This is a genomic window from Burkholderia sp. NFPP32 (assembly GCF_900119325.1).
In the GTDB taxonomy this organism is placed as follows: domain Bacteria; phylum Pseudomonadota; class Gammaproteobacteria; order Burkholderiales; family Burkholderiaceae; genus Burkholderia; species Burkholderia pyrrocinia_C.
Genome location: NZ_FPJP01000012.1, coordinates 56502 through 169921, shown reverse-complemented (window position 1 = coordinate 169921; position 113420 = coordinate 56502). Strand labels below are relative to the sequence as shown.

At 67.9% G+C, this 113420-nt stretch carries 102 protein-coding genes, 1 tRNA gene and 2 pseudogenes (2 of these 105 cut by a window edge); 52 read left to right on the top strand and 53 right to left on the bottom strand.

Annotated elements, in window-relative coordinates:
- Both BT264_RS22485 and BT264_RS22480 read right to left on the bottom strand, forming a co-directional pair.
- On the bottom strand, window positions 1–495 hold the beginning of the coding sequence (locus BT264_RS22485; RefSeq protein WP_072440869.1) for an MFS transporter. The gene continues 873 nt to the left of window position 1, outside the view; 495 of the gene's 1368 nt are visible here — the first part of the coding sequence; it begins with the start codon at window positions 493–495; the stop codon falls past the left edge of the window.
- 185 nt (window positions 496–680) lie between these two features.
- A complete protein-coding gene (locus tag BT264_RS22480; protein ID WP_072440867.1) occupies window positions 681–1061 on the bottom strand; it encodes a DUF5594 family protein in 381 nt (126 codons plus the stop codon).
- Window positions 1062–1178: 117 nt separating this feature from the next.
- Here BT264_RS22480 and BT264_RS22475 point away from each other — a divergent pair, with 117 nt between their 5' ends.
- Window positions 1179–1580, top strand: a complete 402-nt coding sequence (locus tag BT264_RS22475) for a hypothetical protein (RefSeq protein WP_034184779.1) — start codon at window positions 1179–1181, stop codon at window positions 1578–1580.
- A gap of 206 nt (window positions 1581–1786) precedes the next feature.
- Here the strand turns inward: BT264_RS22475 and BT264_RS22470 are convergent, their stop codons facing one another.
- A complete protein-coding gene (locus BT264_RS22470; RefSeq protein WP_072440865.1) occupies window positions 1787–2101 on the bottom strand; it encodes a hypothetical protein in 315 nt (104 codons plus the stop codon).
- Window positions 2102–2244: 143 nt separating this feature from the next.
- On the opposite strand from BT264_RS22470, the gene eco reads away from it, so the two are divergent.
- The gene (gene eco / locus BT264_RS22465; RefSeq protein ID WP_072440863.1) at window positions 2245–2745 is read left to right on the top strand and encodes a serine protease inhibitor ecotin; all 501 of its coding nucleotides are present in this window, start codon (window positions 2245–2247) and stop codon (window positions 2743–2745) included.
- 33 nt (window positions 2746–2778) lie between these two features.
- Here eco and BT264_RS22460 read toward each other — a convergent pair whose 3' ends face one another.
- Window positions 2779–3393: a TetR/AcrR family transcriptional regulator gene (locus BT264_RS22460; RefSeq protein ID WP_072440861.1), complete on the bottom strand. Its 615-nt coding sequence runs from the start codon at window positions 3391–3393 to the stop codon at window positions 2779–2781.
- Between the two features lie 115 nt (window positions 3394–3508).
- Here BT264_RS22460 and BT264_RS22455 point away from each other — a divergent pair, with 115 nt between their 5' ends.
- Window positions 3509–4249 (top strand): SDR family NAD(P)-dependent oxidoreductase, encoded by a 741-nt coding sequence (locus BT264_RS22455; RefSeq protein WP_072440859.1) that lies wholly within the window; start codon window positions 3509–3511, stop codon window positions 4247–4249.
- Window positions 4250–4291: 42 nt separating this feature from the next.
- Here the strand turns inward: BT264_RS22455 and BT264_RS22450 are convergent, their stop codons facing one another.
- Both BT264_RS22450 and BT264_RS40555 read right to left on the bottom strand, forming a co-directional pair.
- Window positions 4292–4636 carry a hypothetical protein gene (locus tag BT264_RS22450; protein ID WP_072440950.1) on the bottom strand — a complete coding sequence of 115 codons (345 nt, stop codon included), beginning with the start codon at window positions 4634–4636 and terminating at the stop codon, window positions 4292–4294.
- Window positions 4637–5101: 465 nt separating this feature from the next.
- Window positions 5102–5260, bottom strand: a complete 159-nt coding sequence (locus tag BT264_RS40555) for a hypothetical protein (protein ID WP_371293651.1) — start codon at window positions 5258–5260, stop codon at window positions 5102–5104.
- Between BT264_RS40555 and BT264_RS22445 the strand changes: the two are divergent.
- The 6 genes and pseudogenes from BT264_RS22445 to BT264_RS40085 form a co-directional block, all read left to right on the top strand.
- Window positions 5186–6257: pseudogene (locus tag BT264_RS22445) on the top strand (right-handed parallel beta-helix repeat-containing protein). The gene BT264_RS40555 and the pseudogene BT264_RS22445 overlap by 75 nt on opposite strands.
- Window positions 6258–6512: 255 nt before the next feature.
- Window positions 6513–7490, top strand: a complete 978-nt coding sequence (locus BT264_RS22440; protein WP_072440857.1) for a chromate resistance protein ChrB domain-containing protein — start codon at window positions 6513–6515, stop codon at window positions 7488–7490.
- Window positions 7487–8665, top strand: a complete 1179-nt coding sequence (locus BT264_RS22435) for a chromate transporter (protein ID WP_072440855.1) — start codon at window positions 7487–7489, stop codon at window positions 8663–8665. The genes BT264_RS22440 and BT264_RS22435 overlap by 4 nt, the downstream gene beginning before the upstream one ends.
- A 120-nt stretch (window positions 8666–8785) precedes the next feature.
- Window positions 8786–9214, top strand: a complete 429-nt coding sequence (locus BT264_RS22430) for a chromate resistance protein ChrB domain-containing protein (RefSeq protein WP_072440853.1) — start codon at window positions 8786–8788, stop codon at window positions 9212–9214.
- 85 nt (window positions 9215–9299) lie between these two features.
- Window positions 9300–10457 (top strand): MFS transporter, encoded by a 1158-nt coding sequence (locus BT264_RS22425; protein WP_256260693.1) that lies wholly within the window; start codon window positions 9300–9302, stop codon window positions 10455–10457.
- A 138-nt stretch (window positions 10458–10595) separates the two neighbouring features.
- Window positions 10596–10861 (top strand): annotated as a pseudogene (locus tag BT264_RS40085) (YncE family protein); the annotation flags it as partial.
- 142 nt (window positions 10862–11003) lie between these two features.
- Here the strand turns inward: BT264_RS40085 and BT264_RS22415 are convergent.
- A tRNA-Arg gene (locus BT264_RS22415) sits at window positions 11004–11078 on the bottom strand.
- A gap of 132 nt (window positions 11079–11210) precedes the next feature.
- Window positions 11211–11393, bottom strand: coding sequence for a rubredoxin (locus BT264_RS22410; RefSeq protein ID WP_006398668.1), 183 nt, complete (start codon window positions 11391–11393; stop codon window positions 11211–11213).
- A 198-nt stretch (window positions 11394–11591) separates the two neighbouring features.
- On the opposite strand from BT264_RS22410, the gene BT264_RS22400 reads away from it, so the two are divergent.
- The 5 genes from BT264_RS22400 to BT264_RS22375 all read left to right on the top strand — a co-directional run bounded on the left by BT264_RS22400 (window position 11592) and on the right by BT264_RS22375 (window position 19555).
- Window positions 11592–11996, top strand: a complete 405-nt coding sequence (locus BT264_RS22400; RefSeq protein WP_072440849.1) for a DUF4399 domain-containing protein — start codon at window positions 11592–11594, stop codon at window positions 11994–11996.
- Between the two features lie 283 nt (window positions 11997–12279).
- Entirely contained in the window at window positions 12280–14229 is a 1950-nt protein-coding gene (locus tag BT264_RS22390; RefSeq protein WP_072440845.1) for an ATP-binding cassette domain-containing protein, read from the top strand.
- Between the two features lie 241 nt (window positions 14230–14470).
- Window positions 14471–16453: a DNA topoisomerase IV subunit B gene (parE, locus tag BT264_RS22385; RefSeq protein WP_072440843.1), complete on the top strand. Its 1983-nt coding sequence runs from the start codon at window positions 14471–14473 to the stop codon at window positions 16451–16453.
- Window positions 16454–16519: 66 nt separating this feature from the next.
- A complete protein-coding gene (gene parC / locus BT264_RS22380) occupies window positions 16520–18841 on the top strand; it encodes a DNA topoisomerase IV subunit A (RefSeq protein WP_072440841.1) in 2322 nt (773 codons plus the stop codon).
- A 255-nt stretch (window positions 18842–19096) separates the two neighbouring features.
- Entirely contained in the window at window positions 19097–19555 is a 459-nt protein-coding gene (locus BT264_RS22375; protein ID WP_072440839.1) for a CopD family protein, read from the top strand.
- Between the two features lie 48 nt (window positions 19556–19603).
- On the opposite strand, the gene BT264_RS22370 is transcribed toward BT264_RS22375, so the two are convergent.
- Window positions 19604–20488 (bottom strand): LysR family transcriptional regulator, encoded by an 885-nt coding sequence (locus BT264_RS22370; RefSeq protein WP_072440837.1) that lies wholly within the window; start codon window positions 20486–20488, stop codon window positions 19604–19606.
- 112 nt (window positions 20489–20600) lie between these two features.
- Here BT264_RS22370 and BT264_RS22365 point away from each other — a divergent pair, with 112 nt between their 5' ends.
- Entirely contained in the window at window positions 20601–21047 is a 447-nt protein-coding gene (locus tag BT264_RS22365; RefSeq protein WP_072440835.1) for a multidrug/biocide efflux PACE transporter, read from the top strand.
- Window positions 21048–21101: 54 nt separating this feature from the next.
- Here the strand turns inward: BT264_RS22365 and BT264_RS22360 are convergent, their stop codons facing one another.
- The 7 genes from BT264_RS22360 to BT264_RS22330 form a co-directional block, all read right to left on the bottom strand.
- Window positions 21102–22307, bottom strand: coding sequence for a chromate transporter (locus BT264_RS22360; protein ID WP_072440948.1), 1206 nt, complete (start codon window positions 22305–22307; stop codon window positions 21102–21104).
- Between the two features lie 202 nt (window positions 22308–22509).
- Window positions 22510–24849, bottom strand: a complete 2340-nt coding sequence (locus BT264_RS22355; RefSeq protein WP_072440833.1) for a bifunctional diguanylate cyclase/phosphodiesterase — start codon at window positions 24847–24849, stop codon at window positions 22510–22512.
- A 217-nt stretch (window positions 24850–25066) separates the two neighbouring features.
- Complete coding sequence (locus BT264_RS22350; protein WP_072440831.1) at window positions 25067–25948, bottom strand: PhzF family phenazine biosynthesis protein; 882 nt, start codon at window positions 25946–25948, stop codon at window positions 25067–25069.
- Window positions 25949–25961: 13 nt separating this feature from the next.
- Window positions 25962–26420: a RidA family protein gene (locus BT264_RS22345; RefSeq protein WP_034208050.1), complete on the bottom strand. Its 459-nt coding sequence runs from the start codon at window positions 26418–26420 to the stop codon at window positions 25962–25964.
- Between the two features lie 44 nt (window positions 26421–26464).
- On the bottom strand, window positions 26465–27646 hold the full coding sequence (locus tag BT264_RS22340) for an aminotransferase-like domain-containing protein (protein ID WP_072440830.1): 1182 nt from the start codon (window positions 27644–27646) through the stop codon (window positions 26465–26467).
- Window positions 27647–27798: 152 nt separating this feature from the next.
- On the bottom strand, window positions 27799–28707 hold the full coding sequence (locus tag BT264_RS22335; protein WP_072440828.1) for a DMT family transporter: 909 nt from the start codon (window positions 28705–28707) through the stop codon (window positions 27799–27801).
- Window positions 28708–28753: 46 nt separating this feature from the next.
- The gene (locus tag BT264_RS22330) at window positions 28754–29446 is read right to left on the bottom strand and encodes a VOC family protein (protein ID WP_072440826.1); all 693 of its coding nucleotides are present in this window, start codon (window positions 29444–29446) and stop codon (window positions 28754–28756) included.
- Between the two features lie 231 nt (window positions 29447–29677).
- Here BT264_RS22330 and BT264_RS22325 point away from each other — a divergent pair, with 231 nt between their 5' ends.
- From BT264_RS22325 to BT264_RS22310, 4 genes are all read left to right on the top strand, one after another.
- On the top strand, window positions 29678–31135 hold the full coding sequence (locus BT264_RS22325) for an aminotransferase-like domain-containing protein (RefSeq protein WP_072440824.1): 1458 nt from the start codon (window positions 29678–29680) through the stop codon (window positions 31133–31135).
- 159 nt (window positions 31136–31294) lie between these two features.
- Window positions 31295–33193: a molecular chaperone HtpG gene (gene htpG / locus BT264_RS22320; RefSeq protein WP_072440822.1), complete on the top strand. Its 1899-nt coding sequence runs from the start codon at window positions 31295–31297 to the stop codon at window positions 33191–33193.
- 8 nt (window positions 33194–33201) lie between these two features.
- Window positions 33202–33801 (top strand): chorismate--pyruvate lyase family protein, encoded by a 600-nt coding sequence (locus BT264_RS22315; RefSeq protein ID WP_072440946.1) that lies wholly within the window; start codon window positions 33202–33204, stop codon window positions 33799–33801.
- Window positions 33801–34277 (top strand): DNA-deoxyinosine glycosylase, encoded by a 477-nt coding sequence (locus tag BT264_RS22310; RefSeq protein WP_072440820.1) that lies wholly within the window; start codon window positions 33801–33803, stop codon window positions 34275–34277. Before BT264_RS22315 ends, BT264_RS22310 begins: the two co-directional genes overlap by 1 nt.
- A 68-nt stretch (window positions 34278–34345) precedes the next feature.
- Here BT264_RS22310 and BT264_RS22305 read toward each other — a convergent pair whose 3' ends face one another.
- Window positions 34346–36148, bottom strand: coding sequence for an alkaline phosphatase D family protein (locus BT264_RS22305; protein ID WP_072440818.1), 1803 nt, complete (start codon window positions 36146–36148; stop codon window positions 34346–34348).
- 189 nt (window positions 36149–36337) lie between these two features.
- On the bottom strand, window positions 36338–37141 hold the full coding sequence (locus tag BT264_RS22300; RefSeq protein WP_072440944.1) for a hypothetical protein: 804 nt from the start codon (window positions 37139–37141) through the stop codon (window positions 36338–36340).
- A 298-nt stretch (window positions 37142–37439) separates the two neighbouring features.
- Between BT264_RS22300 and BT264_RS22295 the strand changes: the two genes are divergently transcribed.
- The 3 genes from BT264_RS22295 (at window position 37440) to mctP (ending at window position 40346) form a co-directional block, all read left to right on the top strand.
- On the top strand, window positions 37440–38357 hold the full coding sequence (locus BT264_RS22295; RefSeq protein ID WP_072440816.1) for a class I SAM-dependent methyltransferase: 918 nt from the start codon (window positions 37440–37442) through the stop codon (window positions 38355–38357).
- A 199-nt stretch (window positions 38358–38556) separates the two neighbouring features.
- Complete coding sequence (locus BT264_RS22290) at window positions 38557–38799, top strand: DUF3311 domain-containing protein (RefSeq protein ID WP_072440815.1); 243 nt, start codon at window positions 38557–38559, stop codon at window positions 38797–38799.
- Window positions 38796–40346 (top strand): monocarboxylate uptake permease MctP, encoded by a 1551-nt coding sequence (gene mctP / locus BT264_RS22285; protein WP_072440813.1) that lies wholly within the window; start codon window positions 38796–38798, stop codon window positions 40344–40346. Before BT264_RS22290 ends, mctP begins: the two co-directional genes overlap by 4 nt.
- 89 nt (window positions 40347–40435) lie before the next feature.
- On the opposite strand, the gene BT264_RS22280 is transcribed toward mctP, so the two are convergent.
- From BT264_RS22280 to BT264_RS22260, 5 genes are all read right to left on the bottom strand, one after another.
- Window positions 40436–40888: a VOC family protein gene (locus tag BT264_RS22280; protein WP_072440943.1), complete on the bottom strand. Its 453-nt coding sequence runs from the start codon at window positions 40886–40888 to the stop codon at window positions 40436–40438.
- Between the two features lie 240 nt (window positions 40889–41128).
- Complete coding sequence (gene tal, locus BT264_RS22275) at window positions 41129–42082, bottom strand: transaldolase (protein WP_072440811.1); 954 nt, start codon at window positions 42080–42082, stop codon at window positions 41129–41131.
- A 180-nt stretch (window positions 42083–42262) separates the two neighbouring features.
- Window positions 42263–43474, bottom strand: coding sequence for a benzoate/H(+) symporter BenE family transporter (locus BT264_RS22270; RefSeq protein WP_072440810.1), 1212 nt, complete (start codon window positions 43472–43474; stop codon window positions 42263–42265).
- Between the two features lie 57 nt (window positions 43475–43531).
- Complete coding sequence (locus BT264_RS22265; protein WP_059697977.1) at window positions 43532–44707, bottom strand: vWA domain-containing protein; 1176 nt, start codon at window positions 44705–44707, stop codon at window positions 43532–43534.
- A gap of 25 nt (window positions 44708–44732) precedes the next feature.
- On the bottom strand, window positions 44733–45575 hold the full coding sequence (locus BT264_RS22260; protein WP_072440808.1) for an AAA family ATPase: 843 nt from the start codon (window positions 45573–45575) through the stop codon (window positions 44733–44735).
- A 245-nt stretch (window positions 45576–45820) separates the two neighbouring features.
- Here BT264_RS22260 and BT264_RS22255 point away from each other — a divergent pair, with 245 nt between their 5' ends.
- Together BT264_RS22255 and BT264_RS22250 are read left to right on the top strand one after the other, a co-directional pair.
- Window positions 45821–46180, top strand: coding sequence for a c-type cytochrome (locus BT264_RS22255; protein WP_011885616.1), 360 nt, complete (start codon window positions 45821–45823; stop codon window positions 46178–46180).
- 40 nt (window positions 46181–46220) lie between these two features.
- Window positions 46221–46580: a c-type cytochrome gene (locus BT264_RS22250; RefSeq protein WP_034184812.1), complete on the top strand. Its 360-nt coding sequence runs from the start codon at window positions 46221–46223 to the stop codon at window positions 46578–46580.
- Between the two features lie 98 nt (window positions 46581–46678).
- On the opposite strand, the gene BT264_RS22245 is transcribed toward BT264_RS22250, so the two are convergent.
- Complete coding sequence (locus BT264_RS22245) at window positions 46679–47113, bottom strand: DUF1841 family protein (protein WP_034184813.1); 435 nt, start codon at window positions 47111–47113, stop codon at window positions 46679–46681.
- A gap of 300 nt (window positions 47114–47413) precedes the next feature.
- On the opposite strand from BT264_RS22245, the gene BT264_RS22240 reads away from it, so the two are divergent.
- Window positions 47414–48343, top strand: coding sequence for a DMT family transporter (locus BT264_RS22240; protein WP_034184814.1), 930 nt, complete (start codon window positions 47414–47416; stop codon window positions 48341–48343).
- A gap of 80 nt (window positions 48344–48423) precedes the next feature.
- Here the strand turns inward: BT264_RS22240 and nth are convergent, their stop codons facing one another.
- The gene (gene nth / locus BT264_RS22235; RefSeq protein WP_072440806.1) at window positions 48424–49068 is read right to left on the bottom strand and encodes an endonuclease III; all 645 of its coding nucleotides are present in this window, start codon (window positions 49066–49068) and stop codon (window positions 48424–48426) included.
- Window positions 49065–50069, bottom strand: a complete 1005-nt coding sequence (rsxB, locus tag BT264_RS22230) for an electron transport complex subunit RsxB (protein ID WP_072440804.1) — start codon at window positions 50067–50069, stop codon at window positions 49065–49067. Before rsxB ends, nth begins: the two co-directional genes overlap by 4 nt.
- Window positions 50070–50225: 156 nt before the next feature.
- On the opposite strand from rsxB, the gene BT264_RS22225 reads away from it, so the two are divergent.
- Window positions 50226–50858, top strand: a complete 633-nt coding sequence (locus BT264_RS22225; RefSeq protein WP_047898676.1) for a TetR/AcrR family transcriptional regulator — start codon at window positions 50226–50228, stop codon at window positions 50856–50858.
- Window positions 50859–50939: 81 nt separating this feature from the next.
- Here the strand turns inward: BT264_RS22225 and BT264_RS22220 are convergent, their stop codons facing one another.
- A complete protein-coding gene (locus tag BT264_RS22220) occupies window positions 50940–52412 on the bottom strand; it encodes a polyhydroxyalkanoate depolymerase (protein ID WP_072440803.1) in 1473 nt (490 codons plus the stop codon).
- A gap of 211 nt (window positions 52413–52623) precedes the next feature.
- Complete coding sequence (locus tag BT264_RS22215) at window positions 52624–54453, bottom strand: glycoside hydrolase family 15 protein (RefSeq protein WP_072440801.1); 1830 nt, start codon at window positions 54451–54453, stop codon at window positions 52624–52626.
- A 163-nt stretch (window positions 54454–54616) separates the two neighbouring features.
- On the opposite strand from BT264_RS22215, the gene BT264_RS22205 reads away from it, so the two are divergent.
- Window positions 54617–55861 carry a lactonase family protein gene (locus tag BT264_RS22205; protein WP_110281397.1) on the top strand — a complete coding sequence of 415 codons (1245 nt, stop codon included), beginning with the start codon at window positions 54617–54619 and terminating at the stop codon, window positions 55859–55861.
- A 100-nt stretch (window positions 55862–55961) separates the two neighbouring features.
- Here BT264_RS22205 and BT264_RS40080 read toward each other — a convergent pair whose 3' ends face one another.
- Both BT264_RS40080 and BT264_RS22195 read right to left on the bottom strand, forming a co-directional pair.
- Window positions 55962–60731 carry a DNA translocase FtsK gene (locus BT264_RS40080; RefSeq protein WP_072440798.1) on the bottom strand — a complete coding sequence of 1590 codons (4770 nt, stop codon included), beginning with the start codon at window positions 60729–60731 and terminating at the stop codon, window positions 55962–55964.
- Between the two features lie 177 nt (window positions 60732–60908).
- Window positions 60909–61454, bottom strand: a complete 546-nt coding sequence (locus tag BT264_RS22195) for an META domain-containing protein (protein WP_072440796.1) — start codon at window positions 61452–61454, stop codon at window positions 60909–60911.
- 212 nt (window positions 61455–61666) lie between these two features.
- Between BT264_RS22195 and purT the strand changes: the two genes are divergently transcribed.
- The 4 genes from purT to BT264_RS22170 all read left to right on the top strand — a co-directional run bounded on the left by purT (window position 61667) and on the right by BT264_RS22170 (window position 65487).
- A complete protein-coding gene (gene purT, locus BT264_RS22190) occupies window positions 61667–62881 on the top strand; it encodes a formate-dependent phosphoribosylglycinamide formyltransferase (protein ID WP_072440794.1) in 1215 nt (404 codons plus the stop codon).
- A gap of 18 nt (window positions 62882–62899) precedes the next feature.
- Window positions 62900–63085, top strand: coding sequence for a DUF6726 family protein (locus tag BT264_RS22185; protein ID WP_072440792.1), 186 nt, complete (start codon window positions 62900–62902; stop codon window positions 63083–63085).
- A 78-nt stretch (window positions 63086–63163) separates the two neighbouring features.
- On the top strand, window positions 63164–63544 hold the full coding sequence (locus BT264_RS22180; protein ID WP_072440790.1) for an MliC family protein: 381 nt from the start codon (window positions 63164–63166) through the stop codon (window positions 63542–63544).
- A gap of 395 nt (window positions 63545–63939) precedes the next feature.
- Window positions 63940–65487 carry a DEAD/DEAH box helicase gene (locus BT264_RS22170; protein WP_072440789.1) on the top strand — a complete coding sequence of 516 codons (1548 nt, stop codon included), beginning with the start codon at window positions 63940–63942 and terminating at the stop codon, window positions 65485–65487.
- Window positions 65488–65661: 174 nt separating this feature from the next.
- Here BT264_RS22170 and gluQRS read toward each other — a convergent pair whose 3' ends face one another.
- Together gluQRS and BT264_RS22160 are read right to left on the bottom strand one after the other, a co-directional pair.
- Window positions 65662–66555 (bottom strand): tRNA glutamyl-Q(34) synthetase GluQRS, encoded by an 894-nt coding sequence (gluQRS, locus tag BT264_RS22165; RefSeq protein WP_072440787.1) that lies wholly within the window; start codon window positions 66553–66555, stop codon window positions 65662–65664.
- A 19-nt stretch (window positions 66556–66574) separates the two neighbouring features.
- Window positions 66575–67429, bottom strand: coding sequence for a sulfurtransferase (locus tag BT264_RS22160; protein WP_072440785.1), 855 nt, complete (start codon window positions 67427–67429; stop codon window positions 66575–66577).
- Window positions 67430–67645: 216 nt separating this feature from the next.
- Here BT264_RS22160 and dnaE point away from each other — a divergent pair, with 216 nt between their 5' ends.
- The 3 genes from dnaE to BT264_RS22145 all read left to right on the top strand — a co-directional run bounded on the left by dnaE (window position 67646) and on the right by BT264_RS22145 (window position 73896).
- Complete coding sequence (gene dnaE / locus BT264_RS22155) at window positions 67646–71179, top strand: DNA polymerase III subunit alpha (RefSeq protein ID WP_072440783.1); 3534 nt, start codon at window positions 67646–67648, stop codon at window positions 71177–71179.
- 271 nt (window positions 71180–71450) lie between these two features.
- Window positions 71451–72539 carry a glycosyltransferase family 9 protein gene (locus tag BT264_RS22150; RefSeq protein ID WP_072440941.1) on the top strand — a complete coding sequence of 363 codons (1089 nt, stop codon included), beginning with the start codon at window positions 71451–71453 and terminating at the stop codon, window positions 72537–72539.
- Window positions 72540–72717: 178 nt separating this feature from the next.
- The gene (locus BT264_RS22145) at window positions 72718–73896 is read left to right on the top strand and encodes a glycosyltransferase family 9 protein (protein ID WP_072440781.1); all 1179 of its coding nucleotides are present in this window, start codon (window positions 72718–72720) and stop codon (window positions 73894–73896) included.
- A gap of 140 nt (window positions 73897–74036) precedes the next feature.
- On the opposite strand, the gene BT264_RS22140 is transcribed toward BT264_RS22145, so the two are convergent.
- The 3 genes from BT264_RS22140 to BT264_RS22130 all read right to left on the bottom strand — a co-directional run bounded on the left by BT264_RS22140 (window position 74037) and on the right by BT264_RS22130 (window position 77177).
- Entirely contained in the window at window positions 74037–75317 is a 1281-nt protein-coding gene (locus BT264_RS22140; protein WP_072440779.1) for an O-antigen ligase family protein, read from the bottom strand.
- Window positions 75318–75449: 132 nt separating this feature from the next.
- Window positions 75450–76292, bottom strand: a complete 843-nt coding sequence (locus BT264_RS22135; protein ID WP_072440777.1) for a glycosyltransferase family 2 protein — start codon at window positions 76290–76292, stop codon at window positions 75450–75452.
- Window positions 76293–76424: 132 nt separating this feature from the next.
- Window positions 76425–77177: a glycosyltransferase family 2 protein gene (locus BT264_RS22130; protein WP_072440776.1), complete on the bottom strand. Its 753-nt coding sequence runs from the start codon at window positions 77175–77177 to the stop codon at window positions 76425–76427.
- Window positions 77178–77402: 225 nt separating this feature from the next.
- Here BT264_RS22130 and msbA point away from each other — a divergent pair, with 225 nt between their 5' ends.
- Both msbA and BT264_RS22120 read left to right on the top strand, forming a co-directional pair.
- Window positions 77403–79154, top strand: a complete 1752-nt coding sequence (msbA, locus tag BT264_RS22125) for a lipid A export permease/ATP-binding protein MsbA (RefSeq protein WP_072440774.1) — start codon at window positions 77403–77405, stop codon at window positions 79152–79154.
- A 92-nt stretch (window positions 79155–79246) separates the two neighbouring features.
- Window positions 79247–79621: an RcnB family protein gene (locus tag BT264_RS22120; RefSeq protein WP_072440772.1), complete on the top strand. Its 375-nt coding sequence runs from the start codon at window positions 79247–79249 to the stop codon at window positions 79619–79621.
- Between the two features lie 48 nt (window positions 79622–79669).
- On the opposite strand, the gene BT264_RS22115 is transcribed toward BT264_RS22120, so the two are convergent.
- The 13 genes from BT264_RS22115 to upp form a co-directional block, all read right to left on the bottom strand.
- Complete coding sequence (locus BT264_RS22115) at window positions 79670–80236, bottom strand: FUSC family protein (RefSeq protein WP_072440770.1); 567 nt, start codon at window positions 80234–80236, stop codon at window positions 79670–79672.
- 41 nt (window positions 80237–80277) lie between these two features.
- Window positions 80278–81546: an MFS transporter gene (locus BT264_RS22110; protein ID WP_072440768.1), complete on the bottom strand. Its 1269-nt coding sequence runs from the start codon at window positions 81544–81546 to the stop codon at window positions 80278–80280.
- A complete protein-coding gene (locus tag BT264_RS22105) occupies window positions 81543–82511 on the bottom strand; it encodes a PRC-barrel domain-containing protein (protein ID WP_072440766.1) in 969 nt (322 codons plus the stop codon). The genes BT264_RS22110 and BT264_RS22105 overlap by 4 nt, the downstream gene beginning before the upstream one ends.
- A 397-nt stretch (window positions 82512–82908) precedes the next feature.
- Window positions 82909–83244 (bottom strand): YggL 50S ribosome-binding family protein, encoded by a 336-nt coding sequence (locus tag BT264_RS22100; RefSeq protein WP_034184839.1) that lies wholly within the window; start codon window positions 83242–83244, stop codon window positions 82909–82911.
- A gap of 126 nt (window positions 83245–83370) precedes the next feature.
- Entirely contained in the window at window positions 83371–84840 is a 1470-nt protein-coding gene (gene rng, locus BT264_RS22095; protein ID WP_072440765.1) for a ribonuclease G, read from the bottom strand.
- 8 nt (window positions 84841–84848) lie between these two features.
- Window positions 84849–85481 carry a Maf family protein gene (locus BT264_RS22090; RefSeq protein WP_072440763.1) on the bottom strand — a complete coding sequence of 211 codons (633 nt, stop codon included), beginning with the start codon at window positions 85479–85481 and terminating at the stop codon, window positions 84849–84851.
- 51 nt (window positions 85482–85532) lie between these two features.
- Window positions 85533–86003, bottom strand: a complete 471-nt coding sequence (gene rlmH, locus BT264_RS22085; RefSeq protein WP_006484265.1) for a 23S rRNA (pseudouridine(1915)-N(3))-methyltransferase RlmH — start codon at window positions 86001–86003, stop codon at window positions 85533–85535.
- A gap of 19 nt (window positions 86004–86022) precedes the next feature.
- Window positions 86023–86472 carry a ribosome silencing factor gene (rsfS, locus tag BT264_RS22080; RefSeq protein ID WP_072440761.1) on the bottom strand — a complete coding sequence of 150 codons (450 nt, stop codon included), beginning with the start codon at window positions 86470–86472 and terminating at the stop codon, window positions 86023–86025.
- Between the two features lie 4 nt (window positions 86473–86476).
- Window positions 86477–87202 carry a nicotinate-nucleotide adenylyltransferase gene (locus tag BT264_RS22075; protein WP_177318395.1) on the bottom strand — a complete coding sequence of 242 codons (726 nt, stop codon included), beginning with the start codon at window positions 87200–87202 and terminating at the stop codon, window positions 86477–86479.
- 14 nt (window positions 87203–87216) lie between these two features.
- On the bottom strand, window positions 87217–88140 hold the full coding sequence (hemF, locus tag BT264_RS22070) for an oxygen-dependent coproporphyrinogen oxidase (protein WP_034184845.1): 924 nt from the start codon (window positions 88138–88140) through the stop codon (window positions 87217–87219).
- Between the two features lie 116 nt (window positions 88141–88256).
- Entirely contained in the window at window positions 88257–89537 is a 1281-nt protein-coding gene (gene purD, locus BT264_RS22065) for a phosphoribosylamine--glycine ligase (RefSeq protein WP_072440757.1), read from the bottom strand.
- Window positions 89538–89641: 104 nt separating this feature from the next.
- Window positions 89642–90370, bottom strand: coding sequence for a YebC/PmpR family DNA-binding transcriptional regulator (locus tag BT264_RS22060; RefSeq protein WP_034184847.1), 729 nt, complete (start codon window positions 90368–90370; stop codon window positions 89642–89644).
- Window positions 90371–90591: 221 nt separating this feature from the next.
- Window positions 90592–91242, bottom strand: coding sequence for a uracil phosphoribosyltransferase (gene upp, locus BT264_RS22055; RefSeq protein WP_034184848.1), 651 nt, complete (start codon window positions 91240–91242; stop codon window positions 90592–90594).
- Window positions 91243–91463: 221 nt separating this feature from the next.
- Here upp and BT264_RS22050 point away from each other — a divergent pair, with 221 nt between their 5' ends.
- The 16 genes from BT264_RS22050 to BT264_RS21975 all read left to right on the top strand — a co-directional run bounded on the left by BT264_RS22050 (window position 91464) and on the right by BT264_RS21975 (window position 108756).
- Window positions 91464–92243 (top strand): SDR family oxidoreductase, encoded by a 780-nt coding sequence (locus tag BT264_RS22050; protein WP_072440755.1) that lies wholly within the window; start codon window positions 91464–91466, stop codon window positions 92241–92243.
- Between the two features lie 55 nt (window positions 92244–92298).
- Window positions 92299–92691: a methylglyoxal synthase gene (locus BT264_RS22045; protein WP_059583666.1), complete on the top strand. Its 393-nt coding sequence runs from the start codon at window positions 92299–92301 to the stop codon at window positions 92689–92691.
- Between the two features lie 176 nt (window positions 92692–92867).
- Window positions 92868–93842, top strand: a complete 975-nt coding sequence (locus BT264_RS22040) for a quinone oxidoreductase family protein (protein ID WP_072440753.1) — start codon at window positions 92868–92870, stop codon at window positions 93840–93842.
- 299 nt (window positions 93843–94141) lie between these two features.
- Window positions 94142–94234: a K(+)-transporting ATPase subunit F gene (gene kdpF, locus BT264_RS22035; protein ID WP_006752209.1), complete on the top strand. Its 93-nt coding sequence runs from the start codon at window positions 94142–94144 to the stop codon at window positions 94232–94234.
- Complete coding sequence (kdpA, locus tag BT264_RS22030) at window positions 94231–96036, top strand: potassium-transporting ATPase subunit KdpA (protein WP_072440750.1); 1806 nt, start codon at window positions 94231–94233, stop codon at window positions 96034–96036. The genes kdpF and kdpA overlap by 4 nt, the downstream gene beginning before the upstream one ends.
- 54 nt (window positions 96037–96090) lie before the next feature.
- The gene (kdpB, locus tag BT264_RS22025) at window positions 96091–98175 is read left to right on the top strand and encodes a potassium-transporting ATPase subunit KdpB (protein WP_072440748.1); all 2085 of its coding nucleotides are present in this window, start codon (window positions 96091–96093) and stop codon (window positions 98173–98175) included.
- Window positions 98176–98193: 18 nt separating this feature from the next.
- Window positions 98194–98775: a potassium-transporting ATPase subunit KdpC gene (gene kdpC, locus BT264_RS22020; protein WP_072440746.1), complete on the top strand. Its 582-nt coding sequence runs from the start codon at window positions 98194–98196 to the stop codon at window positions 98773–98775.
- A 164-nt stretch (window positions 98776–98939) separates the two neighbouring features.
- Complete coding sequence (locus BT264_RS22015; RefSeq protein WP_072440743.1) at window positions 98940–101795, top strand: DUF4118 domain-containing protein; 2856 nt, start codon at window positions 98940–98942, stop codon at window positions 101793–101795.
- On the top strand, window positions 101788–102486 hold the full coding sequence (kdpE, locus tag BT264_RS22010; protein ID WP_072440742.1) for a two-component system response regulator KdpE: 699 nt from the start codon (window positions 101788–101790) through the stop codon (window positions 102484–102486). Before BT264_RS22015 ends, kdpE begins: the two co-directional genes overlap by 8 nt.
- Window positions 102487–102642: 156 nt before the next feature.
- Window positions 102643–102924 (top strand): DUF333 domain-containing protein, encoded by a 282-nt coding sequence (locus BT264_RS22005; protein WP_072440740.1) that lies wholly within the window; start codon window positions 102643–102645, stop codon window positions 102922–102924.
- Window positions 102925–103089: 165 nt separating this feature from the next.
- Window positions 103090–103410: a quaternary ammonium compound efflux SMR transporter SugE gene (gene sugE / locus BT264_RS22000; RefSeq protein ID WP_034184858.1), complete on the top strand. Its 321-nt coding sequence runs from the start codon at window positions 103090–103092 to the stop codon at window positions 103408–103410.
- Between the two features lie 211 nt (window positions 103411–103621).
- Window positions 103622–104239: a DUF4126 domain-containing protein gene (locus tag BT264_RS21995; RefSeq protein ID WP_072440937.1), complete on the top strand. Its 618-nt coding sequence runs from the start codon at window positions 103622–103624 to the stop codon at window positions 104237–104239.
- A gap of 50 nt (window positions 104240–104289) precedes the next feature.
- Window positions 104290–106851: an ABC transporter permease gene (locus BT264_RS21990; protein ID WP_072440939.1), complete on the top strand. Its 2562-nt coding sequence runs from the start codon at window positions 104290–104292 to the stop codon at window positions 106849–106851.
- Window positions 106852–106894: 43 nt separating this feature from the next.
- Window positions 106895–107305, top strand: a complete 411-nt coding sequence (locus BT264_RS21985; protein ID WP_017331548.1) for a group II truncated hemoglobin — start codon at window positions 106895–106897, stop codon at window positions 107303–107305.
- Between the two features lie 105 nt (window positions 107306–107410).
- A complete protein-coding gene (locus BT264_RS21980; protein ID WP_072440738.1) occupies window positions 107411–108142 on the top strand; it encodes an alanyl-tRNA editing protein in 732 nt (243 codons plus the stop codon).
- The gene (locus BT264_RS21975; RefSeq protein WP_072440736.1) at window positions 108139–108756 is read left to right on the top strand and encodes a DUF924 family protein; all 618 of its coding nucleotides are present in this window, start codon (window positions 108139–108141) and stop codon (window positions 108754–108756) included. The genes BT264_RS21980 and BT264_RS21975 overlap by 4 nt, the downstream gene beginning before the upstream one ends.
- Before the next feature lie 192 nt (window positions 108757–108948).
- On the opposite strand, the gene BT264_RS21970 is transcribed toward BT264_RS21975, so the two are convergent.
- From BT264_RS21970 to BT264_RS21950, 5 genes are all read right to left on the bottom strand, one after another.
- Complete coding sequence (locus BT264_RS21970) at window positions 108949–110841, bottom strand: ArnT family glycosyltransferase (protein ID WP_072440734.1); 1893 nt, start codon at window positions 110839–110841, stop codon at window positions 108949–108951.
- A 229-nt stretch (window positions 110842–111070) separates the two neighbouring features.
- Entirely contained in the window at window positions 111071–111832 is a 762-nt protein-coding gene (locus tag BT264_RS21965; RefSeq protein WP_072440732.1) for an SDR family oxidoreductase, read from the bottom strand.
- Between the two features lie 22 nt (window positions 111833–111854).
- The gene (locus tag BT264_RS21960) at window positions 111855–112436 is read right to left on the bottom strand and encodes an LOG family protein (RefSeq protein WP_034184865.1); all 582 of its coding nucleotides are present in this window, start codon (window positions 112434–112436) and stop codon (window positions 111855–111857) included.
- Window positions 112433–113191, bottom strand: coding sequence for a TetR/AcrR family transcriptional regulator (locus BT264_RS21955; protein WP_072440730.1), 759 nt, complete (start codon window positions 113189–113191; stop codon window positions 112433–112435). The genes BT264_RS21960 and BT264_RS21955 overlap by 4 nt, the downstream gene beginning before the upstream one ends.
- 206 nt (window positions 113192–113397) lie before the next feature.
- On the bottom strand, window positions 113398–113420 hold the end of the coding sequence (locus tag BT264_RS21950) for a diacylglycerol kinase (RefSeq protein ID WP_072440728.1). 514 nt of this gene lie beyond the right edge of the window; the window shows 23 of its 537 coding nt (coding positions 515–537); the start codon falls outside the window, past its right edge; it ends in the stop codon at window positions 113398–113400.

Sequence of the window (113420 nt, the reverse complement as noted above, 5' to 3'; positions counted from 1 at the left end):
CGCGAACGACAGGATCGCGGACGCGACCGTCGGCCCGATCGCGGACGACAGCGCAACCACCATCGCATTGATCGACAGCCCGCGCCCGAGCATCGACGACGGGTAGATCATCCGCACGAGCGCCGCGTTGACGCTCATGATGCCGGCCGCGCCGAAGCCCTGGATCACGCGCATCACGGCCAGCATCGGCAGCGAGCCGGCGAGTGCGCAGCCGAGCGACGCCGCGGTGAACAGCGCGAGCCCGGCGATGTAGATGCGGCGATAGCCGACGCGCTCGCCGAGCGACGCGAGCGGCAGCAGCGTGATCGTGACCGCGAGCTGGTACGCGTTGACGATCCAGATCGACGCGGCGTCGGATGCGTGCAGGTCGCGCGCGATCGTCGGCAGTGCGACGTTCGCGATCGCGCCGTCGAGCACGGCGAGCGTGATGCCCAGTGCGACGCAGACGATCGCCCAGTAGCGTTGCGGAAGCGGCAGGCCGGTATCGGCGTTCATGACGGGAGCGAAAGCGTGGTTGTCCGCGCGCCCGGTTTCCGGTTGCGTGCGCAACCATGTGAAAGGGCGGAGGCGGCGATGAACGGCCCGGCCCGCGCGGCTGCGCCGGACCGGGGCCGCTCGAGTGTATCACCGGGCCGCATTACGCGACGCCGGCGCGCGCGGCTGCCGGCCGGCGCTGGCGTTCAACCCTCGAAGTCGAGGCCGCCGAGCCGCACGAGCGGGTCGGCCTGCGTGCGCGACGCGAGATCGATGTCGCGTGCGCCCTGCCACGCGCCCAGCTTTTTCGGCAGCGCGGCCAGGTAGTGCTCGAAGCGCTGCGGGCCGTCCGGCTCCATCAGCCGCTCGATTTCGTCGGTGTCCCAGGTCAGTTCGAGATTCAGCGGATGCACGAAGCCGCTCACATGCTCGTGCGGCGCGCTGCGGATCTGTACGCGCGTCGGGTGCCCGTGCCCGCCGTACGGGACGACGCCGGTCAGCACGTGATCGGCGAAGAAGGCGGCGATTGCCTGCGCGATGCGCGGCGCGAATTCGGTATCGAAACGGCGGGCGGTTTCGGGCTGCATGAAGGCGTCTCCTGTGTGCCGAAAATCGTAGCACGGCGGTGACGCGTTTCGGCGTGCGTGATACGCGTAATGGCGCGTTACCACTTGCTGCATCTATTACGGCCGCGTGCCGCCACAATGCATCGCATCCAGTACCACTTCGCGTGGGAGTCCATCATGAAAAAGATTGCCGCAGTGTGTGTCCTCGCCGGTTCGCTCGCCGTGGCGGGCCCGGCGTCAGCGCATGGCCGCGACGGCGGCGCCGTCATCGGCGCGTTGATCGGCGGCGCGGTGCTGGGCGCGATCGTGACGTCCGCGATGAATCCGCCCGTCGCGTACCAGGCGCCCGTGTACCAGGCACCGGCCTATCAGCCGCCGACGTACTATCAGGCGCCTGCGTACCAGCAGCCTGCCTATCCGACCTACCAGCAGGCGGAGTACCAGGACGACGGCCCGAACTATTGCTACGACCGCTACCAGCGCGCGTATGTGTGCGGTGCGCCGGTGTCGCGCGGCTACGCGCAACCGGCCGGCTGGTAAGCAGGCAGGGCAGGCGGGTGTGCGACGCGTGATCGGGTTCGGTGCCGGCTGGCCGGCACCCACTGAAGTTTGCTTTGCCGGACCGGACGACAAAAGGCCCTCGCTTTTACGCGAGGGCCTTTGTTTTTCCGCGCCCGTCCGTTCGTCCGCGTGACGCGCCGGCCGTCGGCGGGCCGTGCGCGGATACAAACGGTTGCAAATGTGCGTCAGTGGCGATGGCCGCCGCCGCCTTCGCCGCGCCCGCCGCCGTCGTTCCAGTCGCCGCGGCGTCCGCCGCCGCGCCCCCAGCCGTTGCCGCGATCGCCGTCCCAGCGATGGTAGTCGCGCCGGCCGCGATCCCAGTCGCGCCCGCCGCCACCGCCCCAGATGTTGACCGTGCCGTACACGGGGGAAGGGCCGTACGCGTAGCCGGGATCGGAATAGTAGGGCTGTCCGTAGCCGTATCCGTATCCGGCGTCGGGAGCGACGACGCAGCCGGCCAGCAGGGTCGCGACGCCGGCGGCAGCAATGAGCTTCAGCATGATGTTCTCCGTTGGTTGCTCTATAAGTACCGCGCGCGGGGATTGCCGGCTGTTCGGAATTGTGTCGTCAAATTACAGCGTCGTAAGGTCTCGCGACGAAAGTGTTAGCATCCGGGGCTCATTTGTTTTTCAGGAGCACATCGATGAAATTCGCGATCCGGGCCGCGCTGGTCGCTTTCTGCGTCACGACTGCCGCCGCGTGCGTGGCCGGCCCCGCATCGGCGCCCGCCGTGCCGGCCGAGTCGATCAAGATGTTTCCGCAGGCAGCGGCCGGCCAGCAGCGCGCCGTGATCGCGCTGCCCGCGCTCGAGAACGAGGGCGATGCACGCGTCGAGCTGATGATCGGCAAGACGCTGCAGACCGACTGCAACCAGCAGTGGTTCGGCGGCGAGCTGACCGCCGAGGACGTGAAGGGCTGGGGTTACACGTACTACCGGCTTACCGACGTGAAGGGGCCGGCATCGACGCTGATGGCGTGCCCGGGCCAGGCGCCGCAGCAGCGGTTCGTGCAGGTGCGCGGCGACGGCCAGCTGCTGCGCTACAACAGCCGCCTGCCGCTCGTCGTGTATGTGCCGGACGGCTTCGACGTGCGCTATCGCGTGTGGCATGCGTCGAAGGACGTGCAACAGGCGGAGAAGCAGTAACGTGCCGGCTCGCGCGGCTTCGGCGTCCTGCGGCTAGACGCCGCTCGCGCCGACGAGCGCCGGCCACGCGGCGAGCGCGGCCTGCGCGATCGCCTCCAGATCGCGGCGGCTCGCGCCGTCGCGCGCCTGGATCGACATCCCCTGTTGAACCGTCACGTAGTACCGCGCGATTGCGTCGAGGTTCGCGTGCGCCGCGATCTCGCCGGTCGCGACACCTTGCCTGAGGCGCTCGCGCAACGCTTCGACCGTGCTTTCGCGCATCGCGATCAGCGTTTGCCGGACGGTGTCGGAACGCTCGGCCGGGTGCAGCGCCGACAGCACGATCAGGCAGCCGGCCGGCTTCGACCGCCGCGTGAACACGCGCGCGGTATCCATCAGGTAGTTCCGCATGGCGTCGTGCGCGCTGCCGGCCTGTTCGACGCCGTCCCAGATTTCCCGTCCCTCCGTTGCGCGGTAGTGCTCGAGCGCCTGCCGGAACAACGCTTCCTTGCTGCCGAACGCCGCATACAGGCTCGGTGACGCAATGCCCATCGCGGCCGTCAGGTCCGCCATCGACGCACCCTCGTAGCCGAGCCGCCAGAACACCTCCATTGCGCGATCCAGCGCCGCCTCCTTGTCGAAGCTTCTCGGTCGGCCCCGTTCAGCCATTGCATCCATCCTTTCGTCGATATCTGTATCGATCGATAAAATAATTCAATTGACAGCGCCGCGCAACTTGCCACATTCTGTGTCGACCGTTACACAAATAAGGAAAGGAGCGAACATGAATCGACTTCACGGCAAGCGTGCACTTATCACGGGCGGCAGCCGCGGCATCGGCGCGGCCATCGCGAAACGGCTGGCGGCCGATGGCGCGGACGTCGCGATCACTTACGAAAAATCGGCCGAGCGGGCGCAGGCCGTCGTCGCCGGCATCGAGGCGCTGGGCCGCCGCGCCGTCGCGATCCAGGCCGATAGTGCCGATCCGGTCGCAGTCCGCAACGCGGTCGATCGTGCCGCGGAAGCGTTCGGCGGTCTCGACATCCTCGTGAACAACGCAGGGATCTTCCGCGCAGGCGCGCTGGGCGACCTCACGCTCGACGATATCGACGCGACGCTGAACGTGAACGTGCGCGCGGTGATCGTCGCTTCGCAGGCGGCGGCGCGGCATCTCGGGGAGGGCGGGCGCATCGTGTCGACCGGCAGTTGCCTCGCGACGCGTGTGCCCGATGCGGGGATGAGCCTCTATGCGGCGAGCAAGGCCGCGCTGATCGGCTGGACGCAGGGGCTCGCGCGCGATCTCGGGCCGCGCGGCATCACGGTCAACATCGTGCATCCGGGGTCGACGGATACCGACATGAATCCGGCCGACGGCGAACATGCCGGTGCGCAGCGTTCGCGGATGGCGATTCCGCAGTACGGCAAGGCTGATGACGTGGCGGCGCTCGTTGCGTTCGTCGTCGGGCCGGAAGGGCGGTCGATCAACGGGACCGGGTTGACGATCGATGGCGGCGCGAACGCGTAAATGCCGATGCCCGGCTGATTTGGCCGGGCGGCGTTGCGTTCGTTATCGGCAGCCGAGCCGTTGATGCTCGGTTTCCAGGTCGGCCCGCTTGTCGTAAGCGCGCAATTCGTTACGCGGCTTGCCGTCCGGGCCGATTCCACGCACGATTTTCTGGCCGCGGTCGGGTGCATGCGTTACAGCATCGATGCCGGCGGCCAGTTCCCTGCAGCGTGCGTCGGGGGAAGCGTTTTCCGGGCGCGGTGCTGCCGCGCCGGTGATGTTGGCGATGCCCGGGCTGACGTAGCGCTGCTTCGCGTGCGCGGTGCCGGATGTGGTGCCGGTATCCGCGGCGTGCGCCGTGCAGGTCAGGGTCGAAAGCGCGGCCAGTGCCGCGATCGTTCGAATCATGGTCGGGTCCTTGGGTCCGTTGTACATGCAAAGGTTCGGGATTCTACGCAATGCCCGGTGCGTGTCCGTGGCGATCGGGAAAAGTGCGATCACATGTCGCATGTCGTGGAGATGAATCGAAGAGGACCGCCAACGGTGTGCGCGTGAGGCGCACAGCGCAGCCGGTCGGGCGAAGGAGTTCATTTACAAAAACGCCGGGCGTACTTACGATGAGGCCACCTCGGGCTCGCAAGAAATCGTATGCGTACAGTCGATCGAGTGATGCTTGCCGCGCTTTGCCTTGGCCTCACCGCGTGCGGCGGCGGCGACAACAATGCCGCGCCGGCAACGCAGACGGTTGCGAGCACACCTACATCCGCCGCCGAGCCTGCCAGCGCGGCATCCGGCACGATGCCCTCGTCGACGAATCCCGTCAGCCCGGCGCCGGCGGCCAGTCCGGCCGGTACGACGCCTGGCGCGACGCTTTCACCCACCCCCGGCGCAAATCCTGTTCTCGTCGCTGACGTAACGGTCTTTCCGGTCGCCGACGGCAGCGATCAGGCCGACGCGATGCAAAAGGCATTCGACAGCCTGAAGGCCGGCCAGCGCCTGGTCATCGCGCCGGGCCGCTACGTCGTCGGGCATTCGCTCGCGGTGACCGTGCCCCAGGTGGTGATTTCCGGATACGGCGCGACGCTGGCTGCCACGAATCCGGCCGACCAGACCATCGTGATGAGCGGCGGCCGGTTCGACGCTCGTGGGCGTGACGCTGGCCGGCACCGGCACGACGCGGCTCACGACGCCGGCTTCGACCAAGGTCGAGGTGACGGGCGCGGGCGTCCAGGTGCTTCGCGTGACGATAGACGGCGGCGCCAGTGGCGGGATCTTCGTGTTCGGCGGCAGCGGCGTCGCGATCGTCGGCAATACGGTTCGTGCGACGCTTGCCGACGGCATCCATACGACCTACGGTTCGACCAACGTGCTCGTGCAGAACAATACGGTGACGGGTACCGGCGACGACCTGATCGCCGTCGTCAGCTATGTCGGCGACGGCCGCGTCAACAGCAATGTGCTGATCGACCATAACGCGGTGTCCGGCAACGCGTGGGGGCGCGGCATTTCGGTGGTCGGCGGCCAGGCCGTGACGATCTCGAACAATACGGTCGACGGCGTGCAGAAGGCCGCGGGCATCCTGGTTGCACAGGAGGACAGCTGGAAGACCTACGGCGTGTCGAACGTCGTGATCGCCGGCAATGTCGTGTCCAACATCCAGAATTCGAGTGTGAACAACGGATTGCAGCCGACGCAGCAGGCGGCGATCGAGCTCGACACGTGGACGGGAACGGTCGCGGACGTCGCGGTGACCGGCAACCGCGTGTCCGGCTCCGGTTATGCGGGTTTCCGGGCGTATGGAAACGTGTGCTCGTTCAGCGTGACGGGCAATACGTTCTCGTCGATCGCGGGCTCGCCGGTGTCGCTGTTGTCGAGCGGTTGTGCGGCGAGCCAGATCGTCGTCGACGCGAACCGGCTGGGCGACGGCAGCGTGCTGGCACGACCGTCAGGGTCGTCGGCGACGGGTGCGTTTACCGTGACGGGGGCGGATGTGAGTCTTATGCCGCAGGTGCGGACGGGAGTGATGTGAGGAGCGGGGGCGGGGTTCGGCGTGCGGACGGGTACGGTCGCCTGATGGCGTTGTGCGTGCGCGGTTCCGGCAGATCTCTCGGCTGTAAAGGGTCTTGCGGCGATATCCGACCATCGATGCCGACAGAAATGCCAACCGGCTACGGAGTATAGGCAGGGTAGGTCGAACGACGGCAACCGATCCGTTCCAGCGGTCATGGATTCACCATCGAAGGTAAACTTGTAGAGGTAACTACAACAAAGTAGCATTCAATACATGAATGCTATCTCTGCTTGGTCGATCCTCGTTCTGACCCTTCCCACCCAGAACGCTACGGCCCGCATGCGGGTCTGGCGCGCGCTCAAGGCGAAAGGCTGCGCCGTGCTGCGCGACGGCATCTACCTTCTACCCTACACGGAAGAGCATGAAGGGGCGCTGCGCGAACTCGCGGGCGTGATTGCCGAAAGCGGCGGCACCGCTCACCTGTTACGCGCGCCGAGTCTTGACGCGTCACAGGAGCTGGAATTCCGAATGCTCTTCGATCGCGGAGAGGATTACGCCGCCTTCATCCAGACACTGACCGAAGCCCGCAAGACGCTCGCCGGACAGTCCGCCACGGAACTCACGCGCCTGCTTCGCCGCGTACGCAAGGATTTCGACGCTGTCAGGGCGATCGACTATTTCCCGGACGACGCGGCCACACGTGCCGAAGTCGCGCTGCAGGATTTCGTCGCGCTTGTCGACACCGTGCTGTCGCCGGGCGAGCCGCACGCCGCAGAGCGCGCCATACGCCTGCTCGCGATCGACGAGTACCAGGGGCGCAAGTGGGCGACGCGACAGCGCATGTGGGTCGATCGCGTCGCCAGCGCGTGGCTGATCCGCCGCTTCATCGACCCGCGTGCGCACTTCATCTGGCTCGCGTCGTCTTCCGATTGCCCGGCTGACGCGCTGGGCTTCGATTTCGATGGTGCTGCATTCACCCATGTCGGCGAACGCGTCACGTTCGAGGTCCTGCTCGCGAGTTTCGGGCTCGATCAGGATTCGGCACTGCTGCGGCTCGGGGAGATCGTGCATTCGCTCGATGTAGGCGGTCCCGCCGTGCCCGAGGCGATCGGCTTCGAGGCCGTGATGGCCGGCACGCGTCAACGCACGGAAAACGACGATCAGCTGCTGGAACAGATGAGTGCGGTGCTTGACTCGCTCCTTGCGCACTTTGCGTCGAACGGAAAGAACGAAACCGGGGGGCGGCCATGACCACGACGGTGACGACAAACGCGCCGGGTTACTCGCTGGGCCAACTGGTCGGATACATGTTGCGACTCGGTGCGCTGGGCTTCGGCGGTCCCGTCGCGCTTGCCGGATACATGCGCCGCGATCTCGTCGAACGGCGAGGGTGGATCACGGAAGCGGACTACAAGGAAGGCATCACACTCGCGCAGCTCGCGCCCGGGCCGATGGCTGCCCAGCTCGCGATCTATCTGGGGTTCGTCCACTATCGCCTCCTTGGTGCGACGCTCGTCGGATTCGCGTTCGTGCTGCCGTCGTTCCTGATGGTGCTCGCGCTCGGGTTTGCCTACTCGCACTTCGGCGGGCTGTCGTGGATGCAGGCGGTTTTCTATGGCGTCGGGGCAGCGGTGGTCGGCATCATCGCGATGAGCGCGTACAAGCTCACGACGAAAACCGTCGGCAACGACAAGCTGCTTTGGGCGATCTTCCTGACGCTCATGATCGTCACGTTCGTGACGGAATCGGAAATCGCATGGCTCTTCATCGCCGCCGGGTTGATCGGCTGGCTGTGGCGCGCTCCGCCCAAATGGCTGAACAAGAGCGGGTTGAATGCGCTCGCCGGCGCCAATCTACCGGCGGCCAGCGGCATGCTGAGCGGCATCGATCTCCCGCAACTCGTACAGATCGGCGCGTTCTTCGCGAAAGCGGGTGCGTTCGTGTTCGGTTCCGGGCTCGCGATCGTGCCGTTCCTGTATGGCGGCGTCGTGACCGAGCACCACTGGCTCAACGACAAGCAGTTCGTCGACGCGGTCGCGGTCGCGATGATCACGCCCGGCCCGGTCGTGATCACGGTCGGCTTCATCGGATATCTGGTGGCGGGGCTGCCCGGCGCGATCGTCGCAGCGCTCGGTACGTTCCTGCCGTGCTATCTGTTCACGGTCATTCCCGCACCCTACGTGAAGAAGTACGGCCATCTGCCGAGCGTCAAGGCGTTCGTCGACGGCATCACGGCGGCTGCCGTCGGTGCGATTACGGGCTCCGTCCTCGTCATCGCGAAGCGCTCGATCGTCGACATTCCAACCGCTGTTCTCGCCATTGCAACCGTTCTGCTGTTGTGGCGTTTCAAGAAGCTGCAGGAACCGGTAATCGTCACTGCGGCGGCACTCTTCGGGCTGGTGGCCTACCCGTTGCTGCACCATTGATTTGCATGGTGCGGCGGCGATCAAGACGCACCGGACGACATTCGTTCGGTGGTGAGCGAGGAAGTCGACCGACCGTGCGGTGGTGTCGGCGTACCCACTTCGCTAGACAGGAGAAGCGCCATGAAGTGGATTACGCGTGAACGACCGAAGATCGATCGCATCGCATGCCCATGGTTGATCGCCCGGTTTATCGACGACGCTGCGGAATTTCTCTACGTTCCGGGCGCGGACGTACTGCGATTGGCGGACGAAACGGGCGCGGTTCCCTACGACGTGCCAGGCGTCGAGCTTGGCCACCACGGCGAGCGTTGCAGCTTCGATGCGTTTCTCGACAAGTATCGACTGAATGACCCGGCGCTGCTCGAACTCGCCGCGATCGTGCGCGGCGCGGATACCGGACGGCTCGATCTCACGCCGGAAGCCACCGGCCTGTACGCGATCTCGATCGGCCTTTCCACGAACTTCGCAGACGATCACGAGCAACTGCGGCACGGCATGGTGATGTACGACGCGCTCTACGCGTGGTGCCAGCGTGAGGCACGTGCCTAGCAGCCGGTTCGCGTCGTCGCTTGCCGGTCGGATGCTGCCGGCGGGAGCGGACCGGGCCGCATCGCTCATCCTCGCAAGCCGCGGCATGCGCGGTTTCTGCGATGGCTTCATTGCCGTGCTGCTGCCTGCGTATCTGCTGTCGCTCGGGTTTTCGCAACTGGACGTCGGCTTGATCAGCACCACGACGCTGATGGGTTCCGCGATCGCGACGATCGCAGTCGGCATGCTGGCGAGCCGCTTCACGCAGCGGCGCATGTTGACGCTCGCGGCGGCGTTGATGGCCGCAACGGGCATCGGCTTCGTGAGCTTCGCCACGCTGTGGCCGCTGCTCGTCGTCGCCTTCGTCGGCACGCTCAATCCGAGTTCGGGCGATGTCAGCCTGTTTCTGCCGCTCGAACAGTCGCGTCTGGCGGAAGCCGCCGGCGGCGACGTTCGCACTGCACTGTTTGCACGATACAGCCTCGTCGGGGCCGTATCGGCGGCGGTCGGTTCCCTGACGGCAGGACTGCCGATCTGGGTTGCGTCGCATACCGCAATCACGGCGCTCGGCGCGATGCGCGGCATGTTTCTCGTCTATGCGGTGACGGGCGTCATCGTCTTCATGCTGTATCGGCGATTGCCGCGCGCCGATGCCCGTGCGTCGAAGGCGGCGCCCCCGCTCGGCCCGTCGCGTCCCATTGTCGTGCGGCTTGCGATGCTGTTCAGCATCGATGCGTTCGCGGGCGGTCTCGTCGTCAACTCGTTGTTGTCGCTGTGGTTGATGCAGCGCTTCGGACTCTCGATCGCCGCTGCTGGTCAATTCTTCTTCTGGGCAGGCCTGCTCTCGGCCGGCTCGCAGCTTGCGGCCGCGCCGCTATCGCGCAGGATCGGCCTGCTGAACACCATGGTGTTCACGCATATCCCGTCGAGCGTCTGCCTGATTGGCGCCGCTTTCGCGCCGTCGCTGCCGCTTGCGTTAGCGCTGCTGCTGATGCGCAGCGCACTTTCGCAAATGGATGTGCCGACGCGAACCGCCTACGTGATGGCGGTCGTCACGCCTTCGGAGCGCCCGGCAGCAGCCAGCTTTACGTCTGTTCCGCGTAGCCTCGCAGCCGCTGTCGCGCCGACGTTGGCCGGCGGCTTGTTCGGTCTTGGCTGGCTCGGTGCCCCGCTGGTCGTATGCGGCGCATTGAAGATCGCGTATGACCTGTCGCTGCTGGCAGCTTTTCGACAGGTCAAACCGGACGATGACCGGGCGCGGTAGTGCTGTCACGGTGGAACGACAAAGAAGCGAGGAGCCGTGCAAAGCGACGCGTCGATGCGAAACCTGCGCGCCTCCTGTCAACCCATGTCGATGGAAGGCTCGCGGTGTTTGTGCTGCGGGCGACGACGTCTCGGTACAAGCCGCAACCTGCTTTTTATCGTTCGCCTCGGCGACGGGGAAGTGATTGCTTTCGATACGCATGCGCTACGCGCGATCGCACGGATCGCAGACGTATCGTCGGTGCATGGGGTGCTTGCCGCTCTGGAACTATCGCGCATATGTGCATCTGCAACCGGTACTGACGAGATCGCGCGATCGACGCAGCGATACCGAAAATCGTCGCGCACATGTCGGGCGGGCAGTACCCGGACGGTATGGCCTATGCGCCCGACGCGCGCAAGCTAGCAAGCTGTATGTACCAGCAAAAATACCTACACTTTTCCGGCTGCCACTGAGCAGCCTTGGGTAACGCTGGGGCTAGATGGCTGCCAGACGGGCCTGATGAGCGGGGGGCTTGTGAATCTCGGGGATGGTTTGGGGCTTGGCTGGTCCCCCCGACAGGAATCGAACCTGTATCTAGCGCTTAGGAGGCGCTTGTTCTATCCATTGAACTACGGGGAGAGCCATGTCCGGGCGATCGCGCGAAAAACGCGAACCGGACGGCGATGTGGACAGCGCGCAGAGTATAGCAAACGCGCGGCGCATCGGCGGGCGGATTGCACGCCGACGCGCGTATCGCGCGGTCAGCCGCGATCAGAAATCGACGACGACGAAATCTTCCTTGCCCACGTCGCACAGCGGGCACCGCCAGTCGGCGGGAATGTCGGCAAAACGGGTGCCGGGCGCGATGCCCTCGTCGGGCAGCCCTTCCGCTTCGTTGTAGACCCACCCGCAAATCAGGCAGACCCAGCTCTGGTATTCGGTTACTTCGCTCATGTAGCGCTCGTGATAATGAAAACTCGGTAGTGCCGTCCGCAGCCTCGCCGGCGGACGAAAGGCGCAATGTTACCGGAATTTCGCCGAACGCCTGCGCAACGTCGTTTTAAACGTACGCATCGCGAACAATGGGTGTCATCGCGTGCGGCGGGCTTGCAGTGTATGCTTCGTGGGCCTGTCAATCTGAAGGAGGAAACGATGCTCAACAGAAAGTGGATCGCGGGTGCGGTTTGTGTCGCGGCGCTGGCCGTGTCGACGCTTGCGCGCGCGGAAGCGCGCGTGTTCTTTGTCGAGCCGCAGGACGGCGCGACGGTGTCCAGCCCCGTGCACGTGAAGTTCGGTCTCGAAGGCGTGGCGCTCAAGCCGGCCGGCGACATGACGCCGAATACGGGCCACCATCACCTGCTGATCGATGGCAAGCCGGTGCCGAAGGGCGACGTGATCCCGGCGTCCGACCATTCTCTGCATTTCGGCAAGGGTCAGACCGAAACCGATGTGAAGCTGTCTCCCGGCCCGCACACGCTGACGCTGCAGCTCGGCGACGGTGCGCACCGTTCGTACGGCCCCGAAATGAGTTCGACGATCACGGTCAACGTGAAGTAACCGCGCATCCCGCGCCGGCGCCCGATGCGCCATGCACGGGATGGTCGGTCGACCGGCCGCGGGCATCGGGCCGGCATTCGCCCGTTCACGCGGTCGCGCGCAATCCGCGGCCGGCATCCGGCACCGGAAACCGGCCGCAAGCCATACATGGCACCGCTCCATCGCACCGCGTCGACGCGGTTCGAGTGCCGCTCGCAGGGCTAGTCCGTCCGGCCATACCGGTGGCGGCGTCCGCGACCGGTACAATGGGCGCTTCCGATTCCTCTCTCTCCGCCGTCTCCCCATGTCGCTCTATTCCATTACCGGCGCGCAGCTCGCGTTCGGTCACGTCGCGTTGCTCGATCACGCGGATTTCTCGCTGGAAGCCGGCGAGCGCGTCGGCCTGATCGGCCGCAACGGCGCGGGCAAGTCGTCGCTGCTGAAGATCGTCGCCGGCCTCGCGAAGCCCGACGACGGGCTGGTCACGCGCCAGCAGGAACTGGTGACCGTCTACGTGCCGCAGGAGCCCGAATTCGAGCCGGGCGCGACGGTGTTCGATGCGGTCGCGTCGGGGCTCACGCACACGCGCGAACTGCTCGAAGAATACGATTCGATCGCGCACCGCCTCGCGGATATACCGGAAGGCGCCGAGCACGATGCGCTGCTCGCGCGGATGAACGCGCTGCAATCGTCGCTCGACGCGCACGACGCATGGAGCTGGCGCACGCGCGTGTCGATGACGCTCGCGCAGATCGGCCTGCCGGACGGCGACGCGAGCGTCGACGCGCTGTCGGGCGGGATGCAGAAGCGCGTCGCGCTGGCGCGCGCGCTGGTGCTGCAGCCCGACGTGCTGCTGCTCGACGAACCGACCAATCACCTCGACTTCGACGGCATCCGCTGGCTGGAAGAGCTGCTCGTCGCGCAGCGCGCGGGCCTGCTGTTCATCACGCACGATCGCGCGTTCCTCGACCGCGTCGCGACGCGCATCGTCGAGCTCGACCGCGGCCGGCTGCTGTCGTACCCGGGCAATTTCTCCGCGTACCAGACCCGCAAGGCTCAGCAGCTCGAAGTCGAGCGCGTGGAAAACGACAAGTTCGACAAGCTGCTCGCGCAGGAAGAGGTGTGGATCCGCAAGGGCGTCGAGGCGCGCCGCACGCGCAGCGTCGGTCGCGTCGCGCGGCTCGAGCAGATGCGTCACGAGCGCGCGGAGCGCCGCAATTCGCAGGGCAACGTAAGGCTCGACGTCGCGCAGGGCGAGAAGTCCGGCAAGATCGTCGCGGAGCTGACCGACGTGACGAAGCGCTACGGCGGCCGTACGGTCGTCGACCGCTTCTCGACGACGGTCATGCGCGGCGACAAGATCGGCTTCGTCGGCCCGAACGGCGCGGGCAAGACCACGCTGCTCAAGCTGATCCTCGGCGAGCTGAAGCCCGACGAAGGCACGGTGCGCACCGGCACGAACCTTCAGGTCGCGTATTTCGACCAGATGCGCGCGCAGCTCGACCAGGAGAAGAGCCTCGCGGATACCATCAGCCCCGGCAGCGAATGGGTCGAGATCGGCGGCGTGCGCAAGCACGTGATGAGCTATCTCGGCGACTTCCTGTTCGCGCCGGAACGCGCGCGTTCGCCGGTGAAGTCGCTGTCGGGCGGCGAGCGCAACCGGCTGCTGCTCGCGCGCCTGTTCGCGCGTCCGGCCAACGTGCTGGTGCTCGATGAACCGACCAACGACCTCGACATCCCGACGCTCGAACTGCTCGAAGAGTTGCTGGCCGACTACGACGGCACGGTGCTGCTCGTCAGCCACGATCGCGCGTTCCTCGACAACGTCGTGACGTCGGTGATCGCGGCCGAAGGCGACGGCAAGTGGCGCGAATACGTCGGCGGCTTCACCGACTGGCAGATCCAAAGCGAGCGCTCGGAGCAGCTCGCGCAGCAGGAAGCCGCGAAGCGCGCGGTCAAGGAGGCGGCGCCCGTCAAGGAAGAGCCGGCGAAGAGCGCCGCGGGCCGCAATGCGCAGCGCACGGTGAAGCTGTCGTTCAACGAGCAGCGCGAACTCGATTCGCTGCCGGAGAAGATCGCCGCGCTCGAAGAAGAGCAGAAGACGATCAATGCGCAGCTCGAGGACGGCTCGATTTTCGCGAAGGATCCGCAGGAAGGCACGCGCCTGACCGAGCGGTTCGCGGCGATCGACGACGAATTGCTCGCCTCGCTCGAACGGTGGGAAACGCTCGAGGCGAAGCGCAAGCCGGCATAACGCGCGTCGCGCGCCGCGCGGCCGGCGATGGCCGCGCGATGATCTCGCGATTGGCATGCCACGTGGAACCAGTAAAATACCGCGCGTCCCGGGTAGCGCAGCACGCCGCGCGCCCGCTTTCGGAGCAGTCCAAGCACACCGTTGTTTCGATTCGCTTTTTTACGGAACTCAACGTTTTGTCCACGACGTTATCCACACGAGGTGTGGACAACGTCCCGATGAATGACGAAATTCAGCGCCTATGTCAACGAAGAAACCCAGCGCGGCCTATAGCGAAGCATCGATCAAGGTGCTCAAGGGTCTCGAGCCGGTCAAGCAGCGGCCCGGCATGTACACCCGTACCGAGAATCCGCTGCACATCATCCAGGAAGTCATCGACAACGCGTCCGACGAGGCACTCGGCGGCTACGGCAAGCAGATCACGGTCACGCTGCACACCGACCAGTCGGTGTCGGTCGAGGACGACGGCCGCGGCATCCCGTTCGGCATGCACCCCGAAGAAGGCGTGCCGGTCGTCGAGATCGTGTTCACGCGCCTGCATGCGGGCGGCAAGTTCGACAAGGCCGCGGGCGGCGCGTATACGTTCTCGGGCGGCCTGCACGGCGTCGGCGTGTCGGTGACGAACGCGCTCGCGACGCGCCTCGACGTAACGGTCTGGCGCGACGGCAAGATCGCCGAGCTCGGCTTCGCCGACGGCGACGTCGTGAAGCCGCTGACGACGCAGGGCGCGGGCCGCGGCGAGAAGAAATCCGGCACGCGCGTGCAGGTGTGGCCGAACCCGAAATACTTCGATTCGCCGAACCTGCCGCTCGGCGAACTGCAGCGCCTGCTGCGCTCGAAGGCCGTGCTGCTGCCGGGCGTCGAGGTCGTGCTCGTCAACGAAAAGACCGGCGAGCGCCAGACGTGGAAGTACGAGGACGGCCTGCGCGGCTACCTGCTCGACGAGATGAACGGCAGCGAACTGCTGATCCCGCTGTTCGAAGGCGAGCGTTTCGCCGATTCGCGTTCGGGCGACGATACGTTCGCCGAGGGCGAGGGCGCGTCGTGGGTCGTCGCCTGGAGCGAGGAAGGCTCGCTCGTGCGCGAGTCGTACGTGAACCTGATCCCGACGCCGGCAGGCGGCACTCACGAATCGGGGCTGCGCGACGGTCTCTATCAGGCGGTGAAAAGCTTCGTCGAGCTGCACAATCTGCAGCCGAAGGGCGTGAAGCTGCTCGCCGAAGACGTGTTCGCGCGCGTGTCGTTCGTGCTGTCCGCGAAGGTGCTCGATCCGCAGTTCCAGGGGCAGATCAAGGAACGCCTGAACAGCCGCGACGCGGTGAAGCTCGTGTCGTCGTTCTCGCGCCCCGCGCTCGAACTGTGGCTGAACCAGCACGTCGAGCACGGCAAGAAGCTTGCCGAACTCGTGATCAAGCAGGCGCAGGCGCGCACGCGCGCGGGCCAGAAGGTCGAGAAGCGCAAGAGCTCGGGCGTCGCGGTGCTGCCCGGCAAGCTGACCGACTGCGAGACCGAGGATATCGAGCGCAACGAGCTGTTCCTCGTCGAGGGCGATTCGGCGGGCGGCTCCGCGAAGATGGGCCGCGACAAGGAGTACCAGGCAATCCTGCCGCTGCGCGGCAAGGTGCTGAATACCTGGGAAACCGAGCGCGACCGCCTGTTCGCGAACAACGAAGTGCACGACATCTCGGTTGCGATCGGCGTCGATCCGCACAGCCCGGACGACACCATCGACCTGTCGAACCTGCGCTACGGCAAGATCTGCATCCTGTCGGACGCGGACGTCGACGGCTCGCACATCCAGGTGCTGCTGCTCACGCTGTTCTTCAAGCATTTCCCGCAACTGATCGAGCGCGGCCACGTGTATGTCGCACGGCCGCCGCTGTTCCGCGTCGACGCGCCCGCGCGCGGCAAGAAGCCCGCGCAGAAGCTCTATGCGCTCGACGACGGCGAGCTGGAAGCGATCCTCGACAAGCTGCGCAAGGACGGCGCGCGCGAGACGCAGTGGAGCATCAGCCGCTTCAAGGGGCTTGGCGAAATGAGCGCCGAGCAGCTTTGGGACACGACGATGAACCCCGACACGCGCCGCCTGATGCCGATCAAGCTCGGCGAGCTCGACTTCGACGCGACCGTCGCGCGGATGACGATGCTGATGGGCAAGGGCGAGGCAGCCGCGCGGCGCGGCTGGCTCGAGGAAAAGGGCAACGACGTCGAAGCGGATATCTAGCCCCCTGCGCGCGGCCGGGCATGACGCCCGGCCCGGCCTCACGCCACTTACGAATACGGAATTCAGATGGACGACAACACTTCCGATCTCTTTGCCAGCCCCGACGCGCCCGAGAGCGACGCGCTGACGCTCGGCAACTACGCGGAGCAGGCGTATCTCAGCTACGCGGTCAGCGTCGTGAAGAGCCGCGCGCTGCCCGACGTGTGCGACGGCCAGAAGCCGGTGCAGCGCCGGATTCTGTTCGCGATGAACGAAATGGGCCTCGGCCCGGACGCGAAGCCGGTGAAGTCGGCGCGCGTGGTCGGCGACGTGCTCGGTAAATACCACCCGCACGGCGACCAGTCGGCATACGACGCGCTCGTGCGTCTCGCGCAGGATTTCTCGCTGCGCTACCCGCTGATCGACGGGCAGGGCAACTTCGGCTCGCGCGACGGCGACGGCGCGGCGGCAATGCGTTACACCGAAGCGCGGCTCACGCCGATCGCGAAGCTGCTGCTCGACGAGATTGACCAGGGCACGGTCGACTTCATGCCGAACTACGACGGCTCGTTCGACGAACCGAAGACGCTGCCGAGCCGCATGCCGTTCGTGCTGCTGAACGGCGCGTCGGGCATCGCGGTCGGCCTCGCGACGGAAATCCCGTCGCACAACCTGCGCGAAGTGGCGGCCGCGGCGGTTGCACTGATCCGCAATCCGAAGCTTTCGCACGCGGAGTTGATGAACCTGATCCCCGGCCCGGATTTCCCGGGCGGCGGCCAGATCATTTCGAGCGACACGGAAATCGCGGCGGCCTACGAAACGGGCCGCGGCAGCCTGAAGGTGCGCGCGCGCTGGAAGATCGAGGATCTCGCGCGCGGCCAGTGGCAGCTCGTCGTCACCGAGCTGCCGCCGAGCACGTCGGGCCAGAAGGTGCTCGAGGAAATCGAGGAACTGACCAACCCGAAGCTCAAGCTCGGCAAGAAGACGCTGACGCCCGAACAGCTCAACACGAAGAAGGCGATGCTCGACCTGCTCGACGCGGTGCGCGACGAGTCGGGCAAGGAAGCGGCGGTGCGGCTCGTGTTCGAGCCGAAGTCGCGCACGATCGATCAGACGGAATTCGTGAACACGCTGCTCGCGTACACGAGTCTCGAATCGAACGCGACGCTGAACCTCGTGATGATCGGCGCCGACGGCCGGCCGGGCCAGAAGGGCCTGCTGACGATCCTCGACGAATGGGTGAAGTTCCGCCAGCTGACGATGACGCGGCGCACGCGCCATCGTCTCGCGAAGGTCGACGACCGCATCCATATCCTCGAAGGGCGGATGATCGTCTTCCTGAACATCGACGAGGTGATCCGCATCATCCGCGAGTCGGACGAGCCGAAGGCTGCGCTGATGAACGCGTTCGGCCTCTCCGAGCGGCAGGCCGAGGACATTCTCGAAATCCGGCTGCGCCAGCTCGCGCGGCTCGAGAAGATCAAGATCGAGAAGGAACTCGAAGCGCTGCGCGACGAGAAGGCGAAGCTCGAGGAACTGCTCGCGAACGAAAGCGCGATGAAGCGGCTGATGATCAAGGAGATCGAGGCCGACGCGAAGCAGTACGGCGACGAGCGCCGCACGCTGATCCAGCAGGAAAAGCGCGCGACGTTCGAGGCGAAGGTGGTCGACGAGCCGGTGACGGTCGTCGTGTCGCAGAAGGGCTGGGTACGCGCGCTGAAGGGCCACGGGCTCGACCCGGCCGGCTTCACGTTCAAGGCCGGCGACCATCTGTATGCGGCGTTCCAGTGCCGCACGCCCGATCGCCTGATCGCATGGGGCAGCAGCGGCCGCGTGTATTCGGTCGACGTGTCGGTGCTGCCGGGCGGGCGCGGCGACGGCGTGCCGGTCACGTCGCTGATCGAGCTCGAATCGGGCTCGCACCTGATGCACTACTACGCGGCGCCGGCCGACCAGCAACTGCTGCTCGCATCGAGCAACGGCTTCGGCTTCCTCGCGAAGGTCGGCGACATGGTGAGCCGCGTGAAGGCCGGCAAGTCGTTCATGACGATCGACACGGGCGCGGTGCCGCTCGCGCCGATGCCCGTGCTGCCGAACGCGACGCAGGTCGCGTGCCTGTCGAGCGGCGGCCGGCTGCTCGTGTTCGGGATGGACGAGATGAAGACGCTGTCCGGCGGCGGCCGCGGCGTGATCCTGATGGCGCTCGACGACAAGGAAACGCTCGTGCAGGCGCTCGCGATCGATCCGGCGGGTGTCGTGCTGATCGGCACCGGCCGTGGCGGCAAGGCGCAGGACGACACGCTGTCGTATGCGGGGCTCGCGCCGCACATCGGCAAGCGCGCACGCAAGGGCCGCGCGCCGGAGTCGAAGCTCAAGGTCGTCAACGAGCTGCGTCCGCTGCTCGGCTGACGCCGCGCACGATCGTCCGGTTCGATCGCGATCGAAGGCCGCACTTCCGCTTCGGCGGACGTGCGGCCTTTTCTTTGGGACCGCGGATGCGGGTGATTCGGGTCAGCAAGCGTGGCGCTGTCACGCGGAACTTGCAAAATATTGTCAAATCGCGCCTGGGGCCTGAACCGCGCGGCGACAGGCCGGTCGAACGACGTTCGATGCCGCGTGCGACGCGGCCGTTCGCAGCACCCACCCCATCACAGGATTGTCGCCATGTCCCACGCTGTTGCCGTCGCGCTGTTTCTTCATCTGCTGGCCGTTGCCGTGTGGGTGGGCGGGATGGTCTTCGCGAACTTCTGCCTGCGTCCGGCATTGTCCGACCTGTCGCCGCAGCTCCGGTTGCCTCTGATCGAAGGCGTGTTCGGCCGCTTCTTCAACTGGGTGGCGGGTTCCGTGATCGTGATCCTGCTGTCCGGCGGCTTCCTGCTCGTGGAATTCGGCGGCGCGCGCGCGACGTGGTCGCTGCACGCGATGGCCGGGCTCGGCGTCGTGATGATGCTGATCTTCGGGCACATCCGCTTCGCGCTGTTTCCGCGCATCCGCCGCGCGGTGCAGGCGCAGAACTGGCCGGACGGCGCGCGCGCGGTGAACGCGGTGCGCCTGCTCGTCGTCGTCAATCTCGTGCTCGGTGTCGTCACGGTCGGTGCGGCCGTGCTGTCGCGCGGCTTCTGATCTTCAGGCGCATGCCGGCGCCAACCGCGGGCGCGCCGGCATGCGCCGCTACGCGGCCAGCATCGCGTCGAGCAGCCAGGCGCCGGCCGGGCCGAGCGGGCGGTTGCGCGACCATACCGCATCCACCCGCACACGGCGCGGCCAGCCGCGTGCGCGCAGTTCGCACAGGCGATCGCGCGCGAAGTGGTCGACCATCCAGCGCGGCAGCTCGGCCCAGCCGAACCCCAGCACCGCCATCTCCAGCAGCATCAGGTAGCTCGGCGCCAGCCAGTGCTGCGTGCCGACGACGATTCGGTCGTCGGCGCTGCGGCCTTCCGTTTTCACATAGGTGTTGAGGCGCAGTTCGCGCACGTCGCGCAGCGCCGCGTGCGGCACTTCCGTATCGCCGTATTCCGCAAGCGCATGCGTGCGCCCGACGAACAGCCCGATCTCCGATTCCTCCGCCACCGTCGCCGCGCCGATATCGGCCGGGTAGGCAGCGCGCGCGGCCATCAGCCCGAGCTGCGCGCGACCCTGCTGGATCAGGTCGAGCACGTCTTCGTGCTCGGCGATCTGGCATTCGAGCTCGAGCGCCGGAAAGCGCCGTTCGAGTGCCATCAACGTTTCCTCGTAGCGCTTCGACTGGTACGTATCGGACACGACGAGCGTCAGCCGTGCTTCCTCGCCGCGTGCGAGCCGCGCGGCCGTGCGGTCGATCGCCGCGCCGGCCTCGAGTGTGCGCTGCACCTGCGGCAGCAGCGCGCGCCCGGCGTCGGTCAGCGTCGGTGCGCGCGTCGAGCGGTCGAACAACTGCACGCCGAGATCGATCTCGAGGTTCGCGATCGCCTCCGACACGGTCGACTGGCGCTTGCCGAGCTTGCGCGCGGCGGCCGTGAACGAGCCGAGCAGCGCGGCTTCGGCGAATGCGAGCAGGGCTTCGGGGGCGTGGCGCATGTGGCGCTCCAGACTTTGTCGTATCGGTAAAACCGATGATATCAAACTGGATTCATGCGGTTGCGCCGATCAAAATGACCGACATGAATGACGTAACGAATCGGAGGGAACCATGAAACAGATGAACAAAACGGTGACGGAACGGCTGCTGCATGCGCTGACGTTCGAGCTGGTCGCGATCGCGCTGTGCGCGCCGATCGGCGCGTGGCTGCTCGACATGCCGGTATCGCACGTCGGCGTGCTGACGGTGATGGTGTCGCTGATCGCGATGGCGTGGAACATGACCTTCAATACGCTGTTCGACCGCTTCGAACGGCGCGCGGGGCTGTCGCGCACGCTCGGCATGCGGATCGCGCACGCGGTCGTCTTCGAGCTCGGCCTCGTCGCGATGGTGGTGCCGGTTGCCGCGTGGTGGCTGAACGTGAGCCTCGTCGAGGCGCTGCTGCTCGACCTCGGCATCGTGCTGTTCTTCCTGCCGTACACGTTCTGCTTCAACCTCGCGTACGACGCGCTGCGCGCCCGCTGGATGGCACGCCGGGTCGCGGTGCAGGCGGGGTGAAGCCGCCTGGTGCCGGTGAGTGCCGGTCGAGTCCGGTAGAGTGACGGCCGCCCGTCAGCGCGCGGCCCACAGCCACACGCCGCAGACAACCGCGACCGCGCCGTAGACGGCATAGACGGGCACCCTGAGGCGCGTGAAGCACAGCGTCGCGAACGCGCCCGTCAGCCAGTAAATCGGGTCGGCCGGCTCACGATGCAGAATCTTCACGACGGCGACGACGAGAAAGCCCGTCGTCGCCGCGCGCAGCAGGCGCATCCCGTGCTCGAAGCGCGAATGGCGCTTGAGCCGGGACAGGTGGTTCTGAGCAAACACGACGAGACAACCCGACGGAATGAACAGCGCGGCCGTGGCGAGCAGCGCGCCGACCCAGCCGTCGGTCAGGTAGCCGAGAAACGGCACGACGTTCAGCAGCGGCCCCGGCGCCACGGGGGACAGCGCGAACGCCAGTGTGAAGTCGTGATCGGAGATGCCCGTGGCCGGCGAGACGAACAGCGTCTTGAGCACCGGCAGCGCGGAGAAGCCGCCGCCGAACAGCGTCATGCCGGCGCCCGCGAGGCGCGGCCACAGCAGTTGCTCCTGGTAATCGCCTGGCAGCGGCACGGCGAACAACGCGACGAGCACGCCGAGCAGCACGAGCAGGTTGCGGTCGCGTCTCGACAGCGTGAAATCGACCGCGTCGCGTTGCGTCGGCCCGGTCAGCCAGCCCGCTGCAAACGCAGCGAAAAGAATCCCGACGAAAGCGGCCGGACTATGCGCGAACGCGAGCAGAATCGTCGACAGCGCGGCGATCGCCTGTTCGAGCCGCGTGCGCGCGAGCATGCGCAACTGCTTGACCCACGTGATGCCGATCAGCGCGGCGAGCACCATCCCGAAGTGATTGATCAGCATCGGCGCGGCAAGCGAGCGCACGAGCGGCGTGCGATAGAAGATCGCGAACAGCGTCATCAGGATGGAAAACGGCAGCACGCTCGCGATGCCGGCGACCCATGCGCCGGCGCGACCGTGCAGCGTCTGGCCGACCTGCACCGCAACATTGCAGCCGACGGGACCCGGCACGAGCCACGCGAGCGCGACGAGATCGCCGAATACGTGCGGTTCGATGCGCTGCAGCCGTTCCACGTAATGGCGTTCGAGTTGCGCCATCATCGAAAGCCCGCCCCACGAGATCGCCGAAATGCCGGCGACGACCTTGAACAAGGTCCATAGGGATGCCGGTGCCTCTTCGACACGAGCGGTCACTTCGACTTCGACGGTTGTCATGATTGTGGTGTTGGCGCAGGGCCGGATCTCGCGCATGTGGGCGTGCCGGCGGCCCGCCGATACGTTGGCCCTCCCAATTGTCCGCCGCGCATCGTGACATCGCCATGCGCGAAAACGCTAGTTAATGAACCAGGCAATCGGATCGGAAAACGAAATAATTGCGGCAGTGCGCAACGCACGCCGCGGCCGGGCCATGGTGCGCTCAGGCGCCCGTGCTGCCGGTCGCGCGGTGCGCGATGACGTTCGGATGGTCGCCGCGCACGCCGAAGCGCGCGATCAGCGCGGGAATCGCGTCGGCCGGCACCGGGCGAGAGAACAGGAAGCCCTGCGCCTCGATCTCGCCGAGCGCGGACAGCCACGTGATCTGCTCCTCGGTTTCCGTGCCTTCGACGACGACGGTCAGGCCGAGCGAGCGCGCGAGATGCACGATCGACGACACCATCACGCACACGCTGCGATCGGTCGGGATCGCCTGCACGAACGAGCGATCGACCTTCAGCGTGTCGACGGAGAAGCGGTGCAGGTACGACAGCGACGAATAGCCGGTGCCGAAATCGTCGAGTGCGATCCGGATGCCGAGCTTCTTCAGCGCGACGATCTTCTCGGACACGAGTTCCGGATATTCCATCATCGCGGTTTCGGTGATCTCGAGTTCGAGCCGGTTCGCGTCGATGCCGGTTTCCTGCAGCGTGCTCGAGATCGTCTCGATCAGGTCGCCGCGCCAGAACTGCACGGGCGAGATGTTGACCGCGAGCGTCAGCGTGTCGTGGCCCTCGTCGCGCCAGCGCGCGATCTGCTCGCACGCGGTGCGGATCACGAAGTCGCCGATCGGCACGATCAGGCCCGTCGATTCGGCGATCGAAATGAATTCGTTCGCGGAAATGATCCCGTGCTCGGGGTGGTCCCAGCGCGCGAGCGCCTCGAAGCCGGTAATGGTGCGGTGCGTGAGGTCGATTTTCGGCTGGTATGCGAGGAACAGCTGCCCCTCGGCGAGCGCGACGCGCAATTGCTGTTCCCAGCGCATCAGGTGGTCGGCACGGTGCGACAGGTGCGGCGCATAGAACTGGTAGCAGTTCTTGCCTGCGTCCTTCGCGCTGTACATCGCGAGGTCGGCCTTCTTCAGCAGGTCGATCTCGCTTTCGTTAGCGACGGAGTGCAGCGCGATGCCGATGCTCGCATGCAGCACGAACGAACTGCCGCGCACGTCGAACGGCTCGGCGAACATCCGGATGATCGCTTCGGCGAGGTGCACCGCGCGCCGCTCGACGTCGTCGCCCTTCATCACGACGACGAACTCGTCGCCGCCGATGCGCGCGAGCGAGCCTTCGTCGCCGACCGCATCGGACAGGCGCGACGCGGTCATCTGCAGCACAATGTCGCCGGCGTTGTGGCCGAGCGTGTCGTTGACGGTCTTGAAGTTGTCGAGATCGATGAACAGCAGGCCGAGCCGCGACAGGCTCGTCGGCATCGACACGTCGTTGCGCAGCCCGCGCAGCGTCGCATAGCGGTTCGCGAGGCCGGTGAGCAGGTCGAATTCCGCCAGCTGCGTCATCTCGCGCTCGCGGCCGAGCAGCTTGCCGATCAGGCCCGTCGCGACGCCGAAGAACGCGAGCATCGCGAGCGTGATGAAGCTCGTCATCAGCAGGTAGACGTTGCGCGTGTGGTAGTAATCCGCGAATTCCTCGGTCTGCGACAGCCCGACCATCACCGCGAGCGGGTAGCCGTCGAGGTGGCGGTACGACACGATGCGTGTCACGCCGTCGATCGGGTCGATGATCGTGCCCGTCACGCGCTCGGCGATCGGGTAGACGCCCGATGCCGAAAACGCGCCCGGCGCGTTGCTGAGCGAGCCCGTGCGCCGCGCGAGCACGCCGCCCGTGTCGGACACGACCGCGATCACGCCTTCCTTGCCGATCGCCGCGTTGTTGTAGAAGTCGTTCGTGAAATAGCTCGGGTCTTCCGACACGACGACGATGCCCGCGAAGCTGCCGTCCGGGTTGTTCAGGCGCCGCGTCATCTGCAGCGTCCAGTGGCTCGACACGCGGCCGAGCACGGGCTTGCTGATATAGAGGCGGTCGTCGTTGTGCGCGAGGTGGACCTTGAAGTGCTCGCGATCGGACAGGTTGATCGGCTGCGGATGGATTTCGGCGGTGTTCGCGAACAGGATGCCCCTGGCGTTGACGAGCGACACCTGGATCAGCGTGTCGCTCGGCACGACGCCTTTCTCGACGGTGCTCGCGAGATTGAAGCGCGCGGGCGACTTCTCGAACTCGAACTTGACGAAGCGGGTGATCTGGTCGACCTGGTGGATCGCCTTGACCGTATGCTGCTCGAGCGCGGAGGACAGGATCGCCGCGGACGCCGCGGCTTCCTTGTACGCGCTGTCCTTCTCGACCGACAGACGCGCGACGATCACGGCCCACAGCAGCGCAAGCGCCAGCATCCCGAGCAGCGGGATCGCGAATAGCGCACGCCGGCGCGATTTGCGCGGCGCGCGCAGCGGCCGGGTAGGCGGCGTAGGGTTGGACCGGGCGGAGCTCATCGAAGAGGGTGGCGTCCTGCTCGCGTGCGCCATCCGTCGGGATGGCCGGCTATGGTTCGGGTCGCCCCGGCGTCTGTTCGTTCGCGGGATGCGCAACCATCGACAGACCTCCGAAACAACGGATTAGGCCCGATATTACTGGCTGGAGGGTTTTTGCGATAGTTGGGCGAATCGGAGGGGCGCCGGACGGGCCGGCGCCATCGCACATCGCGAAATGTCAGTCAGGTGACCGGAACGTGCCGTCGACGACCGTGACGGTGTGGCCGCCGATCCATGTCGTGCCGTCCTCGTCGTAGCTGACGAAGATGCGGCCGTCGCGGCCGATCGCCGTGCCCTGGCGGGCCGTATACGATCTGCCGGGGCGGCGTTCCTGCCGCGTCAGCAGCCCGGCCAGCGCGGCGTTGGCGCTGCCCGTGACGGGGTCCTCGCCGACGCCGAAGCCGCCGCCCGTCATCAGGCAGCGGATTTCGAACGTGGCGGGGCCGCCGTCGGCGTGCGGCGCATAGACCGCGAGGCCGTGCGTGCCGTAGCGGTGCGTGATCGCTTCCAGCGCGGCCGGATCGGGCGACAGGCCGATGCATGCGTCGGCCGACGTCAGCCGCACGACCAGCCACGGCGCGCCGTTGTCGACCGCGCACGGCTGCGCATCCAGGTCGAGCGCGTCGCTGCGCAACGCGGCAGCCAGCGCCGCGTAGTCCGAACGGTCGAGCGGCGTGACGCGTGCCGGCGGCGCGGCGAACGCCCAGCCGTCGGCCTGCTCGCGCAGCGCGACCCGGCCGACCCCGCACTGCTGGATCAGCCGGCCCGGCGTGCGCGGCCGCGCGCCGCTTTCCAGGAACGCATGCGCGGTGCCGAGCGTCGGGTGGCCGGCGAACGGCAGTTCGCCGCCCGGCGTGAAGATTCGCACGCGGTAGTCGGCTTCCGGATCGGTCGGGGTGCAGACGAACGTCGTCTCCGACAGGTTGGTCCAGCGGGCGATCGCGAGCATGTCGTCGTCGCCGAGCGAATCGGCGTCGAACACCACGGCGAGCGGGTTGCCCTTGAACGGTACCGACGTGAACACGTCGACCTGCTTGAAGCGGACGAGATGACCGGGCATCGCGCTGCGCCCGTTACGCGACTTCGGCGATCAGCTCGATCTCGACGCACGCGCCGAGCGGGATCTGTGCGACGCCGAAGGCCGAGCGAGCGTGCTTGCCCGCATCGCCGAACACTTCGGCGATCAGCTCCGACGCGCCGTTCGTCACGATGTGCTGTTCGGTGAAGTCGAGCGTCGAGTTGACGAGGCTCATCAGCTTGACGATGCGCGTGACCTTGTTCAGGTCGCCGGTGTGCGCGTGCAGCGTGGCGAGCAGGTCGATCGCGATCGAGCGCGCGGCCGCCTTGCCGTCTTCCGTCTGCAGATCCGCGCCAAGCTTGCCGGCCCAGACCTTGCCGTCCTTCTTCGCGATGTGGCCCGACAGGTAGACCGTATTGCCGCTTTGCGCGCTCATCACGTAGGCGGCAGCCGGTGCGCCGGCGGTCGGGAGCTCGATGCCGAGCGACTTCAGTTTGTCGTAGACGTTAGCCATGCGTTCGATTCCTCGTAGAGAGTCGTGACAGGAAAAGGGTGGGATCAGAGGCGCTCGCGCAGCAGCTTGCCGAGGCGAGCTACGCCTTCCTCGATCTTCTCGGGCGGCACCGTGACGAACGACAGGCGCAGCGTGTTCTGCTGCGCATCGTTCGCGAAGAACGGTGCGCCCGGCACGAAGGCGACGTGGTTGTCGACGGCCGTGGCGAGCAGCTTCATGCTGTCGATCTGCGCGGGCAGGTTCACCCAGATGAACATCCCGCCTTCCGGGCGGTTCCACGTGACGCCTTCCGGCATATGGCGTGCCAGCGCGCCGAGCATCGCGTCGCATTGCGCGCTGTACAGTTCGCGGATCGTCGGGATGTGCTCGTCGAGGAAGCCGTCCTTGATCACTTCGTGCGCGATACGCTGCGTCAGCGTCGGCGTGTGCAGGTCGGTGGCCTGCTTGGCCTGTACGAGCTTGAAGTGGAGTTCCTCGGGGGCAATGATGTAGCCGATCCGCAGGCCCGGTGCGAGCACCTTCGAGAACGTGCCGAGGTGCACGACGTGGTCGGGCGCCATCGACAACATCGTCGGCAGCGGCTCGCCGCGGTAGTTCAGGGCGCCGTACGGATCGTCTTCCAGCACCGGGAACGGGCTCGTCTGCGCGAACGCGGCGAGCGCGCGGCGGCGCTCGACGGGCAGGCGGCGGCCGGTCGGGTTCTGGAAGTTCGGCTGCGCGTACAGGAGGCGCGCGCCTTGCGTGAGTTCGGGCGTGAGGCCTTCCGGCAGCAGGCCCTGCTCGTCGGTCGGCACCTGCACGTAGCGCGGCTCGTACAGCGAGAACGACTGCAGCGCGCCGAGGTAGGTCGGCGTTTCGACGAGGATCGGGCTGCCCGGATCGATAAGCGCCTTGCCGAGCAGGTCGAGCGCCTGCTGCGAGCCGGTCGTGATCAGCACCTGCGACACGCGTACGCTGTAGCGCTCGGCGATCCACTCGCGCAGCGGCAGGTAGCCTTCGGTCGCGCTGTACTGGAGCGCGGCGGCCGGCGCGTCGCGCAGCACGCGGTCGGCGGCGGCGCGCATGCGCTCGGCCGGGAACGTCGCGGGGGCGGGCAGGCCGCCGGCGAACGAGATGACCTCGGGGCGTTCCGTGACCTTCAGGATTTCGCGGATCGCAGAGCTCGTCAGCTTGCGGGCGCGTTCGGAAAGCTGCCAGTGCGGCGGATGCAGGTCGCTCGGATTCATAGTCTCCTCGTTCGGATATCGTGGTCAGTCAAGAAAGGTCGTCCGGGCGGATCGCTTCGACGCTTCCGGGTAGGCATGCGCGAGCGCGGTCGAGCCTTCGCGGCTGGGTGGGCAAAACCGATCAGGCAAAACAGCCATTATGGCGCACCTGTTCAGCCGGCGCGAGCCGGTTGCGCGGTGGTGGCGACCGCCGAGCGGCGCCCGAGCACCACGGTGGCGATCACGGCGGCCGCGAACAGCCACGTCGACGGCGTGACCGTTTCGCCGAACAGCAGCGCGGAAAATGCAATCGTGAAGAAAATCTGCAGCAGCTGCACCTGGCCGACGCGCGCGATGCCGCCCATCGCGAGCCCCGCGTACCACGCGAAGAAGCCGATGAACTGCGAAAAGAGGGTCACGTACCCGAACGCGAGCCACGTGCGCAGCGCGAGCGGGCCCGGATGCGCGGCATGCTGCAGCCACGCGAGCCAGCCGACCGGCAGCACGAGGAACGGCGCGGACACGACGAGCGCCCAGCAGATCACCTGCCAGCCGCCGATCTGGCGCGCGAGGCGCGCGCCTTCCGCATAGCCGAGCGCGCCGATGCCGACCGCGACGAGCATCAGCGCGTCGCCGGCCTGCACGGTGCCGCCGCCGTCGCGCAGCGCGAATGCGATCACGAGCGCGCTGCCGGCCACCGCGCTGGCCCAGAACGCCTTCGACGGCCGCTCGTGCGACAGCCATGCCGCATACAACGCGACGAACAGCGGCTGCAGCCCGTTGACGACCGCGCCGTGCGAGGCCGGCACGGATTTCATCGCCCACGCGGAGAACACCGGATACGCGATGATCACGCCGGCCGACGTGATCGCGAGGCTTTTCAGCTGCGCGCGCGTCGGCAGCGGCTCGTGGCGCCACCACAGCAGCAGGCCGGCCGGCACGGCGGCGGCGAGTGCGCGGCCAAGCCCGTTGAGCAACGGATTGAGTTCGGACACGACGATGCGCGTCATCGGCAACGTCAGGCTGAAGATCATCACGCCGATCAGGCCGAGCAGCATGCCCCGGGTTTCGCGCGAATTCATGTCGAAGGTGTCTCCGAATTGCAGGGTGGTTGTAATGGACGGGCTTTCAGCGCAGCGTGCGTGATCCCAGCGGCGTATCGAATTCGGCGACCAGCGCGGGCGGGCCGTCGCCGGTTTCCAGGTCGAGCAGGTGGGCGGCGCCGAGCCAGTCGAGCTGCTCGCGGATGACCTCCGCGCGCGGGTGGGCACCCTTGAGCGACTTCAGCGCGACGTCGTCGTTCGGCAGCGATTCGGCCGGGTGGTGCGGGCTGTCCCACTGGATCAGCGACGGCACGAGGCCGTCGCCCGCACCCTGCCATGCGGGGAACGCGCCGACGTCGGGCACCGTGAGGCCCCAGCTCAGGTCGCCGCGTCGCATCGCGACGACGGGCGGGATGCGGGCCGGGTACTGGCTCTGCCACAGCGCGAGCCGGCGCGGGCGGTCGACGCGCGCAACCCAGTGCGCGAGAAACGGGCCCTGCGCGAGCCGGGCGTGCATCGCCGGATCGTCGAGCCCGAACAGCCGCGCGCGCGGCGGCCCTGCACCGTCGTCCGGGGCGGGGGCATCGGGGTCGATCGCGATCACTTCGAGGTAGAGCCCGCCCCATGCGCCGAACAGCGCATTGTGGGTCCGCATCAGCGGGTGGCGGCCGCCGCCGGCCGGTTCGATGCCGAGCGCGTCGGCGACATGGCGCACGCCTTCGTCGAGCGTGCGCGCGGCGATCACGAGATGGTCGAGTGTCAGGGAACGGGCTGGCATGAACGTCGGTCGGGGAGCGAAAGTGTCATGGTAGGCGGGCGTTGCGCCGGGCGGTTGCCGGACCGGCCGGCGCACGGGCCGCGGATCAGGCCGGCCGGCGCGGCTCCAGGTGCGGCGGGGCCGGAACGGCGGCCGCACGGTCGCCATTGCGGTCAACTGTAATCGTCGGCACCGGCACAGTAACGGTACAATCGGCGCGATAGCCTTCGGTACAGTTGGAGTTGCCGCCTCATGTCCACCGTCCCCCTCGCCCAGATTCCCGTGCCGCACGATACGGCCACGCTCACGCTCGTCGACCAGCTGGTCCAGTGGGCCCGGCGGCGCATCGACGAGCGCGTGTTCCGTCCCGGCATGCGGATGCCGTCGATCCGCAAGCTCGCGCTCGACAAGAGCGTGTCGCGCTTTACCGTCGTCGAGGCGTACGAGCGCCTCGTCGCGCAGGGTTACCTCGACTCGCGGCGCGGCTCCGGCTTCTACGTGCGCGAGCGCACGGCCGGCCCGCAGCCGGTCGACAACGTGGCGCGCGTATCCGAAGCCGCGCCCGTGCACAACACGATCGACGTCGTCTGGCTGCTGCGCAACATGCTGCACACCGTCAGCCCGGAAAAGGGGCCCGGTCTCGGCTACCTGCCGGGCCGCTGGCTCGACGGCGAGCTGATCACCGGCGCGCTGCGCGCGCTCGGGCGCCAGTCCGGCGCGCAGATGCTCGGCTTCGGCACCGCGCAGGGTTTCCTGCCGCTGCGCCAGCAACTGCAGACGCGCCTCGCCGAAGTCGAGATCGGCGCGACGCCTGACCAGCTGGTGCTGGTATCGGGGATCACGCAGGCAATCGACCTGATCTCGCGGATCTATGTGCGGCCGGGCGACGCGGTGATCGTCGGCGATCCCGCGTGGTTCCAGATGTTCGGCCGCTTCGCGTCGCAGGGCGCACAGCTCGTCGGGATGCCGTACACGCCGGACGGCCCCGATCTCGACGCGCTCGAGACGCTCGTGCAGATGTGGCGACCGAAGATGCTCGTGATCAACTCGGTGCTGCAGAACCCGACCGGCACGTCGCTGTCGGCCGCGCAGGCATTCCGGATCCTGAAGCTCGCGGAGGCGTACGACTTCCTCGTCGTCGAGGACGACGTGTACGGCGACCTGTGCCCGCCGAGCTATCCGGCCACGCGGCTCGCGAGCCTCGACCAGCTGAAGCGCGTGATCTACCTCGGCAGCTATTCGAAGACGCTCGCGGCGAACCTGCGGGTCGGCTACGTCGCGTGCGCGCCGGAGATCGCGAAGGCGGTCACCGACCAGAAGATGCTGGTCGGGATGACGACGCCCGAACTCAACGAGCGCGTGCTTTACAAGATCCTGACCGAGGGGCATTACCGGCGCCATGTCGAACGGCTGCGCGCGCGGCTCGACGGCGTGCGCGACAAGACCGCGCGGATGCTCGAGCGCACCGGGCTGGGGCTCTTCGCGATGCCGGCGGCCGGGATGTTCCTGTGGGCCGACACGGGGGTCGATTCGGACGCGCTCGCGGCCGCCGCGCACGAAGAGGGGTTCCTGCTGACGCCCGGCAGCCTGTTTTCGCCGCAGCAGTCGCCGTCGACGTGGACACGCTTCAACGTCGCGAACTGCGGCGATCCGGCGTTGCCGGGGTTTCTCGCGCGCTATATCGATTCGGCGGTGCGGCGCGCGTCGTGACGCGGCGCGGCACGCGGGCCCTTGAAATCGGGCGCACCGGCCCCAGATAGGCGCGCGAACCGCCGGCGCCGGGCGGTCGCCCGTGCGCGGGCCTCGCGGCATCGCGCGCCGGCCGCCTGCGCCACACCATTCAAGTTCAAGTAAGAGGAAACAATATCCATGGCACATGAAACGATGAGCTTTCAGGCAGAGGTCAAGCAACTCCTCCACCTGATGATCCATTCGCTCTACAGCAACAAGGAAATCTTCCTGCGCGAACTGGTGTCGAACGCGTCCGACGCGGCCGACAAGCTGCGTTTCGAGGGGCTCGCGGACAACGCGCTGTACGAGAACGATCCGAACCTGCGCATCCGCATCGGCTACGACAAGGCCGCGCGCACGATCACGATCGACGACAACGGCATCGGCATGAGCCGCGACGAGGCGATCGCGAACCTCGGCACGATCGCGCGTTCGGGCACCAAGGAATTCTTCACGAAACTGTCCGGCGACCAGCAGAAGGACGCGGCGCTGATCGGCCAGTTCGGCGTCGGCTTCTACTCGGGCTTCATCGTCGCGGACAGGATCACCGTCGAGACGCGCCGCGCGGGCCTGCCGGCGAACGAAGCCGTGCGCTGGGAAAGCGCGGGCGAGGGTGATTTCACGATCGACGCGATCGAGCGCGCGCAGCGCGGCACGACGATCACGCTGCATCTGCGCGAAGGCGAGGACGAGCTGCTGTCGTCGCACCGCCTGAAGTCGATCATCCAGAAGTACTCCGACCACATCGCGCTGCCGATCCTGATGCAGAAGGAAGAATGGGATCAGGAAAAGGGCGAGATGGTCCTGAAGGACGAGGACGAGACCGTCAACCAGGCGAGCGCGCTGTGGACGCGTTCGAAGAGCGACATCACCGACGAGCAGTACACGCAGTTCTACCAGCACGTCGCGCACGACCACCAGGATCCGCTCACGTGGACGCACAACCGCGTCGAGGGCCGCAGCGAATACACGCAACTGCTGTTCGTGCCGTCGCACGCGCCGTTCGACCTGTGGAACCGCGACTATCGCGGCGGCCTGAAGCTGTACGTGAAGCGCGTGTTCATCATGGACGACGCCGAGCAACTGCTGCCGCAATACCTGCGCTTCGTGAAGGGCGTCGTCGATTCGGCCGACCTGCCGCTGAACGTGTCGCGCGAGATCCTGCAGGAAAGCCGCGACGTGAAGGCGATCCGCGAAGGCGTGACGAAGCGCGCGCTGTCGATGCTCGAAGAGCTCGCGAACGCGGAAGAGGATGCCGGCAAGGAAAAGTACAAGACGTTCTGGGGCGCGTTCGGCCAGGTGCTGAAGGAAGGCCTCGGCGAGGATCACGCGAACCGCGAGCGCATCGCGAAGCTGCTGCGCTTCGCGTCGACGCACGGCGACACCGATGCGCAGGACGTGTCGCTCGCCGACTACGTGTCGCGCATGAAGCCCGAGCAGAGCAAGATCTACTACGTGACGGCCGATACGTGGCAGGCCGCGAAGAACAGCCCGCATCTCGAAGTGTTCCGCAAGAAGGGCGTCGAGGTGCTGCTGCTGACCGACCGCGTCGACGAATGGATGCTGTCGTTCCTCAACGAGTTCGACGGCAAGCCGCTCGCGAGCGTCGCGCGCGGCGACCTCGATCTCGGCGAACTGAACGACGAAGAGAAGAAGGCGCAGGAACAAGCGGGCGAGGCGATCAAGCCCGTCGTCGAGAAGATGAAGGAAGCGCTCGGCGACAGGGTGAAGGAAGTACGCGTCACGTTCCGCCTGACCGATTCGCCGTCGTGCCTCGTCGCGGACGACAACGACATGAGCGGCTACCTGCAGCGGATGCTGAAGGCGGCCGGCCAGAACGCGCCGGCGATGCAGCCGATCCTCGAGATCAACCCCGAGCATGCGCTCGTGAAACAGCTGAACGCCGACAGCGCCGATTTCGGCGACTGGTGCCATCTGCTGTTCGACCAGGCGCTGCTGGCAGAAGGCGGCATGCTCGACGATCCGGCGAGCTTCGTGAAGCGGACCAACGCGCTGCTGCTGTCGCGCGCCGCGTGAACGCGCGCATGCGATTCGACGGCGGTCAGGCCGGCTGGCGCGAGACGCCGCGGCCTGGCTGCACGCTCGACCAGCGCGACTGGCTGACGCGCGGCGGATCGCTGACCGCGCATCTCGCGCGGCTCGGCCGCGTGAACGTGCGCGTGACGCGCGAGGCCGTCGACTGTCCGTGGTTCGACGAGCCCGACGCGCTCGCCAGTTCGCCGCGCGCACCGATGTGGGTGCGCGAGGTGCTCCTGTCGGTCGACGGTACGCCGTACGTCGCCGCGCACAGCATCGCGCCGCTCGCCGCAAGCAAGGGCGTATGGCAGGCGATGCGGCGGCTGCGCACGCGGCCGCTGGCGGAGCTGCTGTACAGCGATCCGCAGGTCGAGCGCTCGGCGCTCGTCAGCCGGCGCGTGATCGCCGGCCATCCGCTGTATGCGCTTGCCAGTCATGCGCTTGGCGCAGGCGCGCGAGCGCCGCACGCGTTCGTGGCGCGGCGCTCGGTGTTCCAGCGTCACGGCAAACCGTTGATGGTCACCGAGTGCATGCTGCCGGCGCTGTGGCGTCATCTCGACGCGCATGGCGACGGGCCGCGCTCGGGCGGCCAGGGCGGAGGCGCGTGATGCTGCAGGGCTTCGGGCCGGTGGTCGGGCCGAATACGCATACGATGATCCTCGGCAGCTTTCCGGGCGAGGCATCGCTCGATGCCGCGCAGTATTACGCGCATCCGCGCAATCAGTTCTGGCGGCTTTTGGGGGCGGTTCTGCGTGAGCCGGAACTGCACGCGCTCGCTTACGATGCGCGGCTCGAACGCGTGCTAAAGCACGGCATCGGCATCTGGGACGTGCTCGCCGCGTGCCATCGCGAAGGCAGTCTCGATTCGGCGATTCGGAATGCGAAGCCGAACGACTTCGACTCATTGCGTGAGCATGCGCCGTTGCTGAAGAAGGTCTGCTTCAACGGCAAGACGGCAGGGCGGTTTGCTGAAGTGATCGGCGCCGCCGGTTACGAAACGCTCGTTCTGCCGTCTTCGAGCCCGGCAAATGCTTCGCTTTCGTTCGAGCAAAAGCTGCTGCGTTGGCGCGAAGTCGAAAATTAGCCAGACCTCAACCGGTTCGAACGACTTCGATGCGCTGCGCGAGCATGCGCCATCGCTGAAGCGTGAAGCTAGAAGCGCTCGACGCGTACCTCGACCGAGTCCTTGGGCACGGTCAGCCGCGTGCGGTCGAGCAGGGCATCCGCGGGTGCGGTGCCGTCCGGGTTCAACGGCCTCACTTTGTTGAACACCACGGAAAAACGCTCCGGCGTGACGGTGGCCGACGCATAACCCTGCGCGTCGTGGTCGGCGTAGCGCAGGTCGGGGTTGTTCGTCATCAGGAAGGTGTCGAGTTTGGCCGGGGTGGCGGCCAGCGACGCAAGCGGCGTGCCGCCCCATGCGGCTTTCACGTAGGAATAGAAGGACGCGCTGCTGATGCCTGCGCAGACGAAATCGACTGCCACGGGCGTACCTTTTGCAGGATCGGGGTCGTCCCGCACGACGCCGCACTGAAACGCATGCAGGTCCCCGCTGATCGCGACGACGTTGCGGATCCCCTGTTCGTTCAAGTATGAGAGCAGTTCGTGTTTGTGCGCCGGATAACCGTCCCATGCGTCGCAATCGACCACGAGGCGTGCTGCCGGTGTCTTCGGCGCGCCTGGCATCACGGCCCACAGACGGTTCAACATCACCTCGTTGCCCCACACCTTCCAGGTCGCGGGCGAACCCTTTAGCGTGGCCTTCCACCATTGCGTCTGCTCCGGGCCGAGCATCGACGGCGCGCGTCCAAGCTGCGCGGTATCCCGCGCCTCGAAGCGCTGCAGCACATTCTGGTTGACGAAGTAGCGCGAGCCGGCTGCGTCATCGCCATTGACCGGGTCGTGCCCGTGTGTGCGCGCGACAGCCGCCTCGCTTACGACATGGTCGTCGCGATACAGCCGCTCGTCCGTCATCACGAGATGCATCAGCATGCCGAAGCGAAATTCGCGATAGATACGAATGTTGGTGTACGACGGATTGTCCGGTTCGAAGCGCACGTCGCTCCAGTCCACCGGCATGTACTCCGCCCATGCGCGACTGGCGTTGCGGCGACGCTGCGTCTCCTGCCTTTCCTCGTTGGTGTAGACCTGACGATCCTGCCAGCAGTCGTCGGAAAATTCGTGGTCGTCCCATATCGCGATCATCGGCAGGCGCCGGTGCAGCGTCTGCAAGCGCGGGTCGGTACGATAGGTGCGGTAGAGCGTCCGATAGTCTTCGAGCGTATCGGCATACAGGCGGCCATCGGCGAGAGGTTTTCCGTCAGGCAGGCGCAGCGGAGGATGCGCCGCCTCGACCGCGCCGGGTCTCGAGGCCCCAACCGTTTCATAGATGTAATCGCCCACATGCACGACGAAATCGAGATCGCTTTCGGCTGCCAGCAGGCTCATGGCTTGCCAGTGATTGATGCTCCAGTCCTGGCAGGTGAGCCATGCGAAGCGAACGCGGTCGTTGGCCTCATGGGCATCCGGAGCCGTGCGCGCGACGCCGCTGGCACTCGCGTCGTCGCCGGCGACGAACCGGTAGTGATACGTGATATTCGGTGAGAGCTGCGTGACCTTCGCGCGCACGGTGAAATCATAGGTGGCGCGTGCCCTCAACGGTACGCTGGCGACGAGAGTCGAGAAATCCGGCCGCGTCGATACTTCGAGCCGTAACGGTATCGTGTGCGCGACGCCTTTTGCGCGGTGCCGCGCGTCCTCGAAGACTGGCACGCATCGCGTCCAGAACACGATGGAGCGATCGCGCGGATCGCCGCTGGCGACGCCCTGCGGGAACCGATACCGGCCTTTGCGCACTGTGCCGGCAGACGGGACCGACCGCGGAACGCCAAGCGTACCGGTGGCTGCCGCAATCGTGAAAAAGGTCGACGACTTGAGGAAATGGCGGCGATCCATCGATCCTCCCGATCGGCATACTATGGATGCCGGGAGAGGCGCGTCGCGATGCAGCAGTACGCGATCGTGCCTCGCGAACCTTCAGTGCCGTTCGACTTCTCCGCGCCGAACGGCCGGTTGCGAAATCGAAAGGAGCGGCAACGGACAAACCGAACCCGAAGCTGCCGCGCCACGACTCGACTCCACGGGTCAGGGCTTCGCATCGCCTTGCTTGGCGCCCATGGCCGCGGCAATGCGACTTTGTGCCGCGACGAGTTGGTCATCGGTGGTCGCCACCAGCCACAGACGTGCGTGCTCCTCGATCCGACGGTTGTGGTCCTTCAACGGACCCATCGCGGCAGCGGCCTTCCAGACCACCGGGCCGACTCGGCTGCTCCTGCCCGACGGCGCGCCTACCAGCAGGCAGTAAGGTCCCAGCGGAAGCGATACGAACGGAAGTGCCGGACTGGCGATCACGCGCCAGTCGATGAAGGGTGTATCGCTGATCAGCAGCGGCGTGGGCAAGCCGTAGAGCACACTGAAATCGTACAGCGCCAGCTGCTCTCTCATGCCGACGTAAATTCGCCGGATGTCGTCGACAACCGCCGCGCGGATCTCGTCCTCGAACATGGGTTCCTGCGCGTAGCGGGCAAATGCCTTTCGAGCCTCCCATTGATACGCGCTGAACATGCCGATCTCCACGCAGTCCTGCACTGCGCGCTGAACCTCCGCTACGGAACCGGCTTCCTCTGGCGTGCCCAACTGCGCAGCCCGCAAAAAGCGGGCGAGTCCCGACTCGTGGATCGCAGGACCATCCGCAGATGCATCGTCGTCGGCGTTCTTACCCAGGGGCACGTAGATATATTTCTCGGCAGCGAAATGCGATTTCTTGCCTTCGTCGAACTTGATTTCGCCATCGACGCAGTCCAGATAGCGAGTCCCGATTCGACCGTGCTCCCAAACCCAGTTTTTCAGGAACGGGCGTAGTGGATGTTGTCTGTCGTGATCGGCCATTGAAACCTCCAGGTTTTCCAGTATGAGCCATTCCAGCAACTCTTCTTGTCGTTCGAGGCCATGTGGTCCCTCGTCGTGGCAGCGAGCCGTTGCGGCTCGACGTGGACGGGTGGAAAGGTGGCGGTCTTCATCAGGCAACTTCCTCTAACGCCGATGCGATGCATTATCGTTCACGCCGAGCGCGGTTGCACGTCGGTCGGTCGACGGAGCGCAAGGGGCGATCTGTCTCGGCGGCCCCCACCCGCACCAATGCTATCCTCTCGTCCGCTCATCCAGCGTCACCCAACGAGATTCAATCATGACCCGACTGATCAAGCGTGCGTCCGCCGAGGCGCGTGCGTTCAAGCAAGGCAAGCCGTCCTCCTACAACGGCTCCGAAAAACTCCAGCCGCCGCGCGTGAAGCGCCGCCCGGAAATCGACGAACACGACGACGTGCCCGTGCTCGAAGCGCCGCGCAAGCCGCGCTTCGCGCCCGTCACGTTCTCCGAAGAGGGCGGCGTGCGCTTCCTGCACTTCGGCACCGAATGGGTGCAGGGTGCGATGCGGATTTCGAAGCCGCTGCATATCGAACTCGAATACGCACAGCAGATGATGGCGTGGCTGCTGTTCCTCGAAACGCCCGAGCGGATCGTCCAGCTCGGGCTCGGCACCGGCGCGCTGACCAAGTTCTCGCACCGCTTCCTGCCGCACGCGAAGGTCGAGGCCGTCGAGCTGAACCCGGCCGTGATCGTCGCCGCGCGCACGATGTTCGCGATGCCGCCTGACGACGCGCGCCTCGCCGTGCACGAAGCCGACGCCTGGGATTTCGTCAACGATCCGGCCAATCGCGGCACGACGGGCGCGATCCAGATCGACCTGTACGACGCGACCGCGCGCGGCCCCGTGCTCGACAGCGTCGCGTTCTACCGCGCGGTGCGCGGCTGCCTCGCCGACGCGGGCATCGCGACGATCAACCTGTTCGGCGATCATCCGAGCTTCGTGCGCAACATGAAGCACCTGAACGCGGCGTTCGATCATCGCGTGATCGCGCTGCCCGAAGTGCACGACGGCAACCGGATCGCGATCGCGTTCTCGGGCCCCGCGCTCGACGTGCCGTTCGCGCAGCTCGACGCACGCGCGAAGCTGATCGAGGACACGCTGAAGCTGCCCGCGCGCAAGTGGGTGAAAGCTTTGAAAGAAACGACCGGCGCACGCGACGTGTCGTTCGCGATCTGACGCTTCATGCGCCGGCGGCATGCCGGTGCAACCGCGCGACAAGGGGCGGATCACCTCGGGTTCGCCCCTGCTTGACCGCGTGCTCGCGGCTCCTATACTGGCGCGAAGCCAGCGGAGCCGCAGCCTACCCGTTTTGCCGCTCCTCTCGCCGCCGTACCCGCTCAACAAGATCGATAACCGGGAAAGATGAGGAGACGTCATGGCTCACGATGCCGACGCCAACCGAGCCGCCAAGCGCTGGCTCTGGCTGCTGGTACTGCCGCTGATCGCGATGGTCTGGGTGCCGTCGTACAACAAGGTCGATCCGCAATGGCTCGGCTTTCCGTTTTTCTACTGGTACCAGTTGCTGTGGGTCTTCATTAGCGCGGCGATCACCGCGTTCGTGTACTTCAAGACCAAGAACGCGTGGAAGGCGAGCGGCCCGCAGGGAGGTGCGCGATGAATCTCGGCGCAACCTTCGTCTTCGTCCTGCTGTTCATCGGCGTCACGATCATCGGTTTCCTGGCCGCGAACTGGCGGCGCGGCGATCTTGCCCATCTCGACGAATGGGGCCTCGGCGGACGCCGCTTCGGCACGATCGTCACATGGTTCCTGCTCGGCGGCGACCTCTACACGGCATATACGTTCGTCGCGGTGCCCGCGCTCGTGTTCGGCGCCGGCGCGATGGGCTTCTTCGCGCTGCCTTATACGATCCTGATCTATCCGTTCGCGTTCGTCGTGTTTCCGAAGCTGTGGAGCATCGCGAAGCGGCATGGCTACGTGACGGCCGCCGACTTCGTCAATGCGCGCTACGGCAGCCGGATGCTCGCACTCGCGATCGCGGTGACGGGCATCCTCGCGACGATGCCGTACATCGCGCTGCAGCTCGTCGGCATCGAAGTGGTGATCGGCGCGCTCGGTTTCGACACGACCGGCTTCGTCGGCGACCTGCCGCTGATCATCGCGTTCGCGATCCTCGCCGCGTACACGTACACGTCGGGGCTGCGCGCGCCCGCGATGATCGCGATCGTGAAGGACGTCCTGATCTACATCACGATTGCCGCGGCGGTCATCGTGATTCCCGCGAAGCTCGGCGGCTTCGGGCAGATCTTCGCTCACGTGCCGCCCGCGAAGCTGCTGCTGAAGGCGCCGGACGCGGCGAGCCTGAACGGCTACAGCGCGTACGTGACGCTCGCGATCGGCTCGGCGCTCGCGCTGTTCCTGTATCCGCACTCGGTCACGGCCATCCTGTCGTCGTCGTCGGGCAACTCGATCCGCCGCAACATGGCGATGCTGCCCGCTTACTCGTTCGTGCTCGGCCTGCTCGCGCTGCTCGGCTACATGGCGCTTGCGGCGGGCGTGAAGGACATGCCGCAGTACGCGCCGTACTTCAAGGCGTTCGGCCCGAACTTCGCGGTGCCCGCGCTGTTCCTCGAGTATTTCCCGTCGTGGTTCGTCGGCGTCGCGTTCGCGGCGATCGGCATCGGCGCGCTGGTGCCGGCGGCGATCATGTCGATCGCGGCCGCGAACCTGTACACGCGCAACATCCACCGCGAGTTCATCAACCGCAACATGACGCACGACCAGGAGACGCACGTCGCGAAGCTCACTTCGCTGATCGTGAAGGTCGGCGCGGTCGCGTTCATCCTCGGGCTGCCGCTGACCTACGCGATCCAGTTGCAACTGCTCGGCGGGATCTGGATCATCCAGACGCTGCCCGCGATCGTGCTCGGCCTGTACACGCGCCTGCTCGACCATCGCGGCCTGCTGATCGGCTGGGCGGCCGGCATCGTGTGCGGCACGTGGATGGCGGTGTCGCTGAAGCTCGCGAGCTCGATCTTCACGATCCACCTGTTCGGCCTCGCGATTCCCGGCTACGCGGCCGTGTGGTCGCTGATCGTGAACCTCGTGGTGTCGATCGTGGTGAGCGTGCTGGTGCGCGTGATGGGCATGGCGCATGCGGAGGATCGCACGCGGCCGGAGGATTATCTCGACGTCGTCGAAGGCTGACGCGGGCGGCGCGACGGCCGCCGCCGCGGCTCGCGCGACGCAACAACGAACACGCCCGCCACCGTGAGGTGGCGGGCGTGTTTTTTACGTCAGCCCTGTGCGCGCTTCGCGAGTTCCTCGCGTTGCGACAGATCCTCGACGTTGACCATCCAGTGCACGCCGAAACGGTCCTTCGCCATCCCGAAGCCGAGCGCCCAGAACGTCTTGCCGAACGGCATCGTCACTTCGCCGCCGTCGGCGAGCGCATCGAACAGCTTCTTGCCTTCCTCGACCGTCGCCGGGTTCAGCGACAGCGAATAGCCGGCGTGCGTGCCGGCCGGCTGGCTGCAGTCGCCGTCCGAGCACATGATCATCGAGTCGCCGATCGTGAAGCTCGCATGCATCACCTTGTCGGCCATCTCGGGCGTGATCGCGTGTTCGGGATTCGGCGGCGCATCCTTGAAGTGCATCTTGAACATCGTCTTCGCGCCGAGCGCCTTTTCGTAGAATCGAAGGGCTTCGTCGGCGCGACCGTAGAACGTCAGGTACGGTTGAACTTGCATCGTTGTCTCCTGTAGTGGGTCGGGCCCGCGCGTCGGCGCGGGTTCGGCGTCGTGCAAGATTGACTGGGAAGGGGCACGTCGAGAGGCGGCCGGCGCACCCGTGACGTGGATTGTAGTGCGCGTGCTTGACGATGGAATGAAAAATAAAACGGCCGCGAACATCACGTTCGCGGCCGTTTGCGGCGCGCTTGCTGACGGCTGTTGTCAGTGCTGCTGACAGCCGCTGACGCGCGGCACGCTTCAGCGCAGCGCGTCGATCAGCTTCTCGAGCTTCACCGCATCGGCGGCGAACACGCGGATGCCTTCGGCGAGTTTTTCGGTTGCCATCGCTTCGTCGTTCAACTGGAAGCGGAACGACGCCTCGTCGATCGCCACGCGTTCGGCCGGCTTGTCCTGCAGTGCTTCCGGCGACAGCTTGCGCGAAACCGTCTCGTTGCTGTCCTGCAGCTTCTGCAGCAAATCGGGACTGATCGTCAGCAGGTCGCAGCCGGCGAGTTCGGTGATCTGGCTGGTCGTGCGGAAGCTCGCACCCATCACTTCGGTGTTGTAGCCGAACGTCTTGTAGTACGTGTAGATGCGGCGCACCGACTGCACGCCAGGGTCGTTCGCACCGCCGTCCTTCGCTTCATCCCATTCCGCGCCGGCCTGCTTCTTGTACCAGTCGTAGATGCGGCCGACGAACGGCGAGATCAGTTGCGCGCCGGCTTCCGCGCACGCGGCGGCCTGCACGAGCGAGAAAAGCAGGGTCATGTTGCACTTGATCCCTTCCTTCTGCAGCACCTCGGCCGCGCGGATGCCTTCCCACGTCGACGCGAGCTTGATCAGGATGCGTTCGCGGCCGATGCCGGCTGCTTCGTACAGCTTGATCAGTTCGTGCGCCTTGTCGATCGAGCGCTTCGCGTCGAACGACAGGCGCGCGTCGACCTCGGTCGACACGCGGCCCGGGATCAGCTTCAGGATCTCGGTGCCGAACGCGATCAGCAGGCGGTCGATGATGAAGTCGGTGCTTTCGTTGCGATGATCGCGGACGGTTTTCTCGAGGATCGGCTTGTACGCATCCTTCTGGACGGCCTTCAGGATCAGCGACGGGTTCGTGGTCGCGTCCTGCGGCTTGTATTGCGCAAGCTGCTGGAAGTCGCCCGTGTCGGCGACGACGGTCGTGTACTGCTTCAGCTGGTCGAGTGCGGTAGTCATGGCGATTCGGAAGAAGGGCGCGGGGCGCCGGGTTCTCACGGGCCGCGCGAGCGCGGCGGCGAAGCGAAGCGGCGCCGGGCGCCGCTTTCGATCCATCATTTTAGGCCCGATTCGTGTCGGGCACGTTTTGGGACGTCCCGCGGTGTGCACGTCAACCGCCGCGGCGGGCGGCGAGCCGCGTCACGCCGGGCGCCGCGCGTTCAGGATCACCTGCGTGACGATCCCCGCGACGAGCCCCCAGAACGCCGAGCCGATCGACAGCAGCGTGAGGCCCGACGCGGTGACCATGAACGTGACGAGCGCGGCTTCGCGCTGCTTCACGTCCTGCATCGCGTTCGCGAGCCCGCTCATGATCGAGCCGAACAGCGCGAGCGCGGCGACCGACACGACGAGCGCCTTCGGAAGCGCCGCGAACAGCGCGGCGATCGTCGCGCCGAAGATCCCGGCGACCAGGTAGAACGTGCCGCACCACACGGCGGCCGTGTAGCGCTTCGCGTGATCTTCATGCGCTTCGGGGCCCGTGCAGATCGCGGCGGTGATCGCCGCGAGGTTCACGCCGTGCGAGCCGAACGGCGCGAGCAGCAATGACGCGAGGCCGGTCGTCGCGATCAGCGGCGACGACGGCGTCCGATAGCCGTCCGCGCGCAGCACCGCGATGCCCGGCACGTTCTGCGACGCCATCGCGACGACGAACAGCGGAATGCCGATGCTGACGATCGACGCGATCGAAAACGCGGGCATCGTGAACACGGGCTGCGCGAGCGCGACGTGGAAGCGGCTGAAGTCGAGCAGGCCGAGGCCGCCGGCCACCGCCGTGCCGACGATCAGCGTCGTTACGATCGCATAGCGCGGCGCGAGCCGCTTGACGATCAGGTACGTGAAGAACATCGCGAGCACGAGCGCGGTCTGGAACTGCGCGGCGCGGAAGATCTCGATGCCGATCTCGAACAGGATGCCCGCGAGCAAGGCGGCTGCGATGCCGGCCGGAATCCGGCGCATCAGCGTGTCGAACAGGCCGCTTACGCCGATGGCCGTCAGCAGCAGCGCACACACGACGAACGCGCCGATCGCCTCGGCGTAGGGCACGCCGGGCAGCGACGCGATCAAGAGCGCTGCGCCGGGCGTCGACCACGCGACGACGACCGGCGCGCGAAAGCGCAGCGACAGGCCGATCGTCGTCAGCGCCATGCCGATCGACAGCGCCCAGATCCACGACGAGATCTGCGCATCGGTGAGGTGCGCGGCGCGGCCGGCCTGGAACATCAGCACGAGCGAACTCGTGTAGCCCGTCATCATCGCGACGAAGCCGGCGACGAGTGCCGAGACGGACGTGTCGGCGAAAAAGCGGCGGCCGCCGGCGCGGCCCGCGCTCGCGGTGGGCGAGGGGTTCATGCTATCTCCGGGAGGAGGCCGCCTGGACGCGGCCTTCGTGTCTGCTGGTTGGATGCGTTACTTGCTGAGTGCGCGCATCGCGGTTTCGAGGCCCGCGAGCGTGAGCGGATACATGCGATGGCCGAGCAGGTCGCGGATGACCGCGACCGACTGCCGGTATTCCCATAGCCGCTCGGGCTCGGGGTTCAGCCATGCATGATGGGGGAACTGGTCGGCGAGGCGGCGCAGCCATACGGCGCCGGCTTCCGGGTTGTTGTATTCGACCGAGCCGCCGGGCTGCAGCACTTCGTACGGGCTCATCGTCGCGTCGCCGACGAAGATCAGCTTGTAGTCGGGCGTGAACTTGTGCAGCACGTCCCACGTCGCGGTGCGCTCCGAGTGGCGGCGGCGGTTGTTCTTCCACAGGTGGTCGTACACGCAGTTGTGGAAGTAGAAGAATTCCAGGTGCTTGAATTCGGCCTTCGCGGCCGAGAACAGCTCTTCGGTGCGCTTGATGTGGTCGTCCATCGAGCCGCCGACGTCGAGCAGCATCAGCACCTTCACGTTGTTGTGGCGCTCGGGCACCATCCGCAGGTCGAGCCAGCCCGCGTTTGCGGCCGTGCTGCGGATCGTGCCGGGCAGGTCGAGCTCCTCGGCCGCGCCTTCGCGCGCGAAGCGGCGCAGCCGCCGCAGCGCGACCTTGATGTTGCGCGTGCCGATCTCGACGGAATCGTCGTAGTCGCGGTATGCGCGCGCTTCCCACACCTTCACCGCGGTGCGGTTGCCGTTCGACGGGCCGCCGATGCGCACGCCTTCCGGGTTGTAGCCGCCATGCCCGAACGGCGACGTGCCGCCCGTGCCGATCCACTTGTTGCCGCCTTCGTGGCGTTCCTTCTGCTCGTCGAGCAGTGCCTTCAGACGCTCCATCAGCTTGTCGAGCCCGCCCATCGCTTCGATCTGCGCCTTTTCCTCCGGCGACAGCTCGCGCTCGAGGCGCTTCTCGAGCCAGTCGAGCGGAATGTCGAACGCTTCGGACGGCAGCGCGGACACGCCGTGGAAATACGCGCCGAACGCCTGGTCGAACTTGTCGAAGTACTGCTCGTCCTTGACGAGCGTCATCCGCGCGAGGAAGTAGAACGCGTCGATCGACGGCGAGATCAGCCCGGCCTTCAGCGCTTCGAGCAGCGTCAGGTATTCCTTCACCGAGACGGGCAGCTTGGCTGCGCGCAGCGCGTAGAAGAAATTGAGCAGCATGGCCGGGCCTTCGCGGGTGGGGAGATTACCGGTTGTGCCGGTTCATGTAGACGAGCCGTTCGAGCAGGCTCAGGTCCTGCTCGTTCTTCAGCAGCGCGCCCGCGAGCGGCGGCACGATCTGCTTCGCGTCCGTGCCGCGCAGCGCGTCGGCCGGGAGGTTCTCGGCGAGCAGCAGCTTCAGCCAGTCGAGCAGCTCGGACGTCGACGGTTTCTTCTTCAGGCCCGACACGCCGCGCAATTCGAAGAAACTCTCGAGCGCCGCGCGCAGCAGTTCCTCGCGGATGTCGGGGAAGTGGACCGCGACGATCTTCTGCATCGTCGACGGGTCGGGAAACTGGATGTAGTGGAAGAAGCAGCGGCGCAGGAACGCGTCGGGCAGCTCCTTCTCGTTGTTCGACGTGATGATGACGAGCGGGCGGTGCTTCGCGCGTACCGTCTCGCGCGTCTCGTACACGTGGAATTCCATCCGGTCGAGCTCGCGCAGCAGGTCGTTCGGGAATTCGATGTCGGCCTTGTCGATCTCGTCGATCAGCAGCACGCTCGGGTGCTCGGCGTCGAACGCCTGCCACAGCACGCCCTCGACGATGTAGTTCGAGATGTCCTTCACGCGCTCGTCGCCGAGCTGCGAGTCGCGCAGCCGCGACACAGCGTCGTATTCGTACAGGCCCTGCTGCGCCTTCGTCGTCGACTTGATGTGCCACTGCAACAGCGGCATGTCGAGCGCGGCGGCCACTTCCTCGGCGAGCATGGTCTTGCCGGTGCCGGGCTCGCCCTTGATCAGCAGCGGGCGTTGCAGCGTCAGCGCGGCATTGACCGCGAGCTTCAGATCGTCGGTGGCGACGTAGTGCGAGGACCCTTCGAAACGCATGGCGGCGCTCTTCTTTCTCGGGAAAAAAACCCAGTATAAGTCAGAAGGGCTGTGCGGTTGGGCCGCGCCCGCGTATCGTAGCGGGGCTGTGGCGGGGCGGACCGGGGCGCCTGGTGGACGCGTTCCCCGCCGACGCGGTACAATCTGGCCGTTTTTTTTGGCCTGCGTGGCGATCCGATAAGCAAAACGGCGCGGGCCGTTGCCGCTTAGGCGCCAGTTTCCCCTCAAGCTAGGTTACAAGAGCTATGAACAAATTCGTCGGCAAACACGTCGTTGTCGCAGCGCTCGTGGCGCTCGCGGGCAGCGCGCAGGCGGCCGGTGTGGTCGGCAACCCGAAGGACGGGGCGAGCAAGGCCGCCATGTGCATCGGTTGCCACGGCATCCAGGACTACCGCGCGGCGTACCCGGAGGTCTACCGGGTGCCTGTCCTCGGCGGCCAGAACCAGCAATACCTCGAGAACGCGCTGAAGGCCTACCGCAAGAAGGATCGTCATTTCCCGTCGATGAACGCGATCGCCGGTTCGCTGACGGACCAGGACATCGCGGATCTGGCGGCCTACTACGCCGCCCAGAAGGCCGACACGAAGGACAATCCCTACAAGTAAAGCGCGCGCCGCCGATCTCTCCGGCGGGACAGGAGCATTCATGAACAACGCATTCAAGACGGCGGCGGTTGCACTGGCGGCCGGCCTCGCGATCGGTACCGCGCACGCTGCGGACACCACGAAGGGCAAGGAACTGGTCGAATCGCACAACTGCGCGGCCTGCCACGGCGCGCAGATGAACAAGCCGATCAACGCCGAATATCCGCGCCTCGCCGGCCAGCATGCCGACTACCTCGTGTGGGCGATGCGCCAGTACCAGATGGGCCTGACGAACCCGCTGATCGGCCGCAACAACGCGATCATGCAGGCGCAGGTGCAGAGCCTGTCGGTCAGCGACATGAAGGACATCGCGGCCTACATCGAATCGCTGAAAGAGACCGATCTCGTGTTCAAGAAGTAAGCGCGACGGGCCTGTCGGGCCCGCGCAGCAAAAATACCCCGCCGAGGCGGGGTATTTTTTTGTCCGCGGCCCGGGGCTGCGTGCCGGCGCCGCGGCGCTCAGTCGCGCGACGCGCGGCGCAGGATGCGCTGCAGGTACGCGTCGGTGTCGGGCGGCGTGTTGGTGCGCTGCGCTTCCCAGATCGTCTCGCCGAGGCATTCCATGATCGCGTGCTGCGCGTCGTGGGTCGAGTCGAGTTTCGCCGCCAGCTTGTCGTGCGCGGCGCGGATGCCGGGCGGCTGGTCGATCGACAACTGCTCGCTGATCGCGAGATGCATCGACAGATGCAGGAACGGATTCGTGCGGCCTTCCTCTGGCGTGTAGTTGCGCGCGGCCGCGCCGTCGGCATCGTCGAGTTCGGCGTGGTACTCGGGATGCTCGACGATCCAGTCGGCCGCCATCGCTTCCAGCGGCGTCAGGATCTCGCCTGCGCGCTGCTTGCGCCAGGTCTCGGTGAAAAAGCGACGCACTTCGTCGCGGCTTGGATTGAACATGGTGGGGGAACGTCGTGATTCGGGCGGCGTCGTGCCGCGTCGCGCATTGTACGCCGGGTCGGCGGACGGCGCTGGAGACGGCCCGGCGGCGGGCTGGAGCGGTTGGCGCGGCAAGCGGCAGCGGGGCGGACTGCCTGGCGGTGCGGGTGCGCGGCGATGGCCGGTTGAATCCGCAGCCGGTTGCGGCCGCTCCGTACCGGTCGGCGAAACGGGTAAGCGTGAACAGGCCCTAGGCTTGCCGCCGCCGCGCCGCTAAACTCCGACGATTCCCTTCACCGCGCCGTTCTCATCCGTTCCGTCATGACCGCCACCGCCCGCTCATCGTCCGCCGCCCTGCAGGGCACGCTCTACGTCGCGCTGTCCGCCGCCGCGTTCGGCGCGATGGCGATCTTCGGCCGGTACGCATACGCGGCCGGCGTCGACGTGCTCGGGCTGCTGATCGTGCGCTTCGCGATCGGCGGCGCGGTGCTCGCCGCGATCGCGCGGCACCGCCGTGTCGCGTGGCCGCGCGGACGCGCGCTCGCGCCGCTCGTGGCGATGGGCGCGCTCGGCTACGTCGGCCAGTCATTCTGCTATTTCAGCGCGCTGCAGCACGCGCAGGCGAGCCTCGTCGCGCTGCTGCTGTACCTGTATCCGGCGTTCGTCACGCTGCTGGCCGCGTGGTGGCTCGGCGAGCGCCTCACGCGCGCGAAGGCCGTCGCGCTCGTGCTGTGCGTCGCCGGTTCGGCGCTGATGGTCGGCGGCGGGCACGGCGAGCCGCTCGGGATCGCGCTCGCGCTGGCCGCCGCGGTGATCTATTCGCTGTACATCGTCGGCGGCACGAAGGCGACGCGCGGCGTCGATCCGCTCGCGACCACCGCGATCATCTGCCTGTCGGCGACCGCGACGCTCGTGGCGATCGCCGTCGTGCGGACCGCGGCGTTCGGCGCACCGCCGCGCTGGCCCGCGACGGCCGGCGGCTGGGCGTCGATGCTCGCGATCGCGCTCGTCTCGACGGTCGCGGCAATGCTCGCGTTCTTCGCCGGGCTCGAGCGGCTCGGGGCCGCGCGCACGTCGATGCTGTCGACGCTCGAACCGGTCGTGACGGTCGCGCTCGCGGCGCTGCTGTTCGGTGAAGCGCTGTCGCCGCTGCAGTGGGCGGGCGGCGTCGCGATCCTTGCGGCCGTGCTGGCGCTCGTGCGCGCGGGCGGCGCGGCGGCCGACGATGCGACCGCGACGTCCAACGCGTAGTCGGGGAGGGGAAGGGCGTGTACGTCGTGACGGAGCCTGCGTGGCGGGCCGGCGCGATGCGCCTCTGTCGCGCCTGACGCTTATTCGTTGGGCGGCGGCGTCTTCGGCCTGAATTCGCACAGCGGCTCGATCGCGCAGTGCCAGCATTCGGGCTTGCGGGCCTTGCACACATAGCGCCCGTGCAGGATCAGCCAGTGATGCGCGTCCTGCAGGAATTCCTTCGGCGTGAACTTCTCCAGCGCGGCCTCGACGGCGCGCACGTCCTTGCCCGGCGCGAGCCCCGTGCGATTCGCGACACGGAAGATGTGCGTGTCGACCGCGATCGTCGGTTGGCCGAACGCGGTGTTCAGCACGACGTTTGCCGTCTTGCGGCCGACGCCCGGCAGGCTTTCGAGCGCTTCGCGATCGGCCGGCACCTCGCCGTCGTAGCGCTCGAGCAGGATCCGGCACGTCGCGACCACGTTCTTCGCCTTGGTTCGGTAAAGACCGATCGTCTTGATGTACTCGGTGACGCCTTCCTCGCCAAGCGCGACGATTTGTCGCGGGGTGTTCGCGACCGGAAACATCTTCCGCATCGCCTTGTTGACCGACACGTCGGTCGCCTGCGCGGACAGCATCACGGCGATCAGCAACTCGAACGGCGTCGTGTATTCGAGCTCGGTGGTCGGATGCGGATTGAGGCTCTGCAGCGTTTCGTAGATCGCGTGTCTTTTGCTGGCGTTCATGGAGCGTTCTGGTCGGGCGGTGCGGCCGGGCCGCCTTGGTCGTCGTTGCCTGCGTCGTGGTCGTCGCCATCCGCCGCGGCGGCTTCGGCGTCGCGCTGCGCCTGCTGTTCGGCGAGCCGTTTGCGGCGGGCCTCGGCCGCGTCGATCTGCGCCTGGACGGCCGCGCTCACGCCTTCGGTGTTCTTCGGCCCGGCGCCTTGCCCGGAGAGTTCTTCCTTCTTCTTGCGCGCGCGTTCGAGCGCGGCGGCGATGATCGCGCGTTTCTTCGCGTCGGCATCGTCGGCGGCCGGTGCGGTGGCCGGCGTGCCCGGCTGCGCTGCGGGTTGTTCTGCGGCCGGCTTCGCAGCGCCGGCACTGGCCGCGCGGCGTGCGGCGGCGCGCGCTTCGGCGGCCTCGCGTTCGCGGCGCTGGCGGGCGAGCCGGAGGTCATGGCGTTCGCGCGCGGCATCGGCCTGTTCCTGCGACCACGCGTCCCAGCCCGTGCGATCGCCGGTCACGGGCAGCATCGCGATGCAGTCGACGGGGCATGGCGGCACGCACAGGTCGCAGCCCGTGCAGAGCGACTCGACGATCGTATGCATCTGCTTCGGTGCGCCGACGATCGCGTCGACCGGGCACGCCTGCATGCACAGCGTGCAGCCGATGCACAGGCTTTCGTCGATGAATGCGACGGCACGCGGATGCTCGCTGCCGTTGACGGGGTTCAGCGGAATCACCGGCTTGCCGAGCAGGCCGGCGAGGCGCGCGATGCCTTCGGCGCCGCCGGGTGGACACTGGTTGTAGTTCGCATCGCCGGCGGCGATTGCCTCGGCATACGGGCGGCAGCCGTTATAGCCGCACTTCGTGCATTGCGTCTGGGGAAGCAGATCTTCGATACGATCCGCGAGTGTTTTGGAGTCGGTCACGGTGACAACGGGCGCAGCGGCGCCGAATGGCTCTCGGCCGCGCGGGGCGCGGCCGGAAAGGTTTGCCAAAGCTTGATTATCGCCGATTTCCCGCATTGCGCTGGACGCCGTCTGTGCGCATAATCGAACCGCTTTTTTGCAGGGGCTCAGCAGGAGGGCGGCCGCACGCGGCGCGCCCGTTCCACGGCGGCCGGCGCCGAGGCGGTGGGGGTGCCGGTCCGGATCACGCGGCTCACATAGCAAAACGCCACCATGAATCAGCCAAAAATCAAAAGAGATCCTGAAGGTACGCGCCGTCGCATCCTGATGGCGGCAGCCGAAGAGTTCGCAAGTGGAGGGCTGTTCGGCGCACGTGTCGACCAGATCGCGCGCCGGGCCGAAACCAACGAGCGCATGCTCTATTACTACTTCGGCAGCAAGGAGCAGCTGTTTACGGCCGTGCTCGAACACGCGTTCTCCGCGCTGACCGAGGCCGAGCGCGTGCTCGATCTCGACGGCGTCGCACCGGTCGAAGCCGTCACGCGGCTCGCGCATTTCGTTTGGGACTACTACCGCGACCACCCGGAGCTGCTCAGGCTCATCAACAACGAGAACCTGCACGAAGCGCGCTATCTGCACAAGTCGACGCGGATCCGCGAGATGATGTCGCCGATCGTCGCAAAGCTCGGCAACGTGCTGATGCGCGGCCAGAAGGCCGGGCTGTTCCGCAGCGACGTCGATCCGCTGCGCTTCTACGTGACGCTGTCGGGGCTCGGCTACTACATCGTGTCGAACCGCTTCACGCTCGCCGCGACGCTCGGCCGCGACTTCACCGACACCGACGAGCGCGCGGAAATGGTCCGGATGAACACCGAGGTGCTGCTCGCGTATCTGCTGCGGCGCTGACGCGCCGACCAGCGCCCGCCGGATGCAAAAACGCCGCCGTGCGCAGGCAACGGCGGCGTTTTTTCGTCGGAACGCGGTGCGTCAGGCGGCCTTGCGCGTGCGTACGGCTTTTGCGCGCGGGCTGCTGCCGGCACGTTTCGCCGCCGGTGCGGCCTTGGCGGGCGCGGCGGCCGTGACCGTTGCCTTCTCGCGCGCGCGCTTCGCCGTGGCGGCACGTGTCGTTTCGGCTTGCGCGTTGCCGGCCGGCACGGCCGCGAGCGTCGCGGCCGCCGGTGCGACGGGCTGCGCCTTCGTCGCCCCGGGCTTCGGTTCCGGCGCATGCTCGCGGATGAAGTCGCGCAGCTGCGGGTAGATGATCGTGCGCCAGCGGCGGCCCGAGAAGATCCCGTAGTGACCGCACTTCTCGGCAGTCAGGCTGCGGCGCTGGTCCTGCGGGATGCCCGTGCACAGTTCGTGCGCGACGTGCGTCTGGCCGCTGCCCGAGATGTCGTCGAGTTCGCCCTCGATCGTCATCAGCGCGGTGTGCCTGATGTCCTGCGGACGCACACGCTCGCCTTCGACATCCCACGTGCCTTCGGCCAGCCGGAATTCCTGGAACACGACACGGATCGTCTCGAGGTAATACTCGGCGGCCATGTCGAGCACCGCGTTGTATTCGTCGTAGAAGCGGCGGTGCGCTTCGGCGTCGTCCTCGTCGCCGCGCAGCAGGCTCTGGTAGAAATCCCAGTGCGATTGCGCGTGCCGTTCCGGGTTCATCGCGACGAAACCCGTGTGCTGCAGGAAGCCCGGATACACGTGGCGGCCTTCTCCCGGATAGTTCGCGGGCACCGTGTGGATCACGTTGTTCTCGAACCACGAGGTCGAATGCTGCGTCGCGAGCGAGTTCACCGACGTCGGGCTGCGGCGCGCGTCGATCGGGCCGCCCATCATCGTCATCGTGAGCGGCGTGTCCTCGCCGCGGCTCGCCATCAGCGAGATCGCCGCGAGCACCGGCACCGTCGGCTGGCACACCGAGATCACGTGCAGGTTGCGCGCGCCGATGTGACGGATGAACTCCTGGATGTACGCGACGTAGTCGTGCAGGTGGAACGGGCCGGTCTCGACCGGCACCATCCGCGCGTCGATCCAGTCGGTGATGTAGACCTTGTGATCCTGCAGCAGCGTGCGCACCGTGTCGCGCAGCAGCGTCGAGTGGTGGCCTGACAGCGGCGCGCAGACCAGCACGACCGGCTCGTCCTTCAACTGCGTGACGGCGTCGGCGTCGTCCGAATAGCGCTTGAAACGCAGCAGCCGGCAGAACGGCTTCTCGACGATCGTCTGCTCGACGATCGGGATGTTGTGGCCGTCCTTGACGATCTGATGAAGGTTGAATTCGGGCTTCTCGTAATCCTTGCCGAGCCGGTACATCAGTTCGTACGCGGCGGCCATCCGCGTCGCGCCCGGCATCAGCGAGAACGGGCTGGACGGATTGGCGAACGACTTGGAGGCGGCCTGGGCCCAGGCCGTGAGCGGGCTCAGCATCGCCCGCTGGAATTCGTGCAGTTGGTAAAGCATGCAGACTACTCCCGCGTGGGGGACGGTGCGCAAGGGCGGCGTGAGGCGTCGCGGCGTGCCGTGGGGGTCAGCGGCCGGCCATGTTGCACTGCGGCCGGTCAATCGTGTCGATCATATCGGACAACGATGAATGTTGCAATGCAACATTTCCGCGATTTTTCATCAAAAATTTGCGATTTGACGTTCTCTGAAAAAGCTGCCCGCGCCTCGTTCAGCGCCCCGTGGCCATCGCCGGTGCGGGCTGGCCGGCCGCGCGCGCCATTGCGTCTTCATGGTGCATCAGGTTCATCGCGGTATGCACGAGCGCCACGTGCGAGAACGCCTGCGGGAAGTTGCCGACGAGCCGCCCGGCAACCGGGTCGTACTCTTCCGCGAGCAGCCCGAGATCGTTCGACAGCGAGAGCAGCCGGCTGAACAGGCGGTGCGCGTCGTCGATCCGGCCGAGCAGCGCGTAGTTGTCGACCAGCCAGAAGCTGCACGCGAGAAACGTGCCTTCGCCGGGCGGCAGGCCGTCGTCGTATTCGGTCGTGCGGTAGCGCATCACGAGCCCGTCGTGCAGCAATTCCCGCTCGATCGCTTCGACCGTGCCGACGATGCGCGGGTCTTCCGGCGGCAGGAAGCCGAGCAGCGGCATCAGCAGCACGCTCGCGTCGAGTTCGTCGCTGCCGTAGCTCTGCGCGAACGCCTGCTTGTCTTTGTGCCACGCGTTGTCGCATACGTCGGCATGGATCCGCTCGCGCAGCGCGCGCCAGCGGTCGAGCGAGCCGGGCAGCCGGAACATTTCCGCAGACTTGATCGCGCGGTCGAACGCAACCCACGCCATCACCTTCGAGAACGTGAAATGACGGCGGCCGCCGCGCGTTTCCCAGACCCCCTCGTCGGGTTCCTGCCAGATCTTCTCGAGATGGTCGAGCAGCGCGCACTGCACGGACCAGACCGTGTCGTCGGCCTGCAGCCCGCCCACGCGCGCGAGGTGCAGCGCGGCCATCACCTCGCCGAACACGTCGAGCTGGAGCTGGTTCGCGGCGCCGTTGCCGATGCGTACGGGCTTCGAGTCCTGATAGCCGGGCAGCCAGTCGAGTTCCATTTCCGGCAGCCGGCGTTCGCCGGCGATCCCGTACATGATCTGGATCTGCTCGGGCGAGCCGGCCATCACGCGGCCGAGCCACGTGCGCCATGCGCGCGCCTCGTCGTAGTAGCCGCCGCGCATCAGCGCGAGCAGCGTGATCGTCGCGTCGCGCAGCCAGCAGTAGCGGTAGTCCCAGTTGCGGTTGCCGCCGATCTTCTCGGGCAGCGACGTGGTCGGCGCCGCGACGATGCCGCCGGTCGGCTCGTACGCGAGCGCCTTCAGCGTGATCAGCGAACGGCGCACGGCCGCCGCGTAGCGGCCCTGCACCTGACAGCGGCCCGACCATTCGAGCCAGTAGTTCTCGGTGCGCGCGAGCATCGACAGCGGATCGCGCGCGGGCGGCAGCCGCATGTGCGATGCCGCGTAGCTGAGCGAGAACGGCACGCGTTCGTCGGCGCTCACCGTGAATTCCGCAATCGTATGAAGGTTCTTGCCGGTGAGCGGCACCGGCGTGCGCAGCACGACGGTATCGGGGCCGGCGATCGCCTTCATGCCGTCCTCGCGGGTCAGTTGCGTGACCCACGGGACCGAGAAGCCGTAGTCGAAGCGCAACACGAGCTCCATGCGCATCTTCATCGTGCCGTGGCGGCCGACGACGATCCGCACGAGTTCGGACCAGCCGTTGCCGGGCGGCATGAAGTCGATCACGGTGACGGCGCCGTCGGCGCTTTCGTAGTCGGTTTCGAGAACCAGCGTGTCGCCGCGATAGCGGCGGGTCGTGTGCGTGATCGCGGCGTCGGCGGCCGGCGCGAGCAGCCAGCGGCCGTGCTCGGGCGTGCCGACGAGCGCCGCGAAGCAGGCGCCCGAATCGAAGCGGGGCCAGCACAGCCAGTCGACGGAGCCGTCTTTTGCGATCAGCGCGGCGGTGTGGCCGTCGCCGACGAGGGCGTAGTCTTCGATCAGGGCGGGCATGGGCAGGCGATCCTTGGTTTCGAGTTCACAATGCGGACGGCGGCGCCCGGGCTTCACGCGCCGGCGCTGCGCCCCGTATACTCGGCCGGGCGGCGGAGCGCGTGAACGGCCGGCGTTTCGTCCTATCTCAACACTTGAAGCGACTCGATGCAAGGAGGATTCAATGCCCAACCGTTTACGCGAGCATGACGCACGCGCTTCGACACGAGGGTTCCCGCTTAGGCTCGCTCACTGGATGAAAGGTTTCGCGATCGTGCTTTCCTTGTCCGCGACCCACGCATTTGCGCAGCAATCGCCCGCCCCGGCCGACGGCGTCTACAACCTGCTCGTCGGCACCTATACGGGGGGCGGCAGCGACGGGATCTACGTCTACCGCTTCGATACGAAAACCGGCAGCGTCGCGCCGGTGTCGTCGGCGAAGACCGTGAATCCGTCATATCTGTTGCCGAGCCGCGACGGTCGCACCGTCTACGCGGTCAACGAACTGCCCGGCGACGACGGCCCGGCGACGCAGCGCGGCGGCGTCAGCGCGTTCCGCTTCGACGCGAAGACGGGCGCGCTGACCTTCATCGACCGCGTGTCGTCGGAGGGGAACGATCCTTGCTATCTCGCGCTGTCGCCGGACGGCAAGTACCTCGTGACGGCCAACTATTCGGTTGCGGCGGATCCGGGCGGCAGCTTCGCGGTGTTCCCGCTGCGCGACGACGGCGCGGTCGGCCAGGCCGTGCTGACCGTGCACCATGAAGGCACGGGGCCCGTGAAGGGCCGCCAGGACGGCGCGCACGTGCACTCGACGGTGTTTTCGCCGGACGGCCGTTACCTGTTCGTGCAGGATCTCGGCGCGGACAAGCTCTATGGCTACCGCTATACGGTGGACGGCAGCCGCGGGCTGATCGGCCCGACCGACACGCGCTACACGACGGTGAAGGCCGGTTCGGGCCCGCGTCACATGGTGTTCGGCGCCGACGGCCGGTTCGCGTACGTGACGAGCGAGCTGAATGCGTCGGTCGAGGTGTTCGGCTACCACGACGGCAAGCTGACGCCGGTCGAGACGGTGCCGATGACGGCGCCGGGCTTCAAGGGCAAGGTCGGCGGCGGCGCGATTCATCTGTCGCCGGACGGCCGCTTCCTGTATGCGAGCAACCGCGGCGACGCGAACGACATCGTGATCTACGCGGTGAACCGGGCCGACGGCCGGCTGAAGCACGTCGGCCGCCAGTCGAGCCTCGGCAAGACACCGCGCGAGTTCCTGATCGATCCGACCGGCAAGTGGCTGATCGTCGGCAACCAGGACAGCGATACGTTCTACGTGTTCAGCCGCGATGCCGAAACGGGGCAGCTCGGCGCGAATCCGCAGAAGGTCGCGGTCGGCAAGCCGGTCGACTTCAAGCTGGTGCCGGCGCTGTAAATGACGAAGGGCGCTGCCGATGCAGCGCCCTTCGTGTTCCGGGGCGGCCGGTTTCGCGGCGCGCCCGCGCCGGCCGATCGCGGCCGGGCGGCCGCCTTGCTCAGTCGGCCGCGGCCGGCACGAGCACCTCGCGGCTGCCGTTGATGCCCATCGCCGATACGAGCCCGGCCGCTTCCATCTGCTCGACGAGGCGCGCGGCGCGGTTGTAGCCGATGCGCAACTGCCGCTGCACCGACGAGATCGACGCGCGCCGCGTGCGCACGACGAACGCGACGGCTTCGTCGTACAGCGGATCGGCTTCCGCGTCCGGCGCTTCGCCGAACAGGTCCTGCGTCGCGCCGTCGGCGGCCGGGCCGTCGAGAATCCCTTCCTCGTACTGCGGCTCGCCGAACTGCTTCAGGTACTCGACGATCCGGTGCACTTCCTCGTCGGCGACGAACGCACCGTGCACGCGCTGCGGGTAACCGGTGCCCGGCGGCAGGAACAGCATGTCGCCCATCCCGAGCAGCGATTCGGCGCCCATCTGGTCGAGGATCGTGCGCGAGTCGATCTTCGACGACACCTGGAACGCGACGCGCGTCGGGATGTTCGCCTTGATCAGACCCGTGATCACGTCGACGGACGGACGCTGCGTCGCGAGGATCAGGTGGATGCCGGCCGCGCGCGCCTTCTGCGCGAGGCGCGCGATCAGCTCTTCGATCTTCTTGCCGGCGACCATCATCAGGTCGGCCAGTTCGTCGATCACGACGACGATCAGCGGCAGTTTCGACAGCGGCTCGGGATCCTCGGGCGTCAGCGAGAACGGGTTGCCGATCTTCTTTTCCTTCGCTTCCGCGTCGCGGATCTTCTGGTTGAAGCCCGCGAGGTTGCGCACGCCGACGGCCGACATCAGCCGGTAGCGCTTTTCCATTTCGCCGACGCACCAGTTCAGCGCGTTCGCCGCGAGCTTCATGTCGGTGACGACCGGCGCGAGCAGGTGCGGGATGCCTTCGTAGACCGACAGTTCCAGCATCTTCGGGTCGATCATGATGAGCCGCACGTCCTCGGGCGTCGCCTTGTACAGCAGCGACAGGATCATCGCGTTGATCGCGACCGACTTGCCCGAGCCCGTCGTGCCGGCGACGAGCATGTGCGGCGCCTTCGCGAGATCGGTCACGACCGGGTGGCCGGTGATGTCCTTGCCCATCGCGATCGTCAGTTGCGACGGCGAATGCTGGTACTCGCGCGCGGCAAGGATTTCCGACAGGCGGATCATCTGGCGCTTCGCGTTCGGCAGTTCGAGGCCCATGCAGGTCTTGCCGGGGATCGTCTCGACGACGCGGATCGACGTGAGGCCGAGGCCGCGCGACAGGTCCTTCATCAGGCCGACGATCTGACTGCCGCGCACGCCGAGCGCGGGCTCGATCTCGAAGCGCGTGATCACGGGGCCGGCCGACGCGCCAACGACCGCCACCGGCACCTTGAATTCCTGCAGCCGCTGTTCGATCACCTGGGCCGTCTGCGCGAGGTGTTCCTCGGTGATCATTTCGACGTCGTCGGACGCGGGCTCGAGCAGGTCGAGCGTCGGCAGTTCGACGTTGAACGCCACGGGCGCGTGGAATTCGAACGCGTTCGGGCGCGGCTGGCGCGCGGGGGTGTCGGGGGCCGCGTTTGTGTCGGCCGCGGCCGGTTCGGTTGCCACGGTGGCGATTGCGCCGACGGGGGCGGCAGCGGGAAGCGTCGGCGCGGCAGCGGCAGTCGCCGGCGTGGGCAGGCCCGCGCCGGGAACGGTTGTTGCCGGTTGCGGTGCCGCGATCGATGCGGCAGTCGGTGTCGCGGACACATTCGGCGCCGACCAGCTTGCCGACGATGCGGCAGGGGCGGGCGGTGTAGCGAACGTCGTAGTTGCGGTTGCCGCAGGCGCCGATGCGATCGGCAGGGGCTGCGTCGCGGTCGTTGCCGCGATGGACGCCAGCGATCCGGCCGCGATGACAGGCGCGCCTGCGACCGGTTGAACCGGGGCCGCCGCGGTCGTGGTCATCGGGGTGATTGCGCCCGAGGACGATGTCGTTACGACGGAAGCGGCTGGCGGAACCGGCAGGCTGGCCGCCGGCTGCGGTGTGGTTGAGCCGGATCTGCCGAATGTCGTGCCGGTCGACGGGGTTGCCGGGTTGGCCGACAGAGTCGATGCGGGCGCGAAAGGCTGTGCGGCGATCGAGCCGGACGCGAAACTCACGGGCGCCGGGGGAGCGGGCGTAGGCGTTGCCGCCGGTGCAGGCGCTTGCGCGGTCGAGCTGAATGTCGAGTCCGACGCGCCGGCCGTCGATGGTGCCGTGGCGGGTACAGCGATCGATGCGGGCGTTGATTCGCGGGAGAGTGAACCGTAAGTCTCGCCCGAAACGCCGACCGGCGCCGCCGATACTACCGATGCGACGGCCGGTGCCGATGCGGCTGGCTGTGAAAGCGGAGCGGATGCCGAACTGGTCGCACCGACCGGTGAAGTCGAAGCGACCGGTGCAAAGGTCGGTGCCGAGGCTGCCAGCTGCGAAAGCGAAGCGGGCGCAGTGCCGGTTACGCCGACCGGTGAAGTCGACGCGGCCGATGGAACGGTCGATGCCGATGCGGCCGGCTGCGAAAGCGAAGCGGATTCAGTACCGGTAACACCGGCCGGTGCAGCCGCAGCGGTATCGGGCGCCATGCTCGATGCAGATGCAGGTACCTGCGCGGTCGCACCATGAGCTGCGCCGCCGAGCGGCGAAGTAGCGGCGGCCGAAGCCGTCGGTGCTGCGGCAAACGGTTGAGCTGCCTGCGATTTCGGCAATCCTGCGAAGACGGCCGTATTTGTCGTTGCAGGTTGCACCGTCGGTGGAATCGACGGCGTCCGTGCCCAATCAGTCGCACGCGTGGCGCCCTGCGCGATTGCCGACAGCGGCGCGGTGCGCTCTGCGGCTTTCGGCTCGACGGTTTCAGATGCGGTACGCGATGCAGTCAGTGCCGACCCTGCTGCAAGCGGCACGGCGTCGGAAACGGCGCGTGCCGACGATTCTGCGATCGAAGAAGAGGAGAGGGCTGCAAACGGAACGATCTCCGCGGCGGGTTTGACGTCGGCGTGAGCATCGGCGATGCCCTGCGGCGCATGGGCCGGTGCAAGGCGATCGATCGCAGGAGCCGGTTGCGCGTCGTACTTGTCATCGGTATCGACGGACGCTACCGGTTTGCTTGCAGCGATGTCGTGAACCGCCTCGTCTTGCGGTTGCGCGGAGGCCGCCTCGGCCGGCTCCGATCCCGTCGCGTCCGCCGGCGACGCAGCGATCGGGCTACCGGCCGACCCGTCGAACGCGAAAACCGGCCGGCTGGCGAGGTCTTCCCACGGAGCGAGGTCGATTGGCGCGTCGAACGACGGCGCGGGTGCGATTCCGAATGCCGGCACGGCGGGCGCATCATCGGCGTGCCGGATCTCGGGGGCGCCGTGATGCGAAAACGCCGCATTGTCGATGCCGGTATCCGGCAGCGTCTGCGGGACGACATCGTCGAACGTCGTGGTGCCCGTATCGGCAACCGGAGCATGCGCCGCGCCGGACGCTGCCGGCATGAACGCATCCAGACTGATCGGCGCGTTGTCGTCGTAAGCGGGCGCTGCATCGTGTTCGACCGTGGCGCCGGCGTCATGGGCCGCGACGCGGTGCGTCGCGGAGGCGAACCCGTTCGACACGGCAGCCGACACCGGCGCGGCAACGCTGGCGGCTGTCGCTGCCATACCGGCCACGGTTGCGGCGGCTGCCGCCGCGTGCGCGGCATCGGTCGATTGCGAACCGCCGAGCGTGGCCCATTGTGCGGTGCTGGCCTCGATCGAGCGCAGCGTGTCGTGAACGCTCGGCGCCGGCGTGATCGGCGCTGCGGGTTTTTCCGTCCATGCATAGAGTGGCGCGCGCACCGGCGTTTGCGATGCCGGGCGGCGGCGCGCGGTGTCGGGCGGCAGGCCGGCCGCGCCGATTCCCGCCGCCGGCCGCACGGCAGGGCGCGGCGGCGGCGCGCTGGCCGGCCGCGGCGTGACCGTGGTGTGCGGAGCGGCCTGCTTCAGCGCAGCGGTGGCCGGTCGCGCAGCCGTCGGCCGCGGCCGGACGGGTTCGAATCCGACCGGAAGCGGGGCGGGATCGGGGCGCGGCACTTGCGAGTTCGCCGCCGCACGCGCGAGGCTGGCGGTGCTGCCGGTCGTCGGGGGCGGCATCGCGCTGGCCGGCATCGGCGCGGGCGGTGCCGGCATGCTGCGACCGGTCGCGGTCGGTTTCAGCCAGCCCGACGGCGCAACGGGTTCCGTGTGCGGACGCGGAGGCGTCTTGCTGCGCGGCTTCGGCCGCGCCTGCGGGTCGGGTTTCCACAGCGTCGGGCGCGAATACCGGCCGTTCTGGCGCGGCGCCATCGAGTTGACGGTATGCGCGGTGGTCGGCTGCACGACATCGTCGTCGCGATGCAGCGCGCTGCGCGGCAGGTCGGCGATACCGCGGGCGTCGTCGTCGTCGCGCTCGCGCGACAGCTTGACGCCGAACGACGTGTCGACCCATGCGGCGAACTGGCGCCAGCCGATGCCGGTCAGCCAGGGCAACCCGGCGAAAAACAGCACGACCATCGCGACCGGCGTGCCGATCGGACCGAGCACATGGGCGAAGCCCGTGGAGAACGCGTGGCCGAGCGCGTTCGTGTCGGGGCCCGACAGCGCGCTCGTCAGCGTGCAGCTTGCGACGAACACCGCGGCGAAGCCGAGCCACAGGCGGATCGAGCCGCGGCCGGCGAGGCCGCCGCCGCCGGGCAGCATCGCCTGCACGAGACGCCAGAAGAGAAGGAGGAACCAGACGGCGGAGATGCCGAACCAGCCGAAGACAACCGTGTGCATGCTTTGAAACAGGAGTGGGGAGGGGCGCGCGGGGCGCGACCCGCCGAGTTTAACCGGACGGCGAACAAGATTCTAAGGCGGCGTGAATTCGTTTCACGCCGTGCTGCGCGTGCGTCCGGCACACGCGCGCGACGCGCAACGCGAAGGCGGTCGGCCGGCCTTCGCGCGCGCGGTGCATCAGGGGCTCCGGTGCGTGAAGGTCAGCGTTGCGCCGGCATTGGTCACGATCTGCAGTTGCTTGGGTTCGCGCATCTGCACGCCGGTCTTCTCGATATGGGCGAGCGCGTCGAGGTACGCGTGTTCGAGCTGGCCGCCGAGCGTATTCGGGCAGGCCATCCGCGTGCCGGCGAGCGGCCCGAAGCTCAGCAGGCCGTTCTTGATCGCGTAGGTACCCATGTAGCGGTTGCAGCCCGAGAACCCGCTGGCGCGCCGGATGCCCGAATCGGTCGACAGCGCGAGCTTGATCGGCTCGCCGTTGTCGCCGTGCGGGATCGTGCGCTGCGTGCCGTCGGCGTTCAGCCAGCTGGTGAGCTCCCAGCTCGTGTCGTCGAGCAACTGGACGGCGGCCGGGTTGTACGGGTCGGGGGCGGGGGCGGCGGAATCGGGGTGGGTCGGCATCGCGCAGGCGGCGAGAAGCGTGGCAAGCGTCAACGCGCAGAGCGGCGCGCGCAACGGACGAAGCAGGCCGGTGCGGGCGCGTGCGGCTGCGAACAGGTGGGACATGAGCCTCGTTCCTCATCGGATTCTGATCAAGGCGTAAGAGTAACGCACCCGCCCCGCGGCAGGCGAGCCGACACTTCACGCGCGAAAACGTTCGCAGCCTGCTCGCGCGCGGCGCACGGCCGGGCAGCGGCACGGCGAAACCGCCGAACCGGCGTCGTGGCGCGTGTTAACATCGGAGCCGTTTTCGTCCTCCACCAGAAGCGGGAAATCACATGCAGATCGGTCAGCGGCTCGGTACGCCGCTTTCACCCTCGGCCACGCGCGTCATGCTGCTCGGCGCCGGCGAACTCGGCAAGGAAGTCATCATCGCGTTGCAGCGGCTCGGTGTAGAAGTCATCGCGGTCGACCGCTATCCGGACGCACCGGGCCACCAGGTCGCGCATCGCGCGCACGTGATCGACATGACGGACGCAGCCGCGCTGCGGGCGATCGTCGAGGCCGAGCGCCCGCACCTGATCGTGCCGGAGATCGAGGCGATCGCGACCGACGCGCTCGCGGCGATCGAGGCGGCCGGCCTCGCCGAGGTGATCCCGACCGCACGGGCGACGCAACTCACGATGAACCGCGAAGGGATCCGCCGGCTCGCGGCCGAAGAGCTCGGGCTGCCGACGTCGCCATATGCGTTCGCGGAATCGTTCGAGGCCTTCAGCGCGGCGGTCGCGAAGATCGGCATGCCGTGCGTCGTGAAGCCGGTGATGTCGTCGTCGGGCAAGGGGCAGTCGGTCGTGAAGACCGAAGCCGACGTGAAGCCCGCGTGGGACTACGCGATGGCGGGCGGGCGCGTGAACCACGGCCGCGTGATCGTCGAGGGCTTCATCGATTTCGAATACGAGATCACGCAACTGACCGTGCGCGCGATCGACCCGGCGACGCTCGGCACGCGCACCTACTTCTGCGAACCGGTCGGCCACGTGCAGGTCGCGGGCGACTACGTCGAATCGTGGCAGCCGCAGCCGATGAGCGCGGTGGCGCTCGAGAAGTCGCGCGAGATCGCGCACAAGGTCACCGAGGCGCTCGGCGGGCGCGGGCTGTTCGGCGTCGAGCTGTTCGTGCGCGGCGACGACGTGTGGTTCTCCGAGGTGAGCCCGCGGCCGCACGATACGGGCCTCGTCACGCTCGCGTCGCAGCGTCAGTCGGAATTCGAGCTGCACGCGCGCGCGATTCTCGGGCTGCCGGTCGATCCGGCGCTCGGAACGCCGGCCGCGTCGGCCGTGATCTACGGCGGGCTCGACGAGCGCGGGATCGCGTTCGAAGGCGTGCGCGACGCGCTCGCGGTGCCGGGCGCCGACCTGCGCCTGTTCGGCAAGCCGGAAAGTTTTGCGAAGCGGCGCATGGGCGTCGCGCTGGCGACCGGCGCGACCGTCGACGAAGCCCGCGAACGCGCGAAGCGCGCCGCCGCGGCCGTCCGGCCCGTGTCGGCCCGCTGACGGAACGAGGAGAGGGCGATGGCGCCGATCTGGCTGCGTATCGGAAAGCTGGGCGCCGCGCTGGCGCTTGCCGCGAGTCTCGCGGGTTGCGGCCTCGCGGCCGCGCCGTGCCGGGTGGCATCGGCCGGGCTCAAGATCGTGCCGCTCGTCGGCCATGTCGCGGCCGCGCCGACCGACGCGTGCGCCGACGTCATCGATCCCTGACGACGATAACCGGTGCATAGCCAACAATAACCGCGCCCCGCGAGGGCGCGTTTCCACCCGTCTCGCGAGAGGATCTGCATGATTCGCCAAACCGTCGCCGCACTCGCGCTCGCCGGCACCGCCGTTTCCGTCGCGCATGCCGCGCAACTGACCGTCGAGGAGATCGACGCCGATTCGCGCCAGCAGACCTTCTACCAGTGCGCGAACCAGAAGCAGCCCGTGCGCGTGTCGTACTGGCTCGCGGGCAACGGCCAGAGCTTCGCGCTCGTGCCGGTCAACGGGCGGCAACTGCTGTTCGTCGATACCGTGTCGGCCTCGGGCGCGCGCTATCAGGCCGGCCGCTATACGTGGTGGACGAAGGGCAAGGAAGCGACGCTGCGCGACGAGATCGCCGACCCGAAGTCGCCGCCGCTGCTTGGCGACTGCGTGCAGGTCGAGAAGAAAAAGAAGAAGGGCTGAGCGCCGGGCGCGATCGTGGATCGTGTCCGCCAGGCGCCAGCGCCAGCCGGCTGCCGGACCTGAAGGTTCGGCGCTCAGGCCTGCCGCGGACGCCTGGGCAACGCCATTCTTGATCGGGCCCCTGATGTCGCTCGACGACCGATCGGGATAGCCCGACCGGGCCGTTCGCCGGCCGTGCGGCGCTGTCCGGGCTCGCCGCGCGAACTGCCGCTGCGGCCGTTCGCGGCGTTGTCACGGACAGATGGCCGCGCAGTGCTACAATACGGCCCTTTCCGCCGGCATTCGCGCCGAACGGAGTCCGCACGGCCTGGTGTCCAGCGTTCGCATTGAACCGGTCCCAAGCGCCAGAGCGGCGCCGCGCGGCGCGCCGCGGCTCCGTCTATTTCCGAATTGTGATGAGCGCAGGCCCGGCTGGCCTGACGCACGATGTCCCCGCCGCGCCTTTTGAGCGAAACGCCACCATGTCCGATTCTGTCGCCAAGCCCGTCGACGCAACCTTCGACCAATTCGGCCTTGCCGCCGATATCCTGAAAGCCATTGTGGAGCAGGGCTATACGACGCCGACGCCGATCCAGGCGCAGGCCATTCCGGTCGTGCTCGCCGGCCGCGACGTCATGGGCGCCGCGCAAACAGGCACCGGCAAGACCGCGAGCTTCTCGCTGCCGATCATCCAGCGCCTGCTGCCGCAGGCCAACACGAGCGCGTCGCCCGCGCGCCACCCGGTGCGCGCGCTGATCCTGACGCCGACCCGCGAACTGGCCGACCAGGTCGCCGCGAACGTGCATGCGTACGGGAAGCACACGCCGCTGCGCAGCGCGGTCGTGTTCGGCGGCGTCGACATGAACCCGCAGATGGCCGAGTTGCGCCGCGGCGTCGAGATCCTGATCGCGACGCCGGGCCGCCTGCTCGACCATGTGCAGCAGAAGACCGCGAACCTCGGGCAGGTGCAGATGCTCGTGCTCGATGAGGCCGACCGGATGCTCGACATGGGCTTCCTGCCGGACCTGCAGCGGATCCTGAACCTGCTGCCGAAGGAACGCCAGACGCTGTTGTTCTCGGCCACCTTCTCGCCGGAAATCAAGAAGCTCGCGTCGACCTACCTGCGCAACCCGCAGACGATCGAGGTCGCGCGCAGCAACTCGACGAACGCGAACGTCACGCAGATCGTCTACGACGTCGCCGAAGGCGACAAGCAGGCGGCCGTCGTGCAGTTGCTGCGCAGTCGCGGGCTCAAGCAGGTGCTCGTGTTCTGCAACAGCAAGATCGGCGCGAGCCGGCTCGCGCGCAACCTCGAGCGCGACGGTGTCGTCGCGTCGGCGATCCACGGCGACAAGACGCAGATCGAGCGGATGCAGGCGCTCGACGCGTTCAAGCGCGGCGAAATCGAGGCGCTGGTCGCGACCGACGTGGCCGCGCGCGGCCTCGACATCGCCGAACTGCCGGCCGTGATCAACTTCGACCTGCCGTTCAGCGCGGAAGACTACGTGCACCGGATCGGCCGTACGGGCCGCGCGGGCGCGACCGGCGACGCGCTGTCGCTGTGCAGCCCGAACGAGCGCAAGCAACTCGCCGATATCGAGAAGCTGATCAAGCGTCCGCTCGAAGTGCAGACGCTGGCGATCGACAAGCCGGCGCGCCATCGTCAGGACGACCGTGGCGGCGAGCGTAGCGGCGACCGCAGCAGCGAACGCGGTGGCCGGCGCGAACGCGACGAGCATCGCGGTGCATCGGCGCGCCGCTCGGCCGGTTCCGAGCGCAGCGGTCATCACCGTCGCCACGAAGCGCCGGTCGACGATTTCTTCCTGAAGCCGTATGAGCCGTCGGCGGCGGCGAAGCAGTCGGACGACGCACAGCCCGCGCAGCAGCCCGAGAAGAAAGGGCCGAAGCGCCAGGTCGCCGCGCTGCTCGGCGGGTTCGGGATGCCGCGCAAGCCGTCGGCGTAAGCCCGGCGAACGTGGCGGTGCGGCGCGCGAGCGCTGCCGGAAAAACGGGTGCATGCGATGAGCATGTGCCCGTTTTTTATTGGGGCCGTGATTGGATGGGGGCGGGAGAGGGCGCAAGGGCGAGCGATGCAACCGGCACTCGATCGGCGCGAGACCGGCTGCCGGGCGCGTGCTTTAGCCGGCCAGCGGCCCGAAGCGCCGCGCCCATGCGGCCGTCGCGGCCGCGTAGAACACATCCAGCGTCGTGCCAGCGAGCGCGCCATCGGGCGCGAGACCCAGATGCGCGGCCGCGGCCTGCAGTGCCGGCAGCGGATCGTCGCGCTCGAGCGCGGTCGCGCCTGTCTGCTTGCTGAGCTTTTCACCGTTTGCATCGACGACGACGGGTACGTGCAGATACCGCGGCGTCGGTACGCCGAGGCAGTGTTGCAGATGGATCTGGCGCGCGGTCGAATCGAGCAGGTCGGCGCCGCGCACGACGTGCGTGATGCGCGCATCGGCATCGTCGACGACGACCGCGAGCTGATAGGCCCATTGCCCGTCCGCGCGCTTCAGCACGAAATCGCCGACTTCGGTCGCGAGGTTTTGCGATTGCGCGTGCTGCCAGCGGTCGTCGAACGTGACGATCGCCGCGTCGCCGTCCGGTACGCGCAGCCGCCATGCGCGCGCAGGCTTGCCGTGCAGACCGGTGCGGCAGGTGCCCGGATACGCGAGCGTCGTGTGGCGCTCGTGCGCGGCGCGCAGCGAATCGGCGATTTCCTTGCGCGTGCAGCCGCACGGATAGACGAGCCCCGCTGCGACGAGCTGCTCGAGCGCGGACGTATACGCGGCATCGCGCGTGCTTTGCCATACGGGCGGCTCGTCGGGCGTCATGCCGAAATGCGCGAGCGTCGCGAGGATGTCGTCGGCCGCGCCGGGTACCGTGCGCGGGCCGTCGAGATCCTCGATTCGCACGAGCCATGCGCCGCCGTGCGCGCGCGCGTCGAGCCAGCTCGCGAGCGCGCCGACCAGCGAGCCGAAGTGCAGCGGCCCGGTGGGCGACGGCGCGAAGCGGCCGCGATAGCCGTTCATTTGAGCGCGGGGCGCGCGCTTACGCGGCGCTGGCTGCCTGCGCGCAGGCCGGGCACGACTTGCCGGGCACGTAGCCCGGCGACTGTTGCGCTTGCGGCGTGACGACCGCGCGGCACGCGAAGCACGTGACGTTCTCGGTAGGCTGGAGTTGCGGGTTCAGCGCGGTGCGGTAGTCGAACACGAAGCAGTCGCCGTGATAATGGGCGCCGCCGACTTCCTCGAAATACTTCAGGATCCCGCCTTCGAGCTGGTACACGTTCTCGATGCCGATTTCCTTCATGTGGATCGCGGCCTTCTCGCAGCGGATGCCGCCCGTGCAGAACGACACGACCGTCTTGCCGTCGAGATCGGCACGGTTTGCATCGATCACTTCCGGGAATTCGCTGAACTTGTCGATCCGGTAGTCGAGCGCATCGTCGAACGTGCCGACGTCGACCTCGAACGCATTGCGCGTGTCGAGCATCACGACCGGGCGGCCCGTGTCGTCATGGCCGCGGTCGAGCCATGCCTTCAGCGTGCGCGCATCGACGGACGGCGCGCGACCGAGCTCGGGCTTGATCGCCGGCTTCTTCATCGTGATGATCTCGCGCTTCAGGCGCACGAGCATGCGGCGGAACGGCTGCGAGTCGGACAGGCTTTCCTTGAACTGCAGCGTCGCGAACTTGCCCTCGAACAGCGGATCGTGGCGAAGATAGTCGACGAACGCGTCGGCCGCTTCGCGCGTGCCGGCGATGAACAGGTTGATGCCTTCCGGCGCGAGCAGGATCGTGCCGCGCAGGTCGAGTTCGTTGCAGCGGGCGGTGACGAGCGGGCGCCATTGCTCGTTCGTGTCGAGCGACACGAAGTGGTAGGCGGCGAGGTTGACGATGGTCATGATGGTCCGACGGGAAAACGGCCGCACGGCGGCTCGCAAAAAAGGGTGCGAAGCCGTGGCGATGATTCGAAAAACCGTATTATCCCGCAAACCGCGCGCGCTTCGGCATCTAGCCGTTGGGCAGGCAGCGCGACGCGGCGTCGCGCGCATCGGCCGAACGGCCAGTGCGGGGATTTTTTGGGCAGCCTGCGCGGCGACGCGGCTACAATAACGCCCATGTCAGATCCCCGCTTCGTTCATCTTCGCGTTCACTCCGAATTCTCGATTGCCGACGGCATCGTGCGTCTCGACGACATCGTCAAGGCGGCGGCCGCGGACGGCCAGGGCGCGCTCGCGCTCACCGATCTCGGCAACGCATTCGGCCTCGTCCGTTTCTACCAGGAAGCCCGCGGCAAGGGCATCAAGCCGATCGCCGGCTGCGACGTCTGGATCATGAATCCGGACGATCGCGACAAGCCGTCGCGGCTGCTGCTGCTGGTGAAGGACAAGGTCGGCTACCTGAATCTCTGCGAGCTGCTGTCGAAGGCATGGCTCACGAACCAGTATCGCGGCCGCGCGGAACTCGACGCGAGCTGGCTCGACGGCGAACTCGCGCAGGGGCTGCTCGCGCTGTCGGGCGCGCAGCAGGGCGATATCGGGCTCGCGCTCGCGGCCGGCAACGAAGAAGCAGCGCGCCGTCACGCCGAGCGCTGGGCGAAGGTGTTTCCGGGCGGCTTCTACATCGAGCTGCAGCGGTACGGCCAGCCGGGCGCCGAGGCGTACATCCAGCAGGCCGCGACGCTCGCCGCATCGCTGAAGCTGCCGGTCGTCGCGACGCACCCGACGCAGTTCATGACCGACGACGATTTCACCGCGCACGAGGCGCGCGTGTGCATCTCGGAAGGCGACATCCTCGCGAACCCGCGGCGCCAGAAACGCTTCACGACCGACCAGTATTTCCGCACGCAGGACGACATGGTCGCGCTGTTTGCCGACCTGCCGTCGGCGGTTGCGAACACGGTCGAGATCGCGAAACGCTGCAACCTGAAGCTCGAGCTCGGCAAGCCGAAGCTGCCGCTGTTCCCGACGCCGGACGGCATGTCGCTCGACGACTACCTGGTCCAGCTGTCGAAGGAAGGGCTCGAGACACGGCTCGTGCAGCTCTATCCGGCCGAAGCCGAACGCGACGCGCAGCGCGACACGTACTACAAGCGCCTCGAATTCGAGTGCGGGACCATCACGAAGATGGGCTTCCCCGGCTACTTCCTGATCGTCGCGGACTTCATCAACTGGGCGAAGAACAATGGCGTGCCGGTCGGCCCGGGCCGCGGCTCCGGCGCCGGTTCGCTGGTCGCGTACGCGCTCGGCATTACCGACCTCGACCCGCTGCGCTACAACCTGCTGTTCGAGCGCTTCCTGAACCCGGAACGCGTGTCGATGCCCGACTTCGACATCGACTTCTGCCAGCACGGCCGCGACCGCGTGATCCAGTACGTGAAGGAGAAGTACGGCGCGGACGCCGTGTCGCAGATCGCCACCTTCGGCACGATGGCTGCAAAGGCGGCCGTGCGCGACATCGGCCGCGTGCTCGACCTCGGCTACATGTTCACCGACGGCGTGGCGAAGCTGATCCCGTTCAAGCCGGGCAAGCACGTGACGATCGCCGACGCGATGAAGGAAGAGCCGCAGCTGCAGGAGCGCTACGACCACGAGGACGAAGTCCACCAGCTGCTCGATCTCGCGCAGCGCGTCGAGGGCCTCACGCGTAACGTCGGGATGCACGCGGGCGGCGTGCTGATCGCGCCCGGCAAGCTGACCGATTTCTGTCCGCTGTACACGCAGGGCGACGACGGCGGCGTCGTCAGCCAGTACGACAAGGACGACGTCGAAGCCGTCGGCCTCGTGAAGTTCGACTTTCTGGGCCTCACGACGCTGACGATCCTCGACTGGGCCGAGCGCTACATTCGCCGCCTCGATCCGTCGAAGGCCGACTGGTCGCTCGCGCAGGTGCCGCTCGACGATCCGGCTTCGTTCCAGATCCTGAAGAAGGCCAACACGGTCGCGGTGTTCCAGCTGGAAAGCCGCGGGATGCAGGGCATGCTGAAGGATGCGCAGCCCGACCGCTTCGAGGACATCATCGCGCTGGTGTCGTTGTACCGCCCGGGCCCGATGGACCTGATCCCGAGTTTCTGCGCACGGAAACACGGACGCGAGAAGGTCGACTATCCGGATCCGCGCGTCGAACCCGTCCTGAAAGAGACCTACGGCATCATGGTCTATCAGGAGCAGGTGATGCAGATGGCGCAGATCATCGGCGGCTACTCGCTCGGCGGCGCCGACTTGCTGCGTCGCGCGATGGGCAAGAAGAAGCCCGAGGAGATGGCCCAGCACCGCGAGATCTTCGCCGAGGGTGCGGCGAAGAACGGCCTCACGCGCGAGAAGTCCGACGAGATCTTCGACCTGATGGAGAAGTTCGCGGGCTACGGCTTCAACAAGTCGCACGCGGCCGCGTACGCGCTGCTCGCGTATTACACCGCATGGCTGAAGGCGCACCATCCGGCCGAATTCATGGCGGCCAACATGACGCTCGCGATGGACGACACCGACAAGGTGAAGATCCTGTTCGACGACTGCGTCGTGAACAACCTCGCCGTGTTGCCGCCCGACATCAACCAGTCGCATTACCGGTTCGAGCCCGTTGCCGAAGCCGACGGCAAGCGCTCGCGCACGATCCGCTACGGCCTCGGCGCGGTGAAGGGCAGCGGCCAGAACGCGATCGAGGAAATCCTGCGCGCCCGCGAGGAAAAGGCGTTCACCGACCTGTTCGACTTCTGCGAACGGATCGACCGGCGCGTCGTCAACCGCCGCACGGTCGAGGCGCTGATCCGCGCCGGCGCGTTCGATTCGCTGAACGCGAACCGCGCGCAGATGCTCGCGTCGGTGCCGCTCGCGATGGAAGCGGCCGACCAGGCCGAGGCGAACGCGATGCAGGCCGGCCTGTTCGACATGGGCGCCGAGTCGCCGCACGCGCATGCGCTCGTCGATGAACCGGCGTGGGACGACAAGCGCCGCCTGCAGGAAGAAAAGGGCGCGCTCGGCTTCTACCTGTCCGGCCACCTGTTCGACGCGTATCGCGACGAGGTGCGCCGCTTCGTTCGGCAAAAGGTCGGCGACCTGAAGGAAGGGCGCGACAAGCTCGTCGCGGGCATCATCGCATCGCTGCGCACGCAGATGACCCAGCGCGGCAAGATGCTGATCGCGCTGCTCGACGACGGTTCGGGCCAGTGCGAGATCACGATCTTCAACGAGCAGTTCGAGGCGAACAAGGCGCTGTTCAAGGAAGACGAACTGCTGATCGTGCAGGGGCAGGCGCGCAACGACGCATTCACGGGCGGCATCCGTTTCACGACCGATACCGTGATGGATCTCGAGCGCGCGCGCAGCCGCTATGCGCAGGCCGTGCGGCTGACGATGAACGGCAACGCCGACGCAGCCGCGCTGCGCCGCGTGCTCGAGCCGCACGTGTCGAAGGACGATTCGGCCGCCGCGCACGCGGTCGAAGCGCCCGCGCCGCGCGGCGGCGGGCGTGACGGCGGCCGTCGCCCGCAGGCGCCGTTGCCGAACGGCCTCGCGGTCCAGATCCACTACAGCAACGCGCGGGCACAAGGCGAAATGCGTCTCGGCGACGCGTGGCGCGTGAAGCCGAGCGACATGCTGCTCGCGGAACTGCGTGCGGCGTTCGACGGCAGTGTCGTCGAAATCACGTACTGACCGCATCCCGACCACCGGACGGCTGTCGCGATACGCGGCCCGTCGCATCGCCATCGTGCGGTGCGGCGGGCCGTTTTTACATCTTCGGGTACCCGGGTCTTGGGCCGGCCATGCGGACGCTATACAATCCGGCGCAGTCGCGCTCGCACGCGCGCACACAAACGGGGGCGGATCCATGCGGCGAGCGGCAACGCGCGACAGGGCCGTCCCTGAACAGGATACCGGGGCATCAGCCCGTCGCGACGATAAAAACTGACAGCACCACATGACCATGGCCAACGCGAACCAGACGGGGCGGATCCTCGTGATCCGGATTGATTTTCTGGGCGACATGCTGTGCACGACCGCGTTCCTCGGTGCGCTGAAGGAGCGCTGGCCGGGCGCGGAACTGCATGTGGTCGCGAACCGCTACAACGCGGCCGCGCTGGCCGGCAACCCGGACGTGCACGCGGTTCACACGTACGTGTACAGCCGCCAATGCGAACGCAACGACCGTCCCGGGCGGATGCGCGCGTTCTTCGACCGGCTGCGGCTCGTGCGCCGCCTGCGTCGCCTGCGGTTCGACCTCGTGGTCGTGCCGAACGGCGGCATGCATCGCAGCAGCATGCAGTTCGCGCGCCAGCTCGGCGCGAAGGACTGCCGCTGGCACGATGCCGAGACCGAATTCGACGATCGCAAGCCCGAACACATCGCGCAGCGGCCGATGTGCCACGAGGCGCTGTCGGGGTTCCGGCTCGTGCCCGAACTCGGTCGTGCCGATCTCGACCGCCTCGAGCTGTCGGTTCATCCCGATCGCACGTTGCAGGACGCGTGGTATCGCCTGCTCGGGGAGCGTACGAAGCCGCGCGTCGGTTTGTTCGTGTCGAACAAGGCGGCCGAGCGCCGCTGGCCCGCGGATCGCTGGCGCGACCTCGGCGAGCGGCTCGCGCCGTTCGCCGACGTGATCGTGTTTCGCGATCCGGCCATCTGCAATACCGCCGAGGACGACGCTTGGCGCGACGTGAGCGCGCGCCACGTCGCGCCGTCGTCGGTCGCCGATCTGGTGGCTGCCGCGAGCCTGCTCGATACGATCGTGTCGGCCGACAGCGCACCCGTGCATCTCGCGTCGGCGCTCGGCGTGCCGGTTGCGGCACTGTTCGAGGACCGTCCCGAGAAATACCTGCGCTGGCATCCGCTCGGCGTGCCGCATGTGATCCTGCGCGCCGGCGCGACCGTCGATGCGATCGGTGTCGACGCGGTCGAGCGCGCCGTGCGTCATCTGCTGCCGCAGGCCGGCCATTGCGGCGAGCCGGTGGCGGATGCGGCACGCGCACGGCCGACGGCCGCCGCGACATCCGCGGTCCTGACCATCACTTCATAGCGCCGGAAGCACCGCACACGGTGCAAGCGCCGGCGCCTGCCGCACCGCGCCCGCAGGCAGGGTCGTATCAGGGGTCGCATCAGCGCGTCCTGCACGGCCGGTTCGCGATGCCGCGCCGGCTGCTGCAAAATCCTGTACATTGCCAGCCTTGTTCAGCCAGCTAGACAGACCGATCGCCGTGGCCCTGTTTTCCTCCGCCCGCCCGCCCAGAACCATCCTCGTTGCCGCGCCGCGCCGTATCGGCGACGTGCTGCTGACGACGCCGCTCGTGCGTTCGCTGAAGGCCCGCTGGCCCGATGCGCAGATCGACATGCTGGTTTTTCGCGGCACCGAGGGCGTGCTCGAGCACAATCCGGACGTGCGGCGCGTGATCGTCGTCGCGCAGCGCGCGGGATTCCGCGAGCGGCTGCGCGACGCGCTGTCGATGTGGCGCCGCTACGATCTCGCGTGCGCGGCGCTGAGTTCCGACCGGCCGCGCTTCTATAGCTGGTTCGCGGGTCGCAAACGGGTCGGCCTCGTCGATCCCGACCGCGTCACGTGGCTCACGCGGATGATGCTGAACGGCATCGCGATCAATCACCATGAATCCGCGCATACGGTCGTCAGCACACTTGCGCTCGCACCCGTGATCGGTATCGAGCCGGTGTCCGAGGTCGTCGCACCCGGCATCGGCGACGATCCCGCGCGGCGCGCGCGCTTCGACGCATGGCTCGCGGAGTCGCCGGCGATCCGCGACGGCAAGCCGCTGGTCGTCCTGCATCCGTATCCGATGTTCCGCTACAAGCAATGGCGGCTCGAAGGCTGGGTCGAGATGATCGGCTGGCTGCGCGAGCGCGGCTTTGCGGTCGCGTTGTCGGGCGGTCCGGCCGATCGCGAGCGCGAGTATGCGGAGCAGGTCGCGGCCGAAGCGGGCGGCGACGTGCTGAATCTGGTCGGCCGCCTCACGTTCGGCGAGAGCGCGGAGCTCGTGCGGCGCGCGCGGCTCTTCATCGGGCCCGACACCGGCGCGACGCACGTCGCGGCTGCGACGGGCACCGACACGATCGCGCTGTTCGGCCCATCCGACCCCGTGCGCTGGGGGCCGTGGCCGCAGCACTGGCCCGCGACCGAGAATCCGTGGCCGCTGCGCGGCTCGGGGCGGCACGGGAACGTATGGCTGCTGCAGGGGGAGGGCGATTGCGTGCCGTGCCGGCACGAGGGCTGCGAGCGCAAGGTCGACAGCCGCAGCGATTGCCTCGCCAATCTCGGTGCGCAGCGCGTGAAAGCCGCGGCGGCCGAGATGCTCGGGCTGAATCCGCCGGGCCTGGCCGAGGCGGCCGTCGATACGTCGCGACTGCATCGCGCCGGATCCGACTGACGACTGACGCGCGGGAGACGCGCGTTTTTGCTTCGTTGCAGGCGGCTTGTTTCGCGACGAGCCGCGCAGCCCGCTCGCTTTGACGGCGGGCCTCCGCTGCCGCCGAAGCCGGCTGGCGGCAGCGCGGATGCCGTTACGCGTTACGCGCTGCGCCGGATCGCCGACGTCTCGCGCGGCAGCGCCTCGCCGCGCTCGCCGCAACCGAGCAGGATGCCGGCCAGCAGCACGATCAGGTGACCTTCGGCGAAATCGAGCAGCAGCGAATTCGCAAGGCTGCCGATCGCGAAGATGGCGAGCCACGCGAGCAGCAAATGCTGCGAGCGCGGATCGAGCGTGCGGCTGCCGCGCGCGATCTGCACGATCAGGTTGATGAACAGCAGCAGGCCGAGCAAGCCGAGCTGCACGGCCATCAGCAGGTATTCGTTGTGCGGGTTCGACGTGAGCTGGCCTTCGGCGGCCGTCTTGCCGGCCGTGAGCTTCTCGAATTCGGATTCGAGGCCGCCTGCACCGTAACCGATTATCGGGCGCTGACGAAACAGCTCGAGCCCCTTCTTGTACCACTCGAGGCGCAACCCGGTCGACGTGGCCGCATCACTCTGCCGGTATTGCTGCACTTCCGTCACGACCTTCACGAGCCGGCCGTTGTGAACCGTGCACGCGGCGACTACGAGCGCGACGCCGAACAGGACGAGCACGCCGGCGGCGAGCCCCGCGCGCAGCGCCGATTGCCGGCGCAGCAACAGCACGAAACGCACGGCGACGACGAGGATCAGCAGCAGCGCGATGACCTGCCCCGTGCGTCCCTGCAGCATCACGAACACGTTAACGAGCGACCACGCGGCGACGCCCGCATACGCGGTGCGGGACAGCGCCGTGCGGGCGGCAAGCGCGAGATCGGCCGCCTGGTAGAACAGCAGCGCGCCGAACATGCCGGCGGCGATGTGGTTCTTGAACACCCAGGCGCGCGACAGCGGCAGTTGGGTCGCATACGCGGGCCCGATCGCGGTCAGCCCGAGATAGTTGGTCGTCGACAGCAGCAGGATCACGCACAACGTGCCGAACCAGCAGCGCCGCACGATCGGTGCCCAGTTCGAATGACGGAACGCGAGCACGGCGAAGGGCAGCAGCAGCAGCTTGTCGTACTTGGCGACCCAGTTCCACGCCTTGTTGTGCGGTGCGACCGTATACGCGACGCTGGCAGTCAGCGCGGCGAGGATCAGCAGCGCCGCGAGCGAAGCCGGGTCGGTCACGAACGAGCGCAGGTCGCGCCAGAATTCGGGGGAGATCAAGAGCGCGGCGGCGAACAGCCCGCAGAAGACGTTGGTCAGCGCGGTCGAGACGGGCACCATGCAGAGCGCGGCGACGGCGAATGCACGGGCGGCGGTCAGGCGCCGCGTGGCGGGAGCGGAAAACGAAAGCATCGGAACCTGTCGAATGGACGAATGCGGCTTGCGGACATCGTGCTCGTGCCGCGCGTCCCGGCGGGAGCTCCGGGACGAACGGCGCAGTATACGCGAAGCAGGCAGCGTTTCTGTGCCGTTTTAGGGGCCCGATCAGCTGAACGCGCGCTTGATCCGCGAGCGCAGCAGCGCGCGCTTCAGGCGCCCAGCAACGGCCGGCGTATCGAGCGCGATGCGCGTGCCGGCCGGCTCGCCGCGGTGCAGGTAGTAGCGGTCGAACGTCGCCTGGGTCATGCCCCATTTGTTCAGGAACTGGCGGCGGCCGTCGTTCTTGACGATCTTGCCCGTGCTCTTCTGCTGGAAGTGGTAGACGAGGCTGTCGCCGACACCGAGGAAGATCCGGCAGCCGGCGTCCCAGAATTTCATCGAGAAGTCGTTGTCGCTGCTCATGCCGGGCGACAGCTCGCTGCTGTAGCCGCCGATGCGGTTCCACCAGTCGCGGTGCACGAGCGTCGGCGGCCAGGTCGAGCCGAGCCAGTCCGCGCGCGCGAGCCGCGGGGTCGCATCGACGAGGCCCGCCGCGTCGAAATGTTCGGCGTCGCGGCCGAAATTGCTGACGACGACGCACGGGTTGCGCGTGTCGACCGGCTCGATCATCGTGCCCGACAGCATGAAAAGGTCGGTCGGCATCTGTTCGATGCGGCGCACGAGCGCCGCGTCCCAGCCGGGGCAGCAGAACATGTCGTCGTTCATGTAGACGACGTAGTCGCGCGTCGCGCGCGCGGCGGCCAGGTTCACCGCATGGCAGATGCCGATGTTGGTCGGCGACGCGGTGTGCTCGATCCCTTCGCTGCGCACCCAGTCGAGCGTGCCGTCCGAGCCGTCGTTCACGTGCACGATGATCTGGTGATCGTACGCGGAGTGGCGGCGCAGGCTGTCGACGACGAGCTTGAGGTACGGCAGGTTGTTCCAGGTCGGGATGATGATGGAGAACATGGCGGTCGGATTCGGTGGTCGTCGTGGCGGGCGGCACGCGGTGCAGCCGTCTGGGCGGGCACGCGCGGCGCGGGCAGCCCGGCATTGTAACGCCGGGCCGGCCGCTTGCCGGCGGCGCGCAGGGGCGGGCGCTCAGCGCACCGGTTCGTGGCCGAGTTTCAGGAAGCGGTAATACACGGTCTCCGCGTTGAACACGGCGATCATGAAGCCCGCGCGGCCGTCGAGGAACCCGCGCCGCAGCACGTAGGTGCGCACGAACGCCCAGGCGCCGCGCGCGAGCGCCTTGCCGAAGCCGCCGCGCTGGCCGGCCGCGCGGCGCTGGCGCGCGCCGGCCGTCGAATACGCGTCGAGCTTGCGCACGACGGTTTCGAAATCCTCGTACGAGTAGTGCATCAGCTTGCCGGGCAGGCGTTGCGCGGCGGTATCGAACACGAGGCGCTCGTGCACGAGATCGTCCGAGAAACGCGCGGCGCCGCGCCGGAACAGGCGCGGCACCCAGTCGGGATACCAGCCGCTGTGATGGATCCACTGGCCGCAGAAGCTCGACAGCCGGTCCAGCGCATAGACCTGCGCGGCCGGCGCGCGGATCGCGTCGCGGATCGACCGCGCGAGCTCCGGGCTGACGATTTCGTCGGTATCGAGCGACAGGATCCAGTCGGTGCCGAGCGCGTCGAGCGCGCGGTTCTTCTGCGGGCCGAAGCCCGGCCAGTCGCGCTCGACGATCACGCGCGCGCCGTGCGCCTGCGCGATCGCGACGGTGTCGTCGGTGCTGCCGCCGTCGATGACGACGACATCGTCGGCGAACGACAGCGCATCGAGGCACTGGGCGAGCCGCGCGGACGCGTTGAGGGCGATGAGGGCGACGCCGAGGGAGGGTTCAGCCATGAAATCGTCGGAAGGGCGGAGAAAACGGTGAGCGGCAGTATACCCGCGGCCCGGCCGCCGGCCGCATCGGCCATGACCGTGCCGGCGGGGGCGGTGCGGCTATAATGTTGAGCCCTTTTCGGCACCCGCCCGACAGGGGTGAAATCCCGGGCGGCCACGCGCCGGGCGCCGCATCGCGGCTCAAGAAGGATTGCCTTGGAAACCCAGAACACTCTCCGCAAACCGATGGACGGCACCGGCACCTCGCCGGTCACGGTCCTGAAGCGCCTGTGGCCGTACATCCGGCCGCTCATCGGCATCGTGGTGCTCGCCGTGATGACGATGGGCGTCGTCGCGGCCACCGAAGCCGGCATTCCGGCGCTGCTCAAGCCGCTGCTCGACCACGGTTTCGGCGTGCACGGCAGCGACCGCGCGAAATGGTACGTGCCGATCGCGGTGATCGGCCTCGCGCTCGTGCGCGGCGTATCGCAGTACGCATCGAATTACCTGCTCAACTACGTTTCGAACCGCATCCTGCTGCAACTGCGGCTCGAGATGTTCCAGCGGATGATCCATACCGGCGCGTCGTTCTTCCAGCGCGAAACCGCGAGCACGGTGATCAACGCGATCGTGTTCGAGGTCAACCAGATCCTGTCGGTGCTGACGGGCGTGATGGTCACGCTCGTGCGCGATTCGCTGACGGTGATCTTCCTGCTCGGCTACCTGTTCTACCTGAACTGGCGGCTCACGCTGATCGTCGCGGTGATCCTGCCCGGCATCGGCTGGCTCGTCAGCAAGATCAACCGCCGCCTGCGCCGCCTGAACCGCGAGCACCAGACGCTGACCAACGAGCTGTCGTACATCGTCGAGGAGACGGTCGGCGGCTACAAGGTCGTCAAGGTGCACAACGGCGAAGCGTACGAGATGGACCGCTTCGCGTCGATGAGCAAGCGTCTGCGCGGCTACGCGATGCGCATGACGATCTCGGGCGGTCTCGCGCAGCCGCTCACGCAGTTCCTCGCGTCGATCGCGCTCGCGGTCGTGATCACGATCGCGGTCGTGCAGTCGACCAACGACCAGACGACGGTCGGCGGCTTCGTCGCGTTCGTCACGTCGATGCTGCTGGTGATTTCTCCGCTCAAGCACCTGATCGACGTCAACCAGCCGCTGCAGCGCGGGATGACGGCCGCCGAGCTGATCTTCGGGCTGATCGACGAGCCGGCCGAGCCCCAGGGCGGCGGGCGGCCGCTGCCGCACGCGCGCGGCGAGATCGAGTTTCGCGGCGTGTCGTTCGACTACGGCGCGGCCGAGCGGCCGACGCTCGACCGCATTTCGTTCAAGGTCGCTCCGGGCGAGATGATCGCGCTCGCGGGCCCGTCCGGCAGCGGCAAGACCACGCTCGTGAACCTGCTGCCGCGCTTCTTCGACCCGACGGACGGCGCGATCCTGGTCGACGGCGTGCCGATCGCCGACTATGACCTCCACGCGCTGCGCGGCCAGATGGCGATGGTCAGCCAGGACGTCGTGCTGTTCAACGACACGATCGCCGCGAACGTCGCCTACGGACAGACGCCCGACCGCGCGCGCGTGCAGGCCGCGCTCGAGGCCGCGAACCTCGCCGACGCGGTCGCCGCGATGCCCGACGGGCTCGACACGCTCGTCGGCGGCAACGGGATGCGGCTGTCCGGCGGCCAGCGCCAGCGGCTCGCGATCGCGCGCGCGATCTACAAGGACGCGCCGATCCTGATCCTGGACGAAGCGACGTCGGCGCTCGATTCGGAATCGGAGCGCCACGTGCAGGCCGCGCTCGAACGGCTGATGGAAGGCCGCACGACGCTTGTGATCGCGCACCGGCTGTCGACGATCGAGCGCGCGGATCGCATCCTCGTGCTCGAGGCCGGCAAGATCGTCGAAGAGGGCAGCCACGACGAACTGCTGCGCCACGGCGGCCTCTATGCGCACCTGCACCGGATCCAGTACCAGCAGCAGGCGGCGTGACGCGCGTTCCGTTCGCGTCAAACCGGTGTGCTAGTCTTCATTGGGCAGGCCCGGTCGTTTGCTACGACGTGACAACACGGAGGGAAGGCACGATGAAGAAGATGCACTGCATGATGCTGGCCGCGCTGATCGCGGCGGGTTTCGCCGCGCCGGCCGCGATGGCGCAGGATCACGACAACCACGACAACCACGGCATGCATCGCGGCCATGGCCCGAAACACATGCCGCCCGGCCAGGCGATGCATCGCGAGGACGACGTGCCGCCGCGCTGGGCCGACCAGCCGCGCCGCGACTGGCACAAGGGCGACCGGCTGCCCAGCGAATTCCGCGACCGCCAGTACGTGATCGACGACTGGCGCGGCTACCACCTGAGCCCGCCGCCGCGCGGCTATCACTGGGTCGGCGTGGGCGGCGATCACCTGCTCGTGCAGATCGGCTCGGGCATCGTGCTGCAGATCGGCGAGTAACGTTTCCCGCCGTTCATCCGGTTGCCGGGCGTGCGCCCGGCAACCGCGTCATTTTGCCGTCGCGCGGCGGAACCAGCGCCGCTCGATTCTCGACATCCCCCAGCACACGCCCAGCGCACACACGGTGCCGAGCGTCACCTCGCCGAGCCGCATCAGCGGAATGTCCCACAGCGGGCCGTTGCCCGGAAACAGCAGCACGATCGTCGCGGTCACGCCGCCGAGCCGAGCCGCGCTGCCGACGTTCAGACACCAGCAGCAGACGATCGTGAGCGCGACCGCGAGCGCATAGGCGACGAGGCGATCGCCGCCGAGCGCGGCGCCCGCGAAGCCGAGCACGCCGCCGATCATCGCGCCGACGAACTGGTCGCGCGACAGCGACATCGTGTCCGAGTAGTTGTGCTGCGTGACGGCGATCGCGGTGACCGCTGCCCACACGGCCTGCTCGGTGTGCAGCGCACGTCCGATCGTGTACGCGAGGCACGCGCCGCAGACGGCCTGGATGGCCATCAGCACGCCTTGCACGAAACGCTCGCCGAAGGTCAGCCCCTTGAACAGATCGAAGACCGACTGCTGGATCTGCTGACGGGCTTCGTTGAGTGTCCTGATCGTATCCATCATGAGTTGGCCAAGAAGCGGGTAACGGCGGCGCGCCGGCCTCAATGCGCCTGTTCGGGCGATGCGGCGGCCGGCTCGTCGGCCGCCGCATCGCCGTTCTCGACGCGCGTTTCAGGCATCACGAGCCAGACCAGCAGCACCGCGAGCGCACCCGCGCCCGCGAGCCCGAAGAAGCTGACCGTGTTGCCGAAGTGGTCGGCGACGTAGCCGGCCACGGCCGTGCTGAGCGTCGCGCCGATTCCGGCCGCGAGCCCGAACAGCCCGATACACAGGTTATAGCGGCCCTTGCCGCCCGCGACGTCGGCCGCGATCAGCGGCAGCATCACGCCGAACACGGCGGCGCTGATGCCGTCGAGCATCTGCACGGGCACGAGCAGGTACGGGCTGCTCACGCCGGCGAACAGCAGCGCGCGCACCGGCAGCGCGGAGAAGCCGAGCAGCAGGATCGGCCGGCGCCCCCAGCGTTGCGCGGAGCGGCCGACCCACGGCGACAGCATCGCGACGATCGCCTGCGGCACGATGATGCACGCGGCGATCACGAGCTGCACGTTCTCGCCCATCCCGGCCGTGACTTCGCCGGCCGCGAGGTTCAGCATCGCCGCGTTCGACAGGTGGAACAGCACGACGCACGCCGCGAAGATCAGCATCCGGCGGTCGCGCAGCAGTTCGAGCAGCGTTTCGCGCTCGCCGGCTTCGTCGTGATCGCCGTGGTCGTCGGGCTTCGACGACTGCGGAATCACCTCGTGCGTCGGCTGGATCATCGCGAGCGCGAACAGCGCAGGCAGCGCCAGCACCGCGGTCAGCCAGAACACCGCGCGCGCGGAGAAGTATTCGCCGGTGAGCCCCATCAGGCCCGCCGCGACCGCGCTGCCGATCGACGCCCAGCGCGCGTTGCGGCCGAGCCGGTCGCCGAGGTCGGCGCGGCCGACGAGCGAGAACGAGATCGCGGCCATTGCCGGCACGAGCATGCAGCTCGCGAACCCGTGGAACACCTCGGCGGCGATCACCGGCACGATCGTCGGGCTCGACGCGAGCAGCACCGCGGACAGGATGATGGCCGCGATCGCCCACGCGGCCGCGCCTTTCTTGTTCTTCAGCGCATCGACGGCCGCGCCGCCCGGCACCTGGCTGACCATCGCGCTGATCGTGCCGATCGACAGCACCATGCCGATCTCGCCCTGCGTCCACTTGTGCGACGCGAGGTAGGACGCGATGAACGGACCGAACCCGGTTTGAACGTTTGCAACGAAAAAGTTGAGCCAGTCGAGAGACCGCAGACTGCGAACGCTGACGGAATGCTTGATCGTCATCGGGTGGCACTCGCAGACGAAGCCGGGGCGGAGGCGGCAGGGGGCGGCGGCGAGACCGCGACGATCGGCTTGTCGGCCGCGTAGGGCGGCGACGCCTTGATCTGCGCGTCGTTCAGGTCGAGCTGCGGATGCAGCGCCTTGTCGCGCGTGACGAAGCGCAGCGCGGCCCAGTTCGCGGCGATCGAGCGGCGGTCGGTATTGACGAGCCCGCCGAGGTCGAGCACGACGGCCTGCGGTTGCGCGGCGCGGTCGATCAGCACGTCGACGATGCGGCCGATCTTCGTGCCGTTCGGGCGCTCGACATCGCTGTCGAGCATCGGCAGCCGTGTCGCGGGCGATGCCGCGGCGGAGCCCGTCAGCGGCACGGCCTTCGGCCGCGCGGCGGGCGGCAGGTCGCCCGACGGCACGTCGAGCACGATCGGCTCCTGTTTGCCGCCAGGCGTGAAGCGGAACACGTTCCACGGGAAGATGACCTTACGGTCGCCGACGCCCATGAAGCCCTGCAGGTTGACGATCATCTCGCGCGGCTTGCCGCTCGCGTCGGTGACCATGTCGACCGCGCGGCCGATCACCTTGCCGTTGCGGCGCGCGACTTCGCTGTCGAGCAGCGCATGGATCTGGGTGCGGTCGAGCGCGCGCGTCGCGACGAGCGGCGCGGGCGGCGGAGGCGGCGGCGTCGGCGATTCGGGGCGCTGTACCGGCTTCGGCCGCGTCACCTCGCGGTGCGGCTTCTTCGGCGCTTCCGGTTCCTCCGGCTGCGTCGGCGCCGGTACGGGCGGCATCGTCAGCGGCTCGCCGGCGGTTTCCTCGACGGGCTCGACGAGGGCCTCGCTGATCGGCGCGGGCGGATTCTGGGTCGGCAGCAGCCCGCAGCCGGACAGCAGCACGGCGGCAGCGAGAATCAGGAAGACCGTCGACGACGGAAACGACTTGCGGGATGCGGGAAACGGAAGTCCGCCGCTCATTGACACTCACTCCATGGGTCGGGGGCGGCCCGAGGGCACGCGGCTGGCGATGGATGGCGGGTGCGGGCGGCGCACCACGCGAGGTGAGAGTTTAACGTGTCTTGCTTTCAGGACCGATTTCGATGGCCGATTGGAGGCGGACTGTCGGGAAAAGGAAGGGATCGAGGGCGGGGCGGGGGACGCCGAATAACGGTTGAGGTCGAGGTTGCGGCGCCCGATTAGGGGTATTCACGGTCGACGCGGTGCGAATCGTGTGAGTCGGTGCCGGTCGAGCGAGTGTCGGGCGACGGGGGAGGGAGGGGACCGAAAGAGGAGGCGGTACACACAGGCGCCGGCCTGGCCCGCCGTCATGGCGGGCCGGCGCGGGCGCTGCCCGATGCAGGGCGAAACCGGAAAGTCAGGCGTCCGGATACCAGGCATCGGTGAATTCGCTGACCTTGACGTCGGTCAGTTCCGGCCGTGCGGCCAGCCAGCCGCGCACGATCTCGCGATCGGCGTCGGTCGTCGTGCCGCGCGGTGCGCCGGAGATCACATAGGCGCCGATGCCTTCGTCCGCGGACGCGACGGTCAGCAGCCCGTTCGCTTCGACGAAGTCGATGAACGCGTCGATCAGTTCGCCGCGCTCGAGGTCGGTCATCTCGTTGCGGTAATGCGCGGTCGCGTTGAACGCGAGTTCCTGGAATTCGCCGATGTGGAGTTTCTTGCGCTGACGGCGGTTGTGGCCTTGGCTCATGGTGCGTGATGAATGCGAAAAGGGTAAGTGAAAGGGCGGCGGCGGGCGCTGGCGCGGGATGCGCGAACGGCCCGGGCGCCGCATCGGAGCGCCGCGCGGCGATGCCGGCGGCGGACGGGCGGAACGTTACATCAGCACGATATCGTACTGCTCCTGGCTCAGGTTCGATTCGACCTGCAGCGACACCGGTTTGCCGATGAAGTCGATCAGCATCGCGAGATGCTGCGACTCCTCGTCGAGGAACAAATCGATCACCTGCTGCGCGGCGATCACGCGGAACTCGCGCGGATTGAACTGCCGCGATTCGCGCAGGATCTCGCGCAGGATGTCGTAGCACACGGTGCGCGAGGTCTTCACCTGGCCCTTGCCCTGGCAGGTCGGGCACGGCTCGCACAGCACGTGCGCGAGCGATTCGCGCGTACGCTTGCGCGTCATCTCGACGAGCCCGAGCTGCGAGAAAGTATTGACCGTCACGCGCGTGCGGTCGCGCGACAGCGCCTTCTTCAGCTCGGACAGCACCGCGTCGCGATGCTCGGCGTTCTCCATGTCGATGAAGTCGATGATGATGATCCCGCCGAGGTTGCGCAGCCGCAGTTGCCGCGCGATCGTGTGCGCGGCCTCGAGGTTGGTCTTGAAGATCGTATCGTCGAAGTTGCGCGCGCCGACGTAGCCGCCGGTGTTCACGTCGATCGTCGTCATCGCCTCGGTCTGGTCGATCATCAGGTAGCCGCCCGACTTCAGGTCGACGCGGCGCGACAGCGCGCGCTGGATCTCCGTCTCGATGTTGTACAGGTCGAACAGCGGCCGCTCGCCCGTGTAGTGGTGCAGCTTCGGGCTCACGGCCGGCGTGAACTCGGCCGCGAATTCCGCGAGGCGCTGGTACGTCTCGCGCGAATCGACCTGGATGCGCGTCGTGTCGTCGTTCGCGAAATCGCGCAGCACGCGTTGTGCGAGATCGAGATCCTGGTACAGCAGGCTCGTCGCCGGCAGCCGCTGCGCCTGCGCGACGATCGTCGCCCATGTCTTGCGCAGGTAGGCGACGTCGCCGGCGAGCTCGTCGGAGGTCGCATCCTCGGCGATCGTGCGCACGATGTAGCCGCCTTTCTCGTCCGGCGGGATCACGGCCGTCAGGCGCGCGCGCACGGCCTCGCGCTCGGCCTCGCTCTCGATCTTCTGCGAGATGCCGATATGCGGTTCCTGCGGCAGGTAGACGAGCGTGCGGCCCGCGATGCTGACTTGCGTCGACAGCCGCGCGCCCTTCGTGCCGATCGGATCCTTGATCACCTGGACCATCAGCGTCTGGCCTTCGAACACGGTCTTCTCGATCGGCTGGTGCGGCGTGTTCGACTGCGGCTCGCCCGCGAGGCGCGGATGCCAGATGTCGGCCACGTGCAGGAACGCCGCGCGCTCGAGGCCGATGTCGATGAACGCCGACTGCATGCCGGGCAGCACGCGCACGACCTTGCCGAGATAGATGTTGCCGACCCGCCCTCGCGACAGCGTGCGCTCGACGTGAAGCTCCTGCACCGCGCCTTGCTGGACGAGTGCGACCCGCGTTTCCTGCGGCGTGAGGTTGATCAGGATTTCTTCGTTCATGGTGGGATTCAGAAGGCGACACGCGCGGTACGCAACAGCGCCGCAGTCTCAAAAAGGGGCAGACCCATGATACCCGAATGGGAACCGTCGATCCGCTCGATGAATTCGGCCGCGCGCCCCTGGATCGCGTACGCGCCGGCCTTGCCGAACGGCTCGCCCGTTTCGACGTAGCGCGCGTATGCGTCGTGCGATGCCGCCGCGAAGCGCACCGACGAGCGCGACAGCGCGGGCGGCAGCAGTTCGCCGCGCGCGTCGATCACGGCGACGGCGGTCAGGACTTCGTGTTCGCGGCCCGCGAGGCGCGTCAGCATCGCTAGCGCGTCATCGGCGTCGGCCGGCTTGCCGAGGATCGCGCTGTCGATCGTGACGGTCGTATCGGCAACCAGCACCGGCGCGGCCGGCTTGCCGCTCGCGACGAGGCGCGCACGCGCGGCTTCGGCCTTCGCGACGGTCACGCGCCGCACGTACGCATCGGCGGCTTCGCCGGGCAGTTCGGCTTCGAGCGCCTCGGCGTCTTCGTCGGGGCGCGGCAGCAGCAGCTCGAAGCGTACGCCGATCTGCTGCAGCAGCTCCTGGCGGCGCGGGCTTTGCGAAGCGAGGTAAAGGATCGGGAAAAGCGCGGGGGACGTGCTGGACGGCATGGTGTCGTTATCTCGGTGGGCGCGCGCGGCGCGCGTCTCGAGGACGACACGTCATGCGCGGTGGTAGGGGTGATTCTGCGTGATGCTCCACGCCCGGTAAAGCTGTTCGGCGAGCAGCACGCGCACCATCCCGTGCGGCAGCGTCATGCTCGAGATGCGCAGCAGCACGTCGGCGCGTGCTTTCAGTTCCGGATCGAGCCCGTCTGCGCCGCCGATCACGAACGCGACGTCGCGGCCATCCTGCTGCCAGCCGGGCAGCGCCTGCGCGAGCTGCATCGTGGTCCAGTCGCGGCCGCGTTCGTCGAGCGCGACGAGGCGTGCGCCCTTCGGCAGCGCGGCCTCGATCTTCTGCCGTTCGGCCGCCATCACGCTTTCGGCGCTGCGGCCGCCCGAACGCAGTTCGGGCTTGATCTCGCGCAGCTCGATGCGCAGCTCGGGCGGCATCCGCTTCGTGTATTCGTCGAAGCCGGATGCGATCCAGCCCGGCATCTTGTGGCCGACCGCGAGAATGAAAAGCTTCATCGGGACGATTCGTAACGACTTAACGGCGGCGGGCGGCCGTCTTGCGTGCCGGGCGGGCCGGCGCGGCTTCTTCCTCTTCGTCGTCGTCTTCGCTGGCCGTCGCGAAGCCATTCTGGCCCTTGCCGCCGCCGAGCTTCATCCGCACGGGCTTGTCGCCCCAGATTTCCTCGAGGTTGTAGTACTGGCGCAGGGCCGGCTGCAGGATGTGCACGACGGCGTCGCCGCAGTCGACGAGCACCCATTCGCCGGTTTCCTCGCCCTCGGAGCTGACGATGTCGCCGCCGGCTTCCTTGACCTTGTCGCGCACGCTCGATGCGAGGGCCTTGGTCTGGCGGTTGGAGGTGCCCGATGCGACGACCACGCGGTCGAACAGTTCGGTCAGGTGGCTGGTGTTGAACACCTTGATGTCTTGCGCCTTGACGTCTTCGAGGGCGTCGACGATCACGCGCTGCAGTTTGCGAATATCCATGGAATCAGGTGTGGTAGAGGCGATGTTGAAGAATATAGGCCCATACGGCGGCCGGTACATGCTCGGCCGACGCATCGGGCATTTGCGCATGGCGCGCGATGCATTCGCGCAGGTGCGCGCGGATGTCGGTCGCGGCGATGTCGAACGCGAGGGTCGTGTCGATCAACAGGCGGCCGGCCGGCGTGGCCTTCAGCACGTCGGCGCCGGCCTGCCGTGCGGCGATTTCCTGCGCAACCTCCGGCGGCGCCGCGCCGAGCTCGAAGCCCGGGCGCGTCGACGCGCAGATGTGTGCGTAGTCGAACAGCTTGCGCCAGTCGCGCCACGTATCGAGGCGCACGAGCTGGTCGGCGCCGATCAGCAGCGACAGCGACGCGTCGGGGCCGACACGCTCGCGCCAGCGCGCGAGCGTGTCGACCGTGTAGGTCGGGCCGGCGTGCTCGATCTCGTCGGTCGCGACGGTCACGGTCACGCCCGGCAGCACGAGCGAATCCGCGGCCGCGCGCGTCATCGCGAGCCGATGCTCGGCGGCCGACACGTCGCGCTTCTGGTACGGCTGCCCGGCGGGCAGCAGCACAAGCTCGGTCAGGCCGAGCAGCTCGGCGAACCGGCGCGCGAGCGCGAGATGGCCGTCGTGGATCGGGTCGAAAGTGCCGCCCAGCAAGCCGATACGACGCGGCAGCGGGGCGGGGCGGGCGGTGGTGTCCAGAAACGCGTCCTTTTCTTGGGGCAGCGGGGCGCGCGGGCTCAGACCCAGTCGCGCGGCACGATGAAGTCGCTGTACAGGCGTGCTTCAGGCGTTCCCGGTTCGGGCTGCCAGTTGTAGCGCCAGTTCGCGACCGGCGGCATCGACATCAGGATCGACTCGGTCCGGCCGCCGCTTTGCAGGCCGAACAGCGTGCCGCGGTCGAACACGAGGTTGAATTCGACGTAACGGCCGCGACGGTAGGCCTGGAAGTCGCGCTCGCGCTCGCCGTACGGCAGGTCGGCGCGACGCTCGACGATCGGCAGGTAGGCCTGCAGGAACGCATCGCCGACGCTTTGCATCATGTCAAACGAGCGTTCGAAACCGGGCTCGGAGAAATCGTCGAAGAAGATCCCGCCGATGCCGCGCATCTCGTTGCGGTGCTTCAGGAAGAAATACTCGTCGCACCATTTCTTGAAGCGCGGGTAGAGCTCGGCCCCGAACGGGTCGAGCGCATCCTTGCAGGTCTGGTGGAAATGGCGCGCGTCGTCCTCGAAACCGTAAACCGGTGTCAGATCCATGCCGCCGCCGAACCAGAACACGGGATCCTCGCCCGGTTTCGTCGCGATCAGCATCCGCACGTTCATGTGCACGGTCGGGCAGTACGGATTGCGCGGGTGCAGCACGAGCGACACGCCGAGCGCCTCGAAGCCGCGGCCCGCGAGCTGTGGGCGCGCCGCGCTCGCCGACGGCGGCAGTGCGTCGCCGGCGACGTCGGAAAAGCCGATTCCCGCGCGTTCGAACACGCGGCCGCCTTCCAGAATCCGCGTGCAGCCGCCGCCGCGCAGGCGTTCGGCCGGCCCGCGCTGCCATGCGTCGGTCGCGAGCGGCGTGCCGTCGAGCGCGCCGAGCGCGTCGGCGATGCGTGCCTGTAGGCCCTGGAGGTACGTGCGCACGCGCGCCACGTCGTAGGTCGAATCGGTCATGTCTGGACTGGGTGCCCCCGCCCGAAGCGGGGGCCGTAAAAAAGGCATCTGCCGGGCATTCTATCGAACCCCGGCAGAGAGGCCGCCGCGCGAGGGCGGGGCGGCGGTTGCGATCGTCACACGCTCTTGCGGTTGAGCGCGCGGAAACCGATGTCGCGGCGGTACTGCATGCCTTCGAAATTGATCTGGTTGATCGTGTCGTACGCATGCTGCTGCGCTTCGCGTACCGAATCGGCGAGGCCGACCACGCACAGCACGCGGCCGCCGGACGTCACGAGCTTGTCGCCGTCGCCGAGCGTCGTGCCCGCATGGAACGTGACGGCCTGTTCGGTCTCGGCCGGGATCCCGTTGATGCGGTCGCCCTTGCGCGGCGCGTCCGGGTAGCCGTGCGCGGCCAGCACGACGCCGAGCGCGGTGCGGCGGTCCCAGTCGAGCTCGACCGTGTCGAGCGTGCCCGCGATCGCCTGCTCGACGACCTTCGAGAAATCGCTCTTCAGGCGCGCCATGATCGGCTGCGTTTCCGGGTCGCCCATCCGGCAGTTGAACTCGAGCGTGCGCGGATTGCCTTCCTTGTCGATCATCAGGCCCGCATACAGGAAGCCCGTGAAGCGGATGCCGTCCTTCTCCATCCCGCGCACGGTCGGCATGATGATTTCGCGCATCACGCGTGCGTGCATCTGCGGCGTGACGATCGGCGCGGGCGAATACGCGCCCATGCCGCCGGTGTTCGGGCCGCGGTCCTCGTCGAGCAGGCGCTTGTGGTCCTGGCTGGAAGCCAGCGCCAGCGCATGCTTGCCGTCGACCATCACGATGAAGCTCGCTTCCTCGCCGTCGAGGAATTCCTCGATCACGACGCGCGCGCCGGCGTCTCCAAGCTTGTTGCCCGACAGCATCATGTCGACGGCGGCGTGTGCCTCTTCGAGCGTCATCGCGACGACGACGCCCTTGCCGGCCGCGAGGCCGTCGGCCTTCACGACGATCGGCGCACCCTTCGCGTCGATGTACGCATGGGCTGCTGCGGCATCGGAGAAGGTCTCGTAGTCGGCCGTCGGGATGCTGTGACGCTTCATGAACGCCTTCGCGAAATCCTTCGAGCTTTCGAGCTGCGCGGCTTCGCGGGTCGGGCCGAACACCTTCAGGCCGCGTGCGCGGAACAGGTTGACGATGCCGGCCGCGAGCGGTGCTTCCGGACCGACGAGCGTGAACGCGACGCCTTCGCTTTCCGCGAAATCGGCGAGTGCGTCGAGCGACGTGATGTCGACGTTCTTCAGGCGCTCGTCCTGCGCCGTGCCGCCATTGCCGGGTGCGACGTAGACCATCTGGACGCGCGGCGACTGCGCGAGCTTCCACGCCAGTGCATGTTCGCGGCCGCCGGAACCGACGACGAGTAGTTTCATGGGATTCCCCGCAGACTAGAAAACAGGGCGGCCGGCACGCTCAGGCGCGCCGGCCGCGGATTCGGTCGGGCCGCCGCCGCGACAGGAGCACGGCGGCCGGCATCTCATTCCTCGACGATGACGGCGTTCGTATACACGTCCTGCACGTCGTCGAGGTTCTCGAGCGCGTCCAGGAGCTTCTGCATCTTCGCCGCGTCGTCGCCGGTGAATTCGACTTCGTTCTGCGGCTTCATCGTCACTTCGGCGAGTTCGGCCTTGAAGCCGGCGGCTTCGAGCGCGTCCTTCACCTTCGAGAATTCCTGCCAGTCGCACAGCACTTCGATCGAGCCGTCGTCGTTCGTGTTCACGTCGTTCGCGCCGGCTTCGAGCGCGGCTTCCATCAGCGCGTCTTCCGACGTGCCGGGCGCGAACAGGAACTGGCCGACGTGATCGAACATGAACGCGACCGAGCCGTCGGTGCCCATGTTGCCGCCGAACTTCGAGAACGCGTGGCGGACTTCCGCGACCGTGCGGGTGCGGTTGTCGGTCAGCGTATCGACGATGATCGCCGCGCCGCTGATGCCGTAGCCTTCGTAGCGGATTTCCTCGTAGTTCGCGCCGTCCGCGCCGCCGACGCCGCGATCGATCGCGCGCTTGACGTTGTCCTTCGGCATGTTCGCGTCGGCCGCCTTGTCGACCGCGAGACGCAGGCGCGGGTTCGAGTTGACGTCGCCGCCGCCGAGGCGGGCCGCGACCTGGATTTCCTTGATCAGGCGGGTCCAGATCTTGCCGCGCTTCGCGTCGGCCGCTGCCTTCTTATGCTTGATGTTGGCCCATTTCGAATGACCAGCCATACCTTTCTCCGTGCCCGGGCGCGCTGCGCGGGCGATTGTGCCAATGTGTCGTTGAATCGGCGGCCGTTTCGGCGGGCATGAAGCCGCGGGGCCGCGCGTGTCGAGTGGATCGAGATTTTATCACGCGGCGACCGTCGGATCGGGGCCGCCGCGCATGGCCGAACGGCCGGGCAGGCTGCCGCGGGACACCCGACGGCGCGCCGCGCGGCCGCGCAGGCACGTCAGTTCTTGGTGCCGAACAGGCGGTCGCCCGCGTCGCCGAGGCCCGGCACGATGTACGCGTGCTCGTTCAGGTGCGAGTCGAGCGAAGCCACATACAGCTTCACGTCCGGGTGCGCGTCCTGGAACACCTGCACGCCCTCGGGCGCGGCGACGAGCGCGACGAACATGATGTTCGCGGCCGGCACGTTGCGGCGCTTGAGCACGTCGACCGCATGCACGGCCGAATAGCCGGTCGCGACCATCGGGTCGCACAGGATGAAGATGCGGTCCTCGAGGTCGGGCAGGCGCACGAGGTATTCGACCGGGCGGTGGTCTTCGGCGCGGTATACGCCGATGTGGCCGACGCGCGCGGACGGGACGAGGTCGAGCAGGCCGTCCGACATCCCGATGCCCGCGCGCAGCACGGGCACGATCGCGAGCTTCTTGCCCGCGATCACGGGCGCGTCGACCTCGACGAGCGGGGTTTCGACCCGTCTGGTCGTGATCGGCAGGTTGCGGGTGATCTCATAGCCCATCAGCAGCGTGATCTCGCGCAGCAGTTCGCGGAACGTGCGCGTCGACGTGTCCTTGTCGCGCATGTGGGTGAGCTTGTGCTGGATCAGCGGGTGATCGAGGATGAAGAGATTCGGGAAACGGCTGTCCTGTTTCATGACGGGGGCGCCCTGGCGGCAAAAGGGGATCGGTGCGGTGGCGGGCGCAAGCCGGCCGCCGCTTATGGCCGCAATTTTACCAAGGCGCGTCGCATGATCCGGATATTATCGACGTCTCACGACAATCCGCGTGCCGGGCACGCCCGTTCGCCCGCCCGCCGGCGCGACTCGGGGCTGCATCGGGGGCCGCATCGGCGCGCGTCACCACCAGGGAATCGACGATGGATCTCGGCATCGCAGGCAAGACCGCGCTCGTGTGCGCGGCAAGCAAGGGCCTCGGGCGCGGCTGCGCGGAAGCGCTGGCCGCCGAGGGCGTGAACCTCGTGATCGTCGCGCGCACGCGCGACACGCTCGACGCCACCGCCGACGCGATCCGCGCGGCGTCGGGCGTGTCGGTCACGGCGGTCGCGTGCGACATCACGACGCCGGACGGCCGCGCGGCCGCGCTCGCCGCGTGCCCGCAGCCGGACATTCTTGTGAACAATGCCGGCGGCCCGCCGCCCGGCGACTTCCGCGATTTCTCGCACGACGACTGGATCCGCGCGCTCGAGTCGAACATGCTGACGCCGATCGAGCTGATCCGCGCGACCATCGACGGGATGATCGCGCGTGGCTTCGGCCGGATCGTCAACATCACGAGTTCGGCCGTCAAGGCGCCGATCGACGTGCTCGCGCTGTCGAATGGCGCGCGCTCGGGGCTGACCGGTTTCGTCGCGGGGCTGTCGCGCAAGGTTGCCGGCCAGGGCGTGACGATCAACAGCCTGCTGCCGGGGCTGTTCGACACCGACCGGATCGCGACGACGCTCGCGGCGTCGGCGCAGGCGCAGGGCGTGACGGTCGACGAAATGCGCGCGCGGCGCACGAAGGACATCCCGGCCGGCCGCCTCGGCACGCGCGAGGAATTCGGCGCGGCGTGCGCGTTCCTGTGCAGCGTACATGCCGGCTATATCACCGGGCAGAACTGGCTGCTCGACGGCGGCGCGTATCCGGGCACGTTCTGACGCGAGCTCGCCGAATCACGATCACGACAAAAACCAAACGACAAAGGAACCGGAGATGAGCAAACCCCGCATCGCACTGATTGCGCACGACGCGAAGAAGGACGAGATCGTCGCGCTCGCGGGTCAATTTCGCGAGACGCTCGCGCAATGCCGGCTGGTCGCGACGGGCACGACGGGCGGCCGCATCGCGGCCGCGCACGGGCTGGAGGTCGAGCGCAAGCTGTCGGGACCGCTCGGCGGCGACCTGCAGATCGGCGCCGAGCTGGCCGACGGCCGCGTCGACCTCGTCGTGTTCCTGCGCGACCCGATGACCGCTCAGCCGCACGATCCCGACATCACCGCGCTCGTGCGCGCATGCGACGTGCACGACGTGCCGGTCGCGACCAACGTCGCGACCGCGCGGATGCTGCTCGACGATCTGGCGCGGAACATGCAGGACGTTTGCTAGGCGCTTGCTGCGCCCGATTGCCCCTGCCGGCGGCAGGGCCATGCATGGACGGCGGCGACGCGCGAGAATCGTGCGTCGCGACGCGCACCTGCCGCCCGGTTCCCGCATGAATCGTCCGGCCCGCGCATCGGCGACCCGGATTTTTCCTGACCGATTGACAGACGAGGAGCGAAACGATGCCGAAAGCAATCCGATACGACCAACCGGGCGGCCCGGACGTGATGAAGTGGGTCGATGTCGAGGTCGGCGAGCCGAAGGCGGGCGAAGTCCGCATTCGGCAGCATGCGGTCGGGCTCAACTACATCGACGTGTATTTCCGCACGGGCCTTTATCCGCAGCCGCTGCCCGGCGGCCTGGGGATGGAGGCGGCGGGCGAGGTGACGGCCGTCGGCGACGGCGTGACCGCGCTCAAGGTGGGCGACCGCGTCGCCTATGTCGGGCAGCCGCCGGGCGCGTATGCGCAGGAGCGCGTGATGCCGGCCGAGCGGCTCGTGAAGCTGCCGGACGGCATCAGCTACGACGATGCGGCGTCGGTGATGCTGCAGGGCCTGACCGCGCACTACCTGCTGCGCCGCACGTATCGGGTGAAGGCCGGCGACACGATCCTGATCCACGCGGCGGCCGGCGGCGTCGGCCTGCTCGTGTGCCAGTGGGCGAAGGCGCTCGGCGCGACCGTGATCGGCACGGTCGGCTCCGACGAGAAAGCCGCGCTGGCGAAGGCGCACGGCTGCGACCACCCGGTCGTCTACACGCGCGAGAACTTCACGCAGCGCGTGAAGGAGATCACGAACGGCGCGGGCGTGCCGGTCGTCTACGATTCGATCGGCAAGGACACCTACATCGGCTCGCTCGACAGCCTCGCGCCGCTCGGGCTGTTCGTCAGCTTCGGCAACGCGTCGGGCCCGTTGCCGCCGATCGACTCGAAGGAGTTCTCGTCGCGCGGCTCGCTGTTCTTCACGCGGCCGACGCTGTTCTCGTACATCGCGAAGCGCGCCGATCTCGAAGCCGCGGCCGCCGAGCTGTTCGACGTGATCCTGTCGGGCAAGGTGAAGACGAGCATCAACCAGCGCTATCCGCTCGCGGAAGTCGGCCGCGCGCATGAAGATCTCGAAGCGCGCAAGACCACCGGCTCGACGATCCTCGTTCCCTGACCGTTCCTTTCGTGCCGGCGCCACGCCGGCACGCGCCTTCGCGGGCGGCGCTGCGGCGCCGCCCGTCCCGCGTCCGTTTTTCTCCCGCCTCGCGTTTACACGTTTTTTATATCCGCCCCGATACCTTTGACCCGTCCTTTACGTGCGTTCCCATAAGGTTCTAGTCGTCTGATTTCGACGACGGAGAACACAAAAATGGATGGGGTATTCATCGGCGCCCTGGTGCTTTTCACCGTGCTGATCCTCGGTTTGGTTGCCGGTTGCGAGAAGCTCGTGCAATACGGTCGCGGGGGGCGAGCATGACCTGGATGCTTTGGCTGGCGGGCGCATCGACAGCCCTGCTGTTCGCGTATCTGGTCTTTGCGCTGCTGCGCGCGGAGGACATCGAATGAACGCGAACAACCTGTTGCAGATGCTGCTGTTCATCGTCGTGCTGCTGGCGGCGGCCGTACCGGTCGCGCGCTACCTGACGGCCGTGATGGACGGCAGCTCGCGCGTCGTGCGCGTGTTCGGGCCGCTCGAACGCGCGCTGTACCGCATCGCCGGCGTCGACGCCGGCAGCGAGATGAGCTGGAAGCAGTACGCGATCGCGACGATCGCATTCAACGCGCTCGGCGCATTGTTCCTCTACGGCCTGCTGCGCCTGCAGGGCTTCCTGCCCGGCAACCCGCAGCAGTTCGGCGCGATGACGGTCGACGGCGCGTTCAACACGGCCGTCAGCTTCGTCACCAACACGAACTGGCAGGACTACACGCCGGAGCAGACCGTCAGCTACCTGACGCAGATGCTCGGCCTGACCGTGCAGAACTTCCTGTCGGCGGCGACCGGCATCGTCGTCGTGATCGCGCTGGTCCGCGGCTTCGCGCGCCACACCGCGCAGACCATCGGCAACTTCTGGGTCGACCTCACGCGCGTGACGATGTACGTGCTCGTGCCGATGTCGATGATCGTCGCCGCGCTGCTGATGAGCCAGGGCGTGATCCAGAACATGAAGGCGTACCAGGACGTGCCGGTGCTGCAGGCGAGCACCTATGCGGCGCCGAAGCTCGACGCGCAGGGCAACCCGGTGAAGGACGACAAGGGCGCTCCGGTGACGGTGCCGACCCCGCTCACGAAGCAGACGCTCGCGATGGGCCCGGTCGCGTCGCAGGAAGCGATCAAGATGCTCGGCACCAACGGCGGCGGTTTCTTCAACGCGAACTCCGCGCACCCGTACGAGAATCCGACGCCGTTCGCGAACTTCATCCAGATCTTCGCGATCCTGATCATCCCGGCCGCGCTGTGCCTCGTGTTCGGCCGCGTGATCGGCGACCGCCGGCAGGGCATCGCCGTGCTCGCGGCGATGACGGTCGCGTTCGCGGTCGCGGTCGGCGTCGAGGTGAGCGCCGAGCAGGGCGGCAACCCGACGCTCGCCGCGCTGCACGTCGACCAGTCGGCGAGCGTGCTGCAGTCGGGCGGCAACATGGAAGGCAAGGAAACCCGCTTCGGGATCGCGCAGACCGGCATCTTCACGGTCGCGACGACGGCCGCGTCGTGCGGCGCGGTCGACACGATGCACGATTCGCTGACGCCAGTCGGCGGCCTCGTGCCGATGCTGCTGATGCAGCTCGGCGAGGTGGTCTACGGCGGGGTCGGCTCGGGCCTCTACGGGATGCTCGTGTTCGCGCTGCTCGCGGTGTTCGTCGCCGGCCTGATGATCGGCCGCACGCCGGAATACGTCGGCAAGAAGATCGAGTCGTACGAGATGAAGATGGTGTCGATCGTCGTGCTGCTCACGCCGCTGCTGGTGCTGGTCGGCACGTCGATCGCCGTGCTCGCCGATGCAGGCAAGGCCGGCATCGCGAACCCGGGCCCGCACGGCTTCTCGGAAATCCTGTACGCGTTCAGTTCGGCCGCGAACAACAACGGCAGCGCGTTCGCGGGCCTGACGGTCGGCACGCCGTTCTATAACTGGATGACCGCGATCGCGATGTGGTTCGGCCGCTTCGGCACGATCGTGCCGGTGCTGGCGATCGCCGGCTCGCTCGCCGCGAAGAAGCGCATCGCGGTGACGAGCGGCACGCTGCCGACACACGGTCCGCTGTTCGTCGTGCTGCTGCTCGGCACCGTGCTGCTGGTGGGCGCGCTGACCTACGTGCCGGCGCTTGCGCTCGGCCCTGGCGTCGAGCACCTGATGATGTGGCTGGGCGCGTGACGCGCGCCCGCATGGTCACACATTGAAAAGACTGAAGAGATTGAAGAGATCGCAATGACTCAACATTCCGCAACACGGTCCATGTTCGATCCGGCGCTGCTGCGCCCGGCGATCGTGGATTCGTTCAAGAAACTCACACCGCGCACGCAGTTCCGCAACCCGGTGATGTTCTGCGTATACGTCGGCAGCATCCTGACCACGATCCTGTGGATCGCGGCGCTTGCCGGCCAGGCCGAGGCGCCCGCGGGTTTCATCCTCGCGATCGCGCTGTGGCTGTGGTTCACGGTGCTGTTCGCGAACTTCGCCGAAGCGCTCGCCGAAGGGCGCTCGAAGGCGCAGGCCGCATCGCTGCGCAGCGCGAAGAAGGACGTGATGGCGAAGAAGCTCAACGAGCCGCATCCGAAGTCGCCGATCCGCGTCACGACCGCATCCGACCTGCGCCGCGGCGACATCGTGCTCGTCGAGACCGGCGACGTGATCCCGGCCGACGGCGAGGTCGTCGACGGCGTTGCGTCGGTCGACGAATCGGCGATCACCGGCGAATCCGCGCCGGTGATCCGCGAATCGGGCGGCGACTTCTCGTCGGTAACGGGCGGCACGCGCGTGCTGTCCGACTGGATCGTCGTGAAGGTCACGGCGAACCCCGGCGAGGCGTTCCTCGACCGGATGATCGCGATGGTCGAAGGCGCGAAGCGCAAGAAGACGCCGAACGAGATCGCGCTGACGATCCTGCTCGTCGCGCTGACGATCGTGATGCTGCTCGCGACCGCGACGCTGCTGCCGTTCTCGACGTTCGCGGTCGACGCGATGAAGGCCGGCCACGTGGTGACGATCACCGCGCTCGTCGCGCTGCTCGTGTGCCTGATCCCGACGACGATCGGCGGGCTGCTGTCCGCGATCGGCGTGGCAGGGATGAGCCGGATGATGCAGGCGAACGTGATCGCGACGTCGGGCCGCGCGGTGGAAGCGGCCGGCGACGTCGACGTGCTGCTGCTCGACAAGACCGGCACGATCACGCTCGGCAACCGCCAGGCGTCGATGTTCGTGCCCGCGCCGGGCGTGACCGAGGAAGCGCTGGCCGATGCCGCGCAACTGTCGTCGCTCGCCGACGAAACGCCGGAAGGCCGCAGCATCGTCGTGCTCGCGAAGGAGCGCTTCAACATTCGCCAGCGCGACATGGGGCAACTGCACGCGACGTTCCTCGGCTTCTCCGCGCAGACGCGGATGAGCGGCGTCGACCTGCCCGGCCGCGAGATCCGCAAGGGCGCGGCCGACGCGATCCGCCGCTACGTCGAGACGCACGGCAGCCGCTTCCCGGAAGAAGTGCGCCGCGCGGTCGACGACGTCGCGCGCCGCGGCAGCACGCCGCTCGTCGTGGCCGACCTGCATGAAGGGGCGGCGCGCGTGCTCGGCGTGATCGAGCTGAAGGATATTGTGAAGGGCGGCATCAAGGAGCGCTTCGCGGAACTGCGCAAGATGGGCATCAAGACCGTGATGGTGACGGGCGACAACCGGCTGACGGCCGCGGCGATCGCGGCGGAAGCGGGCGTCGACGATTTCCTCGCGGAAGCGACGCCGGAAACCAAGCTCGCGACGATCCGCGAGCATCAGGCGGCGGGGCGCCTCGTCGCGATGACGGGCGACGGCACCAACGACGCGCCGGCGCTCGCGCAGGCCGACGTGGCGGTCGCGATGAACACGGGCACGCAGGCCGCGAAGGAAGCGGGCAACATGGTCGACCTCGATTCGAACCCGACGAAGCTGATCGAGATCGTCGAGATCGGCAAGCAGATGCTGATGACGCGCGGCTCGCTGACGACGTTCTCGATCGCGAACGACATCGCGAAGTACTTCGCGATCATCCCGGCCGCGTTCGTGACCACGTACCCGCAACTCCGCGTGCTCGACATCATGCACTTGACGTCGCCGGCGTCCGCGATCCTGTCGGCGGTGATCTTCAACGCGCTGATCATCGTCGCGCTGATCCCGCTCGCGCTGAAGGGCGTCACGTACCGGCCGCTCGGCGCCGCATCGCTGCTGCGCCGCAACCTGCTGGTCTACGGCCTCGGCGGCCTGCTGCTGCCGTTCCCGTTCATCAAGCTGATCGACATGACGCTCGCCGCACTCGGCTGGGCCTGAGGTCCTGAAGGAAACATCATGAAAACGTTGATTCGTCCGCTCGTCGTGCTCTTTGTCGTGCTTGCCGCGGTGACGGGGCTCGCGTATCCGGCCGTGATGACCGTGTTCGGCCAGGCCGTGTTCCCGTCGCAGGCGAACGGCAGCCTGATCGAGAAGGACGGCAAGGCGGTCGGCTCCGCGCTGATCGGCCAGCCGTTCGATGCGCCGAAGTACTTCTGGGGCCGTCTGTCGGCCACGGCGCCGATGCCGTACAACGCGACCGGTTCCGGCGGCTCGAACCTCGGCCCGCTGAATCCGTCGCTCGCCGACCAGGTGAAGGGGCGCATCGCCGCGCTGCGCGATGCCGGCACCGACATGTCGAAGCCCGTGCCGGTCGACCTCGTGACGGCGTCGGCGAGCGGCCTCGATCCGGAGATCACGCCGGCCGCCGCCGCATACCAGGTCGAGCGGGTCGCGAAGGCGCGCAACCTGGCGCCCGACGCGGTCGCGCAGCTCGTTGCCGCGAACACGAAGGGCCGCCAGTTCGGCGTGCTCGGCGAGCCGCGCGTGAACGTGCTGAAGCTGAACCTCGCGCTCGACGCGGCGCAGGCCGCGCACTGATCGTGCATCCGGGCTTCAGGCCCGGCAACCGGTGCCCGGCACGGCTCGAGCCGCGCCGGACGCGCATTTTCCCGACGGCGCATGCGCCGTCTTTGCCTTTTGCGGCGATTTGGAACAACAATGCTCGTACTCGCGCGCATCCGGGCGCTCCGCTTTCCTGACGCATGAACCGTCCCGATCCAGACCAACTCCTCGACAAGCTGCAGCGAGACGAAGAAAAGCAGCGGCGCGGCCAGCTCAAGATCTTCTTCGGCGCATCGGCCGGCGTCGGCAAGACGTACGCGATGCTGCAGGCCGCGCGCCAGCGCCTGCAGGACGGCGTCGACGTCGTCGTCGGCATCGTCGAAACCCACGGCCGAGGCGAAACCGCCGCGCTGCTCGACGGCCTCGACGTGCTGCCGCTCGCGCGCATCGACTATCGCGGCCGCACGCTCGCCGAATTCGATCTCGACGGCGCGCTCGCGCGCCAGCCGCAACTGATCCTCGTCGACGAACTCGCGCATTCGAACGTGCAGGGCGCACGGCACCTGAAGCGCTGGCAGGACGTCTACGAACTGCTCGACGCGGGCATCGACGTCTATACGACCGTCAATGTCCAGCACCTCGAAAGCCTGAACGACGTGGTCGGCGCGATCACCGGCATCCGCGTGTGGGAGACGGTGCCCGACCGCGTGTTCGACGCAGCCGACGAAGTCACGCTCGTCGACCTGCCGGCCGAGGAACTGCTCGAGCGAATGCGCGACGGCAAGGTCTATCTCGCGCAGCAGGCCGAGCGCGCGGTGCGCAACTTCTTCCGCAAGGGCAACCTGATCGCGCTGCGCGAACTGGCGCTGCGGCGCACGGCCGATCGCGTCGATGCGCAGATGCGCGAATACCGCGCCGACCGTTCGATCCAGCGCATCTGGCAGGCGCGCGAGCGGCTGCTCGTGTGCGTCGGTCCGGGCGCCGAAGCGCCGACGCTCGTGCGCGCGGCCGCGCGGCTCGCCGCGAGCCTGAAGGCCGACTGGATCGCCGTGTATGTCGAGACGCCGCGCCTGCAGCGGCTGCCCGACGCGCAGCGGCAGCGCACGCTCGACGCGCTGAAGCTCGCGGCCGAACTCGGCGCGGAAACGGCCACGCTCGCCGGCGGCGACGCGGTCGCCGCGCTGATCGGCTATGCGAAGGTGCGCAACGTGTCGAAGATCGTCGCGGGCGGCTCGCCGAAGGTCGGGCTCATGCGCCGCTTCGCGCGGCCGTTCGGCGAGCAGCTCGCCGAACGCGCCGGCGACGTCGACCTGATGCTGATCCGCGCGTCCGCGAGCGACGAGGCGCGCGCGGCGCCGCTCGACCCGCGTGCGCGCGACTGGCGCGATGCGTTCGCGAAGTTCGGCACGCACCGTTCGCCGCCGCGGCACTACGTGTACGCGGCCGCGATCTGCGCGGCGATCACCGTCGTCGCAAACGTCGTGTCCGAGCGGCTCGACCTCACGAACCTCGTGATGCTGTACCTGCTCGGCGTCGTGTTCTCGGCCGTGCGGCTCGGGCGCGGCCCGGGCGTGCTGCAGTCGTTCTTGTCGGTGGCCGCATTCGATTTCTTCTTCGTGCCGCCGCGCATGTCGTTCTCGGTCAGCGACACGCAATACCTGCTGACCTTCTTCGGGATGCTGCTGACGTCGCTCGTGATCAGTCACCTGACGTCGACGCTGACGCGCGAGGCGAGCATCGCGCAGCGCCGCGAGCGCCGCACCGGCGCGATCTACGCGATGGCGCGCGAGCTGGGCGCGGCGCTGACGACCGAGCAGATCGTCGAGATCGGCAGCCGCCACGTGGGCGAGGTGTTCCGCGCGCGTGTCGCGTTCCTGCTGCCCGACAGCGCGGACAAGGTGCGCCAGAAGATCGAGGAGCCCGACGCGGCCGTCACGCTGACGGGCGCCGATCTCGACAGCGACGTCGGCCAGTGGGTGTACGACCAGCAGAAGCCGGCCGGCCGCGGCACCGACACGCTGCCCGCGACGGCCGCGCTGTACCTGCCGCTGAAGGCGCCGATGCGCACGCGCGGCGTGCTCGCGGTCGTGTCGCGCGAGCCGCGCGAGCTCGAGGTGCCCGAACAGCTGCGGATGCTCGACGCATTCGCCGCGCAGATCGCGCTCGCGCTCGAACGCGTGCACTACGTCGAGATCGCGCGCGACGCGCTCGTCAATATGGAATCCGAGCGGCTGCGCAACTCGCTGCTGTCGGCGATCTCGCACGACCTGCGCACGCCGCTCACGACGATCGTCGGCTTCTCGTCGATGCTCGCGAACGGGCGCGCGGCCGCGCAGGGCGGCGACGCCGCGGCGGCCGAACGCTTCGCGCAGCGCGAGGGAGAGCTCGTCGACGCGATCCACGACGAGGCGCTGCGGATGACGGGCATCGTCACGAACCTGCTCGACATGGCGCGGCTGCAGGCCGGCAGCCTGCAGCTCAAGCGCCAGTGGTCGCTGCTCGAGGAAACCGTCGGCGCCGCGCTCGCCGCGTGCAAGCGCGTGCTCGCGCGCCATCCCGCGCGCGTGTCGCTGCCGGCCGACCTGCCGCTGCTGCAGATGGACGCGGTGCTGATGGAACGCCTGTTCACCAACCTGTTCGAGAACGCGGCGAAGTACACGCCGCCCGACACGCCGCTCGACATCGGCGCGGAGCGCGTGACCGACGACGGGCTGCCCTACGGGAACCCGTTCGTGCGCGTGCACGTCGACGATTACGGGCCGGGCTTGCCGGCCGGCATGGAAACGCGGATCTTCGACAAGTTCACGCGCGGCGAGAAGGAATCGGCGACGCCGGGCATCGGGCTCGGCCTCGCGATCTGCCGTGCGATCGTCGAGGCGCACGGCGGTAGAATCGGCGCGCTCAACCGCACCGCGCCCGACGGCCGCGTGACGGGCGCGCGCTTCTGGTTCACGCTGCCGGTTGAGACGCCGCCGGCGGCGCCCGCCGTGCCCGACGACGAATCCGACGTGCCGGGCGCATCGTCCCCATCCGAGCCATTGCCAGATCATGAGTGAACCCAGCCTGACCGTTGTCCTGATCGAGGACGAAAAGCAGATCCGCCGCTTCGTGCGTGCCGCGCTCGAGGAGGAGGACATCGCCGTGTTCGAGGCCGAGACGGGCAAGCAGGGGCTGATCGACGCGGCGACGCGCAAGCCCGATCTCGTGATCGTCGACCTCGGCCTGCCCGATACCGATGGCCTCGACGTGATCCGTGAGCTGCGCGGCTGGTCCGAGGTGCCGGTGATCGTGCTGTCCGCGCGCACGCAGGAAGAGGAGAAGGTCGCGGCGCTCGACGCGGGCGCCGACGACTACCTGACCAAGCCGTTCGGCGTGTCCGAACTGCGCGCGCGGATTCGCGCGCAACTGCGTCGGCGCAACCAGGGCGGCGCGAACGAGACGCCGAAGGTGAGCTTCGGCACCGTGACCGTCGATCTCGCGCTGCGCCAGGTGTGGCGCGACGGCGAGATCGTGCATCTGACGCCGCTCGAATACCGGCTGCTTGCGACGCTCGTGCGGCACGCGGGGCGCGTGCTCACGCACCGCCAGTTGCTGCGCGACGTGTGGGGGCCGTCGCACGTCGAGAGCCATCACTACCTGCGCATCTACATGGCGCACCTGCGCCAGAAGCTCGAGCGCGACCCGGCACAGCCCGAGTACATCGTCACCGAGACGGGCGTCGGCTACCGGCTGGTCGGCGCCGCGTGACGGGCATCGCGCGGCGGCGGCAGCCCGGGCCGGCGTGACGCCGCGCGGGCAGGGTTGCGCCGGCGCGACAGTCGTGCGGCCGGCGCCGGCCTTGCACACCGGCCGCGGATTCCCCGTTATGCTGACCGTTCCGCGAACAAAAACGAGGAGCGTGCAATGTCCGTCCGTCTGGCCGTCATCTGTGCGCTGGCGCTGACTGCGCCCGGCGCGTTCGCCCAACCGCTGCCGCCGGGGCAACAGCCGCCCGCGCAGGCAGCGCTCGCCAATCCCGCGTCGGTCAACTGCGAGAAGCTCGGCGGTCGCCACGTGATCCGCAGCCTGCCGAGCGGACAGGTCGGGATGTGCATGTTCAAGGATGGCCGCGTGTGCGAGGAGTGGGCGCTGTACCGCGACGACCGCTGCGTCGGCGGCGTCGCGCCGAAGCGTGTGTCGAATTGATGCCGAACTGACCGGGTCCGGCCGATCCTGCCCCGGATCGGCCGCCGGCCGTGCGCCGCGTCCGGCGTGTCCGTAAGCCTCTTGTTATACTCGGCGCCGCCCGGGGACGACCCCGGGTCATTCGCTTCAACGGGGACGGCCCCATCCGATCCGGAGTACGTCGCGATGGCGTGGGTATTGTTGTTGATTGCCGGTTTGCTGGAAGTGGCCTGGGCGGCCGGCATGAAATCGTCGGACGGCTTCACGAAGCTCGGCCCGTCAGTGTTTACGATCGTGACGGCGCTGGCCAGCTTCGGGCTGCTCGCGGTCGCGATGCGCCAGTTGCCGCTCGGCACCGCGTACGCGGTGTGGACGGGCATCGGCGCGGTCGGCGCGTTCGTGTTCGGCATCGTGATGATGGGCGAGGCGCTGACCGTCGCGCGCGTCGCGAGCGCTGCGCTGATCGTCGCCGGGCTGATCGGCCTCAAGCTGTCGTCGGCCGCCTGACGACGGAGTCCCGGACGCGCTGCGCCCGGGCACTGCACTGCGGAATTGCGCCGGCTGCCCGGTTAGCCTGTCTATAATGGAACGCATTCGGGCCTGAATGTCGTTGTGCCGTTCGCGGCCTGCGGCGCCGGTCGCCACGCGCCGCGCGGCCGGTCTGACCGACCCGATCCGATCGATCGGCAAAGCGCACGGAAAGTGCAAGGAGAGGGCCATGATCGAAGCCATTTCGCTCGGCGCGGGGCTCGCGTGGGCGAGCGGGCTGCGCCTGTACCTGACGGTGCTGATCGCCGGCGTGCTGGCGCGGGTCGGCTGGCTCCACCTGCCCGACACGCTGGCCGTCCTGATGTCGCCGTGGGTCATCGGCGCCGCCGCCGTGCTCACCGTCACCGAATTCCTTGCCGACAAGATCCCCGCGTTCGACTCGCTGTGGGATGCCGTGCATACCTTCATCCGCATCCCGGCCGGCGCCGTGCTCGCAGCCGGCGCGCTCGGCCATGCCGATCCGACCGTGCTCGCGGTCGCGGGCCTTGCAGGCGGTTCGCTCGCCGGCGCCGCGCACGTGGCGAAGGCCGGTACGCGCGCGCTGATCAACCTGTCTCCCGAACCGATTTCGAACTGGGTTGCGTCGTCGACCGAGGACGGCCTCGTGGTCGGCGGGCTCGCGCTCGCATTCTTCGTCCCGCTCGCGTTCCTCGTGCTGCTCGCGGCCTTCGTCGCCGCTTCGGCCTGGGCGCTGCCGCGCCTGTGGCGCGGCGTGTCGGGCGGTTTTCGCGGGATGGCGAACCACATGGTGTCGCGGCTCAACTCGATCGGGGGTAAGCGCGATTGAAGGGGCTGCAACACGCGGCGCAGCCGCCGGCCGGGCAACCCGGCCATGACATGCCCGCGCATGCCGGCCGCTTCGGCCTGCGCGACCTGATCCGCCAGGCCGCACGGATGACCGCGCGCGACTGGCGCGCGGGCGAGTTGACGCTGCTCGTACTCGCACTGGTGCTCGCGGTCGCGGCACTGACGAGCGTCGGCTTTCTCGCCGACCGGCTGCGCCAGGGGCTCGAGCGCGACGCGCGCCAGATGCTCGGCGCGGATTTCGTCGTGCGCGCCGACCGTCCCGTCGATCCGTCGTTCGACCGTCAGGCCCGCGCGCTCGGCCTGCGTACCGCGACGACCGCGATTTTCCCGAGCATGATCGCGTCCGCCGCGGGCGGGCAGACGGCCGACGCAGCGCCCGCGCGCCTCGCGGCCGTGAAGGCCGTGTCGCCCGGATATCCGCTGCGCGGTGCGGTCGAGATCCTGCCGGCCGGCGCCGCCGCCGCGCACAAGGCGACAGCGATTCCCGCACCCGGCACCGTGTGGGCCGACCCCGCGCTGCTCGACGCGCTGCACCTGAAGGCGGGCGATACGGTGCGTGTCGGGCTGCGCACGTTCACGGTCGCAGCGTCGATCTCCCGCGAACTCGATCGCGGCTTTTCGTTCGTCAATTTTTCGCCGCGGCTGATGATGCGCGCGGACGAACTCGCCGCGACGGGGCTCACGGGTTACGGCAGCCGCGTCACGTACCGGCTGCTGGTCGCCGGCGATGCGCAGGCCGTCGCGCGCTTCGAAACCTATGCGCACGAGCGCGTCGATGGCGGGAAGCTGCGCGGCGTCGGTCTCGAGTCGTTGCAGGAAGGCCAGCCGCAGGTGCGGCAGACGCTGGATCGCGCGCGCCATTTCCTGACGCTCGTCGCGCTGCTGACCGCGCTGCTCGCGGCGGTCGCGATCGCGATGGCCGCGCAGCGCTACATGCGGCGCCATCTCGACGGCTGCGCGACGATGCGCTGCCTCGGCGTGAGCCGCCGCACGCTCGGCGCACTGTTCGCGCTCGAATTCGTCGGTATCGGGATCGTGTCGGGCGCCGCGGGCGCGGTGCTCGGCTACGGCGGCCACTGGGCGTTGCTGGCCGCGCTCGGCGGCCTGATCGAAGTCGTGCTGCCGCCGCCCACGCTGTGGCCGGCGCTCATCGGCGTGGGGGCCGCGCTCGTGCTGCTGCTCGGCTTCGCGCTGCCACCGCTCGTGCCGCTCACGCGCGTGCCGCCGGTGCGCGTGCTGCGCCGCGAATGGGGCGATGCGTCGCGCACCGCGTGGGCCGCGTATGCGGTCGGCGTCGTGCTGTTCGCAGGGCTGCTGATCGCGGCCGCCGGCGACCTGAAGCTCGGCCTGATCGTCGCGGGCGGCTTCGCCGGCGCGCTGGTCGGTTTCGCGCTGATCGCGCGGCTCGTGCTGTTCGCCGCCGCGCGCGCGGTGCGCAACGCGCGCGTGGCCGCGGGCGTCGGCTGGCGCTATGCGCTCGCGTCGCTGCACCGGCGCGGCACGGCCAGCGCGCTGCAGATCACCGCGCTCGCGCTCGGCCTGATGTGCCTGCTGCTGATCGCGATCACGCGCAACGACCTCGTCGCGGGCTGGCGGCAATCGACGCCGCCCGATGCGCCGAACCAGTTCCTGATCGACATCCAGCCCGACCAGCGCGACGACGTCGCGGCCTATCTGGCCGCGCACGGCGTGCGCGACGCGGTGCCCGCGCCGATGGTGCGCGGCCGCCTCGTCGCGATCAACGGCAAGCCGGTGAATCCGGACGCGTACCCGTCCGACGAGGCGCGCCGGCTCGTCGACCGCGAGTTCAACCTGTCGTATACGACCGAGCTGCCGTCCGACAACCGGATCGTCGCAGGCGACTGGTTCGGCACCGCGGCCGCGCCGCAGATCTCGATCGAGGCCGGCCTCGCGAAGATGCTGAACGTGAAGCCGGGCGACACGCTGCGCTTCGACGTGACGGGGCTGACGGTCGACGCGCCGATCACGAGCGTGCGCAAGCTCGACTGGGGCACGTTTCGCGTCAACTTCTTCGTGCTGATGCCGCCGCAGGTGCTGAAGGATTTCCCGGCCGTCTACCTCACGAGCTTCCATCTGCCTGCATCCGACGCCGCGTTGCTCGATCCGCTGATTGCGCGCTACCCGAACCTGACCGCGATCGACGTCGCGCCGATCCTCGCGCAACTGCAGCGGATGATGCTGCAGGTGGTCGGCGCGGTGCAGTTCCTGTTCGCGTTCACGCTGGCGGCCGGCGTGCTCGTGCTGTACACGGCGCTCGCCGGCTCGCGCGACGAGCGGGTGCGCGAGGCCGCGCTGCTGCGCGCGCTCGGCGCGTCGCGCGCGCAGGTCAATGCGGTGCAGCGCGCGGAATTCGTCGTGGTCGGCGCGCTGTCCGGCGCGCTGGCGTCGGCGGGCGCGATCGCGGTCGGCTGGGTGCTCGCGTCGCGCGTGTTCGATTTCCGGCTCGCCGTCGATCCGTGGCTCGTGCCGGCCGGCATCGCGGCCGGCGTCGCGTGCGCCGGTGCGGCCGGCTGGCTGAGCCTGCATAATGTGTTGCGGCGCCCCGCGCTGCAGTCGCTGCGCGACGCATGAGTGTCGCCGGCGGCCCCGAAGATCCCGTTTTCCGACTATCCGTATGACCGATGTGAATGACGATGCGCCGTCGCAGCCGACGGCGTTCGAGCTCGTGGGCGGCGAAGCCCGCGTGCGCGAAATGGTGGACCGCTTCTACGACCTGATGGACCTCGAGCCCGAGTTCGCGCAGATTCGCGCGCTGCACCCGGCATCGCTCGACGGTTCGCGCGACAAGCTGTTCTGGTTCCTGTGCGGCTGGCTCGGCGGCCCCGACCACTACATCGACCGGTTCGGCCATCCGCGGCTGCGCGCGCGGCACCTGCCGTTCCCGATCGCATCGGTCGAGCGCGACCAGTGGCTGCGCTGCATGGCGTGGGCGATGGAGGATGTCGGGCTGCCCGAGCCGCTGCGCGAGCGGCTCATGCATTCGTTCTACGACACGGCCGACTGGATGCGCAACCGGCCCGGTTGATCGACCGGTACGCCGCTGCCCGCGCGCGGGACGATCTGCGTCTGGGCGCGCGCGCCGCGCGGCGCGACACTGGCCGTTTCCCGCAATCGATACGAGGCTCGCCCGATGACGACACAAGCGCTGTTTCGCGAAGACGCGTACCTCACACGGTGCGACGCGATCGTTCAGGCCGTCGGCGACGACGGCATCCGGCTCGACCGCACCGTGTTTTATCCGCTCGGCGGCGGCCAGGCCGGCGACACCGGCACGCTGACCCTGCCCGACGGCAGCACGATCGGGATCGCTGATACCCGCAAGGCAAGGTTCGACGGCGCGACGCCCGACGACGCCTTGCACGTGCCTGCACCGGGGCAGGAGGCGCGCGTCGCGACGCTCGTGCCCGGCACACGCGTGGTCGCGGAGATCGACTGGCTGCGCCGCTACCGGCACATGCGCCTGCATACGGCCGCGCACCTGATGTGCGCGGTGCTGCCGTACGCGGTCGACGGCTGCAGCGTGACGGCCGACTATGTGCGGCTCGATTTCGCGACGTCCGAAGCGATCGACCGCGACGACGTCGAGCGGCGCCTCGCCGGCCTGGTCGCCGGCGCGCATCCGGTCACGACCGAATGGATTACCGACGACGAGATGGCCGAGCGGCCCGAACTCGTGCGCACGATGAGCGTGAAGCCGCCGATGGGCCTCGGCCGCGTGCGGCTGCTGCGCATCGAGCAGGTCGACCTGCAGCCGTGCGGCGGCACGCACGTGCGCAACACGTCGGAAATCGGCGACCTGCGCGTCGCGAAACTTGAAAAGAAGAGCGCGCGAACGCGGCGCCTCGTACTGGAGTTTGCATGACGATCGACACCGGGGCGGCGGGCGCGGCGGCGCTGGATCCGCAAGCGCGCGAGATTCTGGATTTCTGGTTCGGCGAACCGGGCTCGGCCGAATTCGGGCAGGAACGCAAGATCTGGTTCAACGGCGGCGCGGCGTTCGACGACGTGCTGCGCACGCGCTACGGCGCGCTGCTCGACGCCGCGTGCGACGGCGCATGCGATCACTGGGCCGGTTCGCCGGAGGGTGCGCTTGCGTTGATCGTCGTGCTCGACCAGTTCTCGCGCAACATCCATCGCGGCACGCCGCGCGCGTTTGCCGCCGATCCGAAGGCGCTCGCGCTCGCACGCCGCGTCGTCGCGGCCGGCTGGGATGCGCAACTGCCGAGCGGCCATCACCGCGCGTTCGCGTATCTGCCGTTCGAGCACGACGAGTCGATCGAGAGCCAGCGCGAGGCCGTGCGCCTGTGCGCGGGCATTCGCGGCGAGGCAGGGTGCGAGAGTTATCACTGCTTCGCGTTGCGGCATGCGGCCGTGGTCGAGCGCTTCGGCCGCTTTCCGCACAGGAACGCGATTCTCGGCCGTGAGTCGACCGATGTGGAGACGGCGTTTCTTCGCGAACCCGGTTCGTCGTTCTGATGGTCCGGGCGGTCGCGTGAGTGACGAGGAGGGGGCAAGCCCGCAGATTCGCGCGGTTGCGTTGGCGATCGGCGAAACTGGCCGGCGGTGCGGCGTATCGCATGGAGGAGCCTGCGCGCTGCTCGGGCGGCCGGTCTCAACCTTTTTGCCGGAGATGAAGTCGGGCAAGACGGCGCGTCGCGCCGTCCTGCGTCACTGCAGGTGCTGTTCGGGCGTGCGCACGTAGACGCGCAGCAGTTCTTCGTTGTCGCCCGGGCGCGCGCCCGTCCAGAACAGTTTCCATTCGCTGCCTGGCGCCGGATCGACGGCCCGCACGCCCTGGACGATCATCCACGTGCAGCGCGTCGTCTTCGCGTCGTCGATCGGCGTGTGCTGGATGCCGGAGAAGTAGTACAGCATCGGCGCTTCCGATTCGCCGAGCCCGTGCAGGCTCGCCATGCAGTCGCCGTCGTTCCATTCGAGCGCGAGATGCGCGTTCAGGTCGTCGAACACCGAGCGGTAGCTCTTCGCGACGTCGAGCCACGGCAGCAGCAGCGTATAGATGAGCCCCCACGCGACGACTGCGCCGGCGCCCCACGACAGCGCGCCGCGCCAGAGGCCCGTCGTGCGCAGCTTCGGCAGCAGCGTCAGCCAGCCGACCGTCAGCGCGAGCGCACCGACCACAAGCGCGGGCTCGATCGGCATCGTCCAGTCGAGCGGCAGCCAGCGGCCGAGCAGCGCGAGATCTGCGCGCGACGCGGCCGGATCGGCCATTACTGCCCAGATGCCCCAGGCGAGTGCGGCGGCCGTACCGAACAGCACGCGGCTGAAGTAATCCCACGCGAGATGCAGCGTGCGCGGAATGCGTTCGATCGCCTGCGCGGCGACCAGCGCGAGCGGCGCGAAGAACGGCAGGATGTAGAGCTGGCGCGACGTTGCGGACACCTGCAGCACCACGAGCCCGACGCCGGCGAACAGCACGGGCAGCGCGATGCGCGGCGTGCGCCAGTCGCGCCACGCACCGCGCGCGAGCGCGACGATCGCGAGCGGCGCGACCGGGAAGCCGACGAGCAGGAACGCACGCAGGATGAAGAAGGGCTTGTCGTTTTCCGCGCCGAGTTCGGGGACGGAGAAGCCGAAGAAGCGGCCGACGTTGTTGTCCCAGAACCACGTCATGAACAGCGTCTCGGAACGCAGGAACAGCGCGGTCGGCCAGATCAGCGCGAACGGCGCGAACACGAGCGCGGCGACGCCGAGTGCGCGCGCGAACGAGCGGGTGCGGCAGGCCGGGTACAGCACCAGCGCGCCGACGAGCGTGGCCGCGAACACGAGCGGCACGAACAGCCCCTTCGCCATCAGCGCGATGCCGACGCCCGCGCCGAAGATCGGCGCGGCCCAGCGGCCCGACGGCCGGACCGGCAGCCCGTGCCGCATCTGCTGCGCGTGCGCGACGTGCCGCATCACGAGTTCGAGCAGCCCGCAGAAGCCCATTGCCGTGCCGGCGAACAGCGCGACGTCCGTCATCATGTCGTGCATGTGCTTGATGACGACGAGCGTGCCCGCGCTCAGCACGACGGGACCGATCACACGCAGGTCGAACCAGTTGTCCGCGCGGTTGGCGATGCGCGCCGCGCGCGCGATGAAGCCGAACGCGAGTACGGCGAACAGCGCGCTCGCGAGCCGTGCCGCGTCGTGCAGCGGCATCACGCGCTGCAGCAGCCACGCGAGGCTGGTCGCGACCCACGCGTAAAGCGGCGGTTTTTCCATGAACGGCAGGCCGGCATTGGTCGGCACGACGAAATCGCCGGTCTCGAGCATGTGCTGGATGATGCCGAACGTGTAGGTTTCGTCCTGTTTCCACGGATCGTGGCCGAGCACGCCGGGCAGCACATACGCGCAGACCAGCGCAGCGGCGAGCAGCCACGCGCGCCAGCCGAGCAGGAGCGAGCGGTCGCGCGCGGTGCTGGTCGCTGCGGTCACGGCCATGACGGGCGTGCCGGCGGCTTCAAGCGTCGCGGTAAGGTCGGCGTCGGCGGTTGAACGGGTGTGCGGGGCCGGAGCGGGCACCGACGTGCGTCGCCGGCCGGGCGCTGCGGTTCCAGGCATGGAAAAGATCTCGGGTCGAGTCGAGCCGGTTCGGCGACATGGGCCGGACCGATAAGGGCCACATCATGGTGGCAAGAAAACAGGCGTTTACGGCGCCTGTCTGGCTGGCCGCTAGTAAATCACGGAACTGTTACGAATGTTTACTGAAACCGTCACGAAATTGTGGAGATTTGTGGCGCCGTGACGACTGGTCGCTTCGGGTGACGGTTTTGATGTGCCGCGCGTGCGGTTACCGGCCGCCGCCGACGTCGAGCAGGGCGCCCGTCGTGTAGGACGCCGCGTCGCCGAGCAGCCAGACGATCGCTTCGGCGATTTCGTGCGCTTCGCCCGCGCGGCCGAGCGGCGTCTGCGCGCCGAGGCGGGCAGCACGGCCCGGCTGGCCGCCGCTCGCGTGGATTTCGGTCTCGATCAGGCCGGGGCGCACCGCGTTGACGCGCACGCCGTGCGGGCCGAGTTCCTTTGCAAGACCGATCGTCAGCGAATCGACCGCGCCTTTCGAGCCCGCGTAGTCGACGTATTCGTTCGGCGAGCCGAGCCGCGAGGCGATCGACGAGACGTTGACGATCGCGCCGCCCTGGCCGCCGCGGTCGGTGGACAGCCGGCGCGCGGCTTCGCGCGCGCACAGGTACGCGCCGAGCACGTTGGTGTCGAACATCCGCCGCAGCCGGTCGGCCGGCATGTCGGCGAGCGGCATCGACGGCGCAACGATGCCCGCGTTGTTGACGAGCGCGTCGAGGCGTCCGAACGCGGCCGCGACGGTGTCGAACATCGTGACGACGTCGGCTTCGTTCGCGACGTCGCCCGCGACGACGCACGCACGGCCGCCCGCATCGCGGACGGCCTGCGCGGTGCGTTCGGCTGCCGCCGCGTCGCGCGCGTAGTTGATGCCGACGTCCCAGCCGCGTTCGGCCGCGAGCACGGCGGTCGCGCGGCCGATGCCGCGGCTCGCGCCGGTGACGAGGACGGCCTTGCGGCCGGACGGTGCGGTCATCGCGTGCGGCTCCCGGGGATGGTTACTTCGCTGCGTCGGGCGCCCACTTGTCGCGGGCGGGCGGTTGATAGCGGCGCAGCCGCTCGATCAGTTCGACCGGTTCCGAATCGACGCACAGCGCGTCGAAATAGGCCGGGCGCATGAAACCCTCGTCGACCGTATGACGCAGCAGCGCGATCAGCGGATCGTAGAACGAATCGATGTTGTAGAGCGCGACGGGCTTGCGGTGATAGCCGAGCTGCGCCCACGTGTAGACCTCGAAGAGCTCCTCGAGCGTGCCGGCGCCGCCGGGCATCGCGACGAACGCGTCCGAGAGATCGGCCATCATTTTCTTGCGGTGGTGCATGTCGGGCACGACGTGCAGTTCCGACAGCCCCGTATGGCCGACTTCCTTGTCGACGAGCAGTTCGGGGATCACGCCGACCGCGCGGCCGCCGGCCGCCATCACTTCGTCGGCGATCACGCCCATCAGGCCGACACGGCCGCCGCCGTACACGAGCGTCAGGCCCGCACCGACGAGCGCGCGGCCGAATGCGCGCGCGGCGTCGGCATAGACGGGCCGCACGCCGGACGACGAGCCGCAGTAAACGCAGACTGCCTTCATTGCTTGGAATCCTTGGCGGGGGCCTGCCCAACGGCGACCGGCCCGCCGGCGGGGCGCGGCGACCCGTCGCGCGGCGGCAGGTAGTCGGTGAACTGGCGCTTCGGCAGCTTGCCGGAGACCAGGTCGTCGAACAACTGGCGCGAACGGCCGCGCAGGTACGGCGCCATCACGGAGATCACGTGCATGCTGACCTGGTGCAGTTCCTCGCGAATCGCGTCCTGGTCGTTGTACTTGCGCGGATGCATCACGTACTGATACGACAGCCAGTACGTCGAAATGACGGCCATGTTGGTGGCGATGACTTCGATCTCGGCGGGCGTCGCGACCATCTCGGCGTCGGACACGAGCAGCTCGCACATCTCGCGCGCGAAGCGCACCTTGTGGCTGATGATCTGCTTGAAGTGCGTCTCGAGCGTGCGGTTGCGGGCGAGCAGGTCGTTGAGGTCGCGATACAGGAACCGGTAGGTCCACATGAAATCGGCCATGTACTGCAGGTACGACCAGGTTTCGTCGATCGTCGGACGATGATCTTCGGGAAAGCGCAGCCGCCGTTCGATCTGCTGCTCGAACTGCGCGAAGATGCTGTTGATGATGTCGTCCTTGTTGCGGAAATGGTAGTACAGGTTGCCTGGACTGATTTCCATTTCCTCGGCGATCGTCGTGGTCGTGACGTTCGGCTCGCCGATCTCGTTGAAGAGTTTCAACGACAACTCGAGAATCCGTTCGCGGGTGCGGCGGGGAGGTTTCGCTTCCATGTCGTCCGGCCCTGTGTGTGCCGGACTGGCGGGCGCTGCAATCGATGCTGCGGGATTCGTCCGGCGCGGGTTGCTGTTCTATGTCTGGCGGACGATTATAAACCGGGGTTTCGCCACATCGGGCGCATTTCGTGATCGCGGCCCCGTGCGACGGATGGTGCAGCGCCGCACGCGGGCGATGCGCAACGCGCGCGGCGGGCAGCCGGCTAGAAGCCGAGCCAGCGCGCGA

Excerpts from the sequence above, each read along its gene's own strand:
- BT264_RS22480 (WP_072440867.1), bottom strand. The coding sequence starts at position 1,061 with ATGCAGCCCGAAACCGCCCGCCGTTTCGATACCGAATTCGCGCCGCGC.
- BT264_RS22475 (WP_034184779.1), top strand. The coding sequence starts at position 1,179 with ATGCATCGCATCCAGTACCACTTCGCGTGGGAGTCCATCATGAAAAAG.
- BT264_RS22470 (WP_072440865.1), bottom strand. The coding sequence starts at position 2,101 with ATGCTGAAGCTCATTGCTGCCGCCGGCGTCGCGACCCTGCTGGCCGGC.
- eco (WP_072440863.1), top strand. The coding sequence starts at position 2,245 with ATGAAATTCGCGATCCGGGCCGCGCTGGTCGCTTTCTGCGTCACGACT.
- BT264_RS22460 (WP_072440861.1), bottom strand. The coding sequence starts at position 3,393 with ATGGCTGAACGGGGCCGACCGAGAAGCTTCGACAAGGAGGCGGCGCTG.
- BT264_RS22455 (WP_072440859.1), top strand. The coding sequence starts at position 3,509 with ATGAATCGACTTCACGGCAAGCGTGCACTTATCACGGGCGGCAGCCGC.
- BT264_RS22450 (WP_072440950.1), bottom strand. The coding sequence starts at position 4,636 with ATGATTCGAACGATCGCGGCACTGGCCGCGCTTTCGACCCTGACCTGC.
- BT264_RS40555 (WP_371293651.1), bottom strand. The coding sequence starts at position 5,260 with ATGCCCGACGACGTAGCGGCCCGGCGCGATGACCAGGCGCTGGCCGGC.
- BT264_RS22440 (WP_072440857.1), top strand. The coding sequence starts at position 6,513 with ATGAATGCTATCTCTGCTTGGTCGATCCTCGTTCTGACCCTTCCCACC.
- BT264_RS22435 (WP_072440855.1), top strand. The coding sequence starts at position 7,487 with ATGACCACGACGGTGACGACAAACGCGCCGGGTTACTCGCTGGGCCAA.
- BT264_RS22430 (WP_072440853.1), top strand. The coding sequence starts at position 8,786 with ATGAAGTGGATTACGCGTGAACGACCGAAGATCGATCGCATCGCATGC.
- BT264_RS22425 (WP_256260693.1), top strand. The coding sequence starts at position 9,300 with ATGCGCGGTTTCTGCGATGGCTTCATTGCCGTGCTGCTGCCTGCGTAT.
- BT264_RS22410 (WP_006398668.1), bottom strand. The coding sequence starts at position 11,393 with ATGAGCGAAGTAACCGAATACCAGAGCTGGGTCTGCCTGATTTGCGGG.
- BT264_RS22400 (WP_072440849.1), top strand. The coding sequence starts at position 11,592 with ATGCTCAACAGAAAGTGGATCGCGGGTGCGGTTTGTGTCGCGGCGCTG.
- BT264_RS22390 (WP_072440845.1), top strand. The coding sequence starts at position 12,280 with ATGTCGCTCTATTCCATTACCGGCGCGCAGCTCGCGTTCGGTCACGTC.
- parE (WP_072440843.1), top strand. The coding sequence starts at position 14,471 with ATGTCAACGAAGAAACCCAGCGCGGCCTATAGCGAAGCATCGATCAAG.
- parC (WP_072440841.1), top strand. The coding sequence starts at position 16,520 with ATGGACGACAACACTTCCGATCTCTTTGCCAGCCCCGACGCGCCCGAG.
- BT264_RS22375 (WP_072440839.1), top strand. The coding sequence starts at position 19,097 with ATGTCCCACGCTGTTGCCGTCGCGCTGTTTCTTCATCTGCTGGCCGTT.
- BT264_RS22370 (WP_072440837.1), bottom strand. The coding sequence starts at position 20,488 with ATGCGCCACGCCCCCGAAGCCCTGCTCGCATTCGCCGAAGCCGCGCTG.
- BT264_RS22365 (WP_072440835.1), top strand. The coding sequence starts at position 20,601 with ATGAAACAGATGAACAAAACGGTGACGGAACGGCTGCTGCATGCGCTG.
- BT264_RS22360 (WP_072440948.1), bottom strand. The coding sequence starts at position 22,307 with ATGACAACCGTCGAAGTCGAAGTGACCGCTCGTGTCGAAGAGGCACCG.
- BT264_RS22355 (WP_072440833.1), bottom strand. The coding sequence starts at position 24,849 with ATGAGCTCCGCCCGGTCCAACCCTACGCCGCCTACCCGGCCGCTGCGC.
- BT264_RS22350 (WP_072440831.1), bottom strand. The coding sequence starts at position 25,948 with ATGCCCGGTCATCTCGTCCGCTTCAAGCAGGTCGACGTGTTCACGTCG.
- BT264_RS22345 (WP_034208050.1), bottom strand. The coding sequence starts at position 26,420 with ATGGCTAACGTCTACGACAAACTGAAGTCGCTCGGCATCGAGCTCCCG.
- BT264_RS22340 (WP_072440830.1), bottom strand. The coding sequence starts at position 27,646 with ATGAATCCGAGCGACCTGCATCCGCCGCACTGGCAGCTTTCCGAACGC.
- BT264_RS22335 (WP_072440828.1), bottom strand. The coding sequence starts at position 28,707 with ATGAATTCGCGCGAAACCCGGGGCATGCTGCTCGGCCTGATCGGCGTG.
- BT264_RS22330 (WP_072440826.1), bottom strand. The coding sequence starts at position 29,446 with ATGCCAGCCCGTTCCCTGACACTCGACCATCTCGTGATCGCCGCGCGC.
- BT264_RS22325 (WP_072440824.1), top strand. The coding sequence starts at position 29,678 with ATGTCCACCGTCCCCCTCGCCCAGATTCCCGTGCCGCACGATACGGCC.
- htpG (WP_072440822.1), top strand. The coding sequence starts at position 31,295 with ATGGCACATGAAACGATGAGCTTTCAGGCAGAGGTCAAGCAACTCCTC.
- BT264_RS22315 (WP_072440946.1), top strand. The coding sequence starts at position 33,202 with ATGCGATTCGACGGCGGTCAGGCCGGCTGGCGCGAGACGCCGCGGCCT.
- BT264_RS22310 (WP_072440820.1), top strand. The coding sequence starts at position 33,801 with ATGCTGCAGGGCTTCGGGCCGGTGGTCGGGCCGAATACGCATACGATG.
- BT264_RS22305 (WP_072440818.1), bottom strand. The coding sequence starts at position 36,148 with ATGGATCGCCGCCATTTCCTCAAGTCGTCGACCTTTTTCACGATTGCG.
- BT264_RS22300 (WP_072440944.1), bottom strand. The coding sequence starts at position 37,141 with ATGGCCGATCACGACAGACAACATCCACTACGCCCGTTCCTGAAAAAC.
- BT264_RS22295 (WP_072440816.1), top strand. The coding sequence starts at position 37,440 with ATGACCCGACTGATCAAGCGTGCGTCCGCCGAGGCGCGTGCGTTCAAG.
- BT264_RS22290 (WP_072440815.1), top strand. The coding sequence starts at position 38,557 with ATGGCTCACGATGCCGACGCCAACCGAGCCGCCAAGCGCTGGCTCTGG.
- mctP (WP_072440813.1), top strand. The coding sequence starts at position 38,796 with ATGAATCTCGGCGCAACCTTCGTCTTCGTCCTGCTGTTCATCGGCGTC.
- BT264_RS22280 (WP_072440943.1), bottom strand. The coding sequence starts at position 40,888 with ATGCAAGTTCAACCGTACCTGACGTTCTACGGTCGCGCCGACGAAGCC.
- tal (WP_072440811.1), bottom strand. The coding sequence starts at position 42,082 with ATGACTACCGCACTCGACCAGCTGAAGCAGTACACGACCGTCGTCGCC.
- BT264_RS22270 (WP_072440810.1), bottom strand. The coding sequence starts at position 43,474 with ATGAACCCCTCGCCCACCGCGAGCGCGGGCCGCGCCGGCGGCCGCCGC.
- BT264_RS22265 (WP_059697977.1), bottom strand. The coding sequence starts at position 44,707 with ATGCTGCTCAATTTCTTCTACGCGCTGCGCGCAGCCAAGCTGCCCGTC.
- BT264_RS22260 (WP_072440808.1), bottom strand. The coding sequence starts at position 45,575 with ATGCGTTTCGAAGGGTCCTCGCACTACGTCGCCACCGACGATCTGAAG.
- BT264_RS22255 (WP_011885616.1), top strand. The coding sequence starts at position 45,821 with ATGAACAAATTCGTCGGCAAACACGTCGTTGTCGCAGCGCTCGTGGCG.
- BT264_RS22250 (WP_034184812.1), top strand. The coding sequence starts at position 46,221 with ATGAACAACGCATTCAAGACGGCGGCGGTTGCACTGGCGGCCGGCCTC.
- BT264_RS22245 (WP_034184813.1), bottom strand. The coding sequence starts at position 47,113 with ATGTTCAATCCAAGCCGCGACGAAGTGCGTCGCTTTTTCACCGAGACC.
- BT264_RS22240 (WP_034184814.1), top strand. The coding sequence starts at position 47,414 with ATGACCGCCACCGCCCGCTCATCGTCCGCCGCCCTGCAGGGCACGCTC.
- nth (WP_072440806.1), bottom strand. The coding sequence starts at position 49,068 with ATGAACGCCAGCAAAAGACACGCGATCTACGAAACGCTGCAGAGCCTC.
- rsxB (WP_072440804.1), bottom strand. The coding sequence starts at position 50,069 with ATGCGGGAAATCGGCGATAATCAAGCTTTGGCAAACCTTTCCGGCCGC.
- BT264_RS22225 (WP_047898676.1), top strand. The coding sequence starts at position 50,226 with ATGAATCAGCCAAAAATCAAAAGAGATCCTGAAGGTACGCGCCGTCGC.
- BT264_RS22220 (WP_072440803.1), bottom strand. The coding sequence starts at position 52,412 with ATGCTTTACCAACTGCACGAATTCCAGCGGGCGATGCTGAGCCCGCTC.
- BT264_RS22215 (WP_072440801.1), bottom strand. The coding sequence starts at position 54,453 with ATGCCCGCCCTGATCGAAGACTACGCCCTCGTCGGCGACGGCCACACC.
- BT264_RS22205 (WP_110281397.1), top strand. The coding sequence starts at position 54,617 with ATGCCCAACCGTTTACGCGAGCATGACGCACGCGCTTCGACACGAGGG.
- BT264_RS40080 (WP_072440798.1), bottom strand. The coding sequence starts at position 60,731 with ATGCACACGGTTGTCTTCGGCTGGTTCGGCATCTCCGCCGTCTGGTTC.
- BT264_RS22195 (WP_072440796.1), bottom strand. The coding sequence starts at position 61,454 with ATGTCCCACCTGTTCGCAGCCGCACGCGCCCGCACCGGCCTGCTTCGT.
- purT (WP_072440794.1), top strand. The coding sequence starts at position 61,667 with ATGCAGATCGGTCAGCGGCTCGGTACGCCGCTTTCACCCTCGGCCACG.
- BT264_RS22185 (WP_072440792.1), top strand. The coding sequence starts at position 62,900 with ATGGCGCCGATCTGGCTGCGTATCGGAAAGCTGGGCGCCGCGCTGGCG.
- BT264_RS22180 (WP_072440790.1), top strand. The coding sequence starts at position 63,164 with ATGATTCGCCAAACCGTCGCCGCACTCGCGCTCGCCGGCACCGCCGTT.
- BT264_RS22170 (WP_072440789.1), top strand. The coding sequence starts at position 63,940 with ATGAGCGCAGGCCCGGCTGGCCTGACGCACGATGTCCCCGCCGCGCCT.
- gluQRS (WP_072440787.1), bottom strand. The coding sequence starts at position 66,555 with ATGAACGGCTATCGCGGCCGCTTCGCGCCGTCGCCCACCGGGCCGCTG.
- BT264_RS22160 (WP_072440785.1), bottom strand. The coding sequence starts at position 67,429 with ATGACCATCGTCAACCTCGCCGCCTACCACTTCGTGTCGCTCGACACG.
- dnaE (WP_072440783.1), top strand. The coding sequence starts at position 67,646 with ATGTCAGATCCCCGCTTCGTTCATCTTCGCGTTCACTCCGAATTCTCG.
- BT264_RS22150 (WP_072440941.1), top strand. The coding sequence starts at position 71,451 with ATGGCCAACGCGAACCAGACGGGGCGGATCCTCGTGATCCGGATTGAT.
- BT264_RS22140 (WP_072440779.1), bottom strand. The coding sequence starts at position 75,317 with ATGCTTTCGTTTTCCGCTCCCGCCACGCGGCGCCTGACCGCCGCCCGT.
- BT264_RS22135 (WP_072440777.1), bottom strand. The coding sequence starts at position 76,292 with ATGTTCTCCATCATCATCCCGACCTGGAACAACCTGCCGTACCTCAAG.
- BT264_RS22130 (WP_072440776.1), bottom strand. The coding sequence starts at position 77,177 with ATGGCTGAACCCTCCCTCGGCGTCGCCCTCATCGCCCTCAACGCGTCC.
- msbA (WP_072440774.1), top strand. The coding sequence starts at position 77,403 with ATGGACGGCACCGGCACCTCGCCGGTCACGGTCCTGAAGCGCCTGTGG.
- BT264_RS22120 (WP_072440772.1), top strand. The coding sequence starts at position 79,247 with ATGAAGAAGATGCACTGCATGATGCTGGCCGCGCTGATCGCGGCGGGT.
- BT264_RS22115 (WP_072440770.1), bottom strand. The coding sequence starts at position 80,236 with ATGGATACGATCAGGACACTCAACGAAGCCCGTCAGCAGATCCAGCAG.
- BT264_RS22110 (WP_072440768.1), bottom strand. The coding sequence starts at position 81,546 with ATGACGATCAAGCATTCCGTCAGCGTTCGCAGTCTGCGGTCTCTCGAC.
- BT264_RS22105 (WP_072440766.1), bottom strand. The coding sequence starts at position 82,511 with ATGAGCGGCGGACTTCCGTTTCCCGCATCCCGCAAGTCGTTTCCGTCG.
- BT264_RS22100 (WP_034184839.1), bottom strand. The coding sequence starts at position 83,244 with ATGAGCCAAGGCCACAACCGCCGTCAGCGCAAGAAACTCCACATCGGC.
- rng (WP_072440765.1), bottom strand. The coding sequence starts at position 84,840 with ATGAACGAAGAAATCCTGATCAACCTCACGCCGCAGGAAACGCGGGTC.
- BT264_RS22090 (WP_072440763.1), bottom strand. The coding sequence starts at position 85,481 with ATGCCGTCCAGCACGTCCCCCGCGCTTTTCCCGATCCTTTACCTCGCT.
- rlmH (WP_006484265.1), bottom strand. The coding sequence starts at position 86,003 with ATGAAGCTTTTCATTCTCGCGGTCGGCCACAAGATGCCGGGCTGGATC.
- rsfS (WP_072440761.1), bottom strand. The coding sequence starts at position 86,472 with ATGGATATTCGCAAACTGCAGCGCGTGATCGTCGACGCCCTCGAAGAC.
- hemF (WP_034184845.1), bottom strand. The coding sequence starts at position 88,140 with ATGACCGATTCGACCTACGACGTGGCGCGCGTGCGCACGTACCTCCAG.
- purD (WP_072440757.1), bottom strand. The coding sequence starts at position 89,537 with ATGAAACTACTCGTCGTCGGTTCCGGCGGCCGCGAACATGCACTGGCG.
- BT264_RS22060 (WP_034184847.1), bottom strand. The coding sequence starts at position 90,370 with ATGGCTGGTCATTCGAAATGGGCCAACATCAAGCATAAGAAGGCAGCG.
- upp (WP_034184848.1), bottom strand. The coding sequence starts at position 91,242 with ATGAAACAGGACAGCCGTTTCCCGAATCTCTTCATCCTCGATCACCCG.
- BT264_RS22050 (WP_072440755.1), top strand. The coding sequence starts at position 91,464 with ATGGATCTCGGCATCGCAGGCAAGACCGCGCTCGTGTGCGCGGCAAGC.
- BT264_RS22045 (WP_059583666.1), top strand. The coding sequence starts at position 92,299 with ATGAGCAAACCCCGCATCGCACTGATTGCGCACGACGCGAAGAAGGAC.
- BT264_RS22040 (WP_072440753.1), top strand. The coding sequence starts at position 92,868 with ATGCCGAAAGCAATCCGATACGACCAACCGGGCGGCCCGGACGTGATG.
- kdpF (WP_006752209.1), top strand. The coding sequence starts at position 94,142 with ATGACCTGGATGCTTTGGCTGGCGGGCGCATCGACAGCCCTGCTGTTC.
- kdpA (WP_072440750.1), top strand. The coding sequence starts at position 94,231 with ATGAACGCGAACAACCTGTTGCAGATGCTGCTGTTCATCGTCGTGCTG.
- kdpB (WP_072440748.1), top strand. The coding sequence starts at position 96,091 with ATGACTCAACATTCCGCAACACGGTCCATGTTCGATCCGGCGCTGCTG.
- kdpC (WP_072440746.1), top strand. The coding sequence starts at position 98,194 with ATGAAAACGTTGATTCGTCCGCTCGTCGTGCTCTTTGTCGTGCTTGCC.
- BT264_RS22015 (WP_072440743.1), top strand. The coding sequence starts at position 98,940 with ATGAACCGTCCCGATCCAGACCAACTCCTCGACAAGCTGCAGCGAGAC.
- kdpE (WP_072440742.1), top strand. The coding sequence starts at position 101,788 with ATGAGTGAACCCAGCCTGACCGTTGTCCTGATCGAGGACGAAAAGCAG.
- BT264_RS22005 (WP_072440740.1), top strand. The coding sequence starts at position 102,643 with ATGTCCGTCCGTCTGGCCGTCATCTGTGCGCTGGCGCTGACTGCGCCC.
- sugE (WP_034184858.1), top strand. The coding sequence starts at position 103,090 with ATGGCGTGGGTATTGTTGTTGATTGCCGGTTTGCTGGAAGTGGCCTGG.
- BT264_RS21995 (WP_072440937.1), top strand. The coding sequence starts at position 103,622 with ATGATCGAAGCCATTTCGCTCGGCGCGGGGCTCGCGTGGGCGAGCGGG.
- BT264_RS21990 (WP_072440939.1), top strand. The coding sequence starts at position 104,290 with ATGCCCGCGCATGCCGGCCGCTTCGGCCTGCGCGACCTGATCCGCCAG.
- BT264_RS21985 (WP_017331548.1), top strand. The coding sequence starts at position 106,895 with ATGACCGATGTGAATGACGATGCGCCGTCGCAGCCGACGGCGTTCGAG.
- BT264_RS21980 (WP_072440738.1), top strand. The coding sequence starts at position 107,411 with ATGACGACACAAGCGCTGTTTCGCGAAGACGCGTACCTCACACGGTGC.
- BT264_RS21975 (WP_072440736.1), top strand. The coding sequence starts at position 108,139 with ATGACGATCGACACCGGGGCGGCGGGCGCGGCGGCGCTGGATCCGCAA.
- BT264_RS21970 (WP_072440734.1), bottom strand. The coding sequence starts at position 110,841 with ATGCCTGGAACCGCAGCGCCCGGCCGGCGACGCACGTCGGTGCCCGCT.
- BT264_RS21965 (WP_072440732.1), bottom strand. The coding sequence starts at position 111,832 with ATGACCGCACCGTCCGGCCGCAAGGCCGTCCTCGTCACCGGCGCGAGC.
- BT264_RS21960 (WP_034184865.1), bottom strand. The coding sequence starts at position 112,436 with ATGAAGGCAGTCTGCGTTTACTGCGGCTCGTCGTCCGGCGTGCGGCCC.
- BT264_RS21955 (WP_072440730.1), bottom strand. The coding sequence starts at position 113,191 with ATGGAAGCGAAACCTCCCCGCCGCACCCGCGAACGGATTCTCGAGTTG.